This window comes from Stenotrophomonas sp. ATCM1_4 (assembly GCF_004348115.1).
Lineage (GTDB): Bacteria > Pseudomonadota > Gammaproteobacteria > Xanthomonadales > Xanthomonadaceae > Stenotrophomonas > Stenotrophomonas capsici.
On the sequence record NZ_QPFB01000001.1, the window covers coordinates 3,548,380 to 3,663,722 of the forward strand.

Genomic DNA, 115,343 nt, shown 5'->3' on the forward strand with positions numbered 1-115,343 from the left:
ATCATCGAGGCAGTGGCCTTCCAGTTGCAGCCGCTGCGCTCGAACGTACGCAGCTTCTGGGTCGCCGGTGCCGTGCACGTGGCCACCGCGCTGGCCGCCGGCCGTGAGGTCGACGAACAGTACCTGGCGCGCGTGGGCGTGCTGCCCAAGCTGGAGCAATGGCGCGAGATGGCCGACGGCATGATGGGGCTGACGCTGGAGGCGTGAGTTTCCCCGTTGGTGTGGTGAACGACGGCCGCCGCGTGCGGCCGTTTTTCTTGGGCGTCCGCCGGCAGGCCACCGGCATGCCGGCGTCAACGACAGCCCGCGCCGGATGCGTGCCCCGCGCCGCGCCATCGCAGGCAAAGAAAAAGGGTGGGCCTTGCGGCCCACCCTTTCCTTGTTTCACAGGGCTTCGATGGATCAGAAGCGCTGGGTGTACTTCATGTAGACGAAGCGACCGATGTCGAAGCCACCGTAGTACGAGAAGCTCGAGTTCGGCTGGCTGTACATGACCGGACCTTCGTGGTTGAACACGTTGTTCGCGCCCAGCGAGATGGTGGCATCCCACGGAGCGTTGTAACGCACCTGCACGTCGTGGAAGGTGTTCGAGCCCAGCTGACGGGTCGGCTGTGCCAGCGTGTACGACGAGCTGAAGTCCGGCATGTTGCACTCCGGGCCACCGTCCATGTCGTACGAGCAGGCTTCCTTCATGCCCGAGTAGTAACGCACGCCCCAGTTCACGCCGAAGTTGCCGTAGCTCCAATCGACGTTCAGGTTCGAACGCACGCGGAAGTTGCCCGCCCAACCGGTGGACTGCTCGATCGGGGTTTCGGCTTCGTTGTCGCGCTTGTACTCGAGGTAATCGACGTAGGTGGTCTTCCAGTCGATGACGAAGTTACCGATCGCCAGTTCCGGCAGGCGGTACTTGACGCCCAGGTCGTAACCTGCGGTTTCCTGGTAGCCGCCGTTGATCAGCGTACGGGTCACGTCCACCACCTGGCCATTGGTACGGCCCGAGGTGCCACGGCTGAAGCGGTCACAGGCCGAATCGATGCCCAGCACGTAGCACTGGTTCAGGATCGAGGTCACCGACTCGGCGGCGATCACGTCGTCGATACGGATCTTCCACCAGTCCAGGCTGACGTCCAGGCCCTGCACGAAGTTCGGGCTGTACACGAAGCCGGCAGTCCAGGTCTTGGAGGTTTCCGGCTTCAGCTCAGCATTGGAACCGGACTCGAAGGCGCTGTAGGACTGGGTGCCCGGGCCGGTCGACAGGGCGCCGCCGGAGGTGATCTGACGGAAGTCAGCACCCAGGCCAGCGGCCTGGCAGGCAGCTGCCACGGACGGGTTGCGCACGGCTGCGCCGAAGCTGCTGTCGCACGGATCGGTGTAGCTGTCGAAGGTCTGCGAGACGCCGCCGTACATGTTGGAGATGTTCGGCGCACGGAAGCCCGTGGCGTAGGTGGCGCGGACCAGCAGGTCGTCGATCGGCTTCCACTTCAGGCCGAACTTCGAGTTGATGGTGTCACCGAAGGTGTTGTAGTCCGAGTAGCGACCCGCCAGGTCCAGGGACAGTTCCTTGGCGAACGCCATGTCGGCCAGGATCGGCACGTTCATTTCGAGGTAGAACTCGTCCAGCTCGTAGTCGCCCTTGGTCGGGGCGCCGGCCAGGCTGGTGCTCAGGCCCGACTGCAGCATCGCGTCCGGGTTGTACTCGCCGCTTTCCTCGCGGTGCTCGTAACCTGCCGCGAAGGCCAGGTCACCGGCCGGCAGGGTGAACAGCGAGCCGGACAGGTTGGCACTCAGCACCTTGGTGGTGTTGGTGTAGGTGTCGTGGCTCGGCAGGAACAGGTAGTCCTGCAGCGCCTTGTTGCCTGCCAGGCTGCCGATGCCGGCTTCGCCGTAGCCCAGCAGCGGGTTCCACGGGGTGCAACCAGCGATCACCTTGGCTTCGGTACCGCAGTAGGCGACGCCGTCCTTGATGAACGACGGGCCGACGGCGTTGGCGACGTTCGGCGTGAACAGGTCACCGGTACCGGTCTTGACGCCCTTGTTCTGGTTGTAGACATAGCCCACGTCCCAGTCGAAGTACTTGTCGGCGAACTCGAACGAGCCTTCCAGGCCTGCGCTGAAGCGGAAGGTCTCCTGCTCGGACTCGGTCTGGCGCGGCATTTCCGAGGTACGACGGATGAAGTGTGCTTCTTCACCCAGCGGGTTGAAGGCACTGTCAGCCGACATCGGGGTGTCGAAACGCTCGGACTGGTACGGATAACCGGCGATCTGCGAGGTGGCCGTGCGCTTGGTGTACAGGGCGCTGGCGGTGGCGCGGATGTTCTCGGTCACATCGAAGTTGCCGTTGGCAAAGACCGAACGACGCTTCAGCTTGTTCTGCAGCCACATCTCCGAGCTCGGGTTGCTGTAGTCAGCCAGGCCGAAGTCGTGGAAATCAGCCAGCGTGTCGCCAGCCGCACCCGGGTTCTTGACGTACCAGAGGTCGTCGTCGTTCGGGTCGATCAGCACGCCCTTGTTGGTCGCGGCCGACCAGCCGTTGGCGCCTTCTGCCTCGTTCGGGAACGGGTGCCACTGGCCATTGCCGTAGCGGCTGTAGCGACGGTCCTTGGCGGCAACCGGCTTCTCCGAGCTGTACTCGGCGCCGAAGGTCAGCGAACCGCGTTCACCGGTCTGGCCGTAAACGAAGTTGTAGGTTTCCTTGTCGCCGTCGCCCTGGCCGTACTGGCCGCGGTAGACGCTGGCTTCCAGGCCGTCGAAGTTCTTGCGGGTGATGATGTTGATCACGCCGGCGATGGCGTCGGAGCCGTAGATGGCCGATGCGCCGTCGGTCAGCACTTCAATGCGCTCGACCACCGAGGTCGGGATCGAAGCCAGGTCGGAGTAACCGCCGGTGCTGGTGCCCATGCGCTTGCCGTCGAGCAGCACCAGGGTGCGCTCCGGGCCGAGGTTGCGCAGGTCAACGTACTGGCCACCCACTTCTTCGCCCGAGGTCAGGGCGTCAGCGCGGCTGATGGCCGGCGAACCGGTGGCAGCCAGGTTCTGCACGATGTCGGCGACGCTGGTGAAGCCCTGCTTCTCGATGTCGGCGCGCTGCAGCGCGATGACCGGCTGGGCGGTCTCCATGCTGGCCTGGCGGATGCGCGAACCGGTGACTTCCAGGCGGTCCAGGGTGGTGGCACCGGCGGCGTCCTGAGCGGAAGCGAAGGCAGGCGTCAGGGCAATGGCGATGCCGGCCGGGAGCAAACCCAGCCGCACTGCGGAATTACGAAGCTTCATCAATCTCTCCAAGGAAGCAAATAACAACAACGTTAGTGGTGTGTTAAACACCCCTGAACGTTACGATTGCATCGCCCCGATTGATTTGCGCGAGCCGCCCTTAAACTTTGCCGAATCTGGCCTCAACGCTTCGCGCATGTCGCGGTAGTGCGTGGCCGAGGTGCCGAAGCGGGCGCGGAATGCGCGCGCGAAACTGCAACAGTTGTCAAAGCCACTGGCTGATGCAACTTCGCCGACCATCATGTCGGTATCGCGCAACAGCATCGCGGCACGCTCCAGGCGCAACCGCGCCGACAGCGACTGCGGGCTTTCCTCGTACAGGCTCTGGAAGGTCTTGGACAGGTACCAGCTGGAGAAGTTGGTCAGTTCGGCCAGCTCGCCGATGCGTACCACGCGGTGGCTGTTGCCCTCCAGGTACATGCGCGCACGCTGCATGCGGCCGAACACCTGGCGCTTGCGCATGCGTGAACGGCCGGGGCAACGCTGCACCGTCACCGACAGCTCGCGCTGCAGCGAGGCCAGGTGCAACAGCAACGGCCGCAGCTGGTGGATGGTGGTACCGGCGCCCTGGGCCTCGCGCCACAGGCGCAATGCCAGCCGCGCCTCGGCATGGCTCATGCGGCCGCGGCCGGTGTAGACACTGCAGTCGGCCAGCGTACCCAGCATGCGCAGGGCATCGGCATCCAGGCTCACGCCAATGCATACGCCATCACGGCCGGCCTGGATCAGCGGGCGGGACTCCTTCTCGAAGGCAATCCACTCACGCTGGTGCAGGCGGAACTTGCCTTCCTTGGACTCCACCCATGCGGTGCCACGCAGCTGCATCCATACGGTGAACACGGTGCCGGAGGTCTGCAGGCTGCCCAGCCGCGCGACGCCCACGCAGTTCGGGCGCGGCCCGTCATCGACGTGCCTGTCGAACGTCACCGATTGCCCGCGATCCACCCAGGTCACCTGCCGCATGCTGCTCACCATCTGTTTGCCTTCAATGGGCGATGGTTTTGCCAACTCTGGCGGCGAAGGTCAGGAAGATCCTGCGAGATTGCTCCGAAATTATCCGGAAGCGACTTCCGAAAGAATCACGAAGGATGTTTTCCCAACCACGGCAACCACTTGGCCACGCCCATCAGCCGCCGCGGCGGGCGCCGGGGGACCGGCATCACGCCGATATCGGCGCCGTCGGCGACCGCCAGCGCGACGAAGGCGGCACTGCCATCGGGCGCCAGGCTCAAGCCGTTGCCGGAGCTGTAGCGCACGGCATCCAGGCACTGGCTGAGCCCGTTGGCACCGGGGTTGATCGCATCCAGCCGGGTGGCGCATCGCGGCCCGATGTTCAGGTACTGCACCGTGCCGTTGTCGGCCACCGCCCAGGTCCGGTAACGCCAGCGCGTCGGCACCTCGCGGTTCACCGGCCGGGCACTGCTCAAGGCCAGGCTTGAATCCACCTGCCACAGGCCGGGACTGCCCAAGCGGGTGAACAACACCTGCCCGCCGGTCTTGTCGACCCGCACCTGGGACACGCCCTCCAGCGCCGCCAGGCGCTTCCAAGGCGTCTGCGTGCGATCGAACAGGGCCAGCACCATGCGGTCATTGGCGGCACGCTCGACCACCAGCACCGTGCCGGGCTGCCGTCCATAGACGGCCTGCAACGGCTCGTTCACCGGCACCGGCAACTTGCTCCACTGCCCTTCCTCCGGGATCACCTCGTAGATACCGGGCAGGCCCTCCGCGTCACGGCCGGTGACCAGCAGGTGGCGGGCATCGGCGGACCAATCCATCGGCTGGCGCGCCTCGGGCCGGAAACCATCAATCATTTCCAGCGAATCAGGTGCCTCCAACCGCGCCCACCACAATGCGAACGCACCGGAACGGTCCGAGGTGAAAGCCAGCTGGCGACCATCGGGCGACACCATCGGCTGGCCATCGCGACCGGAGGAAGCGAACAGCCGCTGCGGCTCGCCGCCGGCCACGCCCAGCGGGAAACGGAACAACCCGTACTGCGGCTGGTCGCGCATGAAGGCCAGGTTGCCGCCCTGGCGCGAGACCGAGGGACTCTGCGCATCGCCGATGCCCAGGTCGCGCAGCAGGCGGGTACCCAGGTCCAGCCCGAACAGGCGCGACTCACTGTCCACGCGCCGGCCGAACACCATCTCGCTGGAAGTCAGCCACGCCCAGCCGCGGATCTCGGCGGCTTCCTCGGTGAGGCGCTCGGCGTTGCTGCCGTCGGCGTCCATCACCCACAGATCGCCCACCTGCGGATTGCGCACGAAACCGATGCGCTTGCCGTCGGGCGAATAGCGCGGTGCGTAATCAAAGTCGTCACCGGACATCGCATAGGAGAACGACGTCCAACGCCCGGACGCCAGCTCCAGCGTGCGGATGCCGCGGCTGGCCTGGCTGCCGGTCATCGATCCGAAGATCAGGCTGCGCCCGTCCGGTGCCCAGTCGAAGCTGAGCATCTCGGTGCCGTCGCAACGGGTCACGCGGCGCGCGGTTCCGCCGGTGGCGGGCATCACCAGTACTTCGCAGCCACCATCGGCGAGAAAGCGCGCGAAGGCGATTTCCCGTCCATCCGGCGACCACGCCGGGAAACGGTCCGAACCGCCTTCCGGCGGCATGACCAGCTGCACCGGCGTCGCGGTGCCGGTGCTCTGCACCCACAGGCTCGAAAGCCCGTCGCTTTCCTTGGCGAACACCACCAGCGCGCCGTCCGGCGACAGGTCCGGATGGGTTTCGAACGCCGACGTCGAGGTGATCAAGCGGTACGGGCGCTCGGGGCTGCCCAGCACCCGCGTACCACTGACGGTTTCCTGCGGTGCCGGCGATTCCGGCTGCCTCCACAGCAGCCAGGCCATCACCAGCGTGCTGGCCAACAGCAGTACACCCACGCCACTCAATACGTAGCGCCGCACCACCCGTCGTTGCGGCAACCGCGCCGGAGCCGGCCTGGCGGCAGCCTCGTCCTGCACCGCGGCGACGGGTTCGACGACCGCTGGCTGCGGCGCATCATCCGACGCCTCCGCGTCCACCCCCGCCGCGTCAGCGGCGGCATCCTCCCAGGTAACCGGCACCAGCAAGCGGTAACCGGTCTTGGAAATCGTCTCGATGTAGGCCACGCCGTCGCCATCGACCGCGGCCGATGCAAACGCCTTGCGCAGCTGGGTGATCGCCTGGGTCAGCACGTCGTTGGTCGGCATGGTGTCCGGCCACACTTCGGCGAACAGCTCATCGCGTGTGACCACCTGGCCGGCACGACGTGCCAGCGCCAGCAATACGCCGATGCTCTTGGGGGTAAGTCGCTGCACCTTGCGTGCATCCGGCGGATGCACCTCGCGTGAGGACAACACCACCAGACACTCGCCAATGCGAAGCCGATCACCCGCGGGCTTCTCGTTGTCGATTGTTTGCATCGGGATCAGGGTCAAAGCCGTCTTGGACACCATTCCTGTGTCCGGTTGAACGACCCGGGGGAGAGTCGATCAACCGCCAGATTCCGCAAATGGCTGCAACGGAAAGCGCAAAAGTTCAAACGGGTGCGAATACTACTCTAAGCAAGTTACCGGTGTGCCCCCACATCGACGACATCAGGCTCTCTCTCGCCGACGAATCCACATAATCCGTTACAGAATTCGCGCCGCAAGGCGCGATTTTTTTAACTGGCGTTCAGCCTTTTCGCGCCTTGCTGATGGTCAGCCCGACCAGTCGCGAAACCACCAGAGCCACGTACATCACGCCTGAAAACTGCTCCAGCATCACCAACGCGCGTGCCTGCGGATGCACCGGCGTGACGTCGCTGAGCCCGACCCCGGACAACAAACTGAAGCTCAGATAAAGCAGCTCCACCCAGCTGCGTATTTCCCCCTCGCTGCTGGCGATGAAGCTGCCCGGATACCACTGCTGGCAAACTGAATAGGCGAACGCAAACGCCCATGCCAACAGCGTGAATGTCGCCCCCGCGGCGAACAGTTCGTCACGCGTGACTTCATGGTCCTGCAACATATAGGCGATGAGGCTGCAGGTCGTATAGAAGTACAGCAGGCATTCGAGCACCTGCGAGGTGGTGGTGAACGCATGCCGCTGCAGCACCGCACCGGCCACCGAGAACACCACCGCCGGGATCGCCAGCGTCAACGCCACCCAGATGCCCAGCGGGCTGCGTCGCACGACCCACACCGACAGGCCAAGCACCGCCATGCCAAACGCGTTGAACAGCACGCGGCCGGCGGTCATGTGCTCCATCGCCGGGTACAGCAGCACGCCCAGCAGCTGCACCGCCAGCAGCCACGCCGACGGATGCCGGCGGGCCAACGCCAGCCAGCGCAGGTGCGCGCGTACGCGCAGGCCTTCCGGCCGCGCTCCCTCCGGACCGACGCTCATCAAGGGCGATCCTCAGCGCGCGGCGCGGTACGGGTACTGCGCGAAGATTGCCGCGACCGCCGCATCGATCTGCGCGCCACGCTTGTCCGGAGTGCTGCGGCCCACCGTACCCACCGCCACGCCTTCCCAGACCAGGCGGTTGCGCTGCACGTCGACCACGTCCACGTTGAGCGTGCCCTCGGTGTACTGGTGCACGTCGGTGCGGTCGCGCCAGTACGGCACGGCCACGTAGCCGCGTGCGCGATAGCTGTAGTAGTAGTCGTAGTCCACCTGCGGCATCGTGGTCACCCGCGTCTTGTCCTGCAGGTAGGCATTGAGGTTGACCCACAGGTCGGGCTTGGCTTCGTCGAGCACATAGCCACGCGCCTGCATCTGTGCCTGCACCGCCGCACGGATGCGATTGCTGGTGATGGTTGTGTAGCCGTTCTGTTCCAGCGCCAGCGGCGAGTAGAACGCAAAGCTGCGGTAGCGGCCGAAGTCGCCGCTGGGATCGGCCTGGCTGCTGACCCGGGGCGTGCTGGCGCAGGCCGCCAGCAGCGAGGACAGCAACAGCACCGTGATGAGCCGGAACACATTGCGAAGCTTCATGGCGACCTCCCCTGCGATGGACGGCTGCACGCTACCACGACCGCCGCTCTGTCCGCGTCAACCCTGCCCCGGGAAGCCGGCGGGCTCCCCGGGAGCGGAACCGGCGGTCAATCCGGCCGGTACACCTGCGCGCCCTGTTCGCGGAACTGCGCCGACTTCTCGGCCATGCCGGCCTGCAGGGCCTGCGCCGCGTCCATGCCCTGCCCGGCCGCATAGTCACGCACGTCCTGGGTGATCTTCATCGAGCAGAAATGCGGGCCGCACATCGAGCAGAAGTGCGCCAGCTTGTGGGCGTCCTTGGGCAGGGTCTCGTCGTGGAACTCCTTGGCTTTCTCCGGATCCAGGCCGAGGTGGAACTGGTCCTCCCAACGGAACTCGAAGCGCGCCTTGGACAGCGCGTTGTCGCGCACCTGCGCGCCCGGGTGGCCCTTGGCCAGGTCTGCCGCATGCGCGGCGATCTTGTAGGCCATGATGCCGTCGCGCACGTCCTGGCGGTTGGGCAGGCCCAGGTGTTCCTTGGGCGTCACGTAGCACAGCATCGCCGTGCCGTACCAACCGATCATCGCCGCGCCGATGGCGCTGGTGATGTGGTCGTAGCCCGGCGCGATGTCGGTGGTCAGCGGGCCGAGCGTGTAGAACGGCGCTTCGCCGCACTCGTGCAGCTGCTTGTCCATGTTCTGCTTGATCAGGTGCATCGGTACGTGGCCCGGACCTTCGATGATGGTCTGCACGTCATGCTTCCAGGCGATTTTGGTCAATTCGCCCAACGCTTCCAGCTCGCCGAACTGCGCCGCGTCGTTGGCATCGGCGATGCAGCCCGGGCGCAGGCCATCACCGAGGCTGAAGGACACGTCATAGGCCTTCATGATCTCGCAGATGTCCTCGAAGTGCGTGTAGAGGAAGTTCTCCTTGTGATGCGCCAGGCACCACTTGGCCATGATCGAGCCACCGCGCGAGACGATGCCGGTGACACGCCTGGCGGCCAGCGGCACGTGCCGCAACAACACGCCGGCATGGATGGTGAAGTAATCCACGCCCTGCTCGGCCTGCTCGATCAGGGTGTCGCGGAAGATCTCCCAGTTGAGTTCTTCGGCGCGGCCATCCACCTTTTCCAATGCCTGGTAGATCGGCACGGTACCGATCGGCACCGGCGAGTTGCGGATGATCCACTCGCGGGTTTCGTGGATGTGCTTGCCGGTGGACAGGTCCATCACCGTGTCGCCGCCCCAGCGGATCGCCCAGACCAGCTTTTCCACCTCCTCGGCGATGCCCGAGGACACCGCGCTGTTGCCGATGTTGGCGTTGATCTTGGTCAGGAAGTTGCGGCCGATGATCATCGGCTCGCTTTCCGGGTGGTTGATGTTGTTGGGCAGCACGGCGCGCCCACGCGCGATCTCGTCGCGCACGAATTCCGGGGTGATGACCTCCTGGATGGCGGCACCGAAGCTCTGCCCCGGATGCTGCGCGAGCAGGCCGGCATCACGTACCGCCTCCAACCGCTGGTTCTCGCGGATGGCGACGAACTCCATCTCCGGGGTGATGATGCCGCGGCGCGCGTAGTGCATCTGGGTGACGTTGGCACCGCCAATGGCACGGCGCGGCAGCACGCGTGCCGGGAAACGCACGGCATCGAGCCTGGCATCGCCTTCGCGCGAACGCCCGAACGCCGAGCTCAGGCCCGGCAGCTGCCCGGTATCGCCACGCTCCTGGATCCAGCGTGCGCGCAGTGGCGCCAGCCCGGCGGCCAGGTCGATGCGCGCCTGCGGATCGGTGTACGGGCCGGAGGTGTCGTACACCGTGATCGGCGGGTTCTCCTCGCCGCCGAACAACGTGGGCGTGCGCGTCTGTGCGATCTCGCGCATCGGCACCTGCAGGTCGGCCCGCGAACCGGGCACGAAGATCTTGCGCGAGCCGGGGATCGGCTGGGTCACGGATTCGGAGAGTTGCTGGGCCTGCTGCTGCAGGCTGGGCTGGGCGTTCATCGGCATTCGTCCTGGTCAAGCCGCACCGGGAGGTGCGGGCCATGCGAGGGATTCGCATGACGGAACGAAGCGAAGGCGCACGCCGATGGCGGTTGTCCCCTGTGAACGGAACGCATGCCGTGGCACACGAAGCTTCCCTACGCCGGTATGAGCCGGATCAGGTTCGAAGGGTATGTCTCAACCGTGGCCCGATGGCCGCGGTACCCCCGCTTCGGGCGGCATTAGACCACAAAGCGGTGCCACCTGGCCCGGTGCGCCGCGTCATCGCCTGCTAACGGAATCGTGACGTGCCGTTCAGTAAGATCCCGCCCCGGTGCGATGCCCTGCTGGCCGCGCCACGGTGCTCGTCCACCTTTCCCTGCCCGGCCTTGGCGCCGGCCCTCGCTGCAAGCCCCGGCTCGCTCCCCTCAATCGCTCTTGATCGGAGACGCTCCTTCATGGTGTTTCGTGTTTCCATCGCACTGGTCGCCGTACTGGTGCTCCTGGCCGGCATTGCGCCCGGCCCCTTCAACGACGTGGTCCAGGCCACGCTGACGCACGTCGTGCGCGGCGCGGGCTGGATGTACCTGTTGATCGTGTTCCTCACCCTGACCTTCCTGCTGTACCTGGCGTTCGGCCGCTTCGGCAACCTGCGCATCGGCGGCGAGGACGCCGAGCCGGACTTCTCGCGCGCCAGCTGGCTGTCGATGCTGTTCGCCGCCGGCATGGGCATCGGCCTGGTGTTCTGGGGCGCGGCCGAGCCGATCTCGCACTTCGTCACCCCGCCGGAAGGGCTGCCGCCACAAGGCATGGACGCGGCGCGTGCCTCGATGCGCTACGCGTTCTTCCACTGGGGCCTGCACCCGTGGGCGATCTACGCGCTGATCGGGCTGGCGATGGCCTGGTTCCAGTACAACCGCAATGGCCGGGGGCTGATCAGCGACATGCTGCAACCGGTGATCGGCCGCCATCACCGCGGCGCGTTCGGCAAGCTGGTGAACATCGCCGCGGTGGTGGCCACCGCGATCGGCGTCGCCACCACGCTGGGCTTCGGCACCATCCAGATCTCGGCCGGCCTGCAGCGCGTGTTCGGCATCACCGCCGATGTCCCGCTGCAGATGACGGTGATCGCGGTCGCCTTCGTGCTGTACATGATCTCCACCACCAGCGGCGTGGAGCGCGGCATCAAGTGGCTGTCCAACTTCAACCTGGCCCTGGCCGCGCTGCTGTTGGCCGCGGTGCTGGTGCTGGGCCCGACCGGCTTCATCTTCGACACCTTCACCACCACGCTGGGCTCCTACCTCAACCAGCTGGTGACGATGAGCCTGCGCATGTCGCCATTCTCCGGCAGCACCTGGGTGGCCGACTGGACCATCTTCTACTGGGCCTGGTGGATTGCCTGGGCGCCGTTCGTCGGCGCCTTCATCGCGCGGGTGTCACGTGGTCGCAGCGTGCGCGAGTTCGTGGTCGGGGTGGTACTGGCACCGACCGTGCTCGGCTTCCTGTGGTTCTCGGTGTTCGGTGGCACCGCGCTGTGGTCGCAGCTGTTCGGCCACGCCGACCTGGTGCAGGCGCTGGGCAACGGCTACGAGACGGTGCTGTTCACCCTGTTCGACAGCCTGCCCGGCTCGCTGCTGCTGTCGTGCCTGGCACTGGTGCTGCTGATGATCTTCTTCGTCACCTCGGCCGACTCTGCGGTGCTGGTGCTGGCCAGCATGTCCACCGACGAGGCCGGCGACCCGCCGCTGTCGCGCAAGCTGGTGTGGGGCGTGGCGGTGGCGCTGATCGCCGCGGTGCTGCTGCTGGCCGGCGGGCTGGAAGCGCTGCAGGGCATGATCACCATCGCCGCGCTGCCGTTCGCGCTGCTGATGGTGCTGGTGATGGTGTCGCTGTACCGCGTGCTGGACGCCGAGGCCAACCGCCAGCGGCGGCTGGCGCAGCGCGGACGGCACCTGATCGAGGCCTGGATCGAACGCGAGCAGGCCGCGCAGGAGGATGCACGCGAGGAAGCCGCTCGGAACGTGGGCGGGGATTGAGGCCCGGGCTCGCGTCCTTACTTACCCCTCCCCTGGCCCTCCCCTTCGCCTGTGGCGAAAGGGAGGGGGCGAAGCAGGAGCAGAAGCGGAGCGCAGGCGACACAGGGAGCTTTCAGCTCTTGGCTCTTAAGCTCCTCCCCCTCCCTTTCGCCGCAGGCGAAGGGCAGGGGCGGGGAGGGGTGCTTCTGCTTCCCCGAACAGCCCAGCTCAGTACCCGGCCGCCTGCCCGTCCTTGCGGCTCTCGGAAGCGCCGTAGTACACGCCGGTTTCGGGGTCCCGCATGATCGCCTGGTAGCCGCCATACGGACCATCGGCGAACGTCACCCGGTGTCCCCTGCGCATCAGGCTGCGCACGGTTTCCCAACTGAAGCCGGTCTCCAGGTTCACTTCCCCACCGTCGCTCATCGCCGTGCCCTGCCCGGTCGGTTCGGTGGAGCCTTCGTGCTGGATGCGCGGCGCATCACCGGCTTCCTGCAGGTTCATGCCGAAGTCCACCAGGTTCATCACGATCTGGGCGTGCCCCTGCGGCTGCATCGCCCCGCCCATCACGCCGAAGCTGGCAAACGGCTTGCCGTCCTTGGTGATGAACGCCGGGATGATGGTCTGGAACGGCCGCTTGCCCGGCGCGTAGCCGTTGGGATGGTCCTTCTGCAGCACGAACATCTCGCCGCGATCCTGCAGGATGAAACCCAGCCCCGGCGGGGCCATGCCGCTGCCCATGCCGCGGTAGTTGGACTGGATCAACGACACCATCATGCCGTCGGCATCGGCCACGGTCATGTAGATGGTGTCGCCCTGCTCCAGTTGCTTCGGCGTGCCCGGCTGGGCTTCCTTCAGCGCCTTGTCCATCGAGATCAGCGCACGCCGCTGCGCCGCATAGTCCTTGGACACCAGGCGTGCCACCGGTGCCGGCGCGAACGCCGGATCGGCGTAGAAGTGCGCACGGTCGGCGAAAGCCAGTTTCTTGGCCTCGACGAACAGGTGGATATGCTCGGGTGATCCGAACGGGATCTTCGAGAAGTCGTAGCCTTCCAGGATGTTGAGGATCTGCAGCGCGGCGATGCCTTGGCTGTTGGGCGGCAGCTCCCACACGTCGTAACCCCGGTAGTTGCTGCTCACCGGCTCGACCCATTCGCCATGGTGTGCAGCCATGTCCTCGTAGCTGAGGAAGCCGCCATTGGCCTTGAAGTAGTCGCCGATGGTGCGGGCGATGTCGCCCTTGTAGAACGCATCGCGGCCACCGTCGGCGATCTGCTGCAGGGTGTGGGCGAGATTGGGGTTGCGCCACATCTCGCCCTTGCGCGGGGCGTGGCCATTGACCGTGAACTGCTCGGTGAAACCGGGGTACTGCGACAGCCGTGGTACCGAGCGGTCCCAGTAGTAGGCGATCACCTCGGACACCGGATGGCCGTCGCGCGCGTAGCGGATGGCCGGGGCCAGGTTGTCGGCCATCGGCTTGCGGCCAAAGCGCTCGTGGAGCGCGAACCAGCCATCGACCGCACCGGGCACCGATACCGGCAGCGGCCCGGTGGCGGGGACTTCCTTCAACCCGCGGCGCTGGAACTCGGCCAGCGTCAGCGAACGCGGCGAGCGCCCGGAACCGTTGTAGCCGTACAGGCGCTGCGTCTTTGGATCCCAGACGATGGCGAACAGGTCGCCACCCACGCCGTTGCCGGTGGGCTCCATCAAGCCCAGCGCGGCATTGGCGGCGATGGCCGCGTCCACCGCCGAACCGCCGCCCTTCGTCACGTCCAGCGCGATCTGGGTGGCCAGCGGTTGCGAGGTGGCTGCCATGGCATGCGGCGCGATGACTTCCGAGCGCGTGGCGAATGCGTGACCGGTGACACGGTCGGCGGCGGACGCCGCGCACAACGAGACGGATAAGACCGCCAGGAACAGGATGGGACGCAGCATCGGCGGGCTCCGGTGGGATGGTCCGGCGAAAGTAGCCCACCGCGCTGTCTTACGCACGTCTTACGCCCGCACCGTATCTAGCTCCTCCGAAACAAACCCGTCGCCCTGCATGGCCACGGCGGCATCCGGTTCTTCCAAAAGGGGCTCTTCCAATGCAAATGCGATCCAAGCGCCATCAGGGCGGCTTCACTCTGGTCGAGATGGCCGTGGTCCTGGTCATCATCGGCGTGATCATCGGCGCGGTCATGATCGGCCGCGACGTGCAGCGCAACGCCGAATACACGCGCATCAAGCAGAAGTTCGTCGACCAATGGGTGGTGGCCTACAACAGCTACCACCAGCGCTTCGGTGCTCCGGTGGGTGACAACCAGGCCGCGCCGCGCCTGATGGTCGCCGGCAAGGAGTACGACATCGACATGGCCAACAACACCGCCAGCAAGGGCGCGATCTGCAATGGCTCGGCCTCGACCAAGAGCGACCAGCCGGTGACCGCCTCCTCGCAGGACGGCGACAAGCTGCGCGACTTCATGCGTGGCGCCGGCATCAGCCTGCCGCCGGGCCGCGGCGAGGGCTTCGAGGACCGCTACGTCTACCTGGACACCAACGGCAACCCGCAGGAAATCCAGGTCTGCTTCCAGTGGAACCCGGCCGAGACCGCCTCCGGCGCCGGCAACGTGATGGTCATCTCCGGCCTGACCCCGGACCTGGCCCGCTCGCTGGACCAGATGATCGACGGCAAGCCCGACCCGCAATCCGGCGCGTTCCGCCAGGTGGGCCTGAACAAGCGCAGCGTGGGCAGCAATGCCGACGCCGAGAGCATGGAGTGGAAGGGCAACAACACCAACAAGGCCGGCTCGGCCGGCGCGGCCAACTCCAACGTCGCCGGTGGCGGTGATGACACCGACCAGGTCATCACGCTGGTCGCCCATTACAAGATGAACCAGTAAATCCATGGACATCGCCTCCCTGCTGGGCCGGCTGCGCCGGTCCCGACGTCTCTCCCTGATGATCTTCGCGGTGACGTTGCTGGCACTCGTGGCCACGGCCGTCTGGTTCATCTCCGCACGCAGCAGCCTGGCCCGTGCCTACGACCAGCTCAGCACCCGCAACGAGCTGCTGTCGCAGGCGCGGATGGCCCAGCAGGAGGCGCAACTGAAGGTCGATAACGCCGGCTCGGCCCGCCAGCTGCTAGAGCAGCTGGAAGGGTTGGGGATGGAGCCCACCGGCTGGGGCGAGCGCCTGATCAACCTCAACCAGACCCAGCTTTCGCGCATGGATGCCGACGCCCTGCTGGGCGGCATTGCTCCCAGCCCCGACCGCATCTTCGGTGCGGACGTGTTCGAGCTGTCGGTGACCGACCCGACCGAAGGACTGTTCCACCTGCCCACCACGGTGTCCGACCGCCCGCCGGCGCCGTTGTCGCTGACCCTGCGCGGCAGCCTGCTGTTCCGCACCGCCGGTGGCCCGCTGCCGCCCCAGAGCACGCCGGGAGGCGCGCAGCCATGAGCATGCAGAACATCGTCCAGTTGCCCGGGCGCTGGCTGACCTTCGACCAGGACCGCGTGACCGTCAGCGACACCCGTCCGCGCCTGGAAGGGCCGGCCTGGCTGTTCGCCGAATTCGAAGGCGGCAACAGCGGCGTGATGTCGCTGGAAGGCAGTTCGGCGCACGCCGTCGCGCTGATCGAGAAGCGCCTGCGCGCCGATGGCCTGATCGACGGCGAAGGCAAGATCCTGATCCACAAGAACCGCTCGATGGGCGCGGGCTACCAGACCCTGTTCACGGCGGTGCCGCTGGATACCTGGCAGCAGACCTATGCCTGGGCCGAAGCGCAGCCGGACCATTGCCTGGTGGTGCCGCTCACCTCGCTGATGTGGCGCACGCTCAAGGCCGGCGATGGCCTGGTCGTGCACAGCGGACGGCAGATGAGCGTGCTGGCGCTGCGCAAGCACGACATCATCCACCGCGCCTCGATGGCCTACAGCGAGGACGCCTCGGACCTGTCGATGACCGCCGGCGCGCTGGCCCAGCAGGTGGCCGACGACCTGGCGCGCAACGACGAGGAAAGCGAACCGCTGCAGTTCCGCTGGTGTTCGTTGTTCGTGCCGGCGACCGAACCGGGCCAGGCCCCGGCCAATCAGCAGCTGGCCGAGATCTTCGCGGTCAACACCGGCTGCCAGGTCAAGCAGGTGCCGATGCAGGTCTACCACGATGCGGAGGGCCAGGCGTGGTCCAGTGGCATCGCGTGGATGGCCGCACAGGCGTCGCCGCGCGATGCGGTCAACCCCACCGCCAGCCGTGCGGCCTACCTGGCCGAATGGGCGCTGCCGCTGGCGTCGGCGGCCTCGCTGCTGATCGCCATCGCGCTCGGCACGCTTGGCACCCGCTGGATGCTCGCCGCGCACGACGCCAACGAGCGCAGCGAAACGATCAGCCAGGAAATCACCTCGCTCGAGGAGCAGGCCCGCCAGCTGTCCGGCAAGGCCGCCATGCCGCCGAGGTTCGACGCCGCCATGCAGTTCGTCAACAAGGCCAAGACCCTCACCGACGGGTTGGATCCGGTCACCGGGCTGGAGTCGATACGCCTGGCCGCGCAGGACGAGGTACGCGTCCTGCGCGTGCGCGTGGAACAACCCGCACCGGGGCAGGCCACCGCCGCGCCGCGCACCCTGCGCGTGGACGGCATGGTCGACGCCGACCGCGGCACGCCGGGCATGCAGATCGCCACCTTCGTCGAGCGGTTGCGCCGCGAGGGCTTCGATCCCGAGCCGCTGGATCCGCAGTCCGGCGGTGCCACGCGCGCCGGTGGCGGCGTCTTCTCCTACCTGCTCAAGCGCCCCACCCCGGCCGGCACCGACACCGCCACGGAGCCCACCACGTGAAGAAGAAATACATCGCAATGACGGCCCTGTGCTGCTGGCTGGGGGTCTCCGGCTGGTTGGCATCGATGGTCGTGGCCAAACCGGCGGTGTTGTTCATGGGCAACAACGCCGAGGAAAGCCCGGAAACCGCACGGCTGCGCGCCTCGATCCAGCGCAACCGGCAGGTGCTGGACATGGCCAGCACGCTGCGACCGCAACCGCGCTTCGAAAGCGCCGGGCTGATCGCCGTTCCCGAACAGGCCGCGCCCGGCAGCCTGCCCGGCGGCGCAGGCGCCGCCGCTGCCGCCGCGGTGCTGCCGGTCGCGCCGGCGTCCCTGTCACTGGTGGTCACCGCGGGCGGACGCTCCACTGCCGTCATCAATGGCACGCCGGTCCGCCAGGGCTCGCGCCTGGAGGACGGCACCCGCGTGCTCGCCATCGGCAACAACTGGGCGCGCGTGCGTGATGCCGCCGGCAACGTGAGCACGCTGCGCGTGCGCCACATCGGCCAGGCGCCGGACGCCAGCGAGGGCAGCCTGTGAACGCCTCCCTCAAGATCGTTGTCGGCGCTGGTGCGGCCATCCTGATCGGCGCCGCGCTCGTGCTGGCACTGCGCAAGGGTGAGCCCGCGGCTCCGCCGGCGCCCGCGCCGGCCGCCGTCGTCGATGCGGCACCGGCAGCGCCCACGCCGCCCCCGGCCGATGCCACGCCCGCGCCGTGGGAAACCGGCCCGGCCGTGCCGACGGCGGCGGCGCCCGCCACCGCAGCGATGCGCGTGCCGCCCCCGCCGACGTCCCCGGACGCACAGATGCGCACCGCCATCGCGCAGATGGAGCGGCAGATGGCGCAGAACGAGGCGCAGGCCCGCGCCATGCTGCGCCAGCTGAACACCGCGCAGGCCACCGGCAGCCTGCCGCCGGGAATGAACGTCGAAGCGGCGCGCACCAACATCCAGATCGCGTTGAAGGCGCAGCAGCTGGGCCGCGAAATGGTCGCGCTCAGCCAGCAGCCCGATTCGCCGGCGCGCCAGCAGCGCATGAACCAGATCAGCACCGAACTGATCGCGCTGCGCGAAGGGCTGCGCTACGACGTCAACACGCCTGCCGCGGCGAAGGCCGCGCCCTGACATGCGCAGCCTCCGCCGACAACGCGGATTCAACCTGCTCGAGCTGACGGTCGTGGTGGGCGTGCTTGCCCTGCTGACCAGCGCGGCGACGGGCACGTATGAGATGTTCCAGCAGTCCCGCAGCCATACCGCCAGCCGCGCGCAACTGGGTCAGGCCCGCCTGGCGCTGCGCGCCTTCACCCTCCGCAACAAGCACCTGCCCTGTCCGGACAGCAGCCCGCAGGGCGACGCCGGGCGCGAGAACGGTGGGGCCAGTGGCTGCGCCGCGGGACTCACGGTTGGCTGGCTGCCATACGAAAGCCTGGGCCTGGCCCTGCCCGACCGCAACGCGCGCATCCGCTACGCGGTCCACCGCAGCAGCACGGCGGATCTGTCCAGGCCGTCCGCGGCCAGCGCCGAGTTCAGTGACCAGGACGGATCGGGCGGGCTGCTGGCCGCGCTTGCGCGGGCCGCGCAGGCCACGCCCGTCACCGCGTTGCCGTTCTACAAACTGCCCGCCGCCAACGCCGCCTACCCGACCGAAACCCCGTCGAGCCCGGACCTTCCCTGCGATGGGGGTGGCGAAACCGTCAACCCTGCCTACGCGCTGATCGCCCCGGGAATGGACATGGACCAGTCCTCGGGCAACGCGCCCGGCTTCGACACGATGAACAACGCCATCGCCCGCGGGACCGCCCTGTGCATGGCGCCGCCGGAACGGCCATCGAGCTTCCGCTACGACGACCAGGTCCTGGCCGAGTCGAGCACCACGCTGCTCGGCTGGCTGACCTCCCTTGAACGATAAGCAACCGATCCCGCATACCTCCGAGGCCTTGGAAATGACTAGCTGCCACCGCAGAAACCCCCACCAGCCGCAGTTGCGCCATCTTCCCCGGCTGCTGGCCGGCGGCATCGGCTCGCTGATGCTGGCGGCATGCACGAACATGCCGCCGCGCAGCGTGCAGGACCTGCCACCGGTGGAGCACAAGGCACTGGAACGCACCAGCACCGCGCTGGCCGAAGAGTCGGCCAAGTTCCTCGAGGCCCAGGACAAGCGCCTGGCCAGCCTCGAGCACAAGGGCACCCGCACGCCCACCACCACGCCACTGGCACCGGTCTACGACCCGCTGGAGCACAGCGTGGTCAGCATCAGCATGTTCGATGCCGACGTCGGGCAGCTGCTGTGGGCGCTGGCCGGCGAGCTGAAGATGAACCTGATCGTGGACCCCAGGGTACTGGAGCAGAAGCAGCGCTCCAGCCTGCAGCTGAGCAATGTCTCCGCGCGCGAGGTGTTCAACCACATCCTCGATGCGTTCGACCTGCATGGCGAACTGCGCGGCGGTGCACTGGTGGTCAGCCAGACCAAGGAACGCATCTTCAACGTGGACATGCTCAACTCGGTGACCTCGCTGGAGCTCAACAGCGGTGGTGACGTGTTCGGTGCCGGCATGCAGGGCGAGGGCGGCGCGGGCCAGTCCCTGCGGGGCTCGCTGTCGATGAGCGGCAGCGTCGGCAAGGACAACGACCCCTACAAGCAACTGGCAGCCGCGCTGGACGTGATCCTGGACACGGACAAGAGCAAGCAGGCGCCCGCCCCCACCGCACCGGACCAGCCCAAGCCGCCGGCGGTTGCCAGCTACAACCTGGATGCCGGCAGCGGCACCCTGTTCGTGCGCGCCAGCCCCTCGCAGATGCGCGCCGTCGAGCAGCTGATCGAACACAACAAGCAGAAGCTGCGCCGGCAGGTGCTGGTCGAGGCGCAGATCCTGGACGTCTCGCTCAATGACAGCAGCAACTACGGCGTGGACTGGAACCTGCTGCGCGACCGCGTTGCCGGCATCTACGGCGACACCGCCGCCACCATCCTGCCCGATGCCAACACGCCGCTGTCCTACGACGGCCTGACCCGGCTGGGCCAGCAGCCGCGCACCATCACCTTCCCCAACCAGACCCTGGGCTCCAGCCTCGGCCGGGCGATGGGCCTGAGCTACACCACCGACACGTTCTCGGCGGCGGTCAACGTGCTGCGCGGCTTCGGCAACGTCAAGGTGCTGTCCAACCCCAGCGTGCGCGTGCGCAACGGCAGCCCGGCCTACCTGAGCGTGGGCACCAACATCCGCTACGTCACCAAGTCCACCAGCAACTTCTCCAACACCGGTGGCAGCGGCGGCTCCTACAACCAGTCCACCGATATCCAGACCGACTCGCTGTTCTCCGGCGTGGTGATCGGCGTGGCGCCGATGATCCACGAGAACGGCAGCGTCGAGCTGCTGGTGCACCCGATGCAGACCGAGGTCGATGCCAGCAGCCTGACCCTGCGCGAGTTCCCCAACGGCAACGCGGTCACGCTGCCGCAGGTCAACGTCAAGGGCATCACCACCACCTTGAACCTGCGCGACGGCGACACCGTGATGCTCGGCGGCCTGATCGACCAGAACGCCTCGCTCGATGACAAGGGCATCCCTGGCCTGTCCGATGTGCCGGTGTTCGGCCGCATGTTCGGCTCGCGTGCCAAGACCCACACCACCCGCGAACTGGTGCTGGTACTGCGGGTGAAAGTGCTGTGAGCCTGATCTACGACGCATTGCGCCAGAACGGCACGGCGTCGCCCCAGGGCACGACCACGCCGGTAGCACGGGCCCACGGCGGCGGCCGGCGCACCGGCTACCTCTGGCTGAGCGCGGCCGGCAGCGTGCTGCTCGGCTATGCGCTGGTGCATGCGCTCTCCGGCAATGCCGCGCCGCCGGTGGCCGCCACCGCGACGCGGGCACCGCTGGCCGCGCCTGCCACAGCGCCGGCAACAGCATCGGTGACGGTACCGGTTGCGGTCGCAGCGCCGGCACCGGTTGCCGCGGCCGCGCCCATCCCCCCTTTGCCGCCACTGGCACCGCGGGCCACCACCCGCACGTCGGCAGCGCCCGTCGCCGGCAGCGACGTGCCCGCGCCGGCAACGCCCGCCCCACGCCTGGCCACCACGCCGTCCGGGCAGGAGGTGGTGCACGTGCAGTCGCAGCAGATGAACATCACCGTCAGCACCCGCCAGCCGGCCCGCGACGCCGCCCCTGCGACGGACACCAGCACCCGGATTCCCGATGCACTGGCCTCGCTGCAGCGCGCTGTCGCGCAGGGCGACGCCGCTGCCATCGAGCAGCAACTGCAGGCGTTGCGCCAGCTGCTTCCTGCCGACAGCCTGACCCTACTGCGCAACGAAGCCTGGGTTGCACACAACCGCGGCGACCTGGTCACCGCCGAGGACCGCTACCGGCAGATCCTGTCGCGGGTCCCGGAGGACACCCAGGCCGGGGTCAACCTCGCGCTGCTGGAAGCCGGACGCGGCCAGACCGACGTCGCGCAGGGCCGGCTGCTGCGCCTGGCCGCGGAGAACGGCGACTCCAGCGTCATCGCCCAGGCGCTGGCCCAGATCCGCGGAACGCCGCAATGAACCCGGCCACCCGCCAGCACCTGCAGCAGCTGGGCCTGGAGCGCTCGCCGTTCCCGCCCACGCCCGACAGCGCCGCGTACTTCCAGACCGACGCGCTGGAGCGCGAGCTGGTCGAGGCCACGCATTGCCTGCGCACGCGCTCGGGCTTCGTGCTGCTCACCGGCGAGGTCGGCACCGGCAAGACCACTTTCCTGCGCCGCCTGATGTCCACGCTGGAACGCGAGGACATGGTGGTGTCGCTGGTATTCAACACCTACCTGCAGGGCAATGACCTGCTGGCGGCGGTGCTGCGTGACTTCGGCCTGCCCGCCGAGGGCAATGCCGCCGACAACATCGACCGCCTCAACCGCTTCCTGCTCGAGCGCTGGCAGCGCCAGACCACCTGCGTGCTGCTGATCGACGATGCCCAGAACCTGGACATCGAAAGCCTGGAACTGCTGCGCCTGCTCACCTGCCTGGAGTCGGGGCAGGAGAAGCTGTTGCAGATCGTGCTGGCCGGCCAACCGGAATTGCTGCAGGTGCTGGCGCAACCGGCGATCCGCCAGCTCAGCAGCCGCATCAGCAAACACGCCCAGCTCTGCGCCCTGGCACGCGATCGCACCGGCGACTACGTGCGGTTCCGGCTGGACAGCGCCGGCGCCGACGGCGCCATCGCGCTCGATGAAGCGGCGATCACCGCCCTGCACCGCGCCAGCAACGGCAACCCACGCCATATCCACCAGATCATGGACCGCTGCCTGTATGGCCTGTATGGCCAGGCCGCCGGTCCACGCCGGATCGATGCCGCGCTGATCCGCACCGCCGCCGCCGAAGCCGGCGTGCAGCGCCGTGCGCGCGCGCGTCGCTACCCGTGGGCACTGGCGGCGTCGCTGGGCGGGCTGCTGGCCGTGGGGGGGCTGATCCTGTCACTGCGTCCGGGCGACACCCATGCCGAGCCGGCATCGACGGTGGCATCGGCATCGCCCGCAGCGGCCAGCGCCGCAACCGCGCCCCCACCGCAGCACTGCCTTGCACGCCTGGGTGACGGCGCACGGCGCCAGGTCCAGGTGCCTTCCGGCGCTGCCCCCTACCTGCGCCAGCACGACGACCTGTGCGTGCAAGCCACCGCGCAGGGCGCACTGGTCACCTTCGTGCCGCGTGTGCCCGACGCCGACCTGCTGCAACAGCAACCCAATACCCGCCTGCAACAGCTGCAGTACCGCCTGCAGCAGCAGGGGCACTACGACGGCCAGCTCGATGGCCGCTTCGGTCCGCTGACGCAGCGGGCGCTGCGCCGCATGCAGCAGCACAACGCCCTGCCGGCAACCGGGACCCCGGATGCACTGACCCTGCACCTGCTGGCCCTTCCCGCCGCGCACGCCGACTCCCCGAACGACATGGATCCTTCCCGCAATGGCCACGGTTGATTCCCGCATCCCCTCCGCCTCCGCCACCTCCACGCAGGGACTGGTCAGCCTCGAACAGGCCAAGCTCGGCGTGCTGCTCAACGAGCAGGGGCTGCTGGACCCCATCCAGCTGCTGTACGCCCGGCAGAAGAACCTGGTCGAGCAGACCAGCTTCGGCCGCCTGCTGATCCGCCACGGCCTGGCCAATGAATCGGACATCGTGCGCACCCATGCCGGCATGCTCGGCATCGAGTTCACCCAGGTTGAAACCCTGCCGGTGGCCGAGCCACAGATCCTGGCCATGTTCAACCGCGAGCTGTGCCAGATGCGGCAGTTCCTGCCGCTGCGCCGCGACGGCGAGCAACTGGAGGTGCTGCTTGGCGATGCCGACCCCACCGCGGTGGCGCAGCTCGTGCTGCAACGCTGCGGCCTGCGCTGCCGCTTCCTGCAGGGTGAGTACGGCAAGGTCGCGCGGCTGATCCGGCAAACCTACTACTTCGCGCAGAACCCGATCGAGGCGCTGCTGGAGAAGGAGATCCGCCGCCTGGCCACCGACAACGACCATGCCTACAGCCCGGAGAAGCTGCTGGACTACCTGCTGCACCTGGCCGTGCGCGAGCGCACCACCGACATCCATATTTCCCCGTCCGAGCACAGCCTGCACGTGCTGTTCCGCGTCGATGGCGTGCTGCGCCCGATGTGGGCCATGCCCAACTCGCTCAGCCGCCTGCTGGGCTACATCAAGCTCGCTTCGGAAATGGACATCTCCGAGCAGCGCCGCCCGCAGGATGGCAGCTTCCGCGCCACCGTGCTGGACTCGGCGCTGACGGTGCGCGTGTCCACCCTGATCACCGAATCCGGCGAGCGCATGGTGATGCGCCTGCTGCCCGAGCACAGCGACCTGGCCGGGCTGGAGGAACTGGGTTTCTTCGCCGAGGACGTGGCCCTGCTCGAACGCCTGTTCGCCAAGCCGGCCGGGCTGATCCTGATCACCGGCCCCACCGGCTCGGGCAAAAGCTCCTCCCTGCACGCCGCGCTGCGCATGCAGTCGCTGATCGAGCGCAATGTGCTGACCGTCGAGGACCCCATCGAGTACCGCGTGCCCGGTGCCGGCCAGACCGAGGTCAACCGCCGCGCCGGCTACGAGTTCGGCTCGGCCCTGCGCCACTTCCTGCGCCATGACCCGGACGTGATCCTGCTCGGCGAAATGCGCGATGCCGAAACCGCGCAGGCAGCCGTGGAGGCGGCGGCCACCGGCCACCTGGTGCTGTCCACCCTGCACGTCACCACCGTGTTCGGCGTGGTGCCCCGCCTGCGCCCGCTCGGCCTGGAAGCGCAGGTCATCGCCGACAACCTGCTGGCCGTGGTGAACCAGCGCCTGGTCCGCCAGGTCTGCCCGTTCTGTGCCACGGACGTGCCGTTCACCGACAAGGAATGCGAATGGCTGGAGCTGCCCGTGGGCAGCAGCGGCCGGCGTGGCGGCGGCTGCGACCGCTGCCGCGGCAGCGGCTACTACGGGCGCCTGCCGGTCTACGACATCATGGTGGTCGACGAACCGCTGGCCAACGGCATCGCCGATGACGTCAGCCGCGAGACCCTGCGCGGGCTGGCGATGGGCGCCGGCTTCAAGGGCATCGAGCAGGTCGCGCGCGCGCGCGTCATCGCCGGCCAGACCACCAGCGAGGAAGTCCTGCGCGTGGTCGGCGTGGGCCCGGCGCCATGAACGTCTACTACTACCGGCTGCTGCTCTCCAACGGCCGCGTGCGCGCCGGCGTGACCCAGCTGGCCGTCGAGCACGACGCCTCCGCGCGCCTGTGGCTGGAGAAGAACTTCGATGCGGTGGTGCTCAAGCTGTATCGCTTCCCCGGCTGGCTGGCCGAGACCCAGCGCTCGCTCACCCACCTGATCAAGCCCAGCATCAAGCCGGTGGAACTGGCCGGCATGCTGCGCGACCTGGCGGTGATGACCAGCAGCGGCATCCCGGTGATGGAGGCGCTGCGTGCGGTGGCCAACGAGATCAGCACCGGCCGCGTGTCCAATCCGGTCCGGCTGGCACGCCGGCTGCTGGACGAACTGGATGCCGGCGCCTCGCTGAGCGATGCATTCGGCCGCTATCACGACGCCTTCCCGGAAACCGTCCGCAACCTGGTCATGATCGGCGACGAGACCGGCTCCATGGACAGGATGCTGATGGAGGCCGCCGACCACGTCGAGCGCATCTCGCGGATGACCGCCGATACCCGCCAGGCGCTGATCTACCCGGCATTCGTGTTCTCGGCCATCTTCGCCGCCGGCGGCTTCTGGATCTACTACGTCATTCCCAACCTGTCCGACCTCTTCAAGCAGATGAACGCCAAGCTGCCGCCGCTCACCATCTGGGTGATACGCAGCTCGGAGTGGCTGATCGGGCACATCGTGATGATCCTGGCCGGGCTGGCCGCGCTGGCGTTCGTGCTGTGGGTCACCTGGCGCTACAGCCGCCGCTTCCGCCGCGCCATCCACTACACGCTGCACCGGCTGCCGATCGCCAAGACCATCATGTTCTCCTCCGGCCTGGCCTTCTTCACCGAGTACATGGCGCTGCTGATCCGCGCCGGCGTGGACATGGTCAGCAGCCTGCAGGTGATGGAGCGCGCCATGCGCGACGAGTACTACCGCGACCGCATCATCGCGATCCGGCAGGTCCTGGAGCGCGGCGACCGGGTGTCCTCGGCGATGCGCCAGGTCGGTGGCTTCCCTTCGATGATGGTGCGCATGATCAGCGTCGGCGAGGACACCGGCACGCTGGACAGCCAGTTCTCGCGCCTGTCCGAGGAATACAGCCTGCGCCTGCAGCGCCTGATCACCAACCTGTCGGAAATCATCAAGCCGGTCGTCGTGCTGTTCGGCGGCGGCATGTTCGTCTTCCTGATCGTCGCCCTGCTGCTGCCGGTCTATGACCTGGTACAGCAGGCGATCACCTCGCCGCAGCTGTAAGGAACCGCACCGCCATGAAACCCATCAACCACAGCCGCGGCTTCACCCTCATGGAGATGTCGGTGGTGCTGGTGATCATCGCGTTGATCCTCGGCGCGGTCACCGTCGGCCGCGACGTCTACCGCGGTGCCGTGGCCGAGCGCATCAGCAGCGAGTTCGTGCAGGGCTGGATCCTGGCCTACGACCGCTACGCCAGCCAGAGCGGCCGGGTGCCCGGCGACAACGCGCTCACCGGCATGATCGGCGGTGGCACCGCCGCCACCGCGCTGTGCGGCACTGCGCTGGTCGACGAGATGCTCAAGGCAGGCGTCACCCTGCCCCAGGGAGCAATGGAAGGCCGCCAGGAAACCTACGTCTACCAGGACCGCAACGGCCTGCCGCAGCGCCTGCAGGTCTGCCTGCAGGCCATCACCGACTGGCACGAGCCTATCAGCGCCAGTGGCTACGCCGCCCGTACGCGCAATGTACTGGTGCTGCATGGGCTCACCCCCGAACTGGCGCAGCAGCTGGACCAGCGCATCGACGGCAAGGTCGACGCGCGCGTTGGCCGGGTACGCGAGAAGCGCCCGGGCACCGGCAAGGTCGCCGCGCCGACCGAGGATGCCGCCTGGTCGCGCGATGAGACCAGCAACGCCAACACCAGTGCCGATGCCGCCAGTGCCACCGTCATCGCCTACATCAAGATGAGCCAGTAACCGGATATCGCCCGCATGCATACCCCTTCCCGCGATCATCTCCCCATCCTCGGCTGCATCCCCGGCAGCCACCCGCAGCGGGGCTTCAGCCTGCTGCAGGTGATGCTGCTGCTGATGCTGGTCGGCGTGGCCGTCGCCGCCGGCGCGCTGCTGCTCAATGCCCGGCGCCCGGCCGAACAGGCCGTCCAGCAGCAGGAATACCTGCGCTGGGCCGATGATGCGCTGGCCGCCTATGCCGCCGCGCACGCCCGCCTGCCCTGCCCGGCCACGCGTTGGACCGAGGATCCGGCCGCGGTCATCGAGGACTGCAGTGCCGAGGCCGGCACCAGCAATGCGGTCGGCTTCCTGCCCATCGCGTTGTTGCCCGGCGCGCGCGAGATGGGGGCCGGCGCCGCGCCGATCCGCTACTCGGTCTCGCGGGGCGTCACCGGCATCGCCGCCGGCGGCACCAGTGCCCGCCAGCCCGCGCTGTCGGCGACCGGCGATGCGTTCATCCCGCTCGACCCGAGCGGCGAGCCCTTCGAGGACTACGTGGACCCGGCCGAAGGACACGGCAACGGCCTGGACTTCTGCGCCGCGCTGGACCAGAACGCGCTGCCAGGGGCCACCGCGGACACCTACGCCACCAGCACCGACGCCCAGGGCAATGCCCTCAACATCGCCTATGGGCTGGTCGCCGCCGGCCCCGTCGCCGGAACCCAGGGCCGCTTCGACAGCACTGCCTCGGCCGCATTGCCCAGCCCGGCCCGGCCCGGCGACATCGACTACGACGATCGCACCCGCCTGCGTACCTTCGCCTCGCTGGCACCGCTGGTCGGCTGCCGCCAGTACGCGGCGATGGCCGCCGCCGACGCCCCCACCAACGTCTCGCTGCTGTCGATGGAAGTGCTGGCCGGCGCGGTCGCCAACCACGCCAGGGTGGCCGACTTCCAGGACACCAACCTGGGCAACGGCGAGGCCCAGGTGCGTGATGCGGCGTTCGCCCAGGCCATGGCCATCACCGGGTTGACCCTGAGCGTGCTCGGCGCGGTCGACATCTTCGACTCGGCGGTCTGGAACGCCATCTCGCTGACCACCTCGGTGATCACCTGCATCGCCTCGCTCGGCACGGTCTGCGTCGGCGTGCCGTTCGACACCGCCGCCGTCATCATCAGTGCCATCGCCATCAGCTACTCCGCCGCCGCGGTGGCGCTGAACTCGGCGGCGCTGGCCCCGATCGGGCTGGCGCTGGATGCCAACGTCAAGGCGCGTGACCGTGCCGCGGCATCGATCAAACCCGCCACCTCGTCCGTCGCCGACGTGCTGGAGACCATGCGCCAGACGCTGTACGGCGGCACCCGCGAGTACTGCAAGCAACGCCTGGACCCGAAGACCAAGCTCCCCGTGCAGAAGAAGGACAGCAACGGCGAGCCGGTGTGGCAGGCCAACGGCGCGCCGGAGTTTGAATGCGACTGGGTGACCGAGGACCAGCCCGGCATGGCCGCGCAGATCGACAGCGCCAAGGCGGTCGAGGCCAAGCTGGTCGATGCCGCCGCGGTATACCAGGACAAGCGCATGTCGCACTTCAGCGACACCTGGATCTCCTATCGCATGCACCTGGGCAACTCCGCCGGCAAGTACAAGGAAACCGTATGCGTGGCCGCCACCGGTGGCAGCTACGACCATGTCAACGGCAGCTGCGTCGTGCTGCCCACCGAGAGCCACGTGGGCGGCTACACCTGGGTGACCCGCTTCAAGCCGATCGCCTACCAGGACGCCCGCAGCAAGCGCGACCTGGCCCAGCGGTGGGCCGACATCCAGCGCACGGTGGAAGAGCTGGAAAGCGCCTACCAGCAGAAGGTGGACGCCGTGAAGCAATGGGTGAAGCTGGTCGACAGCGCGCACAAGGACGCCGAGGACATCTGCCGGCAGGCCACCAACGCCGAAAGCCAGCAGGTCTGCCGCAACTCGCGCGACAAGGTGACCTACATGCGCAGCTGCACCTACACGGTCATCAACGACGACGGCAGCACCGCCATCGTCGATGAGATGCACCCGCCCGCCGGCCAGGAGATGAACGAAGGCGCCCAGTGCACGCCCATGCTCGAGCGCGACCGCGACCTGACCAAGGCGGCGCTGGACGACGCCAGGCAGCGGCGCACCAGCGCCAAGTCCAACTACGACAGCCAAAGCTCGCCCTACCTCCAGTACCCGGGCGATTGGAGCAAGGCCATGATGGAGATCGATGGCGAGCAATCCACGTTCACCTGGATTTCCGGCACCCTCCGCCGCTATGCCGACATGCCGACCGATGGCAGCAATGGCCAGCGCCTGATCGAGGACATCAACTACGACGGTGATTTCCGCTGCGTGCTTGACCCCGGCAGATGCGGCACCGAGAAGAGCACCTATTCCTATGCGCGTGCCTACTCGGACTGGGTGCGTGCAAGGGATGCCGCCGCCGAAGCCACGCGCAACCGCATCGAGAACGAAACCCGCTTCAAGGAACTGGAAGCCCAGTACAACGCGCTGAAGGACATGGCCCCGCCTGGCTCCGTCGAGGACTACAGCATCGCCGTGGGTGCCGGTGCCATCCTCGGCAAGGCCGACACGCGCGGCGCGGTCGGCGCCCGCAAGGCAAGCCCATGAGCGGCCCGTGCGTGCGGCGGCAACGCGGCTTCAGCCTGGTCGAGATCGCCGTGGCCCTGCTCATCGCCGGCCTGGTCAGCGCGGTGGTGTTCACCCTGATCCCGATCGGTGGGCAGGTACTCAGGGCCGACCACGACGAACGCCTGCTCGCGCAGGCCGAACAAGCGCTGCTCGGCCATGCCCGCGCGAAGCTGCACCTGCCGGCGGCCGACAGCGATGGCGACGGGCGCCCCGATCCGGGCAGTACCTCGGGCTGGTTGCCGGTGCGCGAGCTCGGCCTGCCGGGTGACGCGCGCATCCTCTACAGCGCCCATGCCGCGCTGCTGGCGGCGCCGGGCAACGTGTATGCACCGCACCTGGCCGGCGCGGAGGTCAGCTCGCCGACCAACGGGTTGGACCTGTGCCTGCACCTGCAGCAGGTCCAGGCCAATGGCACCCCGTTGGCCGGGTTGTCCATGCCGGCGGCCTACGCGCTGGGCATGCCGAACGAACGCGGCCAGGTCGGCAACGCCCAGGCCGCCGCGCGCGCGCTGGCGCTGCCGGGTGCCGCGCCCGTGGCCGGCAGCCTTCCCGGCCTCACGCTGGCCGCCGGCGTCGGCGAGCTGTCCAGCCGGCTGGCCTGCGCCGACCGCCTCGGCCGCGCACAGGGCGCGGCCCAGTCCGCCGCCGCGGCCTACAGCATCGCCGAGGTGGCACAGTTCAACTACCGCTTCCGCAAGTTCGACGTGCGCACCAACGAAGCGCTGCTCAAGGCCGCCGAGACCGGCGTCGCCGCCGCGGCCGCGTCACTGGCATTCGCGATCTTCGACGAAGCCATCGCGGTGTTCCTGACCACCACCGGCAATTTCGAAACCGGCTTCAAGATCGCGCTGGCGGTGATGGAACACGCTAATGCACTCGCGTCCGTCGGCTATGCCGTCTTCCTGGTGAAGATGGCCGATGACGACCTCAAGGGCGCGCGCGAGTCCCTGGCCACGGCCAAGGACATCGCCGCCCGTGCCAGCACCCGCAACGACCTGGCCGCGCACGCGCGCGACCAGGCGCTGCAACAGGCCAAGGCCTTGGACATCGCGGGGATCGACAAATGACACACCGGCAGATCCGTGTGCCGCGCCGCAGGCCGGCGGGCTTTTCGCTGATCGAACTGACCATCGCCTTGGTGGTGCTGGGCATCATCGGGGTGTTCCTGGCGCGTTGGCTGATGCAGAGCAACCAGGAGGCCCGGCAGGTCACCCAGCGCAGCCTGCTGCAACGCGCCGACGATGCGCTGTTGGCCTACGCCGCCGCCAATCATCACCTGCCGTGCCCGGCCACCGGTGACAGCGGCGTCGGCGACTGCAGCGTCGCCCAGGGCTTCCTGCCCTACCGCGAGTTGGGTTTGCCGGACCAGCGTGCCGCACGGATCGCCTATGGCGTATTCCGCGACAACGCCCTGTCTGGCGTGGACCCGGACATCGCCAGCATCGACGCCGACCTCACCCGTGCGGTGGACCGCGCGCCGTCCCTGCAGATGCTCAACAACGCCACCAGCAACAGCGTGGCCGCGCTGGTCAAGCTGCAGGACACCTGCGCCACGCACCCGGAAGCGGGCTGCGCGTCGGTGCCGAACCTGCAGGTCAACGGGCTGGACTTCTGCTACGCGCTGCGCAGCGGCATGAACGCCACCGGCAAGGACAGCTTCCTGCACAGCCGGCGCACCGAAGGGGCCGGCAGCGCGGTGCTCGGCAACATCGCCTACGCGCTGGCCACCACCTCGCTGGACGCGGCGGCCCCATCGGACCCGGCGATCGACTCCCCGCGCGCCGGCAGCAACGTCGGCCAGCTGCGCCGGGCGGTCGGCTTCGAACAGTTGTGGAGCCGCCTGCGCTGCGGCGAGGCCACCGGCGCGGCCCTGCACGCGCATGCCAATGCCGCCGTCGCCGCCGCGCTCAACGTGCCGGCGATGGTCGACTACAAGGAGCAGCTCTCCATCATGACCGAGCTCGCCGAGGCCGGGAACAAGAGCGCCGACGCCGACATCGTGCTGGCCACCGGGCAGATCGCCTCGGCGGTCGCCGGCATGTTCGACACCGCCTCGGAGGTCAGCCAGACCAAGTTCGTGTGGACCTGGCGCACCGGCTTCGCCGCCGCCGGCCTGGGCAGCGCGATCGGTGGCGTGGTCGCCGCCGCCGCGATGAAGGGCATCGCCGTATCCAACGTCAACATCGCGCGGACCACCCAGAGTGCCTTCGGCACCGGCCAACCCACCGGCTCGGATGCGGACCAGACCGTCTACGCGCTGGACCAGAAGGCCCCGGTCATCGCCCGCCGGGTGGACCTGGAAGCCCGCCGCGCCGACCTGCTCGGGCTCTCCCCCGGCAAGGCCCAGCATGACGCGGCCGACGCACTGCGCTGAGCCTGCCGGCTGCCACCGGCCTGCCACCGCTGCGACAGGCGAAGGGCGTGCCTGCGCACGCCCTTCACTGCCACCACGAGGGGAGATCGGGGCGTTACCCCAGCATTACACCGCTGATCCGCCCGCGCTCCATCCGCAATCCGGACGTCACCTCGCCGGCCAGTGCGCCCACCCCGTTGGAGATCTGCGCGAGCAGCTGGCGCAGTTCCACGCTGGTGTCCAACCCCAGTTCGGCGCGGAGCATGACTTCGAACCGCTGGTACGCCTTCACCGCCGCCGCCCGCATGCCTCCCCCGGCATGGGCCCGCATCACCCGCTGTGCATGCGCCTCGTTCCACGGATCGTGCAGGCTCAGCGAACGCGCCATCATCGCCGCGCGCTCCCACTGCTGGCTGGCCAGCAGCTCGTCACAGCACTTCTCCGCCGCGTCGATCAGGCGACCGTCCAGCTCCTGGCGGGTGGTTTCCAGCCAGCTGTGGAAGTCGATGCCGGCGATGTCATCCATCCCGTCGAGGAAGCAGCTCTGCCGCGCCAGCATGTACACGGCCTGGCAGGGCGCCAGCTGCAGCAGGTCGATGTCGAAGCGCACCTGGTCGTCGCGGAACAGCCCCACGCTGCCGCGCTCGATGCGCAGGGCGTCCGGCCCCAGCGCGTTGCTGCAGTAGCGGTTGAGGTTGCTCAGCACCTGGCGCAGGTTGGTCAGCGCGCTGGTTTCGCTCAGCGACGGCCACAGCAGGGCCGCCAGCGCGATGCGCGAATGCTTGCGGTTCGACTCCACCGCCAGGTAGCCCAGCAGTGCCCAGCCCTTGCGGTAGATCAACGGTGCCGGCAACCCCTGGCTGGCGCCCATCAGCTGGACCAGCCCACGTTCGGTCGCCACGTGCGCGCCGCCGCAGGATGCTTCGCACCCGGCGTGCGCCGCCTGTTCCGATACCAATGCCATGATTTCCCCCGGATGGGCCTCAGCCATTGAGCCCCTTACCTGTTAAACCGGCAAAAGCGTCCCGATCCCATCACCCCGGCACGAAAAACGTTCACGCGCGCTCGACAAACGTCCGATTCCCGCGCAACGCGGGCGCCGTCAAGCCGCGCCGCGCGTAGGTTTCAACCGCAACCAAGCAGCCGTGGCGGGGCTTGCGCGCCGTTCACCGGCAATCACAACTGCAAGCATTGACAGCGCCGGCGGACGGTGGTTATCTCGACCCCATGCTGCAACGCCACAACGCCACCGCCCACCTGACTTCGACCCCGGCTTCCGCCGCGGCGTCGCTGCTCGTACTCGTACTTATTACCGAGCCAACAGGTGCGGGGCAGACTGGCGCGTAGCAGAAAAACAGCCAGATTCGACTAAAGACCCCGCGCCGACCCCGGTGCGGGGTTTTTCGTTTCCAGCTTCTATTTCATCTGAAACCATGTATCCGACCGATTCCACCATGCACAAACACACCGCCTGCAACGCCCCGTGCGCCGCATCGGCCTGCATGGCGATCGCCCTCCCCGACCCGGCCGCCGCGTCCTGACGCGACGGCCGTTTCTTTTTTCACTGCACGTTTTCTCTTCATCGCAAGGAACCCAAGCACCATGAGCACCAACGAACTGCCCCAGATCAAAATCGCCGTCATCGGTTACGGCAGCCAGGGCCGCGCCCATGCACTGAACCTGCGTGAATCCGGTTACGACGTGGTCGTGGGCCTGCGCGCCGGTGGCCCGACCGAAGCCAAGGCCCAGGCCGACGGCTTCACCGTCAAGGCGCCGGCCGAGGCGGTCAAGGAGGCCGACCTGGTCGCCGTGCTGACCCCGGACATGGTGCAGAAGAAGCTCTACAACGACGTGCTCGCGCCGAACATGAAGCAGGGTGCATGCCTGCTGTTCGCCCATGGCCTGAACGTGCATTTCGGCATGATCGAGCCGCGCGCGGATCTGGACGTGGTGCTGGTCGCGCCGAAGGGCCCGGGTGCGCTGGTCCGTCGCGAGTACGAGATCGGCCGCGGCGTGCCGTGCATCTACGCCGTCTACCAGGACACCAGCGGCAAGGCCGAGCAGTTCGCGCTGGCCTATGCCGCCGGCCTGGGCGGCGCGCGCGCCAACATCATCAAGACCACCTTCAAGGAAGAGACCGAGACCGATCTGTTCGGCGAGCAGGCCGTGCTGTGCGGTGGCGCGTCCTCGCTGGTGCAGGCCGGCTTTGAAACGCTGGTCGAAGCCGGCTACCAGCCGGAGATCGCCTACTACGAAGTGCTGCACGAACTGAAGCTGATCGTGGACCTGTTCTACGAAGGCGGCATCACCCGCATGCTGGAGTTCATCTCCGAGACCGCGCAGTACGGCGACTTCGTCAGCGGCCCGCGCGTGATCGATGCCTCGGTCAAGGCGCGCATGAAGGATGTGCTGACCGACATCCAGAACGGCACCTTCACCCGGAACTGGGAAGCCGAGTACGACGCCGGCCTGCCGAACTACAAGAAGTTCCAGCAGGCCGACAAGGAGCATCCGATCGAGAAGGTCGGCAAGGAACTGCGCGCCAAGATGGTCTGGTTGCAAGGTCAGACCGCGTAATCACGCGGCGGTCCCCCACCCGCTCAACGCAAAGGTCGCTGCATGAACACTTCCACCCACGATGCGCCACGCAACGGCGCACGCTGGCTGACGCAGGCCCTGGAGGCCGAAGGCGTGCAAACGCTGTTCGGCTACCCAGGTGGCACCATCATGCCGTTCTACGACGCACTGGTGGATTCCAGCCTCAAGCACATCCTGGTACGCCACGAGCAGGGCGCGGCGCTGGCCGCCAACGGCTATGCCCGCGCCAGTGGCAAGGTAGGCGTGTGCGTGGCCACCTCCGGCCCGGGGGCCTCGAACCTGGTCACCGGCATCGCCGATGCGATGCTCGACTCGGTGCCGATGGTGTGCCTGACCGGCCAGGTCGGCACGCCGCTGCTAGGCACCGATGCGTTCCAGGAACTGGATGTGTTCGGCATGACCATGCCGATCGTCAAGCACAGCTGGCTGGTGCGCAGCGTCGATGAGCTGCCGCACGTGGTGGCCGAAGCGTTCCGCCTCGCCCGCGAGGGGCGTCCCGGCCCGGTCCTGATCGACCTGCCCAAGAACGTGCAGCTGGCCGATGCCTCGCATCTGCCCGACCACGTGCCGGCGGCGGTCGATCCGGTGCCGGCCCCGGCCGCCGAACGCCTGGCCGAGGCACTGGCCGCCATCGCCCAGGCCGAGAAGCCGGTGATCTACGGCGGTGGCGGTATCGCCCTGGCCGATGCGGTGGAGGATTTCCGCCAGTTCGTCGAGGCCAGCGGCATCCCGACCGTGCTGACCCTGCGTGGCCTGGGCGCACTGCCGGCCAACCATCCCCAGTACCTGGGCATGCTGGGCATGCACGGCACCCGTGCGGCCAACATGGCGGTGCAGGAGTCGGACCTGCTGGTCGTGGTCGGTGCACGTTTCGACGACCGCGCCACCGGCAAGCTGGCCGAGTTCGCCCCGTTCGCACGGGTCATCCACCTGGATGCCGATGTCTACGAGATCTCCAAGCTGCGCGGTGCCGACATCCCGGTGCCGGGCAATGTCCGCGACGGCCTGCGCGCCCTGGCCGGCGAACGCGCCCACTGCAACGCCTGGCGGGCCCGCTGCGCCGCCAACCGCGAGAAGTTCACCGCCCGCTACGACGCACCCGGCGAGCAGATCTACGCCCCGCGCCTGCTCAAGCGCCTGAGCGAAGTGGCCCCGCCGGACACCGTCATCGCCTGCGACGTCGGCCAGCACCAGATGTGGGTGGCCCAGCATTGCCGCTTCAACGACCCGCGCAACCACCTGACCTCCGGTGCGCTGGGCACGATGGGCTTCGGCCTGCCGGCGGCGATGGGCGCGCAGTTCGCCTGCCCGGACCGCACCGTGGTGCTGGTCTCCGGCGATGGCAGCTTCATGATGAACGTGCAGGAGCTGGTGACCATCGCCCGCTGCAAGCTGCCGATCAAGATCGTGCTGCTGGACAACTCCTCGCTGGGCATGGTGCGCCAGTGGCAGGAGCTGTTCCATGCCGAGCGCTACAGCGAGATCGACCTGTCCGACAACCCGGACTTCGTCGCGCTGGCGCAGGTGTTCGGCATCCAGGCCAGGCGCATCATCCACCGCAACGACGTCGAGGACGGCCTGGCCGAACTGTTCGACGCCCCCGGCCCGATGCTGCTGCACGTGGCCATCGATGCCCGCGCCAACGTCTGGCCGCTGGTGCCGCCGAATAACGCCAACAGCACCATGCTGGACAGCAACCCCGCCCACGCCAAGGCAACGCAGGAGAGTTCCAATGCAATACCGGCTTGACCTGGTGCTGAAGCCTGCCGAGGGCGCGCTGGTGCGCGTGATCGGCATGGTCGAACGCCGCGGCTTTTCCTTCAGCAACATCGCCGGCAGCCGCAACGCCGACGATGCCGGACGCTGGCACGTGCAGATGGACATCGACGGCACCCGGCCGCCGGAAACCCTGCGCCACCAGCTGGAAAAGGTCTACGACTGCGAATCGGTACGCGTGGTACCGGTCGCCGGTGCCAGCGCATGAACAGCGACGTAGGTGTACGACCGGGGAATCGGGAGCAGGGGCTGCAGGCCCCGCGTGCCAATGCGGCACGGGTACAACGGAGGCGTCTTCTTCAACGCTCCGGCCACGACCTTCACCCCCGGTTCCCCCTTCCCCGTTCCCCGCTCCACGGCCACCTCGATGCCTGATCGTGGCCGCCCCGCCGTAACCGCCGAACCCACGGGCGAGATGCACGTCAGCGTCGCCGACGTGCTGGCAGCGCAGGCACGCCTGCGCCGCTTCCTGCCGCCCACCCCGCTGCACTACGCCGAACGCTTCGGCACCTGGCTCAAGCTCGAGAACCTGCAGCGCACCGGCTCCTACAAGGTCCGTGGCGCACTGAACGCGATGCTGGCCGCGCTGGAACGCGGTGACGAACGCCCGGTCATCTGCGCCTCGGCCGGCAACCACGCCCAGGGCGTGGCCTGGGCGTCGTTCCGCCTCGGCGTGCAGGCAATCACGGTGATGCCGCACGGCGCGCCGGACACCAAGATCGCCGGCGTCCAGCATTGGGGCGCCACCGTGCGCCAGCACGGCACCAGCTACGACGAGGCCTATGCCTTCGCCCGCGAGCTGGCCGAACACCATGGCTATCGCTTCCTGTCCGCCTTCGACGACCCGGACGTGATTGCCGGCCAGGGCACGCTGGGCATCGAGCTGGCCCCGCATGCACCGGACGTGGTGATCGTGCCGATCGGCGGCGGCGGCCTGGCCTCCGGCGTGGCGCTGGCGCTGAAGTCACAGGGCGTGCGCATCATCGGCGCGCAGGTCGAGGGCGTGGACTCGATGGCCCGCGCGATCAAGGGCGACGTGCGCGAGATCGCCCCGGTGTCCACGCTGGCCGACGGCGTCAAGGTCAAGATCCCCGGCTTCCTCACCCGCCGCCTGTGCGCCAGCCTGCTCGACGACGTGGTCATCGTGCGCGAGGCCGAACTGCGCGAAACCCTGGTGCGGCTGGCGCTGGAGGAACACGTCATCGCCGAGGGTGCAGGTGCGCTGGCGCTGGCCGCCGGCCGCCGCGTGGCCGGCAAGCGCAAGTGCGCGGTCGTCTCCGGCGGCAACATCGATGCCACCGTGCTGTCCACGCTGCTGTCCGAAGTCCGCCCGCGGCCACCGCGCAAGCCCCGACGGCGCAACGGCGAGCGACTTAGAAGCCGCGCCACCTCGCCCCCGCCACGCACCCTCAAACCCGATTCCCCGCCCATTTCCGTTACCGCTGTCGAGGAGACCCTCTGGTGAATACTCCAACCAACAACACCCCGCGAATTACCATCTTCGACACGACCCTGCGTGACGGCGAACAATCCCCGGGCTGCAGCATGACCCCACCGCAGAAGCTGGTGATGGCGCGCGCCCTCGCCGAACTGGGCATGGACGTGATCGAAACCGGTTTCCCGGCAAGTTCCCAATCCGACCGCGAGGCGATGGCGCTGATCGGCCGCGACGTCCGTGGCCCGGTGCTGGCGGTGCTGTCGCGCTGCCTGGCCGCCGACATCGAGACCTCGCTCAAGGCGCTGGAGGCGGCGGCGCGTCCGCGCCTGCACCTGTTCCTGTCGACCAGCCCGCTGCACCGCGAGCACAAGCTGCGCATGAGCAAGGAGCAGGTGCTGGAGTCGGTGCACAAGCACGTGACGATGGCCCGCGGCCATGTCGACGACGTGGAGTTCTCGGCCGAGGACGCCACCCGCACCGAACTGGACTTCCTGACCGAAGTCGCCCAGGTCGCCATCGCCGCCGGCGCGCGCACCATCAACCTGCCCGACACGGTCGGCTTCACCACGCCGGACGAAATCCGTGCGATGTTCCAGCACGTGATCGGCCATGCCGCCGGCGCCGACAAGGTGATCTTCAGCGCCCATTGCCACAACGACCTGGGCCTGGCCGTGGCCAACTCGCTGGCCGCCATCGAAGGCGGCGCACGCCAGGTCGAAGGCTCGATCAACGGCATCGGCGAGCGCGCCGGCAACTGCGCGCTGGAAGAAATCGCGATGGTGCTCAAGGTACGCAATGCCTTCTACAACTTCGACACCGGCTTCGACACCCAGCGCATCGTGCCCACCTCGCAGCTGCTGCAGCGCCTGGTCGGCATGCCGGTCCAGCGCAACAAGGCCATCGTCGGTGCCAATGCGTTCGCACACGAGTCCGGCATCCACCAGCACGGCATGCTGCGCAACCGCAACACCTACGAAATCATGCGCCCGGAGGACGTGGGCTGGGAGTCCTCGCAGATGGTGCTGGGCCGCCACAGTGGCCGCGCCGCGGTCGAAGCCCGCCTGCGGGCGCTGGGCTACTGGCTGGAAGAGGAAGAACTGAAGCTGGTGTTCGAGCAGTTCAAGGCCTTGTGCGAGCAGCAGCGCGTGGTCACCGACGCCGACCTGCAGACCCTGATGCAGGGCACCTCCAGCAGCGACGGCTACCGCCTGGCCTCGATGACCATCAGCGACGTCGGCAGCCGCGCCAACGCACTGGTCGAGCTGTCCGATCCGGAAGGCAACCGCGTGGCCGAGACCGCGCAGGGCGATGGCCCGGTGGATGCGTTGTTCTCGGCGTTGTCGGCCGCCACCGGCATCCAGCTGACCCTGGACAGCTATCACGTGCACAGCGTCGGCATCGGTGCCGATGCGCGCGGCGAAGCCAACCTCAGCGTCCGCCACGAAGGCGAGATCCTGGAAGGCACCGGCACCAGCCGTGACATCATCGAGGCCAGCGCGCTGGCCTGGCTGGATGTCACCAACCGCCTGCTGCGCCAGCGCGAGAGCGCACAGACCCAGGAAGCCGTCAGCGCCTGAGCGCGATGGCCCCTCATAGGCAACGGAACCAGAAAGCAATGAGCTCCGCACTCAAGACCCTGTATGACAAGCTGTGGGACGCGCATGTCGTCGTCCCCGAATCGGACAGCGCGCCGGCCGTGCTGTACATCGACCTGCACCTGATCCACGAAGTCACCTCGCCACAAGCCTTCACCGAACTGCGCGAGCGCGGCCTGAAGCCGCGCCGCCCGGACCGCACCAAGGCGACGATGGACCACTCCACCCCGACCCTGCCGGCCGGCCCTGACGGCAAGCTGCCGTATGCGAGCAAGGCTTCCGAGGCCCAGGTGGAGATGCTGGCCAAGAACTGCGCCGAGTACGGCATCGAGCTGTTCGACCTGGCCTCGGCCAACCGCGGCATCGTCCACGTCATCGCCCCGGAGCAGGGCTTCACCCAGCCGGGCATGACCATCGTCTGCGGCGACAGCCACACCTCCACCCACGGTGCCTTCGGTTCGCTGGCCTTCGGCATCGGCACCAGCGAGGTCGGCCATGTGCTGGCCACGCAGTGCCTGCTGCAGCGCAAGGCAAAGACCATGTCGATCACCGTTGATGGCGCGCTGTCGCCCGGCGTTGGTGCCAAGGACGTGGTGCTGCACATCATCGGCGTGATTGGCGTCAATGGCGGCACCGGCCACGTGCTCGAGTTCCGTGGTTCGGCGATCCGCGCGATGGACATGGAACAGCGCATGACCCTGTGCAACATGTCGATCGAAGCCGGCGCGCGTGCCGGCATGGTCGCGCCGGACCAGGTCACGTTCGACTGGGTTGCCAATACCCCGCGTGGCCCGAAGGGCGACGCGTTCGATGCCGCCGTCGCCCACTGGAAGACCTTGAACAGCGATGTCGGCGCGCGCTTCGATGCCGAAGTGCACATCAATGCCGCCGACATCCGCCCGACCCTGACCTGGGGCACTCACCCGGGCACCGCCATCGCCGTGGATGCGCCGATCCCGGCCGCCAACGACGCGGCCGCGCAGAAGGGCCTGGACTACATGAAGTTCGAGGTCGGCCATGCGTTGGCCGGCACGCCGGTGGACGTGGTGTTCGTCGGCTCCTGCACCAACGGCCGCCTGAGCGACATGCGCGAAGTGGCGCAGGTGCTGCGCGGGCGCCGCGTCGCCGACGGCGTGCGCATGCTGGTGGTGCCGGGTTCGGAGATCGTCAAGCGCGACGCCGAGGCCGAAGGCATCCACGAGATCGTGCGTGCGGCCGGCGCCGAGTGGCGCGAGCCGGGCTGTTCGATGTGCATCGCCATGAACGGTGACCTGGTCGCACCGGGGCAACTGGCGGTGAGCACCAGCAACCGCAATTTCGAAGGCCGCCAGGGCCCGGGCTCGCGCACCCTGCTGGCCTCGCCGATGAGCGCGGCCTGGGCCGCGGTCAACGGCCACGTCGCCGACCCGCGTGAACTGTTTGCCAAGGAGGTGGCCTGATGGCCGCACTGACCCGGATCGTTTCGCGCAGCGTGGTGCTGCGCCAGACCAACATCGACACCGACCAGATCATCCCGGCGCGGTTCCTGTCCACCACCGAGCGTGCCGGGCTGGGCAAGAACGCGTTCAACGACTGGCGTTGGCAGGCCGACGGCTCGCCGAACCCGGAGTTCGCCTTCAACCAACCGGAGAATGCAGGGCGCTCGATCCTGCTGGCCGGTCGCAACTTCGGCTGCGGCTCCTCGCGCGAGCATGCGCCGTGGGCGCTGACCGACCTGGGCCTGCGCGCCATCGTCAGCAGCGAGATCGCCGACATCTTCCGTGGCAACTCGCTGAAGAACGGCCTGCTGCCGATCGTGCTGGACGAGGCCGACGTGCAGGAACTGATGCAGCACCCGGACGACGAACTGACCGTGGACGTTGCCGCACGCGAACTGCGTACGTCATCCGGCAAGGCCTATGCGTTCCCGCTGGATGGCTTCTCGCAGACCTGCCTGCTGGAAGGCGTGGACCAACTGGGCTGGCTGCTGGGCCGCGTGCCCGAAATCGAAGCCTACGAGGCTGCACGCGCAGCGTGAACCATAAACCCTTCTCCCTCCGGGAGAAGGTGCCCCGAAGGGGCGGATGAGGGTAAGCGCGACGACTACGGCCAGACACAACGCGTGGTCCTCCCTACCCTCTCCCTAACCCCTCTCCCTCAGGGAGAGGGGCTTCAAAAGAACAGCAATCGGAAGCCCTACATGCAAGCCAACATCGTCGTACTGCCGGGTGACGGCATCGGCCCTGAAATCACCGTCGCCGCCGTGGACGTGCTCAAGGCCATCGCCGCGCGCTTCGGCCACAGCTTCACCTTCAGCGAACACGATATCGGCGGCATCGCCATCGACAACCACGGTGAGCCGCTGCCGGCCAGCACCCTGGAGGCCTGCAGCAAGGCCGATGCGGTGCTGCTCGGTGCCGTGGGCGGCCCGAAGTGGTCCGACCCGAACGCCAAGGTGCGCCCGGAACAAGGCCTGCTGGCCATCCGCAAGGCGCTGGGCCTGTACGCCAACCTGCGCCCGGTGCGCACGCATCCGGCAGCGCTGAATGCTTCGCCGATCAAGCCCGAGCTGCTCACCGACGTGGACTTCATCGTCGTGCGCGAGCTCACCGGCGGCATCTATTTCGGCGACAAGACCCGCGATGCCGACAGTGCCAGCGACCTGTGCCGCTACACCACGGTCGAGATCGAACGCGTGCTGCGCAGCGCCTTCCGCCTGGCGCAGCAGCGTCGCGGCAAGCTGACCTCCGTGGACAAGGCCAACGTGCTGGAAACCTCGCGGCTGTGGCGCGACACCGCCGCGCGCATCGGCCGTGAGGAATTCCCGGAGGTCGAACTCGAACACCAGCTGGTCGACTCGATGGCCATGCACCTGATCGCCAAGCCACGCGCCTACGACGTGATCGTCACCGAGAACATGTTCGGGGACATCCTCACCGACGAGGCCTCGATGCTGGCCGGCTCGCTGGGCCTGCTGCCATCGGCCTCGCTGGGCCAGGAAGGCAAGGTCGGCATCTACGAACCCATCCACGGCTCGGCACCGGACATCGCCGGCAAGGGCATCGCCAACCCCTACGCCACCATCCTCAGCGCGGCGATGCTGCTGCGCCATTCGCTCGGGCTGGAGGCTGAAGCGGCGGCGATCGAACTGGCCGTCACCGCCGCACTGGATGGCGGCCACTTCACCGCCGACCTGGCCGCGCAGGGCCAGGCGCTCAGCACCGGCCAGGCCGCCCAGGCCGTGCTTGCCCAACTGCAGAAATGACATCCGGACGCGGCCTTTGGGCCGCGTCTTTTTTTGGCGGCCCCTTGTCGCCCGGTGGATAGACAGCCTTTCCCTTATTGGATCCCCGTTTTCGGATCCCCCCATCCTTGAGGAATGCCCTTGAACTACCGTAGCCCCGACGACTTCCTGGCCCACGTGGCCAAGCGCGACCCGCACCAGCCCGAGTTCCTGCAGGCGGTGAAGGAGGTGACCCTCAGCCTGTGGCCGTTCCTGCAGCAGAACCCGAAGTACACCCGCTACGGGTTGCTGGAACGCCTGGTCGAGCCGGAGCGCGTGATCCAGTTCCGCGTCGCCTGGGCCGACGACAAGGGCCAGACCCACGTCAACCGGGCCTGGCGCGTGCAGCACAGTTCGGCGATCGGCCCGTTCAAGGGCGGCATGCGTTTCCACCCATCGGTGAACCTGTCCATCCTCAAGTTCCTGGCCTTCGAACAGACCTTCAAGAACGCACTGACCACGTTGCCGATGGGCGGCGGCAAGGGCGGCTCGGACTTCGACCCCAAGGGCAAGAGCGACGGCGAGGTGATGCGCTTCTGCCAGGCGCTGATGCTGGAGCTGTACCGCCACCTGGGCCCGGACACCGACGTGCCGGCCGGCGATATCGGCGTGGGCGCGCGCGAGGTCGGCTTCATGGCCGGCATGATGAAGAAGCTCAGCAATGATGCGTCCTGCGTGTTCACCGGCAAGGGCCTGGCCTACGGCGGCAGCCTGATGCGGCCGGAGGCCACCGGTTTCGGCACGGTCTACTTCGTCGAGCAGATGCTGCACCACGCCCGCCGCGAAACGCACGGGGCCAAGGTGCTGATCTCCGGCTCGGGCAACGTCGCCCAGTTCGCGGCGATCAAGGCCGCCGAACTCGGCGCGCGCGTGCTGACCTTCTCCGATTCCGGCGGCACGCTGTACGCGCGCGACGGCTTCGACGAGGACGGCCTGCAGGCGGTGATGGCCCTGAAGAACGAGCGCCGTGGCCGCCTGTCCGAGCTGGCCGACGATGCGCGCTTCGAGTTCCTCGCCGACCGTCGCCCGTGGCATATCCCGGCCGACATCGCCCTGCCCTGCGCCACCCAGAACGAACTGGACGAAACCGATGCGCGCACGCTGGTCAGCAACGGCGTGCTGTGCGTGGCCGAAGGCGCCAACATGCCTTCGACGCTGGAAGCGGTGGACGTGTTCCTGCACGCCGGCACGTTGTACGCGCCGGGCAAGGCCAGCAATGCCGGCGGCGTGGCCACCTCGGGCCTGGAGATGAGCCAGAACGCGCTGCGCCTGTCCTGGCGCCATGCCGACGTGGACGAGCGCCTGCACGTGATCATGAAGGAGATCCACGCCAACTGCGTGCGCCATGGCGTGCGCGCCGATGGCAGCGTCAACTACGTCGACGGCGCCAACATCGCCGGCTTCGTCAAGGTCGCCGACGCGATGCTGGCACAGGGCCTGTACTGAGCCTGCCGCCAACGCCGCGCCGTGCGACACGCACGGCGCCTTGGCCGCAACTCAATGCGCGACGCGGTTGCGGCCTTCGTGCTTGGCGCGATACAGCTGGCGGTCCGCCGCCGCCAGCAGGGTCCGCACGGTCTGCTGCCCCGGGCCCAGGCTGGCCAGGCCCATGCAGACGGTGATATGGGTGTCCGCGCCCAGTTCCTCCAGGCGCAACCGCGCCAGCTGCATGCGTACCGCCTGCAGCTGTTCGGCCGCGGCCGGCAACGACATGCCGCGCAGCACGATCAGGAACTCCTCGCCGCCATGGCGTGACACGAACTGGTTCTCGCCCAGCTGCAGCTGCAGCAGGCTGGCGACGTCACGCAGCACCTGGTCACCGGCCTCATGCCCGTGGCCGTCGTTGATCTGCTTGAAATGGTCGATGTCCAGCAGCGCCACGTGCAGCGGAGCACCGTCGCGCTCGGCCTCGCGCATGGCCTGCTGCAGGTAGGCATCACCGGCGCGCCGGTTCGGCAGGCCGGTCAGCACGTCATGCATGGCCATGTGTTCCAGCCGCCGCAGCAGGTGGTCACGCTCGGCGTCGGCCTGCTGCAGCGCGCGGTTCTTCTCGCTCAGCTCCTGCGTCCGCGCCGCGATCTCGGTGCTGAGCAGGCGTTGCCGGCGGCGGTAGCTGGCCGTGCGCCAGGCCACCAGGACCAGCACCAGCCCGAGCAGTGCCACCACGCCCATCGCCATCACCCACGGCCGCCGCCAGTACGGCGTGGCCACGCTCAGCTGCAGGCGTGCTTCGCCGACGCGGCGCGCATCCTGCCAATCCAGCGGCAGGGTCATCGCCTGCACCCGCAGCTGGTAATTGCCCGGGGCCAGGTTGGTGTACACCGCCTCGGTACGCTCGCCGGCCTCGACCCAGTCGGCGTCGAAGCCCTCCAGCCGGTAGCGGTAGCGCATCTTGTCCGGCGCACGGAACCCCAGCCCCGTGTAGGCGACCTCGATCCGCTCCACTTCCGGCGGCAACGCATAGCGTTCCTGCGGGGCCTGCGGTGTGCCGTCGATCACCACCCCTTCGATCACCACTGGCGACCGGCGCAGGCGGGCGTTGCCGTCCACGCGCAGCGGGTCGATCACCGCCAGCCCTTCGGCGGTGGGAAACATCAGGCGCCCGTCACGGGCGAGCCAACCGGCCGGCGAGGACGCACCGTTGGCCTGGCTGCTCGGCATGCCGTCGGTGTGGTCGATCACATGCACCGCCAACTGGCTGCGCGCCCCTGCCGCCACCCCGACCAGGTCATTGCGGTCGAGCCGGAACACGCCCTGGTTGCTGGGCAACCACAAGTGCCCGCGGCCGTCGTCGATGATGCGGAACACCTTGTCGCGCGGCAGGCCCCTGCGGTGGTCGAACACCTGCACGTCCAGCCCGCGCTTGCGCAGCAGGCCATGGTCGGTGGCGATCCACAGGTCGCCGTTGCCATCGCCGAGGAAATCGAACACGTAACTGGCCGGGAAACCGCTCTGCACCGACCAGCTCTGCAGCTTGCCATCGGCGCCGAACGAGGCCATGCCTGCATTGGTCCCGATCCACAACACGCCGCCGGCATCGCGGTACAGCGCATGCACCGCCGCGCCGGGCAGGCCTTCCTCCAGCCCGTACAGGCGGAGGTGACCATCGCGGTAATGGAACAGCCCTTCGGCGCTGCCGATCCACAGCCCGCCATCGGCATCCACGCACAGCGCGCGCACCAGCGGCTGCACCGTGCCCGGCAGCACCACCTGCTGCCGCACCGTGCCATCGGCATCCAGCCGCAGCACGCCATGGTTGTAGGTACCCGCCCACAGCGTGCCGGGGGCCACCGCCAACGCCAGCACCGAGGCATCGCGACGGGCACCGGGAACCAGCGGGACCCGCCGCAGCTGCCCGCCATCGAGCCGGTCCAGCCCCTCGGAGTGGCCGATCCACACCGTGCCATCGGCGGACTGGATGACCGCGCGGACGTAGTTCGAACCCAGCCCCTCGGTCTCGGTCAGCCCCTGTGCGGCGCCTTCGTCGATCCGGAACAGGCCATCAGTGCTTCCGGCCCAGACCAGTCCTTCGCGGTCGATCATCAGCGCCGGGCTGACCTGGCCGGGGATGGCGATGCGCTCGCGCTGGCCTGCGCCGAAGCGTTCCAGCCGTCCGGCCGACAGGCTCAACCACAGGTCGCCGCCGGCATCGCGGCGCAGCCGCTCCACGCGCTCACCGGGGTACAGGTGCTCGCGCGTGCCATTACCGCGCAGCCAGTGCACGCCGTCATCGGCCGCGACCAGCCAACCGCCCTTTCCATCTCCCACCAGGTCACGCACCACCCAGCCGGCGCTGTCCTGCCAGGCCGTTGCCTGACTGCCCCGGAGCTGGAACACGCCACGCTCGGTGGCCACCAGCATCGTGCCATCGGCCGACTGCGCCAGGGCGGTGATGGTGGCTTCGGGCAGGCCCGGGGACAGGCCGACGTCGCGCAGCTCGCCCTCGGCGGACAAGCGCAGCAACCGTTCTTTCGCGCCCACCCACAGGGTGCCGTCGGCATCGCGCAGCAAGGCGGTGATCGACAGGTGGCGGGCCCGCTCCCCGCCGAGCGCTTCCCAGCGCCCGCGGTGGTAGCGGTACAGGCCGTCGTTGATGGTGCCGAACAGCATGCCGCCGTCGCGGTCGGCCAGCAGGGTGGGCACGCCGGACAGCTCCACGCCCGGGGTGTTCTGGCGGTCGAACACGGTGAAGCTGCGGCCGTTGAAGCGGACCACGCCTTCCCACGTCCCCAGCCAGATGAACCCTTCGTTGTCCTGCGCGACCGCCTGCACCAGGTTGTGCGGCAGCCCCTGCTCCATGTCCCAACCGGCCACGGTGTGGCGCGCGGCCTGCGCCAGCGGCGCGGCCAGCGCCGCCAGCAGCACCCACAGGCAGCACCCGGCGACCCGCGCGATGGCGCGGGTGACGGGGTTCGGGAAATGGTGAAGCGGTCTGGGCAAACCTGCCTCCCGCAGGTCCTCCCGGCCAGCGGCCGGCCGCTTCAATTTAGCATTCCGGCGTGAGATCCGCCCCTTCCAGGGACGGATCTCCCACCCCTTACTGGGTCGCTTCGTCCGGGCGCACCCGGAACCAGGCCGCGTACAGCGCCGGCAGGAACACCAGGGTCAGCACCGTGCCGACGATCAGCCCGCCCATGATCGCGATCGCCATCGAGCCATAGAAGGCACTGCGCGAGAGCGGGATCATCGCCAGCACCGCGGCCAGCGCGGTCAGCACGATCGGCCGGAAGCGGCGCACGGTGGCGTCGATGATCGCGTGCCAGCGGTCGTGCCCGGCGTCGATGTCCTGCTGGATCTGGTCGATCAGGATCACCGAGTTGCGCATGATCATGCCGGCCAGCGCGATCGTGCCCAGCATCGCCACGAAGCCGAACGGCGCGCGGAAGATCAGCAGGAACAGGGTCGCGCCGATGATGCCCAGCGGTGCGGTGACGAACACCATCGCCGCCCGCGAGAAGCTGCGCAGCTGCAGCATCAGCAGCGTGGCCACCACCACCAGGAACAGCGGCATGCCGGCATTGATCGAGTTCTGGCCACGGGCCGAGTCCTCCACGGTGCCGCCGGTCTCCAGCAGGTAGCCGTCCGGCAGCTCGGCGCGGATGCCTTCCAGCGTCGGCAGCAGCTGCTGCACCACCCCCACCGGCAACATGCTGTCGCCGATGTCGGCGCGCACGGTGACGGTCGGCAGGCGGTTGCGGTGCCAGATGATGCCGTCCTCGAACACCTGCTCCAGGCGCGCCACCTGCGACAGCGACACCGGCTTGCCGCTGCTGGTGGGAATGGCCAGGCTGCCCAGCATCTCCAGGTGCGCACGCTCGTCCTCCGGGCCGCGCAGCAGCATGCCGATCTGGCGGTTGCCTTCACGGTAGGTGCTGACGCTGGTGCCGGACAACGAACTACTCAGGAACTGCGCCAGCTGCGCGCTGCTCACGCCCAGCGCGCGCGCGCGGTCCTGGTCCACGACCAGCCGCACCACCTTGCTCGGCTCGCTCCAGTTGAGGTTGACGTTGGTGGTGTGCGGGTTCTCGCGCACCTTGTCCGCCACCTGCCGGGCAATGGCCTGCACCCGCTCGATGTGCTCGCCGGACACCCGGAACTGCACCGGGTAACCCACCGGCGGGCCGTTCTCCAGGCGGGTGACGCGCATCTGCACGTCGGAGAACTGCGGCACCACCTCCTTGAGCAGCCACTCGCGCACTTCCTCGCGGGCATGCGTGTCTTCGGCCAGCACCACGTACTGGGTGAAGTTGGTGGCCGGCAGCTGCTGGTCCAGTGGCAGGTAGAAGCGCGGCGAACCGGTGCCCACGTAGCCGACGAAGTTGGCGATGCCGGCATGGCCCTTGAGCAGGGCCTCGAACTTCTCGGCCTGGGCCTGGGTGGCGGTCAGCGAGGCCCCTTCGGCCAGCTCGATGTCCACCATCAGCTCCGGCCGGGTCGAATCGGGGAAGAACTGCTGCGGCACGAAGCGGAAGATCACCAGCGAGAACACGAACAGGCCGATGGTGGCGAAGATCACCAGCCAGCGGCGACGCAGGCAGGCGTCGAGGAAACGCCGGAAGCGCTGGTAGAACGCGGTGCCATACGGGTCATGGTCGTGCGTCAGTTCCTTTGGCGCGACCAGGTTGGCCAGCGCCGGGTTGCGGTCGGCCCAACGCTGGCGCAGCGCACGCACGCGGCCAGCGAGGCTGGTCGGTTTGGGCGGCTGCGGGTTGTGCAGGTCCGGCAGCATCTTGTCGCCCAGGTACGGGATGAACAGCACCGCGGCCACCCAGGACACCAGCAGGGCGATGGTCACCACCTGGAACAGCGAGCGGGTGTACTCACCGGTGCTCGATGCCGCCGTGGCGATCGGCAGGAAGCCGGCGGCGGTGATCAGGGTGCCGGTCAGCATCGGGAAGGCGGTGGACTCCCAGGCGAAGCTGGCCGCACGCATGCGGTCGTAGCCCTGCTCCATCTTGGTGGCCATCATCTCCACCGCGATGATCGCATCGTCCACCAGCAGGCCCAGCGCCAGCACCAGCGCGCCCAGCGAGATCTTGTGCAGGCCGATGTCGAACTGGTGCATCAGGAAGAACGTCATCGCCAGCACCAGCGGGATCGACACCGCCACCACCAGGCCGGTGCGCAGCCCCAGCGAGAAGAAGCTCACCAGCAGCACGATCACCACCGCCTCGGTGAGCACCTTGACGAACTCGCCCACCGAATCCTTCACCGCATGCGGCTGGTCGGACACCTTGCGCAGTTCCATGCCCACCGGCAGGGTCTTCTGCAGGCGCGCGAACTCATCGTCCAGCGCCTTGCCGAGCTTGATGATGTCGCCGCCGTTCTTCATCGCCACCGCGATGCCGATGGCGTCCTCGCCCATGAAGCGCATCTTGGCCGAAGCCGGGTCGGCGAAGCCGCGCTTGACCTGGGCGATGTCGCCCAGGCGCACGGTGCGGTCACCGGCGCGGATCGGGAAGTCGCTGATCTCCTGCACCGAGTTGAACTGGCCGGTGATGCGCAGCTGCACGCGGTCGCTGGCGGTCTCGAACCAGCTCGCCGGTGCCATCGCGTTCTGTTCGGACAGCGCCTGCTGGACCTGCTGCATCGACACGCCCAGCGTGGCCAGCTTGGTGTTGGACAGCTCGATCCATACCTTCTCGTCCTGCAGGCCGACCAGGTCGACCTTGCCGACATCGGCCACGCGCTGCAGCTCCAGCTGGATGCGGTCGGCGTAGTCGCGCATCACCGCGTAGTCGAAGCCCTTGCCGGTCAGCGCATAGATGTTGCCGAACGTATCGCCGAACTCGTCATTGAAGAACGGCCCGATCACCTCGGCCGGCAGCTGCGAGCGGATGTCGCCCACCTTCTTGCGCACCTGGTAGAACAGCTCCGGCACGTCCTTGGAGGCCATCGCGTCGCGGGCGCTGAAGATCACCTGCGATTCGCCCGGCCGCGAGTACGACTGGATGAACTCGAACTGCCCGGTGTTCATCAGCGCCTTCTCGATCGGCTCGGTCACCTGCCGCGACACCTGCTCGGCGGTGGCGCCCGGCCACGAGGTCTGGATCACCATGGCCTTGAACGTGAACGGCGGGTCCTCGGACTGCCCGAGGTGTTTGTAGGACCAGGTGCCGATGATCGCCAGGGCGATCATCATGAACAGCACCAGCGGGCGGTTGGTCAGTGCCCACTCGGAAAGATTGAAGCGGCGCACGCCTCATTCCCCCTTGTTCGCGGTGGCAGCCGGCGCCGGTGCCAGCACCGGGCGGTTGCTGCGGTCCACGGCCCGCACCACCTGGCCTTCGCGCAGCAGGTGGCCGCCGGCGGCCACCACCCACTCATCGGCGCGCAGCCCCTGCAGCACCGGCACCGATTCGGCGCCGTAGGCCCCCAGGGTCACCGCGCGCGACTGCAGTGCGCCGGTGGCTGGGTTGACCACCCACACGCTGGCCTGCTGCGGCTGCTTGCCTGCCTGCACCGCCGACAACGGCACGCTCAGCGCCGCACCCTTGCCGTGCCCGATGTAGACGCGGGCGCTTTGGCCCAGCTCGACCGAATCCAACGCGTCGGCCGCCAGCTGCACGCGCGCGGCGTAGCTGCGGGTCTGCGCATCGGCGCCGGCCGCGATCTCGCGGATGCTGCCGGACAGGCGCTTGCCTGCCTGGTTCCACAACTCCACCTCGACCGGCTGGCCGACGCTGAACTCGCGGATGGCGCTTTCCGGCAACGCGATGGCCACTTCGCGGGCGCCGTCGGCGGCCAGGGTGAAGATCGTCTGCCCGGCGGCGACCACCTGCCCGGCCTCGGCCTCGCGCGCGGCGATCATGCCGTCGGCCGGTGCCCGCAGCTGCGCATAGCTGGCCTGGTTGCGGTTGACGTCCAGGTTGGCCCGCGCCGCGTCGGCCTGGCCCTGCGCCGCCTTGAGCGCCGCGGTCTGTGCGTCCAGCGCCGAACGGCTGACCACCTGCTGGGCGGCCAGCACCTCATAGCGGCGGTGCTCGTCGCGGGCCTTCACCAGGTCGGCCTCGGCCGCGGCGTACTGTGCCTGTGCGGCACGGGCCTGCAGCGCGTAGTCGGCGACATCCAGTTCGGCCAGCACCTGACCCTTCTTCACCCGCTGGCCGGCATCGACCTCACGCCGCAGCAGGTTGCCGGCCACACGGAAGGACAGCGCGGCCTCCTCGCGTGCATGCACTTCGCCGGGATAGGCCGTGACGGTCACGTCCTGTCCGCCGGCCGGTTTGACCACCATTACCGGCAAGGCCGGCACCGCGGCGGTTTCGGTTTTGCCACACGCAGCAAGCACGGCCAGCAACAGGCTGCCGCCAATCCATCGGAGGTTGTTCATGGTGATCATGGGTCGCGAACGCAGGGGGAAGGGAGGCGGCCGGGGTTTCACCGCCATTACTGAACGAAGCGGTATAGTATAAATATCGAACCAGCTGGTCTAGTATTCCCTCATGTCTTCCAAATCCTCTGCCACCAACGTCTCCCGGGAGCCTGCGCGCAGCAGCGGGCCGGGCCGTCCGAAAGACCTTGGAAAACGTGCCGCCATCCTCGATGCGGCCAAGGAAATGTTCGTGGAGCTGGGCTTCAACGGCGTCAGCATGGACGGCATCGCCGCCAGTGCCGGCGTATCCAAACTCACCGTCTACAGCCACTTCGGTGACAAGGAGACCCTGTTCCGCGAGGCCATCCAGGCCAAGTGCGTGGAGATGATGCCCGACGCCCTGTTCGTCACCGACAGCGAAGGTCCGTTGCGCGACCAGCTGCTGGGCATCGGCCATGCGTTCTTCACGCTGATCAGCAGCGACGCGGCCCTGGCCACCCAGCGGATGATGATGAGCCCGGACACCGACGACCGGATCCGGCAGATGTTCTGGGAGGCCGGCCCGGCCCGCACCGAGACCGCGCTGTCGGACTTCCTGGCCGCCCGCGTGGCCCGGGGTGAACTGGACATCCCCGACCCGATCGTCGCCGCGCGCCAGTACTTCTGCATCATCAAGGGCGAACTGCACTCCCATATGATGTGCGGGTTGTGTGCCGCGCCCGGCCAGCTCGACCAGGATGCCCACGTGGCCGCCAGCGTCGACTTCTTCCTGCGGGCGTATGCACCGCGCTGACCCCCGCCCCTGCCAAGCTGAACAGACCGTAGGTCCGAATGACTTCCGGCACTGCGGCCGCCCGAGCGGCCACGGCGATGCTTGGCCCGCATCGCGCCCCTAACCGGTAAAATGGCCGGCCCACCGCGCTGGAATGACGAGCTTTCCCATGACGATCAACTACTCCCACGTCCGCGAATTGATGGTTGAACAGCAGATCCGTCCCTGGGACGTGCTGGACATCCGCGTGCTGGACGTGCTGGCCCGCCTGCCGCGCGAGGCCTTCGTGGCCGAGTCGCACCGCGCCTTGGCCTATGCCGACATCGAGCTGCCGCTGGGCCACGGGCAGAAGATGATGAAGCCGGTCATCGAAGGCCGCACCCTGCAGGCACTGGACCTGCAGCCCAGCGACGAAGTGCTGGAAGTGGGCACCGGCAGCGGCTTCCTCAGCGCCTGCCTGGGCGAACTGGCCCGCGAAGTGCTGAGCCTGGAGATCCAGCCGGAGCTGGCTGAACGCGCCCGCCAGAACCTGGACAGCGCCAAGCTGGGCAGCAACGTCCGCATCGAGGTCGCCGACGCCCTCAACTGGGACAGCCAGCGCCAGTTCGACGCCATCTGCATCACCGGTGCGGTAGAAACGGTCCCGACCCACCTGCTCAAGCTGCTGCGCACCGGTGGCCGCCTGTTCGTCATCAAGGGCACCTCCCCGGTGATGGAAGCTGTGCTCGTCAAGGCCGACGGCAGCGTGGAATCGCTGTTCGAAACCGACATCGACTACCTGCAGGGCGCTGCTCCTGCACCGCAATTCCAACTCTGAAACCTTCCAAGGAAGCCGCAATGATCCGCCGATCCCTCACCCTTGCGCTGGCAGTCGCCCTGCTCCCGATGACGGCCCACGCCGCCGACCTGCTGCAGGTCTACGAAATGGCCCGCAATGGTGACCCGCAGTTGTCGGCCGCCGAATCCAACCGCCTGTACACCCAGGAAGGCCAGGTGCAGGCACGCGCGGCACTGCTGCCGCAGATCAACGGCGAGGCATCGCTGGACCGTACCCGTACCAAGGCCGACGGCGTCAGCGGCAGCACCACCAGCAAGACCCGCACCTACGGCGTCAACGGCAGCCAGACCCTGTTCAACTGGGGCCAGTTCGCCGACCTGCGCGCGCAGCGTGACCTGAGCAAGGCCGCCGACTACACCCTGGAATCGGCCAACGACAACCTGATCATCCGCACCGCGACCGCCTACTTCAACGTGCTGGTGGCGATCGAATCGCTGAGCGCGGCCGAGACCAACGAAGCGGCCGGCAAGAAGCAGTTCGACTACGCCGACAAGCGCCTGGAAGTGGGCCTGGCACCGATCACCGACGTGCACGAAGCCCGCGCCCAGTACGACCAGGCGCGCGCCAACACCATCATTGCCCGCAACACGCTGGAAGACGCCTACCAGGCCCTGACCGAACTGACCGGCCAGCCGGTGCGCGACGTGCGCGGCCTGCCGGAAGACTTCCGTCCGGCCATCCCGGCCAACCGCGGCAACATCGACCAGCTGGTCACCGACGCGATGTCCCGCAACCCGGACCTGAAGGCCCAGGAACTGCAGGTCAGCGCCGCCGAATCCAGCGTGTCCTCGGCCCGCGCCGGCCACTACCCGACCCTGTCGCTGGGCGGCAGCTGGGGCAAGAGCGCCCGCTGGGGCGACAGCACCGGCGGTAGCTCCAACACCCCGGATGCGACCACCAACTCGATCGGCCTGACCCTGAACGTGCCGATCTTCGCCGGTGGCGCCACCCAGTCGCGCGTGCGCCAGGCCCTGGCCACCCGTGACATCCAGCAGGACACCTACGAACAGCAGAAGCGCGCCCTGGACCGCAACACCCGCAATGCCTACCAGAACCTGGTCGCCGGCATCAGCGAAGTGGAAGCCCGCCGCCTGGCGGTGGTCTCGGCACAGAGCGCCTACGACGCCTCGCAGGTTGGCTTGGAAGTCGGTACCCGCACCGTGCTGGACGTGGTCCAGAACCAGCGGACCCTGTTCCAGGCGCAGCTGGACTACGCCCAGTCGCGTTACAACTTCCTGCAGGCACGCCTGGCCCTGAGCCAGGCCGTGGGCGACCTGGAGATCGCCGAAGTGCAGGACATCAACCGCCTGCTTACGGTCGATGCCACCGCAAAGCTGCAGGCCCAGTAAACCGTCCTGCAGTACTTACGAAAAAGCGGGCCATGCCCGCTTTTTTGTTGCCTGCCATCTGCCTCCCCGGCGGTCAGCTGCGCGGTGGCAACTGCGGGGTGATCAGTTCCAGCGTGCGTTCCAGCGCGCCACGCCCGTTGGCGACCAGCGCGCGCCCGGCCTCGATCATGCGCTCACGCTCGGCGTCGTTCTCCAGCAACTGCTCCACCGTCGCCCCCACCGCCTGCGCATCGGCGCAGATGCGCAGCGCGCCGGCTTCATCCATGCGTCGGGAGATCTCGGCGAAATTGTGCAGATGCGGCCCGGTGATCGCCGCCACGCCCATCGCCGCCGGCTCCAGCAGGTTGTGGCCGCCGATGGGCTGCAGGCTGCCGCCGACGAAGGCCACCCGCGCGCACGCATAGAACGCCATCAACTCACCGAGCGTATTGAGCACGAACACCTGCGTGCCGGGTTCCGGCCACTGCTGTGCCTTGCGCGTGGCCACGCGCCAGCCCTGCTCGCGTGCCACCGCTTCCACCTTCGCGAACCGCTCCGGATGCCGTGGCGCCCACAGCAGCAGGGCATCGGGGTGCCGCTCCAGCAGGCGCCTGTGGATATCCACCACGGCCTGCTCTTCGCCTTCATGGGTGCTGGCGGCGATCCACACCGGTCGCGTGTCCGGCACATGCTGGTGGAAGCCTTCCAGCACGGCGGTGGGATCGGGCGGATGGATCTCGAACTTCAGGTTGCCCAGCGCGCGCACCTGTTCCGGCCGCGCGCCCAGCGCGATGAAACGTGCCGCGTCATCGGCGGACTGCGCCGCCACGCAGGTGACCGTGCGCAGGGCCCGCGAGACCAGCGCCTTGAGCACGCGGTAGCCCTTCAACGAACGTGCCGACAGGCGCGCGTTGAGGATGTACACCGGAATGCCGCGGTCCCGGCACCCGAACAGCATGTTGGGCCACAACTCGGTTTCCAGGATCAGCGCCAGGCTCGGGCGGAAATGCGCCAGGAAGCGGTTCACGCTGCCCGGCACGTCGTACGGCAGGTAGACATGGTCCACCGCGTCCCCCCACAGCGCACGCACGCGTTGCGACCCGGTGGGGGTGATGGTGGTGATGATCCAGCGGATGTCCGGACGCAGTTCGCGCAGCGCATTGACCACCGGCGCGGCGGCGTTGACCTCGCCCACCGACACCGCATGCAGCCATACCCGCGGTTGACCGCCGCTTTCCGGGTACGACGCATACCGCTCGTCCCAGCGCTTGAAGTACTCGCGCACGCGGAAACCGCGCCACACCAGGTGGTAGACGGTGATCGGCAGCAACAGGTAAAGCACGGCCGAATACAGGCCACGCAGCAGAAGTTCGACAGGATCCCTACGCATCGGCGAAGGATACGGGAGAACGATGGAAACCAGTGAGGAAGCCAGGACGATCCGGCTGCAGGCCGATGCCGCAGTCGGCGGCGCGGTCCTGCCGGAACCCACGCCGGCCTGGCATCCGGCGCAGCGAGGATTGCCGGAGATGGCGTTGCCGCCTCCGCTCGCCCTGCATTTCCCCCGGTGACTTAGAATTGCCCCATGTCCGATTCACCCACCACCGCCACCCGGCCCTCGTTGCTGCAACCCCGGCACTGGCCGACGTTCGCCTGGCTGGGCATCGCGATGCTCGCGGCACGGCTGCCCTGGACCCTGCAACGCGCACTGGGGCGTGGCCTGGGCTGGCTGGCGCTGCATCTGGCCGGCAGCCGCCGGCGCGCGGCCGAGGTCAACCTCAGGCTGTGCTTCCCAGAGCAGGATGACGCCTGGCGCCAGCGCCTGCTGCGCGACAGCTTCGATGCACTCGGCGTGGGCGTGTTCGAGTTCGCCCGTGCCTGGTGGGGCAGCATCGACCGCATCCGCCCGCAGGTGGAGATCGAGGGCCTGGAGCACCTGCATGCCCTGCAGGCTGAGGGCCGCGGTGTGCTGCTGGTCTCCGGCCACTTCATGACCCTGGAGATGTGCGGCCGGCTGTTGTGCGACCACGTACCACTGGCCGGCATGTACCGCCGCTACCGCAACCCGGTGATGGAGTGGGCGGTCAAGAGCGGCCGGCTGCGCTATGCCTGCGCGATGTATGCCAACGAGGACATCCGCGCCACCGTTCGCCACCTCAAGAAGGGCGGCTTCCTGTGGTATGCGCCGGACCAGGACATGCGCGGCAAGGATTCGGTGTTCGTGCCGTTCTTCGGCATGCCGGCCTCGACCATCACCGCGACCCATCAGTTCGCGCGCATGACCGGCTGTGCGGTGGTGCCCTACTTCCATCGTCGCGTCGGCAGCCGCTACGTGCTGAAGATCGCCCCGCCGTTGCCGGACTTCCCCACCGATGACGCCGTGGCCGACACCGCCAAGGTCAATGCCGCCATCGAGGACATGGTCCGCGAAGCGCCGGCGCAGTACCTGTGGATCCACCGCCGCTTCAAGCGCCAGCCCGAAGGCCTGAGCAACTTCTACGCGCGCAAGGACTGAGCCCGCGTCGGCGCCAGGCACCCGCGCCGCGGTACATCCCCGGTCACTTGGCCGTGCGCCACCCGCTCCGGCGGCGCGCCAGCCTCACTCCTGTTCGTCGGCCAGCAATGCGCCGGCATACAGGGCCGCCAGCACCACCAGCACGCCTCCCCAGAACGTGGAATAGAACGCCAGGTGCGTGTTGAGCGGGAACACCGTGGTCGCCAAGGCCAACGCCGCCGGCCGGGCCTGGTCGCGGGCCAGCGGGGGGGCATAGATCCAGGCACGGATGGCCATCGCCGCGCCCGCCATCCACAGCAGCAGGCCGAGAACACCGGTTTCGGCCAGGATCTCCAGCACGATCTGGTGCGCATGCAGGGCCGGGCTGTCGCCCCAGGCCGCGGTCCTCTGCGGTGACGGATCACACTGCGGGTAGGCACGCCGGAAATCGCGCACGCCCACGCCGTTGAGCGGGTGCTCGCGCACCATGCACAGCGCCGCTCCCCAGATCTGGCTGCGCCCGGACAAGGCTTGGTCCATGCCGCTGGCATCACCGCTCAAGGCCATCTGCGTGCGGGCAAAGCGCTCGCGTACCTGCGACGACCCCAGGCCCAGCGCCACCGTACCGGCCACGCCGGCGAGCACCACCAGTGCCATCCGCTTCGCGCCCAGCAGGCGTCCGCCGGAGAACAGCACGACCAGCGCGTAACTGATCCAGGAGGCACGCGAACCGGCCAGCACCAGCACCACGCCGACCAATGCGGCAGCCAGCAACCAGCCCCAGCGCCCCATGCGCTGGCCCACGAAGAACAGCAGGAACGGCGACACCGCCGCCAACACCTGCCCGAACTTCAGGTTGCACGGGCCGAACACGCCCGGCAGGCGATCTGCCGCGGCGACCTCCTGTGCGGTGCACAGGCCATGTCCACTGATCAGCCACTTGAGCTGGTCCATCGACCAGAACAATGCGCTGGTGCCGAATACCGCCTGCACCAGCGCATCCAGCGTCCACGCCGCGGTCACCAGCGCCAGGCCGGTGAAGGTGATCCGTCGCCGTTGCGGCGTGGCCACGGCAATGGCGACCAGCCACATGAACGGCAGGTAGCGCAGCGCGGCCGCCACCTTGCCCCAGGTCCTGCCCGGATCGGCCGCATCGAACGCGGACACCGCCTGGGGCAGCCAGTAGGCCAGGAACAACACGCCGGTCAGCGCCCATGCCGGGATGCTCAGCAACGGCCGGATGCCGCCACGCAGATGCAACTGCACCAACCGCACCGCGGTGAACAAGGCCCCCAGCACCAGCACCGCTTCGGCAATCCCGGGCGCCGGCCAGCAGGCGACGAAGGCAATCACCCATGCCGGTGCCCAACGGGCACTGGCACCTGCACCATCAGCGCGTGAGTTCGGCATAGACATCCAGGGTGGCACGCTGCATGGCCTGCAGGGTAAAGGGAATCCGGCCGGGCAATGCCGGCGGTTGCCGCAGCATCTGCAATGCCTGTTGCAGCAGGCCTGCATCGTCACCCAGCGCCACCGCCCCTTCGGGCTGCAGCTGCGCCAGCAGTTCACCGACGCCGCCATGGGCCCACCCCAGTACCGGTCGACCGACCGACAGCGCCTCAAGCACCGTGCGACCAAATGCTTCCGGCTTGTCGGACAACTGCAGGACCAGGTCACTGGCCGCGTAGGCCTGTGACATGCGGTCGGTGGCCTCGCTGAAGACCACCTGCCCGGCCACGCCCAGTCGTCCCGCAAGCTGTTCCAGTTCCTGCAGGTAGCTTTCCCGGCCAGGCGCGCGTGCCCCCGGCATCCACAGCAGCGCCTGCACCTGTTGCTGCTTCAGCGCCGCCAGCAGCCCGATGGCGTGCGCATGCCCTTTCAGCCGGGTGCCACGCCCGGGCAGCAGCAGCAAGGGCGCATCGCCGGCCAGCGCCGGATGCTGGCGTGCCACCTCCAGGCGCGGACGCCGGTCGGCACGTGGCGTGCGCGGGAACTGGCTGGCGTCGATGCCACGCGGTATCACGCGCAGCTTGCCCGGGTCAGTGGCCGGGTAATGCTGCAGCAGGTAGGTACGCACCGTCTGCGATACGCAGATCACGCGTTCACCGCTGGCCATGATGCCGCTGTAGCGGCCCGGTGAATTCAGGCCGTGCATGGTGGTCACCCAATGCGGCCGCTGGGGCGGCTTGATGCCACGCAAGGCATACCCGCCCAGCCATGCCGGCAGGCGCGACCGCGCATGCACGATGTCCGCGCCGGTTTCCACGAACAGGCGGCGCAGGCTGGCCACGTGCCGCAGGGTCAACAGCGACTTGCGGCCGATATCCAGGGTCAGGTGTTCGGCACCGCTGTCCAGCAGCGGCTGCACCAGCCGGCCGCCGGCCGATACCACGATGGCGCGATGGCCCGCCGCGACCAGCGCGCGGGCGATCTCTAGGGTCGAGCGCTCGACGCCACCGGCGTGCAGCGCCGGCAGCAACTGCACCACGGTCAGGCGGCGCATCGTCCGGTTCAGTCAACCAGCACGAAGACCGAGCCGCAGTACGGGCAGGCGGCTTCGCCGTTGGGTTCCTTGTCGATCGGCAGGTAGACGCGCGGGTGCGAGTTCCACAGCGCCATCTCCGGCGTCGGGCAGCTCAACGGCAGGTCGGCGCGGTGCACGGTGTAGCGCTTCTCGGAGTTGGCGGGTGCGGTGGCGGTATGGCTCATGGCGTCGTTCAGCGAAATCAGGGACCGGCCAATTCTACCAGTGCCACCCCGGTGCCGGACCGCCCGCCGGCGTCTCCTACGCGCGGCCGTCACCGGTCGTGGCCACCTGCGGTGGTTCCCGGCTCAGCCGGCCGGCCTCCAGGCGCAGCACCCGATCGACGCCGACGACCGCCTCGGGTCGGTGCGCGACAACCAGCCGGGTCAGGCGCAGCCGGCACACGGCCGCGTTGACCTGCTGCTCACCGCACGGGTCCAGATGGCTGGTGGCCTCGTCCAGGAACAACAACCGGGGCTGCCGGTACAAGGCGCGCGCGAGCAGGATCCGTTGCTGCTGGCCCGCGGACAGGGCGTTGCCCTGATCGCCGACCTGCCCGTGGTAGCCCGTTGGCCGGGCGATGATCTCCGCATGCACGGCGGCCAGGCTGGCCGCGACCTCGATCCGCGCCGGGTCCGCGTCCGGGTCGAAGAAGCTGATGTTGTCGGCGATGCTGCCACTGAACAGCTGATCCCCCTGCATCACCGCACCGATGATGCGGCGCAGCTCGTGCCGTCCCAGCGCCTGCAGCGCATGGCCCCCGATGCGGATGCTGCCGCGGGTCGGCGTCAACACACCCAGCATCAGTTTCACCAGCGTGGTCTTGCCGCAGCCCGACGCACCGGTGATCGCCACCGACTCCCCGGCAGCGATGCTGAAACTGCATCCCTCCAGTACCCACGGCGCGTCATCGGCATAGCGGAAGCACAGGTCCTCCACTTCGATCCGGCTGTCCTCGGGCACCGCCACAAGCCCGGGCAGGTCCGGCTCCGGCATGGCCGACACGACCCCTGCCAGGCGTTCACGGTGGAACCGAAGCACGCGCAGCGCCAGCCATTGGTCGACCAGGGCACTCATCCGCGCCATGAACAACTCCTCGTAGGCCAGGACGGCGATCAGCATGCCGGCCGTCAAGGCACCGTCCAGCACCCGCGCGGCCGCGATCCAGATCGAAGCGATGCGTGCCAGGCCGAACAGCAGTTGGCGCGTGCCACGAAAGGCCACGTCGAAATGGGCGAGCCGCGCCTCGTACTGGGCCGCCTCCCAGCGCAGCAGGTCATGACCGTCGCGCCTGCGCGATTCCGCGCCTGCCACCTTCACGCCCTGCATGCCCTGCAGCGTTTCCAGCAGGTACGCCTGCTGGTGGGCATCCGCCACCCACTGCCGCTCGCGCTGCATGTGCTGTGACTTCGCAGCCGACAGGCGCACGACCGCATACAGCACCACCGCCAGCACGGCCACGCCTGCCAGTCCGGGGCTGTACAGCAGCATCAAGCCAAGCAACGGCACCACCAGCAGACCATCGACCAGCCCTTCGAGCGCGCCGCTGGCCGCGGTCCGCTGGATCTGGCGCAGCGAGGCCAACCGCGCGACGACGCCGGCCGGGCCGTGTCGCTCGAAGAAGGCCAGCGGCAGCCTCGACAGGTGCGCAAGCACATTGCCGGTCCACTGCTCGCCCAGCCGCGCGCACAGGCGAACCACGGCCACGCCTCGCACCGCGTCGATGCCCACCTGCAGCACCAGGGCCAGGCCAAGGCCGAACACCAACACCGCGAGCAGATCGCGGTCGGCCGCGACCAGCACCTGGTCCACCACCCATTGCATCAGCAATGGCGCCAACAGCACGAACACCTGCAGCGCCAGCGACAACACCAGCACCTGCACGAGCACCGTCCGCAGGCCGGGGACCGGTCCGGCCAGGCGGCGCAGGCTGATCAAGGCCCCTGTTTCAGGGGACGCCAACATCGCCGCCGGCTCCAATACCAGCGCCGCGCCACCGAAGCAGCCGGAGAGTTCGGACCGCGACATCTGGCGCGTCCCCGCGACCGGGTCCAGCACCGTGGCACGATTGCCCCGCAACTGTTGCAGGACCGCGAAATGATCCCGCTCCCCCTGCACGATGCAGGGCAGGTCCACGCTGGCCAGTGCGGCGCCAGGCTGCCGTGGCCGTGCATGGAAGCCCAGTTGCCGGCTGGCGTCGACCAGCCCAGCGAGCGTCGCGCCGTTCGCGCAGCCGGGGAAACGTCGCCGCAGTTCTGCCAGCCCGACCGGGCGTCCATGGGCCTTGGCCACCATGGCAAGAGAAGCGAGGCCGCTGTCGGCGGCCTCGGATTGGACAATGCTGTTCATCCGTGGCCGTCCCTGGCCGCTCCTTCGTCGTTATTTGAAATCACCCGCAACGAACACGCTCAGCTGGCCGGGGTCCAGGTGTTTGCGGATGGCGGCATTGACCTGCTCGACCGTCAACGCGCGATAAGCCGCATCCCGGTCGATCTCGAACTGCATGGCACGCGCGTAGTACAGGTGGTCGGTGAGCAGGTTGGCCACCGCGCCATCGCTGGCACGCGACTGCTCGCGCACCACCAGCCGCGCATTGACCGCATCACGCAGTTCCTGTTCGGTGACCCCATCGGCCACGAGCCGGACCAGTTCCTCGCGCACCGCGCGCTCGACCTTGTCCATGTTCTCCGGCGCCGCAATTGCCTGCACGGTGATGCTGCCCGCATTGTCACGTCCTTCCCGGCTTTCGTCGGCATGCAGCGCGGCACCCACGCTGTAGCTGAAGCCTTCCTTCTGGCGGATGCGGTCGGCCAGCCGTGCCTTCAGCGGATCGCCGCCAAGGATGTTGACGGCGATGTTGAGCGCGGCGAAGTCCGCATCGGCCAGGTTGATCGACAGGTTCTGTCGTGCCAGCAATACCGCATTGGGCTTGTCCGGCGTGGCTAGGCGCTGCTGCATCGCCGCGCGTGGCTGGTAGTGGGTGCTGATCGGCACATAGGCGCGTGGTGCCTTCCAGTCCACGAACAGGGACTGCAGTTGCGCCTTCACCGCCTCGGCGTCGAAGTCACCGACGATGGCGATCTCGCCCACGCTGGTGCCGTAGAAGTCGCGGTGATAGGCGGCCAGTTCCTGCAGCTTCACCGCATTGAGCCGCTCCAGCGCGGTGTCCAGCGTTTCCACATGCAGCGGATGGCCTTCCGGCCAGGGGTCGAAGTAGCGGGCCAACGCCAGCGATGCCACCGCACCGGGTTCCCTGCGCTGGGCTTCGGTCGCGGTGACGGCCTGCAGGCGAAGCTGTTCGAACGGGTCTTCCGGCAGCGCCGGGTTGCGCAGCACGTCCGCGGCCAGGGCCAGCGCCTCTGCCAGCGTGTCGCGCCGGCCCGACAGGCGGATCTGCGCACTCTGCATGCCCCCGCTCACCTGTGCCTGGGTCGCCAGCGCATCGAAACGCGCCGCGATCTGGCCCCGGTCCATGTGCGTGCTGCCCATCATCAGCATCGAGCCCAGCAGACTGCCCGCCATGCCGCGGCCGGTCATGCCTTTCTCGTCACCGAAGCGGAACGTCGCATCCACCGTCACTGTCTGGCCGCGGTTCTTCTTGGGCAGCAGCGAAACCCGGAGCCCCTCGCCCAGGGTGAAGGTCTCGGTGCGTGCCTGGATGTTCTGCGGCGTGGCTTCGAACGCCTCCCCGGCGGCGACCGCTTCACGCCCCACGTAGCCATCGACCAGGCTGGCCACCGCCGGTGCCGGTGGAATCCCGGCGCGATCGACCGTGGTCGTCGGCACGAACCGGCCCAGGGTGCGATTGCTGGGCTTGAGGTAAGCCGCCGCGACGCGGTTGACGTCGGCGGCGCTGACCTTGGCGATCGAATCGCGCTGCACGAACAGCAGCCGCCAGTCACCGGCCGCCTGGTACTCGGAAAGCGCCATGGCCACTGCGTTGACGTCGCTGGTCAGCTTCTCCAGCCCGTTGGTGATGCGTTGCCTGGCCGCGGCCACCTCCTCCTCGCTCACCGGACGCGCGGCGACCTGCTCGGCCTGGCGCAGCAACTCGGCCTCGGCCTTGGCCGCGTCACCGGCCTTGGGCAGGACGCCGATCAGGGTGAACAGGCCGGGATCGCGCAGGCTTTCCCCGCTGGCAGTGGCGAAGGCCGCCAACTTCGGCTCCATCAGCGCCTTGTACAGCCGCCCGTTCGGGTTGTCGCCCAACACGTTCGCCAGCACCGCCAACGGCGCGCTGTCGGCCTGCGCCAGCGCCGGCACGTGGTAGCTGGCCGCCACCAGCGCCAGGTCACCACTGCGGCGCACGGTGACCTCGCGCTCGCCATCCTGGGCAGGTTCCACCGTATGCAGCACTGGCAGCACGCGGGCGGGCCGCTTCAACGGGCCGAAGTGGGTGGCCACGCGCTGCAGTACCTGGCCTTCGTCGATGCGGCCGGCAACGATCAACAGCGCGTTGTCCGGCTGGTACCAGGCTCGGTAGAACGCCTGCAGGTTGTCGATCGGCACGTTCTCCACGTCCGAGCGTGCACCGATCGGCATGTTGCCGTAGTTGTGCCAGTCGAAGGCCACCGAGCGCATGCGCTTCATCAGCACGCCGACGGGGCTGTTGTCGCCGGCTTCCATCTCGTTGCGGACGACGGTCATCTCGCTGTCCAGGTCGGCCTTGGCCACCCTGGAGTTGACCATCCGGTCAGCCTCCATCGCCAGCACCCACTCCAGCGTTTCATCACTGACCGGGAACGAGGCGAAGTAGTTGGTGCGATCCAGCGAGGTCGTGGCGTTCTTGCTGATGCCGCGCTTCTGCATCTGCCCGGGAATGTCGGGGTTGCGCGCGGTGCCCTTGAACAACAGGTGTTCGAGCAGGTGCGCCATCCCGGTTTCGCCGTAGTTCTCGTGCAGCGAGCCCACGCCGTACACCAGGTTGACCGTCACCGTCGGCTTGCTTGCGTCGGGGAACAGCAACACGCGCAGGCCATTGTGCAACTGGTACTGGCAGATCCCCTCCACGCACGGCCCGGCTTCCACCGTCGCCGGCAAGGCCGGGGGCGCCGGCCTGGCCGTCGCAACGCCCACGCCCGCCAACGAGAGGGCCAGCGCCACTGCACAACGCGAAACTCCGATCATCCATTTCCCCTTGGGTTCATTCCTTCCATTCCTGTCCAGGCCCGCATTCCTGTCCAGGCCCGATGGCGGGGGAAGCTCCCCGCGCCCCACCTTCCCTGCGCGATCCCGTCGTCGCGCGGCTTCCCTTGCCCATCCCTCTGTGGAGATACCGCATCGGATGCACGGGCATGTTTCCAGAAACATCCCGATGCGTACACCGTGAAGAGGCCAACGCCGCTCATCCTTCCCACCGTGCTGACATACCAAGCAGGGGCTCGAACAGCCATTCGAGCAGACGACGCCGTTCGCCCATGATGTCCGCTTCCAGCGGCATGCCGGGGCGCAGTGGCTCGGGCTTCCCGTAGGCCACGACGTGTTGCCGGGCCAGGCTGACGGTGATCCGGTAGGCGACCTCGCCGCCGCGGCCGGCCGCATCGTCGGGCAACGCGCTCAGGCTGATCCGTTCCACGCGGCCGCGCTGGTGCCCGAACTTCTGGTAGGGAAACGCACGGTAGCGCAGCAGCACGTCATCGCCGGGCGCGATGAAGCCGATCACGCGACTGGGAACGCGCAGCTCCGCTTCCAGCCGCCCGTCACCGGGCAGCAGCACCAGCAGCGGCTGGTTGGCCCGCACCGCCTGGCCGGGCTTGACCAGGTGTATCCCCACCGTCCCGGCGACCGCTGCCTTCACCAGCAGTCCATCGGCGGCGTCGGCCTGCAGGCGCTCCTGCTCCAGCCGCGCCTGCGCACGCGCATGCCCGGCGTCGTTGGCCCGTGCCTGCGCCGGCATCTCGTCCAGCGCCTGCTGCAGGCGCGCGATCAGCCGCCGTGCACCGCTGGCCTGTCGCTGCAGCGATCGCCACTGCGCGGTATGGTCCAGCAGCGCGGCTTCCTGCTGCTGCAGTTGCAGCTGCCCCACGTATCGCCCTTCTTCAAGCCGGTGCAGGCGCTGCAGCCTGTCGGCGGCGGTGCGGACCTGCTGCTGGCGGACCTGCACCTCGGCCTGGACCAGTTGCAGTTCGTCACGGGCACGGTGCAGGCGTCGGATCAAGCCCTGCCGCTGCGCCTGCATGCGCCCGTGACCGGCCAGGCGCTCCTCCTCCAGCCCGCGCTCGCGCTCGCGCAGGTGCGCATCGATGGCGCCCTGTGCATCACCGACGTCCACCGTCGCGCGTGACATGCTCACCAGCGCAAGGCTGCCGCCCGCGCGGACGCGCCCGCCTTCGGCCACGTTCAACCAGGCCACCACGCCGTCGGCCGGAGCGGTCACGGTCAGCATGCCCTGCACCGGGACCAGTTGGCCCTCGACGGTGGAGCGGCAGGTGTAGCTGGCCGAGCACAGGAAAACCAGCACGGCGATGGCGGCGATCATCGCCAGGCCAGCGAGCCCGCCCAGGCGCAACGCCGGTGACGTCCCCGCGCTGGCCGGCATGCGGTCCGGCGGCACCTTCGACCTGACCTCCCGGCATGATGATTGCGGCATGGCTGGCCCCCGGAAAGCGAGGCGCGAATGTGTCGAAGCGGAGGCCTTCGTTCAAGGCCTCCGCAGGGTCATTTGCACTGGCACCAGACGCCCATTGCCCATGGCACCGGGGACGCGGGCCGGGCGTCAGCCGCGCTGACCCGAAAAGTCAGACTTTCTGACGAAAATCCACTTTTCCTTGCATTGTCTCAATTTATCACACTTGTTCGCACATTGTATCCCGCTTGCGATATAGTCGCCGGGCACTCACGCAGCAACCTCATGGAGGAGAACCTGGATGCCCAACCAACTGGCTAATCGCATTCGCCGTGCCCGTCGCAGAAAGGGCATGACCCAGGCCGAGCTGGCCGCCCTGCTCAAGGTCAGCCGCAGCGCGGTGGGCAACTGGGAAAGCCCCACCGGGATCATGCCGTGCACTACCCGCATGATCACCATCGCCCTGGTCACTGATGTTTCGTTCGAATGGCTGGCCACCGGCCGTACCGGGCTCGAGGCCGTCCCGGCGAGCCCGCCTCCGGCCGGCATGGAGCTGGTCGATGACCCGCACGAACGCCGCCTGCTGGTGGGCTATCGCACCAGCCGCGCCGCCACCCGCAAGCTGGTCCTGCAGATCGTGGAAGGCCAGCGCGCCTCGCCGCTCTGACCGCCGGGGCCAGCCAGGCTGGCCCCACCTTCCCGCGGAAACGAAGAAAGCCGGCTTGCGCCGGCTTTCTTCGTTGCACCCGGACCCCGCCATCAACCGGCGCGATCGGCTTCCATCTGCTTGCGGATCTGCGCGTCCACGGCCGCGATCGCGGTCATGTTCAGCACGCGGCGCGAACTGGCGCTGCTGGTCAGGATGTGCACCGGCTTGGAGATGCCCATCAGGATCGGGCCGATCGCCACGCCGTTGGTGAACACGCGCACCAGGTTGTAGGCGATGTTGGCTGCTTCCAGGTTGGGCAGCACGAACAGGTTGGCACGGCCCTTGAGCGTGCTGTTGGGCAGCAGCTTCTCGCGCAGCGCCTCGTCCCAGGCGGTGTCACCCTGCATCTCGCCGTCCACGTTCAGGCGCGGGTTGCGCTTGAGCAGCTGCTCGCGCACCTGGCGCATCTTCAGCGCGTCCTTGGAATCATGGCTGCCGAAGTTGGAGTGCGACAGCAGCGCGATCTTCGGCTCGATGCCGAACAGCTTCATGCGGTAGGCCGCCTGCAACGTGGATTCGACGATCTGGTCGACGCTGGGGTCTTCCTGCACGTGGGTATCCACGAAGAAGAACACGCCCTGCGAGTTGATCACGCCGGTCATCGCCGAGGTCGAGCTGACCCGCTGTTCCAGCGGGATCACGCTGCGCACGTAGCCCAGCTTCTTGTGGAAGCGACCGACCAGGCCGGACAGCATCGCGTCGGCCTCGCCACGGGCCACCATCACCGCCGCGATCAGGGTCGGGCGCGAGCGCATCAGGTTCTTGGCGGCGGCCACGGTGACGCCCTTGCGGCCGGTCATCTCGTGGTAGTACTGCCAGTACTCGTTGAAGCGCGGGTCGTCGTTGATGTTGGTGATCTCCACGTCCACGCCCGGCTTCATGCGCAGGCCCAGGCGCTCGATGCGCGATTCGATCACTTCCGGGCGGCCGATCAGGATCGGTGCGGCGACGCCTTCGTCGATCACGTTCTGCACCGCCTGCAGCACCACTTCTTCCTCGCCCTCGGCGTAGACCACGCGCTGCTTGTCCGAACGGGCACGGTCGTAGACCGGCTTCATGAACAGGCTGGTGCGGTAGACGAACTGGGCCAGCTTCTCGCGGTAGGCCGCCATGTCGGCGATCGGGCGCGTGGCCACGCCCGAATCCATCGCCGCCTGGGCCACCGCCGAGGACAGCTCGACCAGCAGGCGGCGGTCGAACGGGCGCGGGATCACGTAGTCACGGCCGAAGCTCGGGGTATCACCACCATAGGCGGCGCCCATGTCGGACGCCTCCTTGCGTGCCAGCGCGGCGATGGCGCGCACGCAGGCCACCTTCATTTCCTCGTTGATGCCGGTGGCACCGACGTCCAGCGCGCCGCGGAACAGGTACGGGAAGCACAGCGCGTTGTTGACCTGGTTCGGGTAGTCCGAACGGCCGGTGCCCATGATCACGTCCGGGCGCACCGCCTTGGCGTCCTCCGGCAGGATCTCCGGGTACGGGTTGGCCAGCGCGAAGATGACCGGGTTCGGCGCCATGGTGGCGACCATTTCCGGCTTCAGGATGCCGCCGGCCGACAGGCCCAGGAAGATGTCCGCGCCGTCGACGATCTCGGCCAGCGTGCGCTTGTCGGTGTCGCGGGCGTAGCGCGCCTTTTCCGGGTCCAGGTCGGTGCGGCCGGTGTGGATCACGCCTTCGCGGTCGTAGGCCAGGATGTTCTCCGGCTTCAGGCCCAGCTGTACCAGCATATTGACGCAGGAGATGCCGGCCGCGCCCATGCCGGTGGTGGCCAGCTTGACGTCCTCGATCTTCTTGCCGGTGATGCACATGGCGTTGAGCACGGCGGCGCCGACGATGATCGCGGTGCCGTGCTGGTCGTCGTGGAACACCGGGATGTTCATGCGCTCGCGCAGCTTGCGCTCGACGATGAAGCACTCCGGCGCCTTGATGTCTTCCAGGTTGATGCCGCCGAAGGTCGGCTCCAGCGAGGCGATGATGTCGACCAGCTTGTCCGGGTCGTTCTCGTCCACTTCGATGTCGAACACATCGATGCCGGCGAACTTCTGGAACAGCACGCCCTTGCCTTCCATCACCGGCTTGCCGGCCAGCGGGCCGATGTTGCCCAGGCCCAGCACCGCGGTGCCGTTGCTGATCACCGCGACCAGGTTGCCGCGTGCGGTCAGTTCGCTTGCCTGCGAGGGGTCGGCAACGATGGCTTCACAGGCATGCGCCACGCCCGGCGAGTAGGCCAATGACAGATCCCGCTGGGTCAGCATCGGCTTGGTCGCCACCACCTTGATTTTGCCCGGCGGGGACATGCGGTGGTAATCGAGGGCGGCCTGTTTGAAATCTTCGTTGGACATCGATCTGTTCGGCATGAATGGGCAGAAGGGACTCGGGATGATACCGCGTTGCGCTGTCTGGACCTGTCGCGCAGCTGTCACTGGTCATGCTGCAACTGCACAATCCGGAGGCGTCCGGTGGACATGATCCGAGCATTGCGGGTCGCTGCAATGACAACGGGCGGATCGGGAAAGCACGCGCAGGGCCATACCCTGTCCCGGGCAGGCCCCGCGCCACGCGCTGGCAGGTTTGCTCAGCGCACCGCGACCTCGCCCACCGGTTCGGGCGTAGCGCCATCGAGCACCTGGGCAAGGCGCTCGCTGTCCAGTGCGCCCTCCCAGCGCGAGACCACCACGGTTGCGACGGCATTTCCGAGGAAATTGGTCAGGGAACGGCATTCGCTCATGAACCGGTCCACGCCCAGGATCAGCGCCATGCCGGCCACCGGCACCTCCGGCACCACGGCCAGGGTGGCCGCCAGGGTGATGAAGCCGGCACCGGTCACGCCCGCCGCACCCTTGGAACTGAGCATGGCGACCAGCAGCAGCATGATCTGGTGGCCCAGGGTCAGCTCGGTGTTGGTGGCCTGGGCGATGAACAACGCGGCTAGGGTCATGTAGATGTTGGTGCCATCCAGGTTGAACGAATAGCCGGTCGGCACCACCAGGCCCACCACCGACTTGCTGCAGCCGGCCCGCTCCATCTTCTCCATCAGCGAGGGCAGCGCCGATTCGGAGGAGGACGTGCCCAGCACCAGCAGCAGCTCGGCCTTGAGGTAACGGGCCAGCTTGATCACCGAGAAACCGCACATCCGGGCCACCGTGCCCAGGATGACCACCACGAACAGCAGCGCGGTCAGGTAGAACGAGCCTACCAGCCAGGCCAGGTTGACCAGCGAGCCGATGCCGTACTTGCCGATGGTGAAGGCAATCGCGCCGAACGCGCCGATGGGTGCGGCCTTCATCAGCAGGTGCACCAGCTTGAACACCGGCGCGGTCAGCGCTTCGAGCAGGTTGAGCACCGGGCGGCCCTTCTGCCCGACCATCGCCAGCGAGATGCCGAACAGCACCGCCACGAACAGCACCTGCAGGATGTTGTCGCCGACGAACGGGCTGAGCAGGGTCTTGGGGATGATGTCCATCGCGAAGCCGACCAGGGTCAGCTCATGCGACTTGGCCACGTAGTTGTTGACCTCGGTCTGGTCCAGGTCGGCCGGGTTGATGTTCATGCCGGCGCCGGGCTGCACCACGTGCGCCACCACCATGCCCACCACCAGCGCCAGGGTGGAGAAGAACAGGAAGTAGACCATCGCCTTGGCGAACACCCGGCCGACGCTGCGCAGGTGGGTCATGCCGGCGATGCCGGTGACGATGGTCAGGAAGATCACCGGGGCGATGATCATCTTCACCAGCTTGATGAAGGCATCGCCCAGCGGCTTGAGCTGCGCGCCCCAGGCCGGCTCGAAATGTCCGAGCAGCACGCCCAGGGTGATGGCGACCAGCACCTGGAAGTACAGCTGGCGGTACAGCGGGGTGCGACCACCCGGGACCGCGACGACATCGGTGGAAACGTGCATGCGACACCTCGAAGGAGAACGGCTTCGAGCGGTGTTGTACGCGCGGGCGGCGGGCACGCCGATAACGCATTGGTACTAGCTAATCCATTGGTATTAGGCCGCTTTTCCTTCCTGGCGACGTTCCGGCACCCGCCTCGACCGCACCCTGCACACCAATCCCAATGGCCACGGGCACTTGCCGCACGTTCCCGCCCGACGCCCCTGCCGGATGGGCCAGCGGCCGCGCGTCAACGTCGCAGATGCCGCGCTGGAGAAACCCGCCGGTCTGCGTGACCATCCGCGCATGCCCTTCCTTCGCCGCCCACGACGACGTGTCCACACCTGGCTGCTGCTGGCCGGGCTGGCCGTGCTCGTCGCCCTGGTCAGCCTGGCGGTGATGCGCCACCTGGAGCGGCGCAGCCTGCAGGCCGACGCGGCGCAGGCGCGCGAACAGCTGCGCCTGAAGGCCGATGCGATGCAGGCATTGATCGAACGCTACGGCGTGTTGCCGGCGGTGCTGGCGCTGGACCCTGACATCCGCGCCGCATTGCTGCGACCGGACGCCCCGGCCGGCGTCTTCGATTCGCTCAACCACAAGCTGGAAGCGGTCAATGGCGCGGCCACCACCTCGACGCTGACCCTGCTCGATCGCAACGGGCTGGCCGTGGCCGCCAGCAACTGGCGCATCCCCGGGTCCAGCAACGTCGGCAACAACTACCGCTTCCGCCCCTATTTCCAGCGCGCCATGCAGGAAGGCAGTGGCACCTTCTACGCCGAGGGCGTGACCACCGCGGTGCCCGGCTACTTCCTGTCCGAGGCAGTCCGCGACGCCCAGGGCGTGCCGGTCGGGGTGGTCGTGGTCAAGGTGGTGCTGCGTCCGCTGGAAGCCAGCTGGGGCGAGATGCCCGAGACCGTGTTCGCCAACGACGGCAATGGCGTGATCTTCCTGTCCAGCCGCCCCACGTGGCGCTACCAGGTGCTTCACCAGCTCGATGCCGCCATCCGTGGCCGGCTGGCCAACACCCGCCAGTACGGGCCAGTGCCGCGCGAGCAGTTGGAGTACCGCCCGATCGAGGACCTCGGCGACGGCGTGCGCCGGGTGCGCCTGCCCGACGCCGGCGACGTCATCTGGATCTCGCAGCCGCTGCCACGCCAGGGCTGGTCCCTGAACCTGCTGCGCGCCAGCCACGACAGCCTGGCCACCGCGCGCACCCAGGCCGCGCTGATCGGCGCCGGCCTGCTCGCACTGGCACTGCTCGGCTTCGTGCTGTGGCAACGCCGCCGGCTTGCCCAGCTGCGCGAGCGCAGCCGCGTCGAGCTCGAACGCATGGTCAAGCACCACGCGCAGGAACTGCGCACCGCCCAGGATGGCCTGGTACAGGCCGCGCACGCCGCCGACTACGGCGAAAGCCAGAGCCTGCAGCACCTGCCGCAGGGCGTGTGCGTGGTGGACGCCCAGCTCAACCTGGTGGCGTGGAACCGCCGCTATGTCGAGCTGTTCCGCTTCCCGCCCGGCTTCATCCACGTCGGCCGGCCGATCGCCGATGTCTTCCTGTTCAACGCGCGCCGTGGCCTGCTCGGTCCCGGCCCCATCGATGAGGCCATCGAGCGCCGGCTCAACCACCTGCGCTCGGGCAAGCCGCACATGCATGAGCGCGAACGCAGCGATGGCAGCGTCATCGAGATCCGCGGAAACCCTCTGCCGGACGGCGGCTTCGTCACCAGCTACGCCGACATCACCGCCTACAAGAACGCCGCGCGCGACCTGCGCTCGCTCGCCGACGCACTGACCCAGCGCGTGGACGAGCGTACCCGTGACCTGGCCGGCGCCAAGCGCGAGGCCGAGGATGCCAACCGCTCCAAGACCCGTTTCGTCGCCGCGGCCGTGCACGACCTGCTGCAGCCACTCAACGCCGCGCGCATGTTCCTGTCGGCGCTGCGCGGGCGCTTGCCCGACGAGGGCACGCGCCAGATCGCCGAACACATCGACAGTGCATTGACCGCGCAGGACGGCATCCTCAACAGCCTGCTGGACATCTCGCGGCTGGAGTCCGGCGCGCTGGAAACCCGGATCCAGGACTTCGCGCTGGACCCGCTGCTGGATGCCCTGGCCAAGGAATTCGGCATCCTGGCCACCGCGCGCGGGCTGCGGCTGGACTACGTCCGCACCCAGGCGGTGGTGCGCTCGGACCGCGCCCTGCTGCGCCGCGTGCTGCAGAACTTCCTGTCCAACGCCATCCGCTACACCCCGCGCGGGCGCATCGTGCTGGGCTGCCGCCGCGAAGGTGAGCGCATCCGCATCGAGGTGCACGACAGCGGCCCAGGCATCGCCGAAGCCCGCCACCGGGAAATCTTCGAGGAATTCCACCGGCTGGACGGCAACGACGCCAGCGAGCGCGGCACCGGGCTGGGCCTGGCCATCGTCGAGCGCATCGCACGCCTGCTCGACCACCCGATCCGGCTGCGTTCGGTGCTGGAGCACGGCAGTGTGTTCTCGGTCAGCGTGCCACGCGGCGAACATGCCGGCACCGCCCTGCCCGCTTCCGTCACCGCGGCCGAGGAGCTGCGGGGTGACTCATTGCTGGACGGCTGCCGGGTCTGGTGCGTGGATGACGATGCGCTGGTCAGCCGCGCCACCCACGTGCTGCTGGAACGCTGGGGTTGCCAGGTACTGTTGTCCGGCAATGCCGATGACGCGCTGGCAGCGGCCGAGCCGGGCAGCGCGCCGGACCTGCTGCTGCTCGACGTGCGCCTGGGCGCACTCAGCGGGCCGGAACTGCTGCCGCTGCTGCAGCAGCGCTGGCAGCAGGCCCCGGCGGTGATCCTGTACACCGCCGAGCAGGACCCGGCGCTGCGTGCACTCGCCCGCGAGAACGGCTGGCACTTCCTGTCCAAGCAGGCGCGCACCTCGGCGCTGCGCGCCCTGCTGACCCACGCCTGCCAGCGCGCACGCTGAGTCGGTGCTCGTTGCTCAGGCGCCCGCGTCGGGCAGGCCGGGGTCGCCTTCCGGCTCCAGCGCCTTGACCAGCAACGCCGCCTGCGTGCGGCTGTTGCATTCGAGCTTCTTCAGGATCGCGGTGACATGCACCTTGACCGTGTTCTCGGCCAACCCCAGCTCGTAGGCGATCTGCTTGTTGAGCAGGCCATCGGCCACGCATACCAGCACCCGGAATTGCTGCGGGGTCAGCCGGGCCAGGCGCGCGGCCAGCAACGCATCGCGCTCGGAGCGCTCGGCCGCCAGCGGCGGGAAGCAGGTGTCACCGGCCATCACCGCGGTGACCGCGTTGCGGATGGCCTCTACCGGCGCCGACTTGGGAATGAAGCCGACCGCACCGAACTGCTGCGCGCGCCGGATCACCCGCGGGTGGTCGTTGGAGGAAATGATGATGACCGGGATGTCCGGGCGCTCGCCGCGCAACCACACCAGCGAGGAGAAGCCGCGTGCCCCGGGCATGCTCAGGTCGAGCAGCACCAGGTCCACCTCCGGGTGCTCGTCCAGCGCCTGGGTCAGGGCCGAGGCGCTGGCCACCTCCAGGGTCTGCCCGACCGCCACGCCATCGCGCAGCGCATGCAGCACCGCCGCGCGGAACAGCGGGTGATCATCGGCGACGAGGACCTTGGCCAGGTTCATGCCGCCAGTGTGGCACGCACCCCGGCCGCTCGCCCTACTACCAATGCGTTATTGGCCGCCACGGCCAGGCTGCTATGGTCCGCCTCCCGACCCGGCATCCCCACAGGCACAGCCAGCTCATGCAACGCTCCCGCATCCCGTTGTTGTCCGCCCTGTTGCTGCCGGCCCTCGCACCGGCCGCGCATGCCAGTGATGATGTCAGCATCAAGTTCAGCGGGCGCCTGTACTACGACGTGGCGCGCTTCGACAACGATGACCGCGGCAGCCGCGAGCGTGACAACGATGACCTGCGTGCCGCGTGGCTGGCCGCCTCGGGCAGTTTCCACGGCGTCGACTACAAGCTCGAGGGCGACTTCGCCGGCCACCGCCCGGTGGCGCGCGATGTCTACCTGGCGCGCCGCTTCGGCACCACCACGGTGACGGTGGGCCAGTTCAAGCAGTTCTTCACCCTGGACGACCGCGCCAGCGCCAACCACATTCCGACGCTCGAGCGCAGCTACCTGGCGCAGACGCTGGCCCCGACCTACCGGCTCGGCGTGGGCGCAAACGGTTACCGGGACGGCCTGTTCTGGAGCGGCAGCGCCTACAGCCTGGAAAGCATCGACGCCTGGAAGGTGAAGGGCCGCGGCCTGGGCGGGCGCGCCGGCTACGTGCCGTGGAGCGAGCCTGGCCACGTCCTGCACCTGGCCGCCGCGGTCGCCCGCGAGGACTACGACAATCCCGGCCGCAGCGGCGCGGCGGCCCTGCGCGTGCAGCCGCGCGTGGCCGGCTACTTCGGTGACAACAGCCGCCTGTTGTTGCTCGACTTCCGCAACGGCCGCGACGTGCAGGTCGACAAGTACGGGCTGGAGGCCGCCGGCGTTCACCAGGCCTGGTCCTGGCAGGCCGAGTATGGCGCCGCCCACTACGACGACGGCCAGCAGAAGGCCAGGGTCCGCTCCGGCTACGTGCAGGGCAGTTGGCTGTTGACCGGCGAACCACGCAGCTACGACGCCCGCACCGGTCGCTTCGTGCAGCTCAAGCCTGCCCGGGAGGGCGGCGCCTGGGAGCTGGTGGCACGCTATGACCACATCCAGGGCGAGCAATGGCCCCAGACCCGTCGCGACCAGACTGCCGATGCCTGGACCGTGGGCGTGAACTGGTACGCGGTCAAGCACCTGCGGGTGATGGTGGACTGGACCGACACCCGCCGCCGTGATGAACTGGCCGCGCGTACCCTGGACCACACCGGCGTGCTCGCCGGGCGCGTGCAGCTGGACTTCTGAGCCACGGCCGTCGCCCACACACTGCCGCAAAGAAAATAATTTTCACACAACCCTTCCTGTGATACACAATAGGCCGCCGCGAATCGGGCGCGCTAGCACGGGGAAAGGACGTTGTCCAAAGAAAATTACTTTCATTCCGAAGCACCCCTGGAAGGCAAGGGCCTGCCTGCCGGAGGTCCGTGGACATCGGCCGGCCTCGCTGCACGGGGCGCCTCGATCCTGGATGAGGACGTCAGCCTGCCCGTGGCGGTGCTGAGCGAACCGGCGCTGCGGCACAACCTGGAATGGATGCGCCGCTTCTGCCTGGCCTATGGCTGCCAGCTGGCCCCGCACGGCAAGACCACGATGAGCCCGGCCCTGTTCCGGATGCAGCTCGACGCCGGTGCGTGGGGCATCACCCTGGCCACCGCCGCGCAGACCGCCAGCGCCTACGCGCACGGCGTGCGCCGCGTGCTGATGGCCAACCAGCTGGTCGGCCGCGGCAACTTCGACCTGATCGCGCAGCTGCAGGCGCAGGACCCGGACTTCTGGTTTGCCTGCGTGGTCGATTCGGCCGACAACGTGGCCGCACTCGGCCGCTATTTCCGCCAACGCGGGCAGACCCTCAAGGTGTTGCTGGAAATCGGCATGGCCGGTGGCCGCACCGGCGTGCGCGACCCGGCCCAGGCGCAGGCGGTGCTGGACGAGATCCGCCGTTGGCCCGATGCGGTGGCGCTGGTCGGCGTGGAAGTCTACGAAGGCGTGGCCAAGGACGAGGCCGGCGTACGCGCCCTGCTGCAGCGCAGCCTGGCGCAGTGGCAGGCGATCCAGGCCGACGCCGGTTTCGCGGCCAGCCCGGCCCTGCTCAGTGGCGCCGGCTCGGCCTGGTTCGACGTGGTGGCCGAGGAGTTCTCGGCGCTGTCCGGCCGCACCGACGCGCAGGTGGTCCTGCGCCCGGGCTGCTACCTGAGCCATGACGTGGGCATCTACCAGCAGGCAATCACCCGCATCCAGGCCAGCAACCCGGTGGCGCGCGACATCGGCAGCAGCCTGCAGCCGGCGCTGCGGCTGTGGGCCTGCGTGCAGTCACGCCCCGAACCCACCCGCGCGATCATCGCGCTGGGCAAGCGCGATGCCGCCTTCGATGCCGGCTTCCCGGTCCCTGCCCTGCACCACCGTCCCGGCGACGCCGCGCCTGGCGCCGCCGCCGTGCATTGGCGGATCAGCGCGATGATGGACCAGCACGCCTTCCTCGACGTGCAGGCCGACGACGACCTGCGCGTGGGCGACCTGCTCTGCTTCGACATCTCCCATCCGTGCCTGACCTTCGACAAGTGGCGCCACCTGCTGGTGGTCGATGACGCGCAGCGCGTCGTCGGCGCCGTTTCCACGCAGTTCTGAGTGCCGCCACGGGGGAGCTTGCCTGCATGACCGCTGGAAACCTGCTATTGCTCTACGCCGGCCTGTCGATCCTGGCGCTGATCGTGTTGATCGCCCGCTTCCGGCTCAATCCTTTCATCAGCGTCACCCTGGTCTCGGTGGGCCTGGCCCTGCTGGCCGGCATGCCGGCCCCGGAGATCCTGCCCGCCTACGAGCAGGGCGTGGGCAAGACGCTGGGCCACATCGCGCTGATCGTGGCGCTGGGCACCATGCTCGGCAAGATGATGGCCGAGTCCGGCGGCGCCGAACGCATCGCGCGCACGCTGATCGCCCGTTTCGGCCCGAAGAACGTGCACTGGGCGATGATGCTGATCGCCTTCTGCATCGGCCTGCCGATCTTCTTCGAGGTCGGTTTCGTGCTGCTGATCCCGATCGCGCTCAACGTCGCCCGCCGCACCGGCGTGCCGCTGCTGCTGGTCGGCCTGCCGATGGTGGCCGGGCTGTCGGTGGTGCACGGGCTGGTGCCGCCGCATCCGGCCGCGATGCTGGCCGTGCATGCCTACGGCGCCGACGTCGGCCGCACCGTGTTCTATGCACTGCTGGTCGGCCTGCCCACCGCGGCACTGGCCGGTCCGGTGTTCGCCAGGTTCGTTGCACCCCGGGTGACGCTGCCCGCGCACAATCCGATGGAAGCGGCACTGCTGGACGAAGGCCACAGCCGCATCCCCGATGACCAGCTGCCCGGCTTCGGCATCACCCTGGCCACCCTGCTGCTGCCGGTGCTGCTGATGCTGCTCGGCGGCTGGGCCGACCAGATCGCCACGCCCGGCTCGCCGCTCAACCACGGCCTGCGCTTCATCGGCCACTCGGTGGTGGCGCTGCTGCTGGCCACCTTGATGAGCTTCATCACCCTGGGCCTGCTGCGCGGCTTCAACCGCGACCAGATCCTGAAGTTCTCGCAGGAGTGCCTGGCCCCGACCGCGGCGATCACGCTGCTGGTCGGCGCCGGCGGCGGCCTCAACGGCATCCTGGTCCACACCGGCGTGGCCAGCGAGATCATCGGCCTGTCGCAGCGCTTTGACCTGTCCCCGCTGCTGATGGGCTGGACCATGGCCGCGCTGATGCGCATCGCCACCGGCTCGGCCACGGTCGCCATGACCACGGCATCCGGCATCGTCGCCCCGATCGCCGCGGCGATGGGCTACGCCCACCCGGAACTGCTGGTGCTGGCCACCGGCGCCGGCTCGGTGGTGCTGTCACACGTCAACGACGGCGGCTTCTGGCTGGTCAAGGAATACTTCAACATGAGCGTGGCCCAGACCTTCAAGACCTGGACCGTGCTTGAAACCCTCATCTCCGTCACCGCGCTGCTGCTGGTGATGGCTCTCTCCATGGTGCTTTGAACCATGTCCCAGAACACCTTCGACATCGTCTACGAACTGCGCCAGCGGCTGCATGAGTTCAGCCCGGTGGAAGCCCGCATCGCCAACGCCATCCTCGCCGACGTCGATGCCGCCGCGCAGTACGGCGTCAGCGAACTGGCCGAACGCGCCGAAGTCAGTGCCGCGGCCATCTCACGCTTCGCCAAGGCGCTGGGCTGCGAACACGTGCGCGAACTGCGCGCGCGACTGGCCTCGGCCAGCGCGGTCGGCAAGCGCTTCCTCGAACAGCAGAACGCACCGCCGGTGTCGGCGCTGTACGCGCAGATCTGCGACGACATCCAGGAAAGCCTGCGCCACAACATCGCCAACCTGAAGGAAGACGTGGTCCAGGCGCTGGCCGATGCGCTGTGCAGCGCGCGCATGATCCACATCTTCGGTCTGGGCGGCTGTTCCACCGTGTTCGCGCAGGAGCTGCAGAGCCGGCTGGTGCGCTTCGGCCGGCCGGTGTCGGCGTGCAGCGATGCACTGATGATGAAGATCATCGCCGCCACGCTCGGCCCGGACGACCTGGTGCTGGCCCTGTCGGTCAGCGGCATCACCCCGGAAATCGTCTCGGCGGTGGACATCGCGCGTACCTATGGCGCGCGCGTGGGCGCCATCACCCAGGCCGACACCGCGCTGGCCGAACGCAGCGACTGGCTGCTGCCGATCCAGATCGAGGAGACCGATTTCGTGTTCAAGCCCTCGGCATCGCGCTACGCGATGATGCTGGCCATCGACGTGCTTTCCACCACCACCGCGCTCAATGGCGCCAATGCCAACCACGAGCACCTGCGCCGCATCAAGCTGGCGCTGGACCGCCACCGTGGCGGCGACTCGCGCCTGCCGCTGGGTGATTGATCCATGCATGACGTACTGATCCGCAACGCGCTGGTCCTGGATGGCAGCGACACTGCCGGCGTCCACGCCGACCTGGCCATCCGTGATGGCCGCATCGCCGCCATCGGCCAGCTCGATGCCCCGGCCCGCGAGGTGATCGACGCGCAGGGGCTGGCGCTGGCGCCGGGCTTCATCGACGTGCACACCCACGACGACCTGGAAGTGATCCGCAACCCGGACATGCGCAGCAAGCTGTCCCAGGGCGTGACCACCGTGGTGGTCGGCAACTGCGGCATCAGCGCCAGCCCGGTGCGCATCCACGGCGAGGTGCCGGACCCGATGAACCTGCTCGGCGAGGCCGACGATTTCCGTTACGCCGATTTCGCCAGCTACCGCGATGCCGTGCAGCTCGCCCGGCCGGCGGTCAACGTGGCCGCACTGGTCGGCCACACCGCGCTGCGCCAGAACCACATGGACCGGCTGGACCGTGCCGCCAGCGCCAACGAGATCAGCGCCATGCGCGCGCAGCTGCGCGAAAGCCTGGCGCAGGGCGCACTGGGCCTGAGCAGTGGCCTGGCTTATGCCTCCGCCTTCGATGCCCCCTCCGCCGAAGTGGCCGAGCTGGCCGCCGAGCTGCCGGCCGGCGGCCTGTATGCGACCCATCTGCGCGATGAGTTCGCCGGCATCCTGGCCGCGATGGAGGAAGCCTTCGACGCGGCGCGGGCACCGCAGGCCGGCGTGCGCGTGTCGCACCTCAAGTGCGCCGGCATCGACAACTGGGGCCGCAGCCACCAGGTGCTCGATCGCCTGCAGTCCGCCTCGGCCACGCAGGATGTCGCCTGCGACTGCTACCCCTATGCGGCCAGCGCCTCGACGCTGGACCTGAAGCAGGTCACCGACGCCTACGACATCCTGATCACCTGGTCCGAGGCCGAGCCCGGCCAGGGCGGACGCCTGCTCGCCGAGATCGCCGCCGACTGGAACTTGTCGCTGATGGACGCCGCGATCCGCCTGCAGCCGGCCGGCGCGGTCTACCACTGCATGGACGAGGCCGACGTACGCCGCATCCTGGCCCACCCGCTGACCATGATCGGCTCCGACGGCCTGCCGCGTGATCCCCGCCCGCACCCGCGCCTGTGGGGCACGTTCCCGCGGGTGCTCGGCCACTACGCGCGCGACGAACAGCTGTTCCCGCTGCATACCGCCGTGCACAAGATGACCGGCCTGCCCGCCTCGCGCTTCGCGATGGGCGCGCGTGGCCAGCTGCGTGCCGGCTGGTGGGCCGACCTGGTGCTGTTCGACCCGGCCCGCATCCGCGACACCGCCAGCTTCCACGACCCGATCCGCGCGGCCGAAGGCATCGCCGCGGTCTGGGTCAACGGCCAGCTGGCCTACGACGGCCGGCAGGTCGTCGCCCGGCCGGGCCGCTTCATCCGCCCCGAGCCGGCGCCGGCCCCCTGATTGCAATCCAACCGAGGAACCCCCCATGAGTGACATCACACGCTATGGCGCCGAAGGCGGCGTCGGCCAGGGCAAGCAGCACATGCCGTTCTCGCGCGCGGTCCAGGCCGATGGCTGGCTGTACGTGTCCGGGCAGGTGCCGATGCGCAACGGCGAACTGGTCGGCGGCACCGTCACCGAACAGGCCCACGTGGCCATCGGCAACGTGCTGGAGATCCTGACCGAGGCCGGCTATGGCCCCGAGCACGTGGTCCGCTGCGGCGTCTGGCTGGACGATGCCCGCGACTTCTACGCCTTCAACGGCGTGTTCAAGCACTACTTCGGCGAGCACCCGCCGGCCCGCGCCTGCGTGGAGAACCGGATGGTGGTGGACTGCAAGGTGGAAGTGGACTGCGTGGCCTACAAGCGTCCGCAACGCTGAATCCGCTGCCCGTACCGGTATACACGCCGGCACGGGAGGGACCAGTGCCATCGGGCCCGGGTTGATCTTGGCCGCCAGTCACGACAAAGTCGCGGATTGTCTGGTTGAGGGGCCTGCCCATGATCCATCTTGATGCCGTACAGACGGTGGCCTTCGCGGGCCTGACGCTGTTCGCGGGATATGCGCTGTGCCGCGTCATCCCCTTCTTCCGCCGCTACAACCTGCCTGAGCCGGTGGTTGGCGGCCTGCTGGTCGCGTTGGCGGTGTGGTGGGCCCATGGACAACAGACCACGCTGTTCGAGCTGGACACCACGCTCAAGACACCGCTGATGGTGGCCTTCTTCACCACCCTGGGCATCAATGCCAGCGTGCGCCTGCTGCGCGTCAGCGGCAAGCAGGTGATGTTGTTCCTGCTGATCGGCAGCGTGTTCGCGGTGCTGCAGAACCTGATCGGCATCAGCGTGGCCAAACTGTTCGGCCTGAACCCGATGTTCGGCGTGCTGGCCGGCTCGGCCACGCTGACCGGTGGCCCGGCCACCGGCCTGGCATTCGCGCCCCTGTTCGAGAAGGCAGGCCTGGCCGGTGCCGAGAGCCTGGCGGTCACCGCCGCGATGGCCGGCATCATCTGCGGCGGCCTGGTGGGTGGCCCGGTGATCACCGTGCTGATGCAACGCTTCAAGGTGCAGCACCCGAACAAGAAGGTCACCGAAGCCGAGCAGCTGGCCGAGGAATCGGTGGTGGTGCGCTACCCCAGTGAATCGGCCCGCGAGTTCGACGCACTCAAGAGCATCGTCGTGCTGCTGATGGCGATGTGGCTGGGCGTCTGGGTCGGCAAGGGCTTCGAAGGCATCGGCCTGACCCTGCCCACCTACATCGGCGCGATGCTGGTCGGCGCGGTGATCCGCAACGTGGACGACTACACCGGCTGGGTCAAGCTGTCGGTGCCGACCACCGACCTGATCGGCAACATCTGCCTTGCGCTGTTCCTGGCCATCGCCCTGATGGACCTGAAGCTGTGGGAACTGGCCGGCATGGGCCTGCCACTGCTGGTCAACCTGATCATCCAGGTGGCCGTGGTCGCGTTGTTCGCGGTGCCGATCTACTGGCTGATGGGCCGCGACTACGACGCGGCGGTGATGGGCGGCGGCTTCATCGGCTTCATGCTCGGCACCACCGCCAACGCGATGGCGGTGATGCGCCGCCTGGCCCAGCGCTATGGCCCGGCACCGCGTGCATTCCTGGTGGCACCGCTGGTGGGCGCGTTCTTCATCGACTTCATCAATGCGCTGATCATCACCGGCTTCCTGAACTTCTGGCCGCACTGAGCGGCCGGTTCCGTGCGCCACACCCGTGCCCATGGGCGCGGGTTGGCGCGACAATGGCCAACTCTGTCCACCGCGTGCGTTTCCCCCGATGACCGCATCCGCTGCCCCCCTTGCCACCGGCCATGACCTGATCATCATCGGTGCCGGCGTGGTTGGCCTGGCCAGTGCCTACGCCGCTGCACGGCGCGGCGCATCGGTGTTGCTGGTGGACCGCAACGCCGGTCCTGCGCTGGGCACGTCCTTCGCCAACGGCGCGCAGCTGAGCTACGTCTACACCGACGCGATGGCCGGCCCGGCCACGTGGGGGCAGCTGCCGCAGATGGCCTTCGGCCGCAACGGCGCATTCCGCACGCACTGGTCGGCGGACCTGGACTTCGTGCGCTGGGGCCTGTCCTTCCTGCGCCAGGCCAATGCCGGCGCACTGCGCCGCAATACGCTGGCCACGCTGGAACTGGCGCTGGAATCGCGCCAAGCCATGCAGGCGCTGCTGCAGCGCCATCCCATCGCGTTCGACCACGTCGTCTCCGGCAAGCTGCACCTGTATCCCAGCAGCGACGGCGTGCAGGGCGCGGCCGGCATGATCGCGCTGAAGCAGCCCTACGGCGTGCACCAGCGGCTGGTCGATGCCGAGCAGGCACGCCGCATCGAACCGGCCCTGCACGGCGCGCCGTGGCTGGCCGGTGCGGTGTACTCGCCCGAGGAGGAAGCCGGCGACCCCTACCTGTTCAGTACCGGATTGCTGGACATCCTCACCGGCCAGTATCCGGTGCAGGCCGCGTTCGACTTCGACACCCGCACCCTGCAACGCCGGGACGGCCAATGGCAGCTGCAGGCCGCCGACGGGCGCCGGGCGCAGGCACCACGCGTGCTGGTCTGCGCCGGCATCGACAGCGCGCGCCTGCTGCGGCCGGCCGGCATGCGCGTGCCGGTGATGGCGATCAAGGGGTACTCGTTCACCGCGCCCTGCGGGGCCAACGCGCCGCAGGTCAGCATCACCGACACCAAGCGCAAGCTGGTGTTCTGCCGGCTGGGCGAGCGCATCCGCGTGGCCGGCCTGGCCGACCTCAACGACTGGGACCCGACGCCCGATCCGACCCGCATGGCGCAACTGGTCGCCATGGCCCAGGCCTCGTTGCCGGAAGCGGCGGACTACACACGCATCGAAAGCCGCTGGGCGGGCCTGCGCCCGGTCACGCCGTGGACCTCGCCGATCATCCGCAACCTCGGCGACGGGCTAGGCTGCAACATCGGCCACGGCATGCTCGGCTGGACCCTTGCGATGGGCAGCGGCGAACGCGCGGTCAGCCAACTGCTCGGCGCACCCTGAGCCGCGTCAGCGTTCGCCGATCTGGTCCATGCGGATGCGGTTGGCGAACAGCGAGAACGCCAGTGCGCCGGCCAGGCCATTGGCGCGGGTGATCCAGTGCGGCAGCCAGCGCGGCGGTGCCAGCACCCCGGCCTCGAACAGCGGCGCCAGTGCCTGCGCGTCGCCCAGCGTCATCTTGCCGGCGAACAGCCAGCGGCAGACCTGCAGCTTTTCCTCGCGCAGCATCTGCCGGAAGAAGGTATGCACCGCCACCAGGCCACGCAGGTACACCGTGTCCTTGGTGAAGGCCGCGCCCCCGCCGGTAGGCACGCCACGGAACACGCGCTGGGCCGAGGAGAAACTCTCCTCGGCGGTCTGCCCGGCCTGGCGGAAATACTCGAACACCTGGATGAAGTCGGCGCCGGCGCGCGCCATCGCGATCGCCTCGATGCGCAGGCTGATGCGCTTGAGCCGCTGGATGTCGATGCTGCCGGTGATCTGCTCGGCGAACGTGGCCAGGCCTTCCTGGGTGGTGGTGATGCGCGGCGAGGACAACGCCAGGCTCGGCAGCACCGCCTGCTCGCGGCCGTTGAGCGCGGTCAGCGAATGCACCAGCGCTTCATGGTGGAACAGCTGCGCACGGTCATAGGCGCTGAAGCAGGCACTGGTGCGCACGCGGATGCGGGTGGCGCCGGCGGCGGCCTTGGCGATCAGCGCCGGGTCCAGTTCGACGCTGATCACCCGCCCGCCGAAGAAGTCGTCCAGGTCCCCCTGCAGCTGCAACTGCAGCGCGATGGACGACACCGGCACCTGCTCCTCGGGGGCAAGCAGTTCGTGGTCCAGCTCCTGCGCGATCTGGATGAAGTGCTGTGCGGCCTCGCGCGTGGTCGGGCCGTTGCCGGGCATCGGCTGCTCGGGCACGCCGAACAGTTCGGTGGAGTAGCGGTCCACCTCCGGCGTTCCCAGCGCTTCGAGCAGGCGCGCGGCCAGGTCCCAGCTGCGCGCGGAGTCCTGCACGTAGGCACCGAGCGGGTGGCTCCCATCACACTGGCCCAGGATCGCGTCCAGCTCGCGCCGTGCATCACTGAAATCCAGCCGGGGGTAGGCCACCTGCGGCAGCTCGGGCCGACCACGCGCCACGCTCTGCAGGAACGGCGCCTGCGTCGATGCCGGCCAGCTGGTCAGGCCGAGCAGGCGGATGCCGCGCACCGCCTCCACCATGCGCGCGTCCAGTGCCGCGTGGTGGCTGATGGCCGGGTCGTGGTTGCGGATGGTCTTGCCCATGGTTGCCTCGAACATTGCCCCGTCACCGGCCGCGACGCTCAGCGCCGCTTGCCCTTGCCGACCGGGCGCCACTGCGCGCCACGGCCGGTGTTCCTGCGCTCGCTGGCCTGCTCGGCCTGGCGCTGCGCCAGCTTGGCCGCGGCGATGGCCACTTCCTCGCGCAGCTTGAAGTAGTTCAGCACCCGGCTCTCTTCGATCTCGCCGTTCTCGATCGCTTCGCGCACCGCGCAGCCAGGTTCCTGCTGGTGCGCGCAATCGCGGAAACGGCACTGCGTGGTCAGCGCCTCGATGTCGGCGAAGCCACCCTCGGAAAGCATTTCCTCGCCGGTGGGCTTCAACTCGCGCATGCCCGGGGTGTCGATCAGGCAGGCGCCGGTCGGCAGCGGCATCAGCGCACGGTGCGTGGTGGTGTGGCGGCCGCGCGAATCGTTCTCGCGCACGCTGTTGGTCTTCATCCGGTCTTCGCCCAGCAACGTGTTGGTGAGCGTGGATTTGCCGGCGCCGGACGAGCCCACCAGCACCACGGTGTTGCCCGGCTGCAGCCAGGGCTCCAGCGCGGCCACGCTGGCCGGGTCCTTGCCGTTGATCGCCAGCAGCGGAATCTGCTGGGCAGCCAGGTCTTCCAGCACGGCCAGCGCGTCTTCGCTGTACTCGGTCTGGTCGGCCTTGGTCAGCACCACCACCGGTGCCGCGCCACCACCGCCCACCAACAACAGGTAGCGCTCGATGCGGCGCGGGTTGAAGTCCGCATCCAGCCCGCAGACGATGAACACCGTGTCGATGTTGGCCGCGATCACCTGCTGGTGGTAATGCTCGCCGGCCGCGCCGCGCTTGATCGAGGTGCGCCGCGGCAGCAGCGCGACGATGCGGATGCCGTCCAGCAGCACCCAGTCGCCCACCGCCGCGCGCTCGTGGCTGGGGAAGCGCGGCCGCTGCCATTCCGGCGGCGATTCGGTCTTCAGGCTGTGCTCCGGCGCGTCGGCCACCACGTAGCCGGAACGATGCTGTTCGATCACCCGCCCCGGCCGGGCCTGGGGGTGCGCGGCGAAAGCGGCCTGCCAGGCCGGGTCCTCGGGAGCGCCGGGCCAGGGCCAGCCGATGCTGCGGAGCGGGGTGAAATCGAAGGCTTCTGTCATCGGGCAATTCTACAAGGCCAGAGCGACCGCTCCCGGACCCGCCCTTCCGCTGCTGCGCTGCAAGGGAGGGGGAAGCCCTTCGGAACGGTTGCGGCACGGGGCGTTGGTTCGCATTGGAACCTTCGCCCCGCAACGCAACAATTCCGCTACCATGCAGGCTCCATGCCCTTGATGGCCCTGCAGAAATGTCAAGCCCCGCCAAACCGCTCGCCACCCGTGAACGCCTGTCCGAAGTCCGCTACGAGATCCGTGGTGAGCTGGCCCGGCGAGCCCGCGAGCTGGAGGCCCAGGGCCGCAAGCTGATCAAGCTCAACATCGGCAACCCCGGCAACTTCGGGTTCCGTGCGCCGGCGCACCTGCAGCACGCCATCGCCGACGACATGGGCCGCACCGACCCGTACACCCACCAGCAGGGCCTGCCGGTGGCACGCGAGGCGATCGCCGCCGCCTATGCCCGCCGTGGCGCCCCCGATGCGGTGGCCGACCGGGTGTTCCTGGGCAACGGCGTGTCCGAGCTGATCGACCTGTCACTGCGCGCCCTGCTCAACCCGGGCGACGAAGTGCTGGTGCCCTCGCCCGACTACCCGCTGTGGTCGGCGGCCACCATCCTCAATGACGGCCGCCCGGTCTACTACCGCTGCAAGCCGGAGAACGGCTTCCTGCCCGACCCGGTGGAGATCGAGACGCTGGTGTCCTCGCGCACCCGCGCCATCGTGCTGATCAACCCGAACAACCCGGCCGGCGCCAGCTATCCGCGCGAGCTGCTGGAAAAGATCGTCGCCATCGCCCGCAAGCACAACCTGCTGCTGATGGTGGACGAGATCTACGACCAGATCCTCTACGACGGCGCGCAGTTCCAGCCGGTCGCACCGCTGGCCGGTGACCACCCGTGCCTGACCTTCAGCGGCCTGAGCAAGGTGCACCGCGCCTGTGGCTGGCGCGTGGGCTGGATGCTGCTGTCCGGTGCCGCCGAGCGCCTGGGGGAGTTCCGTGCCGCGCTGGACCTGCTCAGCGCGCTGCGCCTGTGCGCCAACGTGCCCGGCCAGTACGCCATCGAGGCCGCGGTCAACGGCCCGGACACCATCACCGAGCTGTGCTCGCCCGGCGGTCGCCTGTACGAGACCCGCCGCGCGGTGATCGATGCCTGCGCCGCCAGCGAGCACCTGTCACTGGTCGCGCCGTCCGGCGCGCTGTATGCGTTCCCGGCGGTGGTCGGCCCGGCCGCGCAGGGCTTCGACGACCACGACTTCGCCCTGCAGCTGATGGAGGAGGAAGGCGTGCTGGTGGTGCCCGGTTCCAGCTTCAACGTGCCCTACCGCAACCACTTCCGCGTGACCCTGCTGCCGGAGGCCAGCGTGATGCGCGAGGTGTTCGGCCGCATCGACAAGCTGCTGGCCCGCCGTGCCGAAGCGGTGACCAAGGTGGTCCCGCTGAAGGGCCGCGCCGCCGTCGCCCGCGCAGGGTGAGCCGCGTGAACGGAATCTCCGGGGCCAGCATCGAATCGGCCGCACCGCGCTATCTGGCGCTGGGCGATTCCTACACCATCGGCGAAGGCGTGCCGACCGAAGGCACCTGGCCGTTCCAGTTGGCCGCCGCGCTGCGCGCGGACGGCATCGCGCTGTCCGACCCGGAGGTGATCGCCACCACCGGCTGGACCACCGACGAGCTGGCCGCGGCCATCGACACCGCCGCGCCGCAGGGCCCGTATGCCCTGGTCAGCCTGCTGATCGGGGTCAACAACCAGTACCGCGGCCGCCCGCTGGCCGAGTACCGGCAGCAGTTCGAGCAACTGCTGCAGCGCGCGATCGCGCTGGCCGACGAGAATCCGGCGCGGGTGCTGGTGCTGTCCACGCCCGACTGGGGTTTCACCCCGTATGCGCAGCACAACGGCCGCGACGCGGCGCAGGTCGCCCGCGAGATCGACGACTTCAACGCCGCCGCGCATGCCTGCTGCGGCGATTACGGCGTGGCCTTCGTCGACATCACCCCGGCCAGCCGCGACGGCGGCGCGGAACCGGCGATGCTGGCGGACGACGGGCTGCACCCTTCCGCGCGGATGTACCGGCGCTGGATGGAACAGGCCCTGCCGGTGGCCAGCGCACTGCTCAAGGCGCCCCCCGCCGCGTGACCGGGCACGGTGCCAAGGCAGCCCTGTCGGCCGAGGATGCCCGCGCCATCGCCCGCGCCTTCGCCCCCGTCAGGCCCTGGGGCAACCGCTGGGACTACTACTACACGCTCTCCAAGCTGCGCAGCGACCCGTTGTATCCCGGCGTGCTGGACGCCCTGCGCGGCACCCGCGCGCCGGTGCTGGACATGGGCTGCGGGCTGGGCCTGCTGGCCCACGCATTGCGCCGTGACGGCCAGCACCTGCCCTATCGCGGCGTGGACAACGACGCGGCCAAGGTCGACCGCGGCCGTGACGTAGCCGCGCGCAGTGGCCTGGACGCCACCTGCTTCGAACGGATGGACCTGGCCACCACCTTGCCCGAGCACCGCGGCAGCGTGGCCATCCTCGACGTGCTGCAGTACCTGCCGGCCGCGGCCCAGGCCCACCTGCTGCAACGTGCCGCGGCCATGCTCGATGACGACAGCCGCCTGGTGATGCGCATGGCGCTGGCCGACCACACCCGGCGCGGGCGGATCTCGCGGCTGGGCGACCGCGCCGCCCACCTGATCGGCTGGATGCAGTTCCGCCCCCGCCACTACCCCGACGCCGACAGCCTGCAGGCACAGCTGCAGCAGGCCGGGCTGTCGGTGCGCATCACTCCCCTGTACGGGCGCACCCCGTTCAACAACTGGCTGGTGGTGGCGCAACGCAGTTGAGGCACGACTCAGCCGTTTGCGCCGATAATCGCCCCATTCCATTCCTGCCGCCCGACCGGGCCGGCACACCAACGAGATCCACGTGAAGAGAACCTACCGCCTCGACATCGAAGGCAAGCATCCCGACCGCCTGCTGGAAGCCAGCAAGCACGACATCCGCAAGTACATCAAGCGCGAGCGCGGCAAGACCCTGCCCGCCGGTGCCGATGTCTGGGAGTTCGACAGCAAGGCCGGCGTCGACGAAGCCAGCGCCGAGCCGGTGGAATTCGGCACCCTGATCCGCGCGGTGGACGCACTGGTGGCCGCCGGCAACACACAGTTCTACGTCGAGGTGGTCAGCAGGCCCGGCAAGCGTACCCCGCGCCCGAAGCCCGAGCCGACCCCGGAAACCTCGCCGGAAAGCGATTTCGAGGATTGAGACCGGTCGTGCCGGGCCCTGCCCGGCAACGCCCCGGCGGAGCATGGCTCCGCCCTACGGGTTCGGGGCTGGATCCGGCCTGGCATTCGCCGCCGCGCGCAGGCGGTCCTTCTTGCTCGGCCGGCGGCCCTTGATGCCGCCGTTGTCGGCGGCCACCACGCGGGCCTGCACCGGTGCGTCCTTCGGCGCGAAGCCGTCCCGTTCCTCCAGCGCCACCTGCATGCCATTGCGCTTGCCGATCAGGCGCCAATGCGCCAGCGCATCGGCATCGACGAAACTCACCGCCAGGCCCTTTTCGCCGGCACGGCCGGTTCGACCGATACGGTGCAGGTAATCGGCCGGCGAGCGCGGCAGTTCGTAATTCACCACCACCGGCAGACGCGCGATGTCGATGCCACGCGCCGCCACGTCGGTGGCCACCAGTACCCGCAGCTGGCCGTCCTTGAAATCCTGCAGCATGCGCACGCGCCGTCCTTGTGACTGGTCGCCATGCAGCGCCTGCGCACTGATGTCGGCGGCACGCAGCTGCGCAGCCAGGCGGTCGCTGTCACGACGGCTGCCGACGAACACCAGCACCTGTGTCCAATCCGGGTCGTCCAGCAGCGACAACAGCAGCTCACCGCGCCGGCCCGCATCGACGCGGATCGCCCGCTGCGCGATCTCCGGCTGTGCCTGGTCGCCGATTTCCACCCGCTGCGGATCGCGCAGGCCCGCCGCGGCCAGCGCCGCGATGTCCGGCGGGAAGGTCGCCGAGAACAGCAACGTCTGCCGGCGCACCGGCAGCTCGGCCAGGATCTGCCGCAGCTCGTCGCCGAACCCGAGCTCGAGCAGGCGGTCGGCTTCGTCCAGCACCAGCAGCTGCACCTGCCCGAGCGAGAGCGCGTTGTGCGCCACCAGGTCGAGCAGGCGCCCGGGCGTGGCCACCACGATGTCGGCGCCGCCGCGCAATGCCATCAGCTGCGGATTGATCGACACCCCGCCCACCGCGCACACCAGGTGCGGCCGACGCGCCATCTGCCGGCCCAGCGTGTTGAACACATCGCTCACCTGCAACGCCAGTTCGCGCGTGGGGACCAGCACCAGTTGCAGCAGCGGGCGCGGCTTGCGCGCCTGGCCCATGGAAAAACGCTGCAGCGCCGGCAGCACGTAGGCCGCCGTCTTGCCCGAACCGGTCGGCGCCAACGCCACCAGGTCACGCCCTCTCACGATCAGCGGCACCGCCTGCTGCTGGATCGGCGTGGGTGCGGCATAGCCGGCCTGCTGCAATGCCTGCTGCAACGCAGGCAACACATAGGGCGAGAGGCCGAGCTGGGAGAAAGGCATCGAACGGGATTCCGGGAAAAGACGGGATGCGAGTCTACGCGCTTGCCCGTGGCAGGCGTGCCTGCAGGCCCCGCGCCTGCAACTGCTCAAGCACGCCCTCGATGATGGCCAGGTTGTGCCCGTGCGCAGACCCTTCATGCAGCAACACGATCGCGCCGGGCCGCAGGTCGGCGGCAATCCGACGCACCACGTCCTGCGGCTGGCAGGCCACGCCGTCGAAACCGCGCGCGCTCCAGCCCACCCGCGTGAGCCCGTGGCGCTTGAGCGCGGCGGCGACGAACGGGTTGGTCATGCCCACCACCGAGCGGTACCAGCGTGGCGGGCTGCCGGCCAGTTCGCCCAGTGCCTGCTGGCATCCCTGGATCTGCGCGGCCATCGCCGCCGGGCCCAGTGCCCAGAACCGCGCCTGGGGGTGGGAATGGCTGTGGTTGCCGATGCCGTGGCCACGGCGCAGCACCTCGTGTACCAGCGCCGGCCGTGCCTGCGCACGCTCGCCGACCATGAAGAAGGTGGCCTTGGCCTGGTAGCGATCAAGCAGGTCGAGCACGGCCAGGGTGTCGTCCGAGGGGCCATCGTCGATGGTCAGCCACACGTCCGCGCCCGCCACGCGGCTGACCACCGGAGCGTAGAAACGGCTGTTGGGCAGGAACACCGGCACCACGAACAGCGCATGGCTGGCCAGCAGCAACGGCAGTCCCCAGGCCCAGCCCAGCGCCCACCAGGCCAGTGCCACCAGCCCCTGCGAAACCACCAGCCACGGCACCCAGCGCCAGGGGCGCACGGGAACGCGATACAGGGTTTCCTTGGCGGTCATGCCCGGGGGTGCCTCACAGCGTAGAATCGGACATTGTCACAGACCACTTCCACGAGTTCACGATGTCCCTGGATCCCGCCCTGCGCTCGCGCATTGAATCCATCCTCGGCGCCAACCGCGTCGTCCTGTTCATGAAGGGCCAGCCGACCATGCCGCAGTGCGGTTTCTCGGCCAAGGCCGTCGGCGCCCTGCAGGACCTGGGCGTGGAGTTCGCCCACGTCAACGTGCTGGCCGACCAGGAAATCCGCGAAGGCATCAAGGCCTATGGCGACTGGCCGACCATCCCGCAGCTGTACGTGGGCGGCGAACTGGTCGGCGGCAGCGACATCATCCTGCAGATGGCCAACAGCGGTGAGCTGAGCAGCCTGCTGGGCGTGACCGCACCGGACCGCACCCCGCCGACCATCACCGTCACCCCGGCGGCGGTGGAAATGCTCAAGGGCGCGCTGGCCGACGCCCCGGGCAGCGCCCTGCAGCTGAGCATCGACGCGCGCTTCCAGCCGAACTTCCAGCTGGCCCCGTTCGACGCCAACGCCATCGCCGCCGAGTCCAACGGCCTGCGCGTGCAGTTCGACGTTTCCAGCGCCCGCCGCGCCAACGGCATCACCATCGACTGGGTGGACGACATCCGTGGCCAGGGCCTGGCGATCAACAACCCGAACGCACCCCGGCCGGTGCAGGAGCTGGACGTGCGCAGCGCCGATGACCAGCTGCGTGCCGGCGCCATCACCCTGGTGGACGTGCGCCCGGCCGACGAGCGCGCGATCGCCGCGATCAACGCCCCGTTCGAAACCTTCGACGGCGACAACCGCGCCCGGCTCGAAGCCCTGCCCAAAGACACCCCGCTGGCGTTCCTGTGCCACCGCGGTGGCCGCAGCGCGCAGGCTGCCGACCATTTCCATGGCCTGGGCTTCAGCAACGTGTTCAACGTCACCGGCGGCATCGATGCCTGGTCGGAGAACGTGGACAACAGCGTGCCGAAGTACTGATCACCGCGATCAGGCTGCACGACAGAAAACGCCGGCAATGCCGGCGTTTTTCATGCCCGGTGGCGTGCGCCGGTCAGCCGGCGAAACCGCCCTCGGCCAGGAAGTGCAGTTCTTCCGGCGTGGGAATGCGGCCCAGCACCGCATTGCGGTGCGGGAAACGCCCGAAGCGGCGGATGATGTCGCGATGCAGCTCGGCGTACTTCAGGTACTCCAGGTCGCCCAGCACTTCGAACATCGCCACCGAGCGCTCCTGGTCATGCGGGTCTTCCGAGTGCTCGAACGGCAGGTAGATGAAGGCCCGCAGCTGTGGGGTCAGCTCGCGGTCCAAGCCTTCCTCGATGGTGCGCATGGCGTAATGCCGGGCCAACCCATCGGTGGCATAGGAGTGCGCGGTGCCACGGAAGCAGTTGCGCGGGAACTGGTCGAGCAGGACCTGCAGGGCCAGCGCGCCCTCGGCGGTCTGCAGCCACTCCTCGCAGCCACGGCGTGCAGCCTGCCAATGCAGGTCGAGGAAACGCTGGCCGAACTCGGCGTCGAACGCATCGTCCCGCGTGAACCAGCGTTTCGGCCCGGCCGCACGCCAGAACTCCACTACAGACTTTGCCGTTTCCATTTCCTTCCCCAGAACCCTGCCCGTATTCAGGCAGCGGTATTCCCTGCCATAACCCTGTCGCCTTGGCCGGAAGCCGCGCCGACGTGGTCGCTAGCTTAATGGCCCGCAGCAGGGCTGGGTATGACCAACTTGTGAAATAACCGAACCGGGATTGAGACGTACGCCGCATAACCGGGCAACTTGACGGCAAATTTTGAGATAGGGTTCTAACCTTTGAGAACATACGGACCCGGAGGGGGCCTGCATGCGCATCGGAATTGTGGTCGACTCTGCCTGCGACCTGCCCGTTGGATACCTGCAACGCAACAATCTCGTCCTGCTGCCCATCACGGTACGCATCGGCGACACGATCCTGCCGGACAACCGCGACGAAGAGGCCACCCTGGCCTTCATCAAGGGCCCGCTCAGCGACCAGGGCGCCGAGGCCGAAACCACCCCCTACAGTTCCGAGCAGATCCGCGACCTGTTCCTGCACCGCCTGGTGACGGACTTCGACCAGGTCTTCTGCATGACCATCACCCGCACCCGCAGCCCGCTACATGACAACGCGGTCCAAGCCAGCTACGCCATTCTCAGCGAGTACAAGCCGATCCGCCAGGCCGCCGGCTACAACTCGCCTTTCAGCCTGCGCGTGATCGACACCCAGAATCTGTTCGCCGCCCAGGCGGTCAGCGCGGTGGAGGCGGTGCGCCTGCGCGACAGTGGCGCCACCGTGCCGCAGATGCGCGAGCGGCTGGAACTGGTCGCGGCCAACGTGCACGGCTACATGATCACCCGCGACCTGTACTACATGCGCGCCCGTGCCCGCCACAAGGGGGACCGCAGCGTCGGGCTGTTCAGTGCGGCGCTGGGCAGCGCGCTGGACATCAAGCCGGTGCTGCATGGCTACCGCGGCAACACCGAGCCGGTGGCCAAGATCAAGGGCTTCGACAACGCGGTGCAGTCGCTGTTCGGCTTCGTCGGCAAGCGCGTGGCGGCCGGGTTGATGACGCCGGTGGTATGCGTGAGCTACGGCGGCCCGCTGGAAGAACTGCGCACCCTGCCCGGCTACCGCGAGCTGCGCGACACCTGCGACCAGCACGGCGTGACGCTGATGGAAGCGCTGATGAGCCTGACCGGCATGGTCAACGTCGGCAAGGGCGCGGTGACCATCGGCTTCGCCGACGGACCCCATGTTTTCTCGGCCTGATCCGGCGTGGATCGTGTACGGGATCACGACGCCGTTCGTGCAAGACTGCGGCACCTGAAAGGAGACTCCCATGCCCGTGTATTCGATTTCGCTGCCTGATCCGAGCAAGGCCCGCGGCAGCGATCCGCGCCTGTCCTTCACCGCCAGCGGCGCCGACGCTTTCGCCGAGCAGTTGCAGGCGGCGCTGCGCACCCCGGAGCTGTTCGAGCGCTGGAAGGCCACCCAGGACGAGCCCGATGACGTGGATCCGTCCCTGGGCGCCACGGACCCGGCCGCCACGGTCACCGGCCAGCAGGCCGACCTGCGCATCAACCTGCAGGCCACCACCACGTTGGCGGGCGATCTGTTCAAGCATCGCCTGCGCCTGCTGGCCGGCAGCAACTGGGAACTGCGCGACGTGCGCTGAGCCTTGGGCACGCCTGTCCTGTTGTCCTGGAGCGGCGGCAAGGATGCCGCCTGGGCCCTGCACGAACTGCGCCAGCGCGACGAGGTGGAGGTCGTCGCGCTGCTGAGCACGCTGACCGAGGGGTATGACCGCGCGTCGATGCAGGGCGTGCGCCGCGAGGTGCTGCAGGCCCAGGCCGAGGCGGCCGGGCTGCCCCTGCTGGAGGCGTGGATCCCACAGGCCTGCGACAACACCCTATACCTGCAGCGCATGGCCGATGCCCTGCTGCAGGCACGGCTGCGTTGGCCCGGCCTGCACACCCTGGCGTTCGGCGACCTGTTGCTGGAGGACATCCGGCGGTGGCGCGAACAGCAATACGCACCGCTGGGCTGGCAGACGCTGTTCCCGCTGTTCGGCCGCGACACCGCACAGCTGGCGCGGCAGATGATCGCCGGCGGCCTGCGCGCCCGGTTGTGCTGCGTGGACAGCCAGCGGCTCGACCCCGGGTTCGCCGGCCGGGCGTTTGATGTCGCCCTGCTCGACGCCCTGCCCGGCGCGGTCGACGCCTGTGGCGAAAACGGCGAATTCCACACCTGCGTCAGCGACGGGCCGATGTTCCTGCACCCCCTCACCCTGCACCAAGGACAGACCGTGCTGCGCGATGCGCGCTACGTCTACACCGACTTCCACCGCTAGCGCCGCCCTGGCCGGTGCCGTCTGCGACCGCACGGCGCCACGGGGGGGCTTCCGTCAACAGGCGACCGGCCCGCCCAGTGCCCCGCGCACCATCACCCGGTTGCGGCCGGCGTGCTTGGCCGCATACAACGCGGCGTCGGCATCGGCCAGCAACTGCCCGCTGTCCGGCATGACCGGGGGATGCAGGAATGCCACGCCGATGCTGATGCTGACCGGCCCCTCCGGCAGGCGCAGGGCCTGTACCGCCACCCGCAGCCGTTCGGCCAACGCCAGCACCCCGTCCAGGTCGCACCCTGGCACGATGACCGCGAACTCCTCGCCGCCATAGCGCGCCACGCGGTCGGCCGCGCGTTGCACGGTCGCCTGCAACTGCGCCGCCACCGCCTGCAGGCAGCGATCTCCCGCCGGATGGCCATGCGCATCGTTGAATGCCTTGAAGTGATCGATGTCCACCAGCAGCAGCGCCAGTTCGGTGCCGCTGCGCCGGGCCCGGTTCCATTCATTGCGCAGCGTCGCATCGAACTCGCGGCGGTTGGCCACGCCGGTGAGGCCGTCCTGCCGCGCCAGCTGGTCCAAGGCCGCCTGCCGCTCCAACAGGTGGATCTGCAGCAGCATGCTGCGCAGGCCGAACCCCAGCGTGGCGACCACGAAGCCGGCCAGGGCCAGCGGCCGTGCATGGTCCACCACCAGCGTGCCGACCACCAGCAGCAACAGCGGCAGGATCATCGGGCCACCGGCCTGCACCAGCCGTGACAGGCGCGAGTGCCGGGCCGGCGCAGGCACCAGTGCAGGCGCCGGCGCCAACGCAAGCACCACCAGCAGCAGGAATGGCAGGTCGATCAGCAGGTCGTTGTAGGCGCCGAAGGCATCCTCCGACGTGAAGTGGTTGATGTAGCCGGCCACCAGCAGATAGGCCACCGCATACAACGCCAGCGCCCGGAAGAAGCTGCGCCGCTCGGGCACGTCGCCGGCCAGCCACCGCACCACCGCGAAGCCGGCAATGCACAGGTTCTGGATGTCGAACATGTAACGCATGTTGGCCATCGCGTGTTCGTCGACATCGATGCGACCGGCAAAGAACCCGGCATGCACGAAGAACAGCACGCCCAGCAGTGCCGCCATCGCGGCGTCGATCAGGCTGATGCTCAGGCGCTCACGCCGCGCGCGGGCCAGGATAAACACCAGTGGCACGCCGTACAGCACATACAGCAGCAGGCTGGCGCGCGGGGTGACGTCGGCACGGCCCGCGCCCAGCGCATCGACCATGTTCAGGGCCATGCCACCGGCCCACAGCAACAACGCCAGTGCGGTGGCGCGCCAACCCGGAGCCGCGCGGTCACGCCGTGCCCGCCACAGGCAGGCGCCGGCAGCCAGCAGCGGTGCGAGCGTCAGGAACACGAACGAACCCGCGCCGGTCTCCCCCGGCCACAGGGTCATGACCAAGGCATGACAGGCCACATACAGCAGAACCAGCACCACCGGCATGCATCCCCCGTCGACCAGGCCGCATGCACGGACGATAGCGCGGCCGTCGCCACAGCCGCGTGATCCACACCCCCGAATGGCGTGCCGGCGAACGGCCGGCCCCCATGTACCGCCGGGAACCTCGGGTCCCCGCCTCTCAGCCCTTCAGGGCGTGGGCGTGATGGGCGATGTGCTCGCCGATGAAGCTGGCGATGAAGTAGTAGCTGTGGTCGTAACCGGGTTGCAGGCGCAGGGTCAGCGGATGGCCCACGGCGGCACATGCCGCCTGCAGCAGCTGCGGACGCAACTGGGTCTGGAGGAATTCATCCGCGCCCCCCTGGTCCACCAGCAACGGCAGGCGCTCGGCTGCGTCGGCCACCAGTGCGGTGGCGTCGTACTGCTGCCACGCCACCGCGTCTTCGCCGAGGTAGGCGGTGAATGCCTTCTGCCCCCACGGCACCCGCGACGGTGCCACGATCGGCGAAAACGCCGACACGCTGCGGTAGCGCCCCGGGTTCTTCAACGCGACGGTCAACGCGCCGTGCCCGCCCATCGAATGGCCACTGATCGCACGCGCGCCATTGGCCGGCAGGTTGGCTTCCACCCAGGCCGGCAGCTCGTCGACGATGTAGTCGTACATGCGGTAGTGCCGCGACCACGGCTCGCGCGTGGCATTGACGTAGAAGCCGGCGCCCTTGCCGAGGTCATAGCCCTCGGCATCGGCCACTGCCTCGCCGCGCGGGCTGGTATCTGGGGCGACGATGATCACCCCGTGTTCGGCGGCATAGCGTTGCGCGCCGGCCTTGGTGATGAAGTTCTGCTCGGTGCAGGTCAGCCCGCTCAGCCAGTACAGCACCGGGCACGGGCCGTGCTCGGCCTGCGGCGGCAGGTACACGCCGACCGTCATCTCGCAGCCGAGCACGTCCGATGCGTGCCGGTAGACATCCTGCCAGCCGCCGAAGCAGGCGCGGTGTTCGATGCGTTCGGCCGCCATCTCAGTTATCTCCCGATGCCGACGGCAACCGGATCTCGCAGGTCTTCAACGCCTCCAGGCTGCCCTTCACCTCGATGCGTGATTCGCTGGCCAGGCTGCCGATGCGCAGTACATAGAACGACTCCGGGATGTCCTCGTACTCGTCGGGTGCCGCGATCAACACACCTGCGGCGACGAAGCCCGCATTCTTCCAGGTGCTACCCAACGACGACAGGATCGACTGATCGATCTTCACCAGGTCCTGCGCCTGCAGTCGCTCGATCGCCTCACGCGCTTCCTGGTTGTCCCCCGTGTCGGCCAGCGCGGCGGCCAATGCCTCTTTGTTCAACATCGTGCTCATCTCAGTAATGAATGACCGAACGGATCGACTTGCCTTCGTGCATCAGGTCGAACGCTTCGTTGATCTTGTCCAGTTCCATCGTGTGGGTGACGAACGGCGCCAGTTCGATGTCGCCCTTCATCGCGTCCTCGACCATGCCCGGCAACTGGCTGCGGCCCTTCACGCCACCGAACGCGGTGCCCAGCCACTTGCGGCCGGTGACCAGCTGGAACGGACGGGTGGAGATTTCCTGGCCTGCGCCAGCCACGCCGATGATCACGCTCTGGCCCCAGCCACGGTGCGCGCATTCCAGCGCCGCCCGCATCACCTGGGTGTTGCCGATGCACTCGAAGCTGTGGTCCACGCCCCAGCCGGTCATTTCCACGATCACCTGCTGGATCGGCTTGTCATGGTCCTTCGGGTTGACGCAGTCGGTGGCACCGAACTGCCTGGCCAGCTCGAACTTGGACGGGTTGGTGTCGATGGCGATGATGCGGCCGGCCTTGGCCTGGCGCGCACCCTGGATCACCGCCAGGCCGATGCCACCGAGGCCGAACACGGCGACGCTGTCACCCTCGGCCACCTTGGCGGTGTTGTGCACCGCGCCGATGCCGGTGGTGACGCCGCAGCCCAGCAGGCAGACGTGCTCCGGGTTGGCGTCCGGGTTGACCTTGGCCAGCGAGACTTCGGCGACCACGGTGTATTCGGAGAAGGTCGAGCAGCCCATGTAGTGGTAGATCGGCTCGCCGTTGTAGGAGAAGCGGCTGGTGCCGTCCGGCATCACGCCCTTGCCCTGCGTCGCGCGCACGGCGGTGCACAGGTTGGTCTTGCCGCTCTTGCAGAACAGGCACTGGCCGCACTCGGCGGTGTACAGCGGGATGACGTGGTCACCCGGCTTCACCGAGGTCACGCCCTCGCCCACCTCGACCACGATGCCGGCGCCTTCATGGCCGAGCACGCACGGAAACAGGCCTTCCGGATCATCGCCGGACAGGGTGAAGGCATCGGTGTGGCAGACGCCGGTATGGGTGATCTTGACCAGCACTTCGCCCGCCTTGGGCGGGGCGACGTCGATCTCGACGATCTGCAGCGGCTGGCCCGGGCCAAAGGCGACGGCGGCACGTGATTTCATGGGGTTCTCCTGCGCAATGATGGAACGCGGCACGACGTACCGCGCACTGATTTGAAGGGGCTATTTGAGATAGGAGCGGATCAGGCTGGACATCTCGGCCACGCGCGTGGCGCGCTGCGCATCGGACTGCGTGGGCTGGCCGAATTCCTCTCGCAGGTGCGCCTCCATCACCTCGGACATCAGCCCGTTGACGGCACCGCGGATGGCGGCGATCTGCTGCAGCACCGGGTTGCAGTCCGCCCCGGCCTCCAGCGCGCGCTCCAACGCATCGCACTGGCCCCGGATGCGTTTGACCCGGGCCAGCACCTTCTTCTTTTCCTCGGGCGAATGCGGCACCGGCCGGCCTCTTATCCTGTACTGGGGGATAGTATATTGAGGTGATCCTGGGAATGCCAACGACCTCTTGGCTGGCTGCAGTCCTCCGGACTCAGGGGCGGATCGGACACCACCGCAACGTGGCCAGGAACCGCTACGCCCGGCGGCCTGGACGTACAGGCGAAGGGCGTGCCTCGTCCGCTCAAACCCGTCGCCAGCAACCGATTCGTGGTCCCCGATGCCCATGTTCCGGCCGGGACCCTGCAGGCCGCGTTCAAGCGTGATGCCACCGGCAAGGCGCACAGCCTGACGGAGATCGCGGGAGATGGCGTCCTGGTCTTCGATAAACATCCCCAGCAGGGCTGACGCTACCGGGACGCCCCCTGCCCGGTGGCTTCCCGCGCGGCAACGCGCTTGACCAGCGTGTCGATGGCCGCTTCCATGGCGTGCGCCGTCTGGTCACCACTCTGGTTGGTGATGACGAAGATGCCCAGATCGTACTTGGGCAAGATGTAGATGTAGCACTGTGAGCGGGGCACGCCGCCGTGGTGGGCGTAGTAGCCCCCTTTCAGGCGGTCGCCGCTGACGATGTTCCAGAAATAGCCGATGCTGAACTCGGGATCGAATTCGACCAGGGCGCGATGGGACTCCGTCACGACGGGACCACCGGCCAACTGGAACCTGAGGTACTCCACCATCTCCGGGACCGTCGCCTTCACGTTTCCGGAGGCGCCCCAGGGCAACTGTGGCATCGGCGTAGTCGGCACCGGGTTGTCACTGTGGTAGCCGACCGCAAGCCGGGCTGCCTCCTCCTCGTTCGGCCGGATCCTGAGGCCGGTCATCGCCGCGGATTCCTCGACAAACCCGCGTAGCAGCGACTCGTAGTCGCGCTTGTAAACCGTTTCAAGGATATGCGCGGCCAGTTCGGTTCCGGTACTGGAGTAGGCGTATTCCTTCCCGGGCGCCTGTCGAATCTCGACGGCGTGCAGGTCCCTGAAGAACTCCGCCTTGCCATAGCCTGCGTAAATGGCATTGAGTTCGCGCGGCGTGCGCTGATCGGTGAAGTCGGCAAGCACCGTGTTCGCCCGTTCCGGCAACATGTTCGGCAGACCACTCGTGTGCGACAGCAGGTGACGGATGCGGATGGGTTCGCCGTGGTACTGCAGGTTCGGGTAGTCGCCTTGCAGATACCTGCGGACGTCATCGTCCAGGTCGAGCCTGCGCTCAAGTACCGCATTCGCCATCAAGGTGCCCGTGAGGGTCTTGCTCAACGAGCCGATTTCATAGAGCGTCGCATCGGTCGGAGGGCCTGACTTGCCGGCTTCCATGTCGCCGCTGTGGCGGATGAACGCCTCGCCCCGATGCACGACCCCGATCGAGGTCGAATGAAGCAGTGGCTGCTCGACCAGCGTTGCAGCGACCTCGTCGATGTCCGCACCCAGATCCCGGGTCGGCACAGGGCTGCCCGTGCAGCCCGTTGCCAGCAGCGCGATGGACAATACGAAGCAGCTGAAACACCGGTTCCCGGAAAACAACGAAATCGCCTGCATGCGTCAGCGCTTGGAGGGGCATTGAAGGGGCGCTCAAGATAGCCGATTGCCGGGACCAACGCCTGGCCCTGCTCACCCCGATGCACCTGCCAGCATGGAGGCAAGCAAGGCACCTGGTCCGAAGGCCGCTCCAGCATCGATCAGCAAACGTGTGCGGAAGGCCTTGGGCCGCGGCTTACCGCTTCGGCCTGCGAAGCAGCGGGCGACTCGCAACACCTGCACCAAGGCGAGCGCCCCCTGCCCGATCAGGCCGGTTTCCCGGCCTTGTGATACGCGACAAGCGCATTGGCATGGCCGTGGCCAAGCTTGTGCTCGGCCTTGAGGAAGGCCACCTGTTCCATGTGCTTCCGGTCCTGGACGGTGTCCAGCAGCGCGAGCCAGTGCGCCACCGGCTTTCCGTAGGTCTTCTCGATGGACGGGAAGTAGGACGCCGGGCCCTTGACCTTGATATCTGTCGTCATGAACGCTCCTCGTTGTTGTGGTGAGGCCGGCGATCCCCCCTTGGCGGACCTGACCGTGCTTCTTCCCCCGACGAATGAGAGAGTCCGGGATCGACACTCGATTCCATGGATACATGCGCCCCCGCGGTCGGTCTCATTCGCAGAGCTCTTCTCCTCGCCCGTAGGGCCCGTGCGCCTGCTGCCTGATCCAGTGCGCAGGCCCGCCCTCCTCCGAACGTCCGCCCCCGTTCGGATGATGCACGAGCAGGAATCCTTCATGGCCAACACCCATCAGTCGCATCATGTACAGAAACAGCCTTGACGGGTTCAGCTTCCCATCCAGGGATTGCCGGCCTGCATCCATCGTGACGTGCTAGCATGAAATCGCGGGCATTGCCCGCTACGCGCGCTTTGCGCAACTGTCTGGATTGTTGCCCACTTCGCTCCCTTTCATGCGTTACCTGCCCAGATGCATGGGCGGTCGCTCGGCGGAGTGCGCGATGCCCGGCTATACGACACGCAATGTGAAGGTCACCGTCGGTGGCCAGTCTTACCTGCTGCGCATCCTCAGCGACAAGCAACAATTCAGCGATCCGGACGGCCATGGCGAACGCCTTGGAATTTCCTCGGCGCAATGGAGCCTGTTCGGCCAACTGTGGCCATCCGGACACGTGCTTGCCCAGGCCATGTCCCGTTTCGACATCCAGGGCAAACGCATACTTGAGCTGGGTTGTGGCATTGGCCTGGCCAGCATCGTGCTGATGCAGCGAGGTGCCGATGTGATTGCTTCGGACATGCACCCGTTGGCCGAACCGTTCCTCGCCTACAACGCCGCACTGAACGCACTACCTGCCGTGCACTATCGCCACCTGCGATGGGACCGGGAACTGCCCGCGCTTGGCACGTTTGACCTGATCATCGCCAGCGACGTGCTCTACGAGCGCGCGCAGACCGACTTGATGGCCGATGTCATCCTGCGTCATGCCAAGCCCAGCGCCGAGGTGGTCATCACCGACCCCGGCCGGGGCAACAGCGCACGCTTCAGCCGGATGCTGGAACAACAGGGCTTCGCCTTCCTGTCGACAAGATGCCCGATGGATGATGCCGATACCGAGCCTTTCCGCGGACAGCTGCTTCATTACTCGCGCGGCATGACCGCGGTGGCCACATGAACCGGGTCGAGCGCGAGAAGCGCGCCAAGATCACCTGCGCCACATGCGATGCGCTGTGCTGCCAGCTCACCGTGGTTCTGGATGAGAAGGATGACGTGCCCGCCCACCTGACCACGCATCTTCCCGGCGGCCTGCATGTCATGGCCAAGGATCAGGAGGGGTGGTGCGTTGCCCTGGACGGGCTGCACATGCAGTGCCGCATCTACGCCAGCAGGCCAACCGCCTGCCGATCCTTCGTGATGGGCGGCCCCTACTGTCGCGCCGAGCGCGACGAACATGCCCGGCAGGGCGCTCGCACGATCGCATTGCAACTTATATGAGGAGCACTCCATGGCGACACCTCCCCGCAAGTCGGCCCGCTACCCCGCAGTGAAGACGACCCCGTTCTTCAGCCCGAACGTGCAGAAGCACGACCTGAGCCGTGAGCGCATCGCCGAAGACATGGCCGCATTCCGAAGCGCCGGTGGAAAGATCGAGGTGCTCGGCAATACGCCCTTCCGGATGAAGACCTCGCCGGACAAATCCGCGGCCACCCCCCAGGCACCGCCCACCGCAGCCGGTGACAGCGCCACGCCCGCCAGGTCGCACAAGCGCAAGTAATCAGGTGTGCTGGACCACGGACCCGGGCAGCCATGCCACCGGCAGAACATGACTTCCATCACATTCCTGCCGGCAAACGCGCGGGATATACATGACTGGCACGTCATACCGCGCTGACCTGGTGCACCAGCCCTCTCCGCCCGGAACAACACCGCATGAAGCCCGCCGCTATCGTCAACTGCATCGTTGCAATCGCCCTTTCCAGCGCGTCGGTGGCTTGTGCTACTTACGACGACTCAGCAATGAACCAAGCCTGCAATGACTCGGTTTTCGTGAAGGACCTCCCGCCCCAGGTCGCCGCCCGGGAAAGCAAGTGCCGCTCCGCGCAGGTCTGGTCGTCCAATCGTGCCGAAGATGACAAACCGATCGACTTCGGGGGCAAGAAGGACTAGCCGCCCACCGCACGCAGGCACCACCGGGCGCCCATCCCCTGATGTGGCGCACCGGCCTGCAAGCACGCATGCCCGGGTGGCGCACCTGGCAGGATCACCGGAACGCGTCCATCAGAAGATAGGTTCCCGGGGCACGCTGGTATTGGTCGATCAAGGGCACCAGCCGCCGGAAGTGCTCCGTACTGCAATGCGCGTCCAGCGCTGCACGGTCCGGCCACTCTTCGATGAAGACGAAGTGCCCCGGATCCTTTTCGTCGACGTACAGCGCGTAGGAGATGCACAGTGGCTCCTGGCGAGTGCGCTCGACCAGCTCGCGATAGAGCGGCGCGACCGTCGCGATGTGTTCGGGCTTGATGAAGTCCTGGGCAATCACCTTGAGCACTGCATTTTCATCCGGTGGAACGAAGGAGGCGCCGGACCCTTGCGTCCCTGCACGAGGAGCGACCATGGGTGCCGGCGAATCCGGCAATCATAAGCGCCACGTACCCGTGGATGTCGGACAGGGTTTCGGGAAACTGCAGTCGCACACGGCGACGCCAGAGATCGGGCGACAGAGGTCGAAAGCCGGATTCCCGCATGGCGCGCATGCCAACGCGGGCGCTCCGACCGCACCCCGCACATCCTTGCGCGGGGCAGCCAAACAGTGAGCCCAGGCGGCTTCCCATGAACACCACGTGGGCCACTGCTCACTCACTCGGACAGCTCAGCTGTCGTTCGCGGCCTTGCGGTCCTGCTGCCCTTCTTCGACAGGCTCGGCCTGCGGAACAAGCTCCAGCGGATCGACTTTCTTCCCGTCCTTGTCGACCGGAGAAGGCGGACTGCTCTCCTTCTGCGATTCAGTCCTGGCGTTCGGATTGGAACCTTGCGGAGGCATGCTCATATCCCTTCCTCGTACAACGGCATGATTGCCGCAGCCCCACGGTGCGCGCATCCACGTTAGCCGTTCGTTCGCTTTCCGATGCCACCGGAGTGCATGCACGTTGACTGCAAGCAGTGATACTCACCCGGGAAAATCCAACTTCCGCGATAACCGGCATCATCCAGCCGCCTACCGCGAATATACCGGCAACGCCCAACCGGGCTCCCGCCATGCATCGGGGTGGGAAATCACTGAACCGTAAAGAAATCGGCACGACGAAGTACCGGCCAGGTGCGACAAACAGGCTTCAAGCGAATGAATCGCACAATTCCCCCGCAAAGCGCCTATGGTGATTGGAGATGAGCTCACCCAGCGCTCAGGGCCGCAGCGATGAACTACGAAGAAGCAAGGGCGGATCTCGATGATCTGACCCTTGAGATGACGACGTCGAATCACGCCTGGACACACACCAAGCGGCTGGAAAAGCTGCGTGCGCTCGCCATCGTCACCAGGCGCGCATTGAAAGAGGCAGCGGGTACCTCCAACGAGCAGGAGCGCCTGAACGGCATCGAGGCAGTGCCCGATCGCATCAAAAGCATGATGGAGTCGGGAGCGCAGCTCGAGAAACTGAAGGAAGGCTACATCCATCGTTGATCCGCGCAGCGATTGATCGACCTCCCATCAGCCACCGGATGATGTCGGCCGCAATTGCCGCTGCCCAACCACCGCAGGCAGGACTCGCCCCGCACCGCGCCCGGGATATGGCTTCCAAGCCCGGTCCTGGAAACCACAGCGCTGCTGATACTCTTGGCCCTCCCGGACCCTCCTCCGCTCGCGATGGCTGACACCCCACCTGCCCCGCCCCTGCAGTACCGGCTCGACGACCTGCACATCGACGTGGCTCGCCAGCGGGTAACGCGCGAGGACGGACAGCTGCTGGACGTGAGCGGGCTCAGCTTCCGCCTGCTGCATTACCTGCTCACGCAGGGCACGCGCGTGGTGGGCTTCGATGAGCTGATCGCGCAGGTCTGGGCACCGGCGCATGTCAACGAGGAAACCGTGACCCAGCGCGTGCGCCTGCTGCGGCAGGCACTGGGCGAGGACGGCCGGCAACCGCGCTACCTGCGCTCGGTGCGCGGCCAGGGCTACCAGCTGTGCAGCGAACCTTCGCTCGACGCGTCACCACCGCCGGCCCCCGCGCACGCGCGACGCGGCCTGGTCATTGCCGGTGCCATCGTGCTGCTGGCGGCAGCAGGCATCGCCTGGTGGCAATGGCCCGACGCCGGCAACCCGGCGCACTCCCCGCTACTGCAGCGCGCCGACTACTACGCCGGCATCGGCCAGCGTGACAACAACGAACGCGCGCTTGCGTTGTACCGCCAACGCCTGCAGGAAGCGCCGGATGACGCCCTGGCCACGCTGGGCGCGGCACGCGCCCTGGCCGCGCGCCTGTGCCTGTACAGCGGCAGCCGCGACGATGCCGACCAGGCCCAGGCGATGGCCGAAGCGGTGATTGCCCGCCAGCCGCGGCTGGCTGCCGCGCATGCGGTGCTGGCCTATGCCCATGACTGCCGCGGCGCGGTCGATGCGGCCATCGCTGGCTACGAGCGCAGCGTGCAACTGGATCCCGACGCCGATGCCAGTCGCGCCTCGGCGGCCTACCTGTACGCCCGGCAGGGTCGCCTGGCCGATGCACTCGACGCCAATCTCGCCGTGCGGCATCCCGGGCAGGTGCGTTTCTGGGAGCTGCAGGTGGCCTCCAACCTCGACCTGCTCGGGTACGCTGCCGCAGCCGAAGCACGCTACCGGCGCAGCTTCCAGCTGTACCCGGACAACGTGTTCTCCAACCTGGCCTGGCCCACGTTCCTGTTCGAACATGGGCGCATGGAGGAAGCCCGTGCGGCACTGGCCGAAGCACGCGCCCGTGGCACCGCGCACGCGGGGTTGCACCTGCTCGGCGCGGAGCTGGCACTGCTGCAGGGCGATGCCCATGGCGCGCAGGTGGAAGCAGGTAAGGCACGGGCACTGAAGCCGCACGCCAGCCTGCCGCGGACGGTCGCCTGGATCACCGGTGCTGCCGTCCGGCCTACGTCGGCCGAACTGTTGGTGCAATCCAACGCCCTGCGCGAGGGCCTGCAGGGCAGCGATGCCTTCGATGGTATCGACGCCGCCCTGCTGGCCGATCTGGCCGGTGACCGCAGCGCTGCATTGGCAGCGCTGCAGGCCGCCGTTGCCGCGGGCTACCGCGATGCCAACTACCTGCGCGTGTCACCGCTGCTCGCGGGCCTGCGCAGCGACCCCGGCTTCACGCCGGTGCTGGCAACGATCACGTCCGCCGTCGCCGCCGAGCGGGCACGCATCAACGCGGCCGGGCGGTTGCCGGCCGACGCGATGGACGTCACGGCAGCGCGCTGAGGATGTAGTCCTGCAGCAGCTTGCGGGTTTCCTGGTGCATGCCGCGCTGGTTGTAGCGGGTGCGCGTGACCACGACCACTAGTTGCTTGTCCGGCACCACGAACACCGCATTGCCACCATTGCCTGACATCGTCCACGCATGCAGCTCCTGCGCGCCCATGGTGAAGGTGAAGCGCCACATCTGGTAACCGAAATCGGCGTCGAACGGGGTCTGTGCGCGCACCTGCATCATCGCCTGCACCCAGCCCGGCGACAGCACCTGTCGACCGTTCCAGCGACCACCGTCGGCCAACAACTGGCCTAGCCTGGCCAGATCGCGGCTGCGGTACTCGGTGCCACCACCGCCCATGCCGACGCCTTCGGAGGCGTGTTGCCAGACCGAGCCGCTGATGCCCAGCGGGCGCTCCAGCGCGTCTGCCGCGAAGCGCTCCAATGGCATCGCGCTGGCGCGCTCGACGATGGCGCCGAGCAGGAACGAATTGGCGGTGCAGTAGGCGAACGCACGGCCGTGCGGGCTGTCCGCCGGTCGCTTCACCCACGGCGCGTAGCCGCGTTCGGGCAGGTCCAGGGTGAAGCCGGTCCAATCGGCGCTGACATACATGCGCTCCTCATGCCCGGCCGAGTATTCGTTGTTGTCATCGCATTCCCACTGCGCGCTCATGCTCAGCAGGTCCTCGACGGTGGTGGCGTCCTTGAACCTGCCCGGGTGCGCGGGCGTGCGCTCGGGGAAGAAGCCCAGCACCTTCGCATCGACCCCGGCGATCAAGCCACGGTCGATGGCCGCCCCGACCAGCATCGCGGTCACGCTCTTGGTCAACGAGCGGGTGTTGTGCAGGGTCGTGCGGTCGGCACCGTTGAAGTAGGCCTCGTGCACCAGCTTGCCGCGGTGGACGACCAGCACGCTGGTGGTGTCGGGCGCCTCGCCGCCACGGATCGCGGCATCCAGCGCAGCAAGGCGGATGGCATCCAGGCCCTGGCTGGCGGGGTCGGCGACGGTCCAGTCAGGGGACGTGGAGGCCGCGGCGGAGGCGGCCAGACAGGGAACGAAGGAGGCAAGGACGGCAAGCAGGGCGAGGCGGATCAGGCGGGGCATGGAGGCGCTCCTGGTAGGGAGCGCCCAGCCGACCATGGCCCCGAATGAACTGCCTGATGTGCGGATGAAGATTAATGAAGTCGTTTCAAATCAAACGGTTGCACCGCATCCGCGCTCGCCGGGATCAGCCAGCGAGCCAGGCGTCCGTCGAGGTCACGCGCGCATAACCGAAGGCGAAGGCCGCCATCATCGCCGCATGCACCTGCGCCGCCGGGGCGGTGACGCCGTTGAACGCCAGGTCCAGCGTGGCGCAGGCATCGTGCAGCACGGTGACCGTGTAGCCGAAGTCGGCGGCGGCCCGCACGCAGGCGTCCACGCACATATGGCTCATCGCACCGATGACGACCACCTCGCCAACGCCGCGGGCATCCAGCTGCTGCTTCAGGTCGGTGTCGCGGAACGCATTGACGAAGTGCTTGGTGATCACCGGCTCGCCTTCCCGCGGGGCGACGGCGGCCTGTATCTCCACCCCGTCCGAGCCCGGCACGAAGATTGGCGCTTCGTTGCTGGCCGATTCGTGGCGGACATGCAGCACCGGGATGCCGGTGCGGCGGGCTTCGGCGATGACCGTCACCGCGTGGGCGACGGCGGCGTCGATGCCGGTGAGTGGCAGCTTGCCGGTGGGCAGGTATTCGTTCTGCAGATCAATGACGATGACGGCGCGCTTGTGCATGGGGCTCCCGGTTCACGTATGGAAAACGTGGGAGAATTTTCCGCCGCCGGCCGCACGCAGCGAAGGGGCGTCACCGACATTCTTGAGGGCTGCACCGACAGATGCACCACGACCGCCACATCGAGATCGGGATACTGCGCTACCCCGGCGCACAACTGGCGGCCGTACTCGGGCTGGCCGACCTGCTCGCCCTGGCCAGCAGGATCGCCCACCGTCACGCGCCCGCAGGACCGCCGCAGCTGCATGTCACGCAATGGCATATCGCCGTACCGGGGCAGCGCCCAGCGCCGGACGCACCTTCCCCCGCGCAGGGCAGCCTGCGACCGGACGTATTGATCCTGCCGCCGAGCCTTGAGGAACCGCTCACCGCCGAGGCGGCCGCGCCCTACCTCGATTGGCTGCGTGGCCTGCATGACACCGGCAGCACGCTCGCCTCGGTCTGCGCCGGGGCCTACCTGCTGGGCGAAACCGGGCGCATCGATGGCCGCACCATCACCACCAACTGGGCGTTCAACGACAGCTTCGCCAGCCGCTTCCCTGCGGTGCGGCTGGACACCGACCAACTGGTCATCGACGACGGCGACATCCTGACCGCCGGCGGGGCGATGGCCTGGATCGACCTGGGCCTGCGCCTGGTGGAGCGCTACCTCGGCGTGGCGGTGATGCTGGACACCGCACGCACCCTGCTGGTCGATCCGCTCGGACGCCAGCAGCGTTACTACAGCAGCTTCGCGCCCCGCGTCTCGCATGGCGATGCAGCGGTGCTGGCAGTGCAGCAATGGCTGCACGAAACACACGCCAAGGCGGCAGCCCTGCCCGAGCTTGCGCGCCGCGCCGGGCTGGAGGAGCGCACCTTCCTGCGCCGTTTCCAGAAGGCCACCGGCATGACCGCCACCGAGTACGGGCAGCGCGTGCGCGTGGCCCATGCACGCGACCTGCTGCAGTCCACCCGGCTGCCACTGGAACGCGTGGCCTGGGACGTCGGCTACAGCGACCCGGGCTCGTTCCGCAAGGTGTTCCACCGCATCGTCGGCCTGACCCCGGGCGAGTACCGGCGGCGGTTCAACGCGGGCTGAGACCCTCAGCCTTCCAAGCCGGATTTGAGCCGGTCCAGCAGGGTCAGCGCATGGGTGGCGTACTGGCTGATCCAGCGCTCGTGGATGTGCTTGATGGGCAGCGGATTGAGGTGGTTCCAGCGTTCGCGCCCTTCGCGCTGGACGATCACCAGGTCGGCCGCTTCCAGCACCTTCAGGTGCTGCATGACCGTGCAGCGGTCCATGTCGTCGAATGCCTCGCACAGCATGCCGGTGGTACGTGGCTGCTCCTTCAGGCAGTCGAGCAGCGCCCGCCGCCGGGGGTGGGCCAGCGCCTTGAAAACCGCGTCTTCCGCATCGCCATCCATCATGTTATATATTTATAACACATAGCTACCCAGTGCAAGAGGAGCAGTGCCATGAAGCCTGAATTCCGGGTATCCGCACGCATCGCCAAGCCGGTCAGCGCGGTGTTCGATGCGGTCGTGAATCCTGAAACGCTCAGCGCGTACTTCACCACCCTGGGCGGCGCCAGCGCACCGCTGGTGGCCGGTACGACGGTGCTGTGGTGGGGCGACGTGCCGGTGGACGTGGCCGAGGTGATACCGGACAGCCGCATCGTCCTGCATTGGGATGGCCCCCGCGCCGCCGATGGCACCGCCACCTACAAGACCCGCATCGAAATGAACTTCACCGCGCTCGATGGCGACGCCACCCTGGTCACCATCGCCGAGACCGGCTGGCATGAGGACGTGCAGGGCCAGCGCAGCGCCTACATCAACTGCGAAGGCTGGTCGCAGATGCTCAGCTGCATGAAGGCATTCCTGGAGTACGGCATCAACCTGCGCGCGGGCTACTACCCCAGCGAACTCAACGGCGAACCGGCGCGCGCACCACTCGTGGACGACGAATAGAACCCGGGAGCATCCGCCATGCATACGACCTTCCAGGGCGGCATCGACATCGCCATCAAGGTGCCGCCGCATCAGTACGAGGCAACGCTGCAGTTCTACCGGGACGTCATCGGCCTGACCCCCATCACCGACAAGCTGCCGGACATCGGCTTCGCGCTGGGGCCGACCCGGCTGTGGATCGCCGAAGCACCGGGAATGAGCCAGGCCGAAGTGTGGCTGGAGCTGTTCACCGAGCGCTTCGAGGACGCCGCGGCACATCTGGCCAAGGCCGGCGTCGTTCGTTGCGACGCCATCGAACCCCTGCCGGAAGGCTTCCGGGGTGGCTGGATCACCAACCCCGCCGGCATCGTCCACATGGTCCGCGAGCCGGATGCGTGGTGACCGGCGTGGCAACGGTGCCAGGAGCCTGCGTGTTCAATCCAGCCCGAGCTCCTGCCGCAATGCCGCGACATGGGCACGGCCAACGGTGAGCGCCGCACCGTCGCTCAGCACCAGCCAGTAGCGACTGCCCGAGCCGGCATGCAGGCTACGTACATGGCGCAGGTTCACCAGGTAGGAGCGGTGGCAACGCACGAAATCGGGGGGCAGCACCGCGCCCAGGCCGGCGAGCGACTTGTCGTGCAGTTCGCTGCGCCCGTCGGACATGTGCAGTTCGCTGTAGTCGCCATCGGCACGGATCCACACGACATCCGCCAGTTCAACCAGGGCCGTGCCCTGGGCCCGCCAGATGCCGAGATAGCGGGCGCGACCGGAGCGGTAGCGCCCCACGTCCAGCAACCGCTGCAGGGCCTGGCCCAACCGCTCGCGCGAGAACGGCTTGGGGACGAAATCCAGCACGCCATGCTCGAACGCCTGCAATGCACGCTCACGATGCGCCGAGACCACCACGCAGTGGTAGCGCCCGGACACGGCCTTCCGCAGCAGTTCAAAGCCGTCCTCGCCGCCAAGATTGAGGTCCAGCAACAGGCCGTCGTAGACGCTGCGCCCCAGCCTGTCGCCCGCGGACTCCAGGTCCTCCACCGCATCGAAGCGTGCGCGGGCACCGGCCAGCTCCGCGCACAGGCGCAGAAGGCGCTGGCGTACCAGCGGCTCGTCCTCGACGATCAGGATGCGCATGGCAGCTCGATCCGGCCACGCCAATCGGCGCCATCGGCCCCTTGGGTGAACTGCCAGCGACCGGGCCAGGCGACCTCCAGGCTGGCCTCGATGTAGCACGTGCCGGTTCCCCTGCCGCGATGTGGCGATGATCCGCGCACACTCCGCAGCTCCAGGACCCAACGGTCATTCTCCCGATGCACGCGCAGACGGAACGGATGCTGCGCGCAGGCGACGGCCCCGGCATGGGTCAATGCGTTCTCGACCTGGGCGTGCAGTACGCCGGGGGGCAACGATACGCCAATGTCGGCGGCCTCCACCTCCAGCGCGATGGGCCGGTCCAGCGCCAGGCCAACGATGTCCAGATGACTGCGGCACAGCGCCAGCTCATCGGCCAGGGGCACGCTCGGCCGGGCGCTGCTGTCGCGAAGGCGATCGAACTGGTCAGCCAACGATTCAACCATCCGGCTGGCGCGTGGCGGCTCGCGTTCGATCAGTTCCTGTAGGCAGGTCAGCGTGTTCATGAGCCAATGCGGCTGGATGCCCCGTTGCAGCAGTTGCAGCGACAGCTGCGCGCGCTCCTCGCGCAGTCGCGCGTTGTTGCGGTCCAGCGCACGCAGTTGCGCGGCGTGCCGCAGCAGCAGGAAGACCATCAGCACCGACAACAACAGGAAGTACGGCCCATCCAGGAACGCACCGCGTTCGATCGCCAGGGCCATCGCACCCGCCAGCAGCAGGGCCAGGATCGGCCAGCGCTCCTCCCGCGCTTCACGGGCGCGCAGCAGAACCCCCGCCGAGGCCAACAGGCTCAGCAGCAGCACCACGGTGGAGCGGGCGTCGAAGCTGGGCATGAAAATCGCCGCTGCCACCAGGCCCGCCAGGTACACGGCACAGGCACCGGCTGGCACGGCAACACGGAAGCGCTGGGCCAGGTAGGCCGGCAACAACGCCGCCGCGGCCACGTGCAGGCACAGCAGGGCGAGCAGGCGTGGGCCATGCCACGGATAGGCATAGCCCAGCAGCGCCCGCCACGCCTCCACCACCGGCAACACCAGGCCGACCGCGCACAGCGCCAGCAGCAGGCGCGTGTCCGCCGTGCGCGGACGCCCACGCTGCACCGCCAGGAAGTACAGGCATGCCGCCGCCAGTGCCCCCATGGCGAACGCCGCGATCAACCAGGGCCGGAGCATATGGCCAAACAGCAGCTCCGGCGGTGCCACCACGGCAACCGCATCGGCGCTGCGCAGCGGGATGCCCTGATGGTGGCTGGAGGCAAGTACCAACAATTCGTCCGCGCCCGCGTCAGGAGATGCAGGCAGTATCCGGACGATGTCGACGCGGCCGGGGTGCTCTGCTTCGGCGGTACGGCCCACGACGCCGTTGCCCGGCAAGGGCTGCCCGTTCCAGTACAGCTGGCTGGCACCTCGCAGCGACAGGCGAAGTGCACGGCTGGCCTCGTGCTGTTCCCCCGGCGTCCCCAAGTGCCAGCGCAGCCAGTACGGCCCCCGCCAACCGGCCAGGACGCCCTGGTCCAGCGGGCGCCAGTCCGCCGTGGCTGGCGGGTGCCGCGGCAATGCCCCGGTCGCCGGCAGCACCGCCGACGCCATCTCACCGTCCAGCACCTGCACCTTGGCCATGTCCGGCGTGGCAACGGCCATCCACGCCGCAACGGCGGCGGTCAGTACCGCGAGTACGGCCAGGGTCCGGAAGATCTGCATGCGCCCATCGTATCGGCTGGGCGGAGACATTGGACGGCCAGCTGGAGACGTTGGGCGGACCGGCGCGGCCGGATCGACGCGTACGGGGCGATGGTGGTCACGCCCCCTGCACCCGGTGCCACTTCCGCCGTCGTCGGGGCCAGTTCCACACCCACGCTTGCCCACAACCGGAGTCCGCCATGTCCCGCACACCGCGCACCGTTCCCTTCGACCGTCGCCCATCCCCGCATCGGGCCGGCGTACTGGCCACCCTGTGCCTGGCCCTGGCCGCAACTGCAGCGGCACCGGCAGCAGCCGGCAATGCCCCGACGCCGCTGGTGTTCTCCCCCTATGCCATGGTCACCAAGAGCCACGGCACGATTGCCACCGAGGAGGCCTTCCTGGAGGTGCCGCGCCGACACAGCGAGCCCGATGGGCCACGCATCCGCCTGCGGGTGGTGCGCTTGCCCGCCACCGGCGGCGATGGCCGCGCCGCACCGGTGGTCTACCTGGCCGGCGGCCCGGGTGGCTCGGGTTTCGGGACAGCGCTTGGGCCGCGCTGGCCGGTGTTCGATCGCGTCCGTCGCCAGACCGATGTCCTGCTGCTCGACCAGCGCGGCACGGACTTCTCGGAAATGCCCCCGGAATGCTCGCACGCACATCGTTTCGCCGACACCGAGCCATTGCAGCGTGAGGCCGCGTTGGCCGCGCTGCGCGGTGCAGCCACCGAATGCATCAACGAATGGCGCAATGCCGGCGTCGATCTCGGCGCGTACACCACCGCCGAAAGTGCCGACGACATCGACGACCTCCGGCGCGCCATGGGCCTGCCGCGCATCAGCCTGTGGGGCATGAGCTACGGCACGCACCTGGCCCTGGCCACGGTTCGCCGCCACGGCCCGCAGCTTGAGCGGGTGGTGCTGATGGGAACCGAGGGCCCGGACGATACGATCAAGCTGCCGCTGGCGGCGGACACGCTGCTGGCAGACCTGTCCACGGTTGCGCACAAGGACGGCTTCGACGACCTGCAAGGCGCCGCCCGACGCGTGCTGGCAAGCTTGCGCCAGCACCCCGTGCAGGCAAGCAGCCCGTTGCATGGCGGCAGAACCGTCACCATCGGCGAGTTCGATGCGCAGATCGCCATCGCAAACGCGCTTGGCCGGCGCTCGACGCAGCGGATGCTGCCACTGCTGCTGCGCGAAGCCGAAGCAGGTGACTACACGTTGCTGGCCGGATTCGTGCTGATGATGCGCGAGGACATGGGCAGCTTCCGCGCCATGCCGTTGGCGATGGACGTTGCTTCCGGACAGAGCCCGCAACGGCGCGCACTGGTCCAGGCGCAGGCACGCGAAAGCCTGTTTGGCGACGCGTTGAACTTCCCGCTTCCGGAACTGGCGGACGGCTTGGGGTTGGCCGACCTGGGCGAAGCATTCCGTGCGCCGCTGCGCAGCGATGTCCCGACGTTGTTCATCAGCGGCACGCTCGATGGCCGGACCCCGCCGGCCAATGCCCAGGCCTTGCTGCCCGGCTTCAGCAAGGGCCAGCACCTGCGCGTACGCGGCGCCAGCCATGACAACGAACTCTGGCTGGGCAACGCCGCCATCGCCGACCGGATCGCGGACTTCCTCGCCGGCCAGACGGTCAGCGCGGACGCACTGGACGTGCCATTGCCCGTGTTCATCACGCGCAAAAGCGAGCTGTAGTACCGCTCTGTGCAATGCCGGTCGCCGATCGGCATTGCACGCTTCCGCAGCGTGCCCCCGATCAGCCCGTGCCCCGCATCGCGCTCACACGCGCTGCAGGCGAAGATTGCGCCAGGTGGCCACCGGCCCGCGGAAGTCCACCGCCTCGCCGTCGCTGGTAAAGAACAGGCCGGGCTCGGTTTCAACGACCAGCCGTGTTCCATCCAGGTACAACCACCCCGAGCGCCGCTCCACCTCGACCACCATCGAGGAGCGGCCCCATTGGTCGATGCGGTAGCGGCCCAGCCAACGCTCCCACTGCGGCGTGTCCGGACCGCGTGGCAGGTCCGGGCCGTCATTGTGGTCAAGGCTCTCCTCGCCCGATGCACATTCCAGATGCGCTGGCTGGTCGCCGGTGGCGGCGTGGTAGCGATAGTTGACCACCTCGCCCTCCGCGTCCACGGTGAACACCGCATCGACATCCATCACGCCGAGCGCGACACCGGGCTCACCCTCCGTTCGATGCAGGTGCAGGCGTCCCTCGTCATCGCTGCGGATCTGCGCGCGCACGTTGCGACCGATCCAATGGCCAACGAAGGCA

The 115,343-nt window shown here is 68.2% G+C and carries 101 protein-coding genes and 1 riboswitch (2 of these 102 only partly in view); of the genes, 60 read left to right on the top strand and 41 right to left on the bottom strand.

The features are described 5' to 3' along the window. On the top strand, positions 1-207 hold the 3' portion of the coding sequence (locus ATCM_RS16240) for an HDOD domain-containing protein (RefSeq protein ID WP_132865515.1). Its footprint begins 909 nt before the window's first position; only the last 207 of its 1,116 coding nucleotides appear in the window; its start codon lies beyond the left edge, outside the window; it ends in the stop codon at positions 205-207. A 195-nt stretch (positions 208-402) separates the two neighbouring features. On the opposite strand, the gene ATCM_RS16245 is transcribed toward ATCM_RS16240, so the two are convergent. The 6 genes from ATCM_RS16245 to thiC all read right to left on the bottom strand — a co-directional run bounded on the left by ATCM_RS16245 (position 403) and on the right by thiC (position 10,217). Continuing rightward, on the bottom strand, positions 403-3,270 hold the full coding sequence (locus ATCM_RS16245; protein WP_207911825.1) for a TonB-dependent receptor: 2,868 nt from the start codon (positions 3,268-3,270) through the stop codon (positions 403-405). 60 nt (positions 3,271-3,330) lie between these two features. Next, complete coding sequence (locus ATCM_RS16250; RefSeq protein WP_132865516.1) at positions 3,331-4,233, bottom strand: helix-turn-helix transcriptional regulator; 903 nt, start codon at positions 4,231-4,233, stop codon at positions 3,331-3,333. Between the two features lie 116 nt (positions 4,234-4,349). Beyond that, positions 4,350-6,710 (bottom strand): winged helix-turn-helix domain-containing protein, encoded by a 2,361-nt coding sequence (locus ATCM_RS16255; protein WP_343145361.1) that lies wholly within the window; start codon positions 6,708-6,710, stop codon positions 4,350-4,352. Positions 6,711-6,933: 223 nt separating this feature from the next. Next, on the bottom strand, positions 6,934-7,647 hold the full coding sequence (locus ATCM_RS16260) for an ion channel (protein WP_132865517.1): 714 nt from the start codon (positions 7,645-7,647) through the stop codon (positions 6,934-6,936). Positions 7,648-7,659: 12 nt separating this feature from the next. Beyond that, positions 7,660-8,235 (bottom strand): DUF4136 domain-containing protein, encoded by a 576-nt coding sequence (locus ATCM_RS16265; RefSeq protein WP_132865518.1) that lies wholly within the window; start codon positions 8,233-8,235, stop codon positions 7,660-7,662. A gap of 107 nt (positions 8,236-8,342) precedes the next feature. Then, complete coding sequence (thiC, locus tag ATCM_RS16270) at positions 8,343-10,217, bottom strand: phosphomethylpyrimidine synthase ThiC (RefSeq protein WP_132865519.1); 1,875 nt, start codon at positions 10,215-10,217, stop codon at positions 8,343-8,345. A gap of 116 nt (positions 10,218-10,333) precedes the next feature. Further along, positions 10,334-10,435, bottom strand: a riboswitch (TPP riboswitch). 219 nt (positions 10,436-10,654) lie between these two features. Between thiC and ATCM_RS16275 the strand changes: the two genes are divergently transcribed. After that, positions 10,655-12,232, top strand: a complete 1,578-nt coding sequence (locus ATCM_RS16275; RefSeq protein WP_132865520.1) for a BCCT family transporter — start codon at positions 10,655-10,657, stop codon at positions 12,230-12,232. A gap of 207 nt (positions 12,233-12,439) precedes the next feature. Here ATCM_RS16275 and ggt read toward each other — a convergent pair whose 3' ends face one another. Then, positions 12,440-14,146, bottom strand: a complete 1,707-nt coding sequence (gene ggt / locus ATCM_RS16280) for a gamma-glutamyltransferase (protein WP_132865521.1) — start codon at positions 14,144-14,146, stop codon at positions 12,440-12,442. Between the two features lie 152 nt (positions 14,147-14,298). Here ggt and ATCM_RS16285 point away from each other — a divergent pair, with 152 nt between their 5' ends. The 15 genes from ATCM_RS16285 (at position 14,299) to ATCM_RS16355 (ending at position 31,633) form a co-directional block, all read left to right on the top strand. Next, positions 14,299-15,093: a prepilin-type N-terminal cleavage/methylation domain-containing protein gene (locus ATCM_RS16285; RefSeq protein WP_132865522.1), complete on the top strand. Its 795-nt coding sequence runs from the start codon at positions 14,299-14,301 to the stop codon at positions 15,091-15,093. A gap of 4 nt (positions 15,094-15,097) precedes the next feature. Continuing rightward, positions 15,098-15,652: a hypothetical protein gene (locus tag ATCM_RS16290; protein WP_132865523.1), complete on the top strand. Its 555-nt coding sequence runs from the start codon at positions 15,098-15,100 to the stop codon at positions 15,650-15,652. Continuing rightward, entirely contained in the window at positions 15,649-17,028 is a 1,380-nt protein-coding gene (locus ATCM_RS16295) for a hypothetical protein (RefSeq protein WP_132865524.1), read from the top strand. Before ATCM_RS16290 ends, ATCM_RS16295 begins: the two co-directional genes overlap by 4 nt. Continuing rightward, positions 17,025-17,549 (top strand): hypothetical protein, encoded by a 525-nt coding sequence (locus tag ATCM_RS16300; RefSeq protein WP_132865525.1) that lies wholly within the window; start codon positions 17,025-17,027, stop codon positions 17,547-17,549. Before ATCM_RS16295 ends, ATCM_RS16300 begins: the two co-directional genes overlap by 4 nt. Further along, positions 17,546-18,133, top strand: a complete 588-nt coding sequence (locus tag ATCM_RS19160; RefSeq protein WP_165931205.1) for a hypothetical protein — start codon at positions 17,546-17,548, stop codon at positions 18,131-18,133. The genes ATCM_RS16300 and ATCM_RS19160 overlap by 4 nt, the downstream gene beginning before the upstream one ends. Before the next feature lies 1 nt (position 18,134). Further along, entirely contained in the window at positions 18,135-18,917 is a 783-nt protein-coding gene (locus ATCM_RS16315) for a type II secretion system protein (RefSeq protein ID WP_132865528.1), read from the top strand. 73 nt (positions 18,918-18,990) lie between these two features. Beyond that, positions 18,991-20,679 carry a pilus (MSHA type) biogenesis protein MshL gene (gene mshL / locus ATCM_RS16320; protein ID WP_207911826.1) on the top strand — a complete coding sequence of 563 codons (1,689 nt, stop codon included), beginning with the start codon at positions 18,991-18,993 and terminating at the stop codon, positions 20,677-20,679. Further along, on the top strand, positions 20,676-21,554 hold the full coding sequence (locus tag ATCM_RS19165) for a tetratricopeptide repeat protein (RefSeq protein WP_165931083.1): 879 nt from the start codon (positions 20,676-20,678) through the stop codon (positions 21,552-21,554). Before mshL ends, ATCM_RS19165 begins: the two co-directional genes overlap by 4 nt. After that, complete coding sequence (locus ATCM_RS16325; protein ID WP_207911827.1) at positions 21,551-22,960, top strand: ExeA family protein; 1,410 nt, start codon at positions 21,551-21,553, stop codon at positions 22,958-22,960. Before ATCM_RS19165 ends, ATCM_RS16325 begins: the two co-directional genes overlap by 4 nt. Then, on the top strand, positions 22,947-24,662 hold the full coding sequence (locus ATCM_RS16330; RefSeq protein ID WP_132865530.1) for a GspE/PulE family protein: 1,716 nt from the start codon (positions 22,947-22,949) through the stop codon (positions 24,660-24,662). The genes ATCM_RS16325 and ATCM_RS16330 overlap by 14 nt, the downstream gene beginning before the upstream one ends. Continuing rightward, complete coding sequence (locus ATCM_RS16335) at positions 24,659-25,915, top strand: type II secretion system F family protein (protein WP_132865531.1); 1,257 nt, start codon at positions 24,659-24,661, stop codon at positions 25,913-25,915. The genes ATCM_RS16330 and ATCM_RS16335 overlap by 4 nt, the downstream gene beginning before the upstream one ends. A gap of 14 nt (positions 25,916-25,929) precedes the next feature. Further along, positions 25,930-26,610, top strand: coding sequence for a prepilin-type N-terminal cleavage/methylation domain-containing protein (locus ATCM_RS16340; RefSeq protein ID WP_132865532.1), 681 nt, complete (start codon positions 25,930-25,932; stop codon positions 26,608-26,610). 15 nt (positions 26,611-26,625) lie between these two features. Continuing rightward, entirely contained in the window at positions 26,626-29,238 is a 2,613-nt protein-coding gene (locus tag ATCM_RS16345; RefSeq protein ID WP_132865533.1) for a hypothetical protein, read from the top strand. Beyond that, entirely contained in the window at positions 29,235-30,326 is a 1,092-nt protein-coding gene (locus ATCM_RS16350) for a prepilin-type N-terminal cleavage/methylation domain-containing protein (RefSeq protein ID WP_132865534.1), read from the top strand. Before ATCM_RS16345 ends, ATCM_RS16350 begins: the two co-directional genes overlap by 4 nt. After that, on the top strand, positions 30,323-31,633 hold the full coding sequence (locus ATCM_RS16355; RefSeq protein WP_132865535.1) for a type II secretion system protein: 1,311 nt from the start codon (positions 30,323-30,325) through the stop codon (positions 31,631-31,633). The genes ATCM_RS16350 and ATCM_RS16355 overlap by 4 nt, the downstream gene beginning before the upstream one ends. Before the next feature lie 94 nt (positions 31,634-31,727). Here the strand turns inward: ATCM_RS16355 and ATCM_RS16360 are convergent, their stop codons facing one another. Further along, a complete protein-coding gene (locus ATCM_RS16360) occupies positions 31,728-32,513 on the bottom strand; it encodes a BTAD domain-containing putative transcriptional regulator (RefSeq protein ID WP_165931206.1) in 786 nt (261 codons plus the stop codon). A gap of 701 nt (positions 32,514-33,214) precedes the next feature. On the opposite strand from ATCM_RS16360, the gene ilvC reads away from it, so the two are divergent. The 9 genes from ilvC (at position 33,215) to gdhA (ending at position 43,727) form a co-directional block, all read left to right on the top strand. Further along, a complete protein-coding gene (gene ilvC / locus ATCM_RS16365; protein WP_132865537.1) occupies positions 33,215-34,189 on the top strand; it encodes a ketol-acid reductoisomerase in 975 nt (324 codons plus the stop codon). A gap of 42 nt (positions 34,190-34,231) precedes the next feature. After that, positions 34,232-35,959, top strand: coding sequence for an acetolactate synthase 2 catalytic subunit (gene ilvG, locus ATCM_RS16370; RefSeq protein ID WP_132865538.1), 1,728 nt, complete (start codon positions 34,232-34,234; stop codon positions 35,957-35,959). Then, on the top strand, positions 35,943-36,194 hold the full coding sequence (locus ATCM_RS16375) for an ACT domain-containing protein (RefSeq protein ID WP_132865539.1): 252 nt from the start codon (positions 35,943-35,945) through the stop codon (positions 36,192-36,194). Before ilvG ends, ATCM_RS16375 begins: the two co-directional genes overlap by 17 nt. Before the next feature lie 159 nt (positions 36,195-36,353). Continuing rightward, positions 36,354-37,451: a threonine dehydratase gene (locus tag ATCM_RS16380; RefSeq protein ID WP_132865540.1), complete on the top strand. Its 1,098-nt coding sequence runs from the start codon at positions 36,354-36,356 to the stop codon at positions 37,449-37,451. Further along, positions 37,445-39,001 (top strand): 2-isopropylmalate synthase, encoded by a 1,557-nt coding sequence (locus ATCM_RS16385; RefSeq protein ID WP_132865541.1) that lies wholly within the window; start codon positions 37,445-37,447, stop codon positions 38,999-39,001. The genes ATCM_RS16380 and ATCM_RS16385 overlap by 7 nt, the downstream gene beginning before the upstream one ends. 38 nt (positions 39,002-39,039) lie before the next feature. Then, positions 39,040-40,458: a 3-isopropylmalate dehydratase large subunit gene (gene leuC, locus ATCM_RS16390; RefSeq protein ID WP_132865542.1), complete on the top strand. Its 1,419-nt coding sequence runs from the start codon at positions 39,040-39,042 to the stop codon at positions 40,456-40,458. Further along, complete coding sequence (gene leuD, locus ATCM_RS16395) at positions 40,458-41,036, top strand: 3-isopropylmalate dehydratase small subunit (RefSeq protein ID WP_132865543.1); 579 nt, start codon at positions 40,458-40,460, stop codon at positions 41,034-41,036. The genes leuC and leuD overlap by 1 nt, the downstream gene beginning before the upstream one ends. Positions 41,037-41,198: 162 nt before the next feature. After that, on the top strand, positions 41,199-42,263 hold the full coding sequence (gene leuB, locus ATCM_RS16400) for a 3-isopropylmalate dehydrogenase (protein WP_132865544.1): 1,065 nt from the start codon (positions 41,199-41,201) through the stop codon (positions 42,261-42,263). 114 nt (positions 42,264-42,377) lie between these two features. Beyond that, positions 42,378-43,727, top strand: coding sequence for an NADP-specific glutamate dehydrogenase (gdhA, locus tag ATCM_RS16405; RefSeq protein WP_132865545.1), 1,350 nt, complete (start codon positions 42,378-42,380; stop codon positions 43,725-43,727). Positions 43,728-43,778: 51 nt separating this feature from the next. Here gdhA and ATCM_RS16410 read toward each other — a convergent pair whose 3' ends face one another. From ATCM_RS16410 to ATCM_RS16420, 3 genes are all read right to left on the bottom strand, one after another. Beyond that, positions 43,779-46,721: a ligand-binding sensor domain-containing diguanylate cyclase gene (locus ATCM_RS16410; protein WP_132865546.1), complete on the bottom strand. Its 2,943-nt coding sequence runs from the start codon at positions 46,719-46,721 to the stop codon at positions 43,779-43,781. 97 nt (positions 46,722-46,818) lie between these two features. After that, positions 46,819-49,980 carry an efflux RND transporter permease subunit gene (locus ATCM_RS16415; protein ID WP_132865547.1) on the bottom strand — a complete coding sequence of 1,054 codons (3,162 nt, stop codon included), beginning with the start codon at positions 49,978-49,980 and terminating at the stop codon, positions 46,819-46,821. Between the two features lie 3 nt (positions 49,981-49,983). After that, positions 49,984-51,114, bottom strand: a complete 1,131-nt coding sequence (locus ATCM_RS16420) for an efflux RND transporter periplasmic adaptor subunit (protein WP_132865548.1) — start codon at positions 51,112-51,114, stop codon at positions 49,984-49,986. 112 nt (positions 51,115-51,226) lie between these two features. Here ATCM_RS16420 and ATCM_RS16425 point away from each other — a divergent pair, with 112 nt between their 5' ends. The 3 genes from ATCM_RS16425 (at position 51,227) to ATCM_RS16435 (ending at position 54,055) form a co-directional block, all read left to right on the top strand. Further along, a complete protein-coding gene (locus tag ATCM_RS16425) occupies positions 51,227-51,889 on the top strand; it encodes a TetR/AcrR family transcriptional regulator (RefSeq protein WP_132865549.1) in 663 nt (220 codons plus the stop codon). Positions 51,890-52,037: 148 nt separating this feature from the next. Continuing rightward, positions 52,038-52,685 carry a protein-L-isoaspartate O-methyltransferase gene (locus tag ATCM_RS16430; RefSeq protein ID WP_132865550.1) on the top strand — a complete coding sequence of 216 codons (648 nt, stop codon included), beginning with the start codon at positions 52,038-52,040 and terminating at the stop codon, positions 52,683-52,685. Positions 52,686-52,705: 20 nt separating this feature from the next. Continuing rightward, a complete protein-coding gene (locus ATCM_RS16435; RefSeq protein WP_132865551.1) occupies positions 52,706-54,055 on the top strand; it encodes a TolC family outer membrane protein in 1,350 nt (449 codons plus the stop codon). Between the two features lie 73 nt (positions 54,056-54,128). Here ATCM_RS16435 and waaA read toward each other — a convergent pair whose 3' ends face one another. Then, a complete protein-coding gene (gene waaA / locus ATCM_RS16440) occupies positions 54,129-55,424 on the bottom strand; it encodes a lipid IV(A) 3-deoxy-D-manno-octulosonic acid transferase (RefSeq protein WP_132865552.1) in 1,296 nt (431 codons plus the stop codon). A 22-nt stretch (positions 55,425-55,446) separates the two neighbouring features. Between waaA and ATCM_RS19170 the strand changes: the two genes are divergently transcribed. Then, positions 55,447-55,605, top strand: a complete 159-nt coding sequence (locus ATCM_RS19170; protein WP_165931207.1) for a hypothetical protein — start codon at positions 55,447-55,449, stop codon at positions 55,603-55,605. A gap of 14 nt (positions 55,606-55,619) precedes the next feature. Beyond that, complete coding sequence (locus tag ATCM_RS16445; RefSeq protein WP_132865553.1) at positions 55,620-56,549, top strand: LpxL/LpxP family Kdo(2)-lipid IV(A) lauroyl/palmitoleoyl acyltransferase; 930 nt, start codon at positions 55,620-55,622, stop codon at positions 56,547-56,549. Positions 56,550-56,633: 84 nt separating this feature from the next. On the opposite strand, the gene ATCM_RS16450 is transcribed toward ATCM_RS16445, so the two are convergent. From ATCM_RS16450 to ATCM_RS16475, 6 genes are all read right to left on the bottom strand, one after another. Further along, positions 56,634-57,938: an O-antigen ligase gene (locus tag ATCM_RS16450; protein WP_132865554.1), complete on the bottom strand. Its 1,305-nt coding sequence runs from the start codon at positions 57,936-57,938 to the stop codon at positions 56,634-56,636. Beyond that, entirely contained in the window at positions 57,919-59,031 is a 1,113-nt protein-coding gene (locus ATCM_RS16455) for a glycosyltransferase (protein ID WP_132865555.1), read from the bottom strand. Before ATCM_RS16455 ends, ATCM_RS16450 begins: the two co-directional genes overlap by 20 nt. Positions 59,032-59,039: 8 nt before the next feature. Then, positions 59,040-59,237, bottom strand: coding sequence for a zinc-finger domain-containing protein (locus tag ATCM_RS16460; RefSeq protein ID WP_132865556.1), 198 nt, complete (start codon positions 59,235-59,237; stop codon positions 59,040-59,042). A gap of 76 nt (positions 59,238-59,313) precedes the next feature. Further along, positions 59,314-61,401, bottom strand: a complete 2,088-nt coding sequence (locus tag ATCM_RS16465) for a peptidase domain-containing ABC transporter (protein WP_132865557.1) — start codon at positions 61,399-61,401, stop codon at positions 59,314-59,316. Positions 61,402-61,431: 30 nt separating this feature from the next. After that, positions 61,432-64,179, bottom strand: coding sequence for a pitrilysin family protein (locus ATCM_RS16470; protein WP_132865558.1), 2,748 nt, complete (start codon positions 64,177-64,179; stop codon positions 61,432-61,434). A gap of 217 nt (positions 64,180-64,396) precedes the next feature. After that, positions 64,397-65,590: an HlyD family efflux transporter periplasmic adaptor subunit gene (locus tag ATCM_RS16475; RefSeq protein WP_132865559.1), complete on the bottom strand. Its 1,194-nt coding sequence runs from the start codon at positions 65,588-65,590 to the stop codon at positions 64,397-64,399. Positions 65,591-65,918: 328 nt separating this feature from the next. Between ATCM_RS16475 and ATCM_RS16480 the strand changes: the two genes are divergently transcribed. After that, the gene (locus ATCM_RS16480; protein WP_132865560.1) at positions 65,919-66,284 is read left to right on the top strand and encodes a helix-turn-helix domain-containing protein; all 366 of its coding nucleotides are present in this window, start codon (positions 65,919-65,921) and stop codon (positions 66,282-66,284) included. A gap of 92 nt (positions 66,285-66,376) precedes the next feature. Here ATCM_RS16480 and ATCM_RS16485 read toward each other — a convergent pair whose 3' ends face one another. Then, positions 66,377-68,668 carry an NADP-dependent malic enzyme gene (locus ATCM_RS16485; protein WP_132865561.1) on the bottom strand — a complete coding sequence of 764 codons (2,292 nt, stop codon included), beginning with the start codon at positions 68,666-68,668 and terminating at the stop codon, positions 66,377-66,379. 233 nt (positions 68,669-68,901) lie between these two features. After that, positions 68,902-70,224: a dicarboxylate/amino acid:cation symporter gene (locus tag ATCM_RS16490; protein ID WP_132865562.1), complete on the bottom strand. Its 1,323-nt coding sequence runs from the start codon at positions 70,222-70,224 to the stop codon at positions 68,902-68,904. Between the two features lie 283 nt (positions 70,225-70,507). Between ATCM_RS16490 and ATCM_RS16495 the strand changes: the two genes are divergently transcribed. Further along, entirely contained in the window at positions 70,508-73,159 is a 2,652-nt protein-coding gene (locus ATCM_RS16495) for a PAS-domain containing protein (protein WP_132865563.1), read from the top strand. Between the two features lie 15 nt (positions 73,160-73,174). On the opposite strand, the gene ATCM_RS16500 is transcribed toward ATCM_RS16495, so the two are convergent. After that, on the bottom strand, positions 73,175-73,834 hold the full coding sequence (locus ATCM_RS16500; protein WP_132865564.1) for a response regulator transcription factor: 660 nt from the start codon (positions 73,832-73,834) through the stop codon (positions 73,175-73,177). 119 nt (positions 73,835-73,953) lie between these two features. On the opposite strand from ATCM_RS16500, the gene ATCM_RS16505 reads away from it, so the two are divergent. The 8 genes from ATCM_RS16505 to ATCM_RS16540 all read left to right on the top strand — a co-directional run bounded on the left by ATCM_RS16505 (position 73,954) and on the right by ATCM_RS16540 (position 83,253). Next, positions 73,954-75,099, top strand: coding sequence for a porin (locus tag ATCM_RS16505; protein ID WP_132865565.1), 1,146 nt, complete (start codon positions 73,954-73,956; stop codon positions 75,097-75,099). 111 nt (positions 75,100-75,210) lie between these two features. Continuing rightward, the gene (locus ATCM_RS16510) at positions 75,211-76,479 is read left to right on the top strand and encodes an amino acid deaminase (RefSeq protein ID WP_132865566.1); all 1,269 of its coding nucleotides are present in this window, start codon (positions 75,211-75,213) and stop codon (positions 76,477-76,479) included. 26 nt (positions 76,480-76,505) lie between these two features. Further along, positions 76,506-77,861: a gluconate:H+ symporter gene (locus ATCM_RS16515; protein ID WP_132865567.1), complete on the top strand. Its 1,356-nt coding sequence runs from the start codon at positions 76,506-76,508 to the stop codon at positions 77,859-77,861. A 3-nt stretch (positions 77,862-77,864) separates the two neighbouring features. Continuing rightward, complete coding sequence (locus tag ATCM_RS16520; protein ID WP_132865568.1) at positions 77,865-78,740, top strand: MurR/RpiR family transcriptional regulator; 876 nt, start codon at positions 77,865-77,867, stop codon at positions 78,738-78,740. Between the two features lie 3 nt (positions 78,741-78,743). Then, entirely contained in the window at positions 78,744-80,180 is a 1,437-nt protein-coding gene (locus ATCM_RS16525; protein WP_132865569.1) for a D-aminoacylase, read from the top strand. A gap of 25 nt (positions 80,181-80,205) precedes the next feature. Then, positions 80,206-80,601, top strand: a complete 396-nt coding sequence (locus ATCM_RS16530) for a RidA family protein (RefSeq protein ID WP_132865570.1) — start codon at positions 80,206-80,208, stop codon at positions 80,599-80,601. 119 nt (positions 80,602-80,720) lie between these two features. Then, positions 80,721-81,926, top strand: a complete 1,206-nt coding sequence (gene gltS, locus ATCM_RS16535; RefSeq protein WP_132865571.1) for a sodium/glutamate symporter — start codon at positions 80,721-80,723, stop codon at positions 81,924-81,926. Between the two features lie 88 nt (positions 81,927-82,014). After that, positions 82,015-83,253: an FAD-dependent oxidoreductase gene (locus ATCM_RS16540; protein ID WP_165931208.1), complete on the top strand. Its 1,239-nt coding sequence runs from the start codon at positions 82,015-82,017 to the stop codon at positions 83,251-83,253. A gap of 6 nt (positions 83,254-83,259) precedes the next feature. On the opposite strand, the gene ATCM_RS16545 is transcribed toward ATCM_RS16540, so the two are convergent. After that, on the bottom strand, positions 83,260-84,531 hold the full coding sequence (locus ATCM_RS16545; RefSeq protein ID WP_243694040.1) for a flavohemoglobin expression-modulating QEGLA motif protein: 1,272 nt from the start codon (positions 84,529-84,531) through the stop codon (positions 83,260-83,262). Between the two features lie 23 nt (positions 84,532-84,554). Then, entirely contained in the window at positions 84,555-85,652 is a 1,098-nt protein-coding gene (gene rsgA, locus ATCM_RS16550; RefSeq protein ID WP_132865573.1) for a ribosome small subunit-dependent GTPase A, read from the bottom strand. Between the two features lie 185 nt (positions 85,653-85,837). Here rsgA and ATCM_RS16555 point away from each other — a divergent pair, with 185 nt between their 5' ends. The 4 genes from ATCM_RS16555 (at position 85,838) to ATCM_RS16570 (ending at position 88,893) form a co-directional block, all read left to right on the top strand. After that, entirely contained in the window at positions 85,838-87,118 is a 1,281-nt protein-coding gene (locus tag ATCM_RS16555) for a pyridoxal phosphate-dependent aminotransferase (protein WP_132865574.1), read from the top strand. Positions 87,119-87,123: 5 nt separating this feature from the next. After that, positions 87,124-87,780, top strand: coding sequence for an SGNH/GDSL hydrolase family protein (locus ATCM_RS16560; RefSeq protein WP_132865575.1), 657 nt, complete (start codon positions 87,124-87,126; stop codon positions 87,778-87,780). A gap of 23 nt (positions 87,781-87,803) precedes the next feature. Continuing rightward, positions 87,804-88,475 carry a class I SAM-dependent methyltransferase gene (locus ATCM_RS16565; protein ID WP_132866216.1) on the top strand — a complete coding sequence of 224 codons (672 nt, stop codon included), beginning with the start codon at positions 87,804-87,806 and terminating at the stop codon, positions 88,473-88,475. An 82-nt stretch (positions 88,476-88,557) separates the two neighbouring features. Beyond that, complete coding sequence (locus ATCM_RS16570; protein ID WP_132865576.1) at positions 88,558-88,893, top strand: DUF6172 family protein; 336 nt, start codon at positions 88,558-88,560, stop codon at positions 88,891-88,893. Positions 88,894-88,947: 54 nt separating this feature from the next. Here ATCM_RS16570 and ATCM_RS16575 read toward each other — a convergent pair whose 3' ends face one another. Both ATCM_RS16575 and ATCM_RS16580 read right to left on the bottom strand, forming a co-directional pair. Further along, positions 88,948-90,216 carry a DEAD/DEAH box helicase gene (locus tag ATCM_RS16575; protein WP_132865577.1) on the bottom strand — a complete coding sequence of 423 codons (1,269 nt, stop codon included), beginning with the start codon at positions 90,214-90,216 and terminating at the stop codon, positions 88,948-88,950. A 34-nt stretch (positions 90,217-90,250) separates the two neighbouring features. Continuing rightward, positions 90,251-91,030, bottom strand: coding sequence for a polysaccharide deacetylase family protein (locus tag ATCM_RS16580; RefSeq protein WP_132865578.1), 780 nt, complete (start codon positions 91,028-91,030; stop codon positions 90,251-90,253). A gap of 62 nt (positions 91,031-91,092) precedes the next feature. Here ATCM_RS16580 and grxD point away from each other — a divergent pair, with 62 nt between their 5' ends. Continuing rightward, positions 91,093-92,019 (top strand): Grx4 family monothiol glutaredoxin, encoded by a 927-nt coding sequence (gene grxD, locus ATCM_RS16585; protein WP_132865579.1) that lies wholly within the window; start codon positions 91,093-91,095, stop codon positions 92,017-92,019. Positions 92,020-92,092: 73 nt separating this feature from the next. Here the strand turns inward: grxD and ATCM_RS16590 are convergent, their stop codons facing one another. Next, positions 92,093-92,632 (bottom strand): DUF924 family protein, encoded by a 540-nt coding sequence (locus ATCM_RS16590; protein ID WP_132865580.1) that lies wholly within the window; start codon positions 92,630-92,632, stop codon positions 92,093-92,095. Positions 92,633-92,876: 244 nt separating this feature from the next. Between ATCM_RS16590 and ATCM_RS16595 the strand changes: the two genes are divergently transcribed. From ATCM_RS16595 to ATCM_RS16605, 3 genes are all read left to right on the top strand, one after another. After that, complete coding sequence (locus tag ATCM_RS16595; protein WP_132865582.1) at positions 92,877-93,821, top strand: DegV family protein; 945 nt, start codon at positions 92,877-92,879, stop codon at positions 93,819-93,821. A 70-nt stretch (positions 93,822-93,891) separates the two neighbouring features. Next, a complete protein-coding gene (locus ATCM_RS16600) occupies positions 93,892-94,227 on the top strand; it encodes a hypothetical protein (protein WP_132865584.1) in 336 nt (111 codons plus the stop codon). Between the two features lie 3 nt (positions 94,228-94,230). After that, positions 94,231-94,902, top strand: a complete 672-nt coding sequence (locus ATCM_RS16605) for an adenine nucleotide alpha hydrolase (RefSeq protein ID WP_132865585.1) — start codon at positions 94,231-94,233, stop codon at positions 94,900-94,902. A 54-nt stretch (positions 94,903-94,956) separates the two neighbouring features. Here the strand turns inward: ATCM_RS16605 and ATCM_RS16610 are convergent, their stop codons facing one another. The 5 genes from ATCM_RS16610 to ATCM_RS16630 form a co-directional block, all read right to left on the bottom strand. After that, a complete protein-coding gene (locus ATCM_RS16610; RefSeq protein ID WP_132865586.1) occupies positions 94,957-96,387 on the bottom strand; it encodes a GGDEF domain-containing protein in 1,431 nt (476 codons plus the stop codon). Between the two features lie 136 nt (positions 96,388-96,523). Then, positions 96,524-97,360, bottom strand: coding sequence for an S-formylglutathione hydrolase (fghA, locus tag ATCM_RS16615; RefSeq protein WP_132865587.1), 837 nt, complete (start codon positions 97,358-97,360; stop codon positions 96,524-96,526). 1 nt (position 97,361) lies between these two features. After that, the gene (locus ATCM_RS16620; protein ID WP_165931209.1) at positions 97,362-97,691 is read right to left on the bottom strand and encodes a hypothetical protein; all 330 of its coding nucleotides are present in this window, start codon (positions 97,689-97,691) and stop codon (positions 97,362-97,364) included. Between the two features lie 10 nt (positions 97,692-97,701). Then, positions 97,702-98,811 (bottom strand): S-(hydroxymethyl)glutathione dehydrogenase/class III alcohol dehydrogenase, encoded by a 1,110-nt coding sequence (locus ATCM_RS16625; protein WP_132865589.1) that lies wholly within the window; start codon positions 98,809-98,811, stop codon positions 97,702-97,704. Positions 98,812-98,871: 60 nt separating this feature from the next. Continuing rightward, a complete protein-coding gene (locus ATCM_RS16630; RefSeq protein WP_132865590.1) occupies positions 98,872-99,147 on the bottom strand; it encodes a metal/formaldehyde-sensitive transcriptional repressor in 276 nt (91 codons plus the stop codon). 168 nt (positions 99,148-99,315) lie between these two features. Here ATCM_RS16630 and ATCM_RS19175 point away from each other — a divergent pair, with 168 nt between their 5' ends. Next, entirely contained in the window at positions 99,316-99,492 is a 177-nt protein-coding gene (locus ATCM_RS19175; RefSeq protein ID WP_165931210.1) for a hypothetical protein, read from the top strand. 2 nt (positions 99,493-99,494) lie between these two features. Here the strand turns inward: ATCM_RS19175 and ATCM_RS16635 are convergent, their stop codons facing one another. Beyond that, complete coding sequence (locus tag ATCM_RS16635; protein ID WP_243694041.1) at positions 99,495-100,625, bottom strand: serine hydrolase domain-containing protein; 1,131 nt, start codon at positions 100,623-100,625, stop codon at positions 99,495-99,497. Positions 100,626-100,921: 296 nt separating this feature from the next. Then, positions 100,922-101,137 (bottom strand): DUF4287 domain-containing protein, encoded by a 216-nt coding sequence (locus tag ATCM_RS16640; protein ID WP_132865592.1) that lies wholly within the window; start codon positions 101,135-101,137, stop codon positions 100,922-100,924. A 479-nt stretch (positions 101,138-101,616) separates the two neighbouring features. Between ATCM_RS16640 and ATCM_RS16645 the strand changes: the two genes are divergently transcribed. The 4 genes from ATCM_RS16645 to ATCM_RS16660 all read left to right on the top strand — a co-directional run bounded on the left by ATCM_RS16645 (position 101,617) and on the right by ATCM_RS16660 (position 103,280). Then, positions 101,617-102,288, top strand: coding sequence for a methyltransferase domain-containing protein (locus tag ATCM_RS16645; protein ID WP_132866217.1), 672 nt, complete (start codon positions 101,617-101,619; stop codon positions 102,286-102,288). Beyond that, positions 102,285-102,608 (top strand): YkgJ family cysteine cluster protein, encoded by a 324-nt coding sequence (locus ATCM_RS16650; protein WP_132865593.1) that lies wholly within the window; start codon positions 102,285-102,287, stop codon positions 102,606-102,608. The genes ATCM_RS16645 and ATCM_RS16650 overlap by 4 nt, the downstream gene beginning before the upstream one ends. A gap of 10 nt (positions 102,609-102,618) precedes the next feature. After that, the gene (locus ATCM_RS16655) at positions 102,619-102,888 is read left to right on the top strand and encodes a hypothetical protein (RefSeq protein WP_132865594.1); all 270 of its coding nucleotides are present in this window, start codon (positions 102,619-102,621) and stop codon (positions 102,886-102,888) included. A 155-nt stretch (positions 102,889-103,043) separates the two neighbouring features. Further along, positions 103,044-103,280: a hypothetical protein gene (locus tag ATCM_RS16660; protein ID WP_132865595.1), complete on the top strand. Its 237-nt coding sequence runs from the start codon at positions 103,044-103,046 to the stop codon at positions 103,278-103,280. A 94-nt stretch (positions 103,281-103,374) separates the two neighbouring features. Here the strand turns inward: ATCM_RS16660 and ATCM_RS16665 are convergent, their stop codons facing one another. Next, a complete protein-coding gene (locus ATCM_RS16665; protein WP_132865596.1) occupies positions 103,375-103,662 on the bottom strand; it encodes a putative quinol monooxygenase in 288 nt (95 codons plus the stop codon). Positions 103,663-103,983: 321 nt separating this feature from the next. Next, positions 103,984-104,160, bottom strand: coding sequence for a hypothetical protein (locus ATCM_RS19180; protein WP_165931211.1), 177 nt, complete (start codon positions 104,158-104,160; stop codon positions 103,984-103,986). Positions 104,161-104,529: 369 nt separating this feature from the next. Here ATCM_RS19180 and ATCM_RS16670 point away from each other — a divergent pair, with 369 nt between their 5' ends. After that, positions 104,530-104,793: a hypothetical protein gene (locus ATCM_RS16670; protein WP_132865597.1), complete on the top strand. Its 264-nt coding sequence runs from the start codon at positions 104,530-104,532 to the stop codon at positions 104,791-104,793. Between the two features lie 183 nt (positions 104,794-104,976). Then, positions 104,977-106,554 carry a winged helix-turn-helix domain-containing protein gene (locus ATCM_RS16675; protein ID WP_132865598.1) on the top strand — a complete coding sequence of 526 codons (1,578 nt, stop codon included), beginning with the start codon at positions 104,977-104,979 and terminating at the stop codon, positions 106,552-106,554. Here the strand turns inward: ATCM_RS16675 and ATCM_RS16680 are convergent. Further along, positions 106,538-107,647 carry a serine hydrolase gene (locus tag ATCM_RS16680; RefSeq protein ID WP_132865599.1) on the bottom strand — a complete coding sequence of 370 codons (1,110 nt, stop codon included), beginning with the start codon at positions 107,645-107,647 and terminating at the stop codon, positions 106,538-106,540. The two genes, ATCM_RS16675 and ATCM_RS16680, sit on opposite strands and share 17 nt — an antisense overlap. A 124-nt stretch (positions 107,648-107,771) precedes the next feature. Continuing rightward, complete coding sequence (locus ATCM_RS16685; RefSeq protein WP_132865600.1) at positions 107,772-108,320, bottom strand: cysteine hydrolase family protein; 549 nt, start codon at positions 108,318-108,320, stop codon at positions 107,772-107,774. A gap of 101 nt (positions 108,321-108,421) precedes the next feature. Between ATCM_RS16685 and ATCM_RS16690 the strand changes: the two genes are divergently transcribed. Further along, the gene (locus ATCM_RS16690) at positions 108,422-109,396 is read left to right on the top strand and encodes a helix-turn-helix domain-containing protein (protein WP_132865601.1); all 975 of its coding nucleotides are present in this window, start codon (positions 108,422-108,424) and stop codon (positions 109,394-109,396) included. A gap of 5 nt (positions 109,397-109,401) precedes the next feature. Here ATCM_RS16690 and ATCM_RS16695 read toward each other — a convergent pair whose 3' ends face one another. Then, positions 109,402-109,725, bottom strand: a complete 324-nt coding sequence (locus ATCM_RS16695; RefSeq protein WP_207911828.1) for a metalloregulator ArsR/SmtB family transcription factor — start codon at positions 109,723-109,725, stop codon at positions 109,402-109,404. 48 nt (positions 109,726-109,773) lie between these two features. Here ATCM_RS16695 and ATCM_RS16700 point away from each other — a divergent pair, with 48 nt between their 5' ends. Both ATCM_RS16700 and ATCM_RS16705 read left to right on the top strand, forming a co-directional pair. After that, a complete protein-coding gene (locus ATCM_RS16700) occupies positions 109,774-110,268 on the top strand; it encodes an SRPBCC domain-containing protein (protein WP_132865602.1) in 495 nt (164 codons plus the stop codon). A gap of 18 nt (positions 110,269-110,286) precedes the next feature. Next, positions 110,287-110,649 (top strand): hypothetical protein, encoded by a 363-nt coding sequence (locus ATCM_RS16705; protein ID WP_132865603.1) that lies wholly within the window; start codon positions 110,287-110,289, stop codon positions 110,647-110,649. A 33-nt stretch (positions 110,650-110,682) separates the two neighbouring features. Here the strand turns inward: ATCM_RS16705 and ATCM_RS16710 are convergent, their stop codons facing one another. Both ATCM_RS16710 and ATCM_RS16715 read right to left on the bottom strand, forming a co-directional pair. Further along, positions 110,683-111,384: a LytTR family DNA-binding domain-containing protein gene (locus ATCM_RS16710; protein ID WP_132865604.1), complete on the bottom strand. Its 702-nt coding sequence runs from the start codon at positions 111,382-111,384 to the stop codon at positions 110,683-110,685. Further along, positions 111,372-113,081 (bottom strand): sensor histidine kinase, encoded by a 1,710-nt coding sequence (locus tag ATCM_RS16715; RefSeq protein WP_132865605.1) that lies wholly within the window; start codon positions 113,079-113,081, stop codon positions 111,372-111,374. Before ATCM_RS16715 ends, ATCM_RS16710 begins: the two co-directional genes overlap by 13 nt. Before the next feature lie 179 nt (positions 113,082-113,260). Here ATCM_RS16715 and ATCM_RS16720 point away from each other — a divergent pair, with 179 nt between their 5' ends. Then, a complete protein-coding gene (locus tag ATCM_RS16720) occupies positions 113,261-114,763 on the top strand; it encodes an alpha/beta fold hydrolase (protein WP_132865606.1) in 1,503 nt (500 codons plus the stop codon). Positions 114,764-114,847: 84 nt separating this feature from the next. Here the strand turns inward: ATCM_RS16720 and ATCM_RS16725 are convergent, their stop codons facing one another. Then, positions 114,848-115,343, bottom strand: partial view of a serine hydrolase domain-containing protein gene (locus tag ATCM_RS16725; RefSeq protein WP_132865607.1) — the 3' end only. The gene runs 1,205 nt beyond the window's last position; the window shows 496 of its 1,701 coding nt (coding positions 1,206-1,701); its start codon lies beyond the right edge, outside the window; it ends in the stop codon at positions 114,848-114,850.

Coding starts and splice junctions, on each gene's coding strand:
- ATCM_RS16650 (WP_132865593.1), top strand. CDS start 102,285: ATGAACCGGGTCGAGCGCGAGAAGCGCGCCAAGATCACCTGCGCCACA.
- ATCM_RS16500 (WP_132865564.1), bottom strand. CDS start 73,834: ATGAACCTGGCCAAGGTCCTCGTCGCCGATGATCACCCGCTGTTCCGC.
- ATCM_RS16670 (WP_132865597.1), top strand. CDS start 104,530: ATGAACTACGAAGAAGCAAGGGCGGATCTCGATGATCTGACCCTTGAG.
- ATCM_RS16620 (WP_165931209.1), bottom strand. CDS start 97,691: ATGTTGAACAAAGAGGCATTGGCCGCCGCGCTGGCCGACACGGGGGAC.
- ATCM_RS16655 (WP_132865594.1), top strand. CDS start 102,619: ATGGCGACACCTCCCCGCAAGTCGGCCCGCTACCCCGCAGTGAAGACG.
- ATCM_RS16540 (WP_165931208.1), top strand. CDS start 82,015: ATGACCGCATCCGCTGCCCCCCTTGCCACCGGCCATGACCTGATCATC.
- ilvC (WP_132865537.1), top strand. CDS start 33,215: ATGAGCACCAACGAACTGCCCCAGATCAAAATCGCCGTCATCGGTTAC.
- fghA (WP_132865587.1), bottom strand. CDS start 97,360: ATGGCGGCCGAACGCATCGAACACCGCGCCTGCTTCGGCGGCTGGCAG.
- ATCM_RS16435 (WP_132865551.1), top strand. CDS start 52,706: ATGATCCGCCGATCCCTCACCCTTGCGCTGGCAGTCGCCCTGCTCCCG.
- ATCM_RS16690 (WP_132865601.1), top strand. CDS start 108,422: ATGCACCACGACCGCCACATCGAGATCGGGATACTGCGCTACCCCGGC.
- ATCM_RS16640 (WP_132865592.1), bottom strand. CDS start 101,137: ATGACGACAGATATCAAGGTCAAGGGCCCGGCGTCCTACTTCCCGTCC.
- ATCM_RS16720 (WP_132865606.1), top strand. CDS start 113,261: ATGTCCCGCACACCGCGCACCGTTCCCTTCGACCGTCGCCCATCCCCG.
- ATCM_RS16460 (WP_132865556.1), bottom strand. CDS start 59,237: ATGAGCCATACCGCCACCGCACCCGCCAACTCCGAGAAGCGCTACACC.
- ATCM_RS16275 (WP_132865520.1), top strand. CDS start 10,655: ATGGTGTTTCGTGTTTCCATCGCACTGGTCGCCGTACTGGTGCTCCTG.
- ATCM_RS16445 (WP_132865553.1), top strand. CDS start 55,620: ATGTCCGATTCACCCACCACCGCCACCCGGCCCTCGTTGCTGCAACCC.
- ATCM_RS16250 (WP_132865516.1), bottom strand. CDS start 4,233: ATGCGGCAGGTGACCTGGGTGGATCGCGGGCAATCGGTGACGTTCGAC.
- ATCM_RS16645 (WP_132866217.1), top strand. CDS start 101,617: ATGCCCGGCTATACGACACGCAATGTGAAGGTCACCGTCGGTGGCCAG.
- ATCM_RS16470 (WP_132865558.1), bottom strand. CDS start 64,179: ATGATCGGAGTTTCGCGTTGTGCAGTGGCGCTGGCCCTCTCGTTGGCG.
- ATCM_RS16265 (WP_132865518.1), bottom strand. CDS start 8,235: ATGAAGCTTCGCAATGTGTTCCGGCTCATCACGGTGCTGTTGCTGTCC.
- ATCM_RS16375 (WP_132865539.1), top strand. CDS start 35,943: ATGCAATACCGGCTTGACCTGGTGCTGAAGCCTGCCGAGGGCGCGCTG.
- ATCM_RS16590 (WP_132865580.1), bottom strand. CDS start 92,632: ATGGAAACGGCAAAGTCTGTAGTGGAGTTCTGGCGTGCGGCCGGGCCG.
- ATCM_RS16380 (WP_132865540.1), top strand. CDS start 36,354: ATGCCTGATCGTGGCCGCCCCGCCGTAACCGCCGAACCCACGGGCGAG.
- ATCM_RS16575 (WP_132865577.1), bottom strand. CDS start 90,216: ATGCCTTTCTCCCAGCTCGGCCTCTCGCCCTATGTGTTGCCTGCGTTG.
- ATCM_RS16700 (WP_132865602.1), top strand. CDS start 109,774: ATGAAGCCTGAATTCCGGGTATCCGCACGCATCGCCAAGCCGGTCAGC.
- ATCM_RS16455 (WP_132865555.1), bottom strand. CDS start 59,031: ATGCGCCGCCTGACCGTGGTGCAGTTGCTGCCGGCGCTGCACGCCGGT.
- ggt (WP_132865521.1), bottom strand. CDS start 14,146: ATGCTGCGTCCCATCCTGTTCCTGGCGGTCTTATCCGTCTCGTTGTGC.
- ATCM_RS16695 (WP_207911828.1), bottom strand. CDS start 109,725: ATGATGGATGGCGATGCGGAAGACGCGGTTTTCAAGGCGCTGGCCCAC.
- ATCM_RS16520 (WP_132865568.1), top strand. CDS start 77,865: ATGTCCCAGAACACCTTCGACATCGTCTACGAACTGCGCCAGCGGCTG.
- ATCM_RS16245 (WP_207911825.1), bottom strand. CDS start 3,270: ATGAAGCTTCGTAATTCCGCAGTGCGGCTGGGTTTGCTCCCGGCCGGC.
- leuC (WP_132865542.1), top strand. CDS start 39,040: ATGAGCTCCGCACTCAAGACCCTGTATGACAAGCTGTGGGACGCGCAT.
- ATCM_RS16430 (WP_132865550.1), top strand. CDS start 52,038: ATGACGATCAACTACTCCCACGTCCGCGAATTGATGGTTGAACAGCAG.
- ATCM_RS16675 (WP_132865598.1), top strand. CDS start 104,977: ATGGCTGACACCCCACCTGCCCCGCCCCTGCAGTACCGGCTCGACGAC.
- ATCM_RS19180 (WP_165931211.1), bottom strand. CDS start 104,160: ATGAGCATGCCTCCGCAAGGTTCCAATCCGAACGCCAGGACTGAATCG.
- ATCM_RS16495 (WP_132865563.1), top strand. CDS start 70,508: ATGCCCTTCCTTCGCCGCCCACGACGACGTGTCCACACCTGGCTGCTG.
- leuB (WP_132865544.1), top strand. CDS start 41,199: ATGCAAGCCAACATCGTCGTACTGCCGGGTGACGGCATCGGCCCTGAA.
- ATCM_RS16480 (WP_132865560.1), top strand. CDS start 65,919: ATGCCCAACCAACTGGCTAATCGCATTCGCCGTGCCCGTCGCAGAAAG.
- ATCM_RS16660 (WP_132865595.1), top strand. CDS start 103,044: ATGAAGCCCGCCGCTATCGTCAACTGCATCGTTGCAATCGCCCTTTCC.
- ATCM_RS16450 (WP_132865554.1), bottom strand. CDS start 57,938: ATGCCGAACTCACGCGCTGATGGTGCAGGTGCCAGTGCCCGTTGGGCA.
- ATCM_RS16420 (WP_132865548.1), bottom strand. CDS start 51,114: ATGAACAACCTCCGATGGATTGGCGGCAGCCTGTTGCTGGCCGTGCTT.
- ATCM_RS16545 (WP_243694040.1), bottom strand. CDS start 84,531: ATGTTCGAGGCAACCATGGGCAAGACCATCCGCAACCACGACCCGGCC.
- ATCM_RS16525 (WP_132865569.1), top strand. CDS start 78,744: ATGCATGACGTACTGATCCGCAACGCGCTGGTCCTGGATGGCAGCGAC.
- ATCM_RS16600 (WP_132865584.1), top strand. CDS start 93,892: ATGCCCGTGTATTCGATTTCGCTGCCTGATCCGAGCAAGGCCCGCGGC.
- ATCM_RS16345 (WP_132865533.1), top strand. CDS start 26,626: ATGCATACCCCTTCCCGCGATCATCTCCCCATCCTCGGCTGCATCCCC.
- ATCM_RS16705 (WP_132865603.1), top strand. CDS start 110,287: ATGCATACGACCTTCCAGGGCGGCATCGACATCGCCATCAAGGTGCCG.
- ATCM_RS16350 (WP_132865534.1), top strand. CDS start 29,235: ATGAGCGGCCCGTGCGTGCGGCGGCAACGCGGCTTCAGCCTGGTCGAG.
- ATCM_RS16555 (WP_132865574.1), top strand. CDS start 85,838: ATGTCAAGCCCCGCCAAACCGCTCGCCACCCGTGAACGCCTGTCCGAA.
- gltS (WP_132865571.1), top strand. CDS start 80,721: ATGATCCATCTTGATGCCGTACAGACGGTGGCCTTCGCGGGCCTGACG.
- ATCM_RS16335 (WP_132865531.1), top strand. CDS start 24,659: ATGAACGTCTACTACTACCGGCTGCTGCTCTCCAACGGCCGCGTGCGC.
- ATCM_RS16680 (WP_132865599.1), bottom strand. CDS start 107,647: ATGCCCCGCCTGATCCGCCTCGCCCTGCTTGCCGTCCTTGCCTCCTTC.
- grxD (WP_132865579.1), top strand. CDS start 91,093: ATGTCCCTGGATCCCGCCCTGCGCTCGCGCATTGAATCCATCCTCGGC.
- gdhA (WP_132865545.1), top strand. CDS start 42,378: ATGCCCTTGAACTACCGTAGCCCCGACGACTTCCTGGCCCACGTGGCC.
- ATCM_RS19170 (WP_165931207.1), top strand. CDS start 55,447: ATGGAAACCAGTGAGGAAGCCAGGACGATCCGGCTGCAGGCCGATGCC.
- ATCM_RS16610 (WP_132865586.1), bottom strand. CDS start 96,387: ATGCCGGTGGTGCTGGTTCTGCTGTATGTGGCCTGTCATGCCTTGGTC.
- ATCM_RS16295 (WP_132865524.1), top strand. CDS start 15,649: ATGAGCATGCAGAACATCGTCCAGTTGCCCGGGCGCTGGCTGACCTTC.
- ATCM_RS16290 (WP_132865523.1), top strand. CDS start 15,098: ATGGACATCGCCTCCCTGCTGGGCCGGCTGCGCCGGTCCCGACGTCTC.
- ATCM_RS16580 (WP_132865578.1), bottom strand. CDS start 91,030: ATGACCGCCAAGGAAACCCTGTATCGCGTTCCCGTGCGCCCCTGGCGC.
- ATCM_RS16485 (WP_132865561.1), bottom strand. CDS start 68,668: ATGTCCAACGAAGATTTCAAACAGGCCGCCCTCGATTACCACCGCATG.
- leuD (WP_132865543.1), top strand. CDS start 40,458: ATGGCCGCACTGACCCGGATCGTTTCGCGCAGCGTGGTGCTGCGCCAG.
- ATCM_RS16710 (WP_132865604.1), bottom strand. CDS start 111,384: ATGCGCATCCTGATCGTCGAGGACGAGCCGCTGGTACGCCAGCGCCTT.
- ATCM_RS16425 (WP_132865549.1), top strand. CDS start 51,227: ATGTCTTCCAAATCCTCTGCCACCAACGTCTCCCGGGAGCCTGCGCGC.
- ATCM_RS16595 (WP_132865582.1), top strand. CDS start 92,877: ATGCGCATCGGAATTGTGGTCGACTCTGCCTGCGACCTGCCCGTTGGA.
- ATCM_RS16325 (WP_207911827.1), top strand. CDS start 21,551: ATGAACCCGGCCACCCGCCAGCACCTGCAGCAGCTGGGCCTGGAGCGC.
- ATCM_RS16715 (WP_132865605.1), bottom strand. CDS start 113,081: ATGCAGATCTTCCGGACCCTGGCCGTACTCGCGGTACTGACCGCCGCC.
- waaA (WP_132865552.1), bottom strand. CDS start 55,424: ATGCGTAGGGATCCTGTCGAACTTCTGCTGCGTGGCCTGTATTCGGCC.
- ATCM_RS16530 (WP_132865570.1), top strand. CDS start 80,206: ATGAGTGACATCACACGCTATGGCGCCGAAGGCGGCGTCGGCCAGGGC.
- ilvG (WP_132865538.1), top strand. CDS start 34,232: ATGAACACTTCCACCCACGATGCGCCACGCAACGGCGCACGCTGGCTG.
- ATCM_RS16625 (WP_132865589.1), bottom strand. CDS start 98,811: ATGAAATCACGTGCCGCCGTCGCCTTTGGCCCGGGCCAGCCGCTGCAG.
- ATCM_RS16330 (WP_132865530.1), top strand. CDS start 22,947: ATGGCCACGGTTGATTCCCGCATCCCCTCCGCCTCCGCCACCTCCACG.
- ATCM_RS16285 (WP_132865522.1), top strand. CDS start 14,299: ATGCAAATGCGATCCAAGCGCCATCAGGGCGGCTTCACTCTGGTCGAG.
- ATCM_RS16515 (WP_132865567.1), top strand. CDS start 76,506: ATGACCGCTGGAAACCTGCTATTGCTCTACGCCGGCCTGTCGATCCTG.
- ATCM_RS16340 (WP_132865532.1), top strand. CDS start 25,930: ATGAAACCCATCAACCACAGCCGCGGCTTCACCCTCATGGAGATGTCG.
- rsgA (WP_132865573.1), bottom strand. CDS start 85,652: ATGACAGAAGCCTTCGATTTCACCCCGCTCCGCAGCATCGGCTGGCCC.
- ATCM_RS16465 (WP_132865557.1), bottom strand. CDS start 61,401: ATGAACAGCATTGTCCAATCCGAGGCCGCCGACAGCGGCCTCGCTTCT.
- ATCM_RS16315 (WP_132865528.1), top strand. CDS start 18,135: ATGCGCAGCCTCCGCCGACAACGCGGATTCAACCTGCTCGAGCTGACG.
- ATCM_RS16475 (WP_132865559.1), bottom strand. CDS start 65,590: ATGCCGGCCAGCGCGGGGACGTCACCGGCGTTGCGCCTGGGCGGGCTC.
- ATCM_RS16505 (WP_132865565.1), top strand. CDS start 73,954: ATGCAACGCTCCCGCATCCCGTTGTTGTCCGCCCTGTTGCTGCCGGCC.
- ATCM_RS16355 (WP_132865535.1), top strand. CDS start 30,323: ATGACACACCGGCAGATCCGTGTGCCGCGCCGCAGGCCGGCGGGCTTT.
- ATCM_RS16260 (WP_132865517.1), bottom strand. CDS start 7,647: ATGAGCGTCGGTCCGGAGGGAGCGCGGCCGGAAGGCCTGCGCGTACGC.
- ATCM_RS16490 (WP_132865562.1), bottom strand. CDS start 70,224: ATGCACGTTTCCACCGATGTCGTCGCGGTCCCGGGTGGTCGCACCCCG.
- ATCM_RS16685 (WP_132865600.1), bottom strand. CDS start 108,320: ATGCACAAGCGCGCCGTCATCGTCATTGATCTGCAGAACGAATACCTG.
- thiC (WP_132865519.1), bottom strand. CDS start 10,217: ATGAACGCCCAGCCCAGCCTGCAGCAGCAGGCCCAGCAACTCTCCGAA.